The organism is Mesorhizobium sp. M0052 (genome assembly GCF_040323255.1).
Lineage (GTDB): Bacteria > Pseudomonadota > Alphaproteobacteria > Rhizobiales > Rhizobiaceae > Mesorhizobium.
The window spans coordinates 1-108,589 of the sequence record NZ_JAMYUS010000007.1 but is presented as its reverse complement, the minus strand read 5'-3'; the positions used below and the strand labels follow the sequence as shown (position 1 = coordinate 108,589).

Here is a 108,589-nt window from a genome sequence, read left to right as displayed (position 1 = left end):
CAAGCCGGAACTGTTCGTGAAGGATGCGAAGCTCGCCGCACCCAACGGCATCTTTGCCGATCGCGATCGGCTGATCGTGGCGTCCTGGGGCAAGGGCATCAAGCCGGACTTCAGCACTGCCGCGCCCGGGGGCCTGCTGTCGGTCGATCTCGCGACGAAAGCCGTGACGCCGCTGCCTGGCGCACAAAACTTTGCCGACCTCGACGGCGTCGTCGCCATCGGCGACAGCATCTACGCCACCGCCTTCATGACCGGCACGCTCTATCGGTACAAAGTCGGCGAGGCGCCGGAGGCCGTAGAGCAGTTCAAGCCGGGCAGCGCCGATATCGGCACAGACGGCACGCGGATTTTCGTGCCGCTGATGAACGAGGGCGAGATCGCGGTGCTGAGCCTGGACTGACGGCGCACACTTGCCGGCTCAGCCAGCGGGCGCGGCTTTGAGTTGCGCCCGCGAATCCTTGATCGAGGCGGCAAAGGTCACCAGCGGCCGCTTGACGCCGTGGTTGATCAGCATGCGCCGTGTCTGCGGCGAGGCACCGGCGATGATGAAACGCACCCCTGCGCGCTTCGCCTTGTGCGCCGCGCCCTCGATGACATTGGCCGCGGTGGAATCGAAGAACGGCACCGCCGAGCAATCGAGGATGAAGTTCTTGCGCTGGTCGGCGATGCGGTCGAGCACCGTGCCGACAGTCGAGGCGGCGCCGAAGAAGAAGGCGCCGGAGATGCGATAGACGACGGTGTCGGCGTCGCTTGCCTCGCTTGCATCGTAGGCGCGGCCGCTGCTGTCGGCGACATCGTCCTGCACCAGCGGCAAATCCGCCTCCACGGCGATCGACTTGGCCATGCGGTCGATGAACAGGATCGAGCCTAGCGCGAAGCCGACGACGATGCCTTCGGTGAGATCGCGGAAGACGACGATCAGGAAGGTTGCCATCAGCACCAGGGCGTCGCCGCGCGAAGCGCGCAGCAACGTGGCGAAGGCCTGCTTCTCGAACATGTTCCAGCAGACAACCGCCAGCACCCCGGCAAGGGCGGCAAGCGGGATGTAGCTCGCCATTGGTGCGGCCACCAGCATGAAGACCAGCAGAAAAAGCGAATGCAGCATGCCGGAAACCGGCCCATGCGCGCCGGCCCGCACATTGGTGGCGGTGCGGGCGATGGTGCCGGTGGTGCAGATGCCACCGAACAGGGCAGACGCGATGTTGGCAAAGCCTTGCGCGACAAGCTCGCAATTGGAACGGTGCCGCCGCCCGGTCATGCCGTCGGCGACCACGGCCGACAGCAGCGATTCGATGGCGCCGAGCAGCGCGAAGGCCACCGCATCCGGCAGCACCGCAAGCGCCTTGTCGAGGCTGAGCGCCGGCAGCGCCGGAAATTGCAGGCTGCGCGGAATGCCGCCATAGCGGGTGCCGATCGTTTCCGCCGGCAGCGAAAGCAGCGCCACGACAAGGGAGGCCAGTCCGACGGCGATCAGCATGCCCGGCCAGCCGGGCCGCCAGCGCTTCACCCCGACGATGGTGGCGATGGTCAGCGCCGCCACCAGCGTTGCCGAGATATTGAGCGTGCCGGCCGCGTGGCCGATCGCCATCAGCTTCGGCAGCAGCGGCCCGGGCTCCGGCCCGGCAAGCCTCAGCCCGAACAGTTCCACGATCTGGCCGGAGAAGATGATGATCGAGATGCCGGCGGTGAAGCCGACCGTCACCGGGTAAGGGATGAATTTGATATAGGTTCCGAGCCGGAGATAGCCGATGGCGAGCAGGAAGATGCCGGCCATCATCGTCGCCAGCAGCAGTCCGTCGACGCCTTCGCGCTGCACCGTCGCCGCCACCAGCACGATGAAGGCGCCGGCCGGGCCGCCGATCTGGAAGCGGCTGCCGCCGAGCGCCGAGACGATGAAGCCGCCGACAATGGCGGTGAACAGGCCGCGCTCCGGCGTCACGCCCGAAGCAATCGCAATCGCCATCGACAGCGGCAACGCGACAATAGCGACGGTCAGCCCGGCCATGAGGTCGGCCTTGAACTGCGGCAGGCGGTAACCTTCGCGCCAGACCGTCACCAGCTTGGGCGTGAACAGCTCTGAAAATGTCGGCTTTGCCGACTTCTGGGCCGGTTGATGCACTGCCCGCCGGATCTGATCCATGGACTGCCTTCCGCTTGCGTGAAGGCGGCGGGATCGTCGGCAGGACTGTCGGCGGTCGCCGTCGCGACTATATGCCGGCTCAGCCTTGCGGGTTCGGCGGCGCGACCGGCTTGAGGCGCACGCCCCGGCCGCCGCGCTCGCTGGTCTGGTTCTCGCCGATGAGCTCCACCCCGGCCTCGTCGAGAGCCTGGATAACCTTCATCAGCGTATCGACCACGCCCCTGACCACGCCGTCACTCGCTTCCATGCGCTGGATTGTCGGAAGCGAAACGCCGGCACGCTCGGCGAGCGTCTTCTGATCGATGCCGGCCAGCGCCCTCGCGGCGCGCATCTGCGCGGCAGTGATCATCGGTCGGAACCCCCGTCTGAGTCTGCAGAGACGACGTGTAATACAATCATAGTGATGTTTCAACCATCATAAAGCATACATGAAGCATGATCTCTCCACAAAGCCGGATGGCGGGATACGGGATGAGCATGCTACGTTACCGCCTTGGCTCTTACTGGCGGGGAAATATCCGTTGAAGATTTTCAGGACCTTGACGACGTCGGCAGCCTTGCTGTCGGCGGTTTTTCTGCTGGCAGGCTGCGGACACGGGCTGATCAACCGGCTGATTTGAATGTCGCTCCGGATCGTCAGTCTTCGGGCTCGTTGCCATCGGCCACCGCCTTGTTCCGCTGCAGCATTCGCGCCGCCAGCCAGCACAGCGTCGCCCAGGTGAAGCCGGCGCACCATCCCGCCAGCACGTCGGAAGGCCAGTGGACGCCGAGATAGACGCGGCTGACGCCGACCAGCAGCGTTACCAGCACCGCCAGGCTGAGGACATAGATTTTCGTCGTTCGTCCCGGCAGGAAGCGCGCTGCCAGCGAGCCCAGCGTGAGATAGGTCACCGCCGACAGCATGGCGTGGCCGCTGGGAAACGACAGCGACGTCTCGTTGGCCAGGTGCGAGACAAGATCGGGGCGCGGCCGGTCGATGCCGGCCTTGAGCAAGGTCGACAGCAGCTGCCCGCCGGCCACCGCGACAAAGATCAGCAGCGCCGTCCTCGGCCTGCGGATCAGCAGGAGGTAGACGATCACCGCCGTTACGATCAGCACCAGCACGCTGGAGCTGCCGAGGCTGGTGATGTCGCGCATCGCGCCTTCCAGCCATGCCGGGCCGACGGGAACATCCGGCTGACCCACTTTTCGGAAAGCGAGCAGGATCTCAGTATCGAAAGCGTGCGGCGTGGTGGCCCGCGCCACCTCCATCAGTTCCTCGAAGCCCCACAGCCCGGCGGCTATCACCAGCCCGGCCAGCAGCACCGGAAATTCAAGCCAGTTGGTGAACGCACGCGGGGTCTTCATCGGATTACAGTCGCCCCTGCAGGTAAGGCCCGAGCGAGATCAGCACCACCGCCGCGATGGCCAGCACGATGCCGGTCGCCTGCAAGGCATTGACGCGTTCGCCGAAGAACACCAGCGCCACCACATTGACCGCCACCAGTTGGATCACCGCCGACAGGCTGAACGAGACCGACATGCCGAACTCACGAACCAGCCGCAGCATCATCAGATTGCCCGCCGTATAGAGCGCCAGTGTCAGCACGATCTTGCCAAGGCTTGGCGCCAGCCCCCATTGCTTGGCCGCGATGGCCGCCAGCAGGAAGATCACCGTCGAAATGACGAGCTGCGCCAGTCCCCAGAAACTCACTTTTGTGCCTCGCTGTCCTTTGTGGCAGCTCTTGTTTCGCAAGCGTGGCGGCACGTCAAGCAGACTGCGGCGGAACAGGCCCGACGATGACGAGAGGTGGCTGAATGAATGGCAGCACGATCGCGGTCTGATTGCAACGCTCGGGCCGGATTAACGCAAACCCAGGCAGCTGCCCACCCAAGCCCCGGAAAAGAATGGACATTTAAACATGGCGCCCTACCTCTTCTGGAGGAGAGTGCCATGCCAAAGTCCGTCTATGACCGTGGCCTGCTGAAACCCGACGACATCGCCAGGCTGCAACGCGTGTTCGACGAAGCCTGCCGCAGGCGCGACGTGCATCCCGATTCCGCGGATGCGCGGGAGATCGCGCTGAACCTGCTTGCGCTGCACAATGCCGGCATGGTCGAGGAAGATATGCTTATGGAAACCGTGGGTTTTCGCCGGTTGGAGCCGAAATCAGCCTGAGGCCTGCAAGGCGGCCTGGAGCAATTCCAGAAAAGTGTGAAGCGGTTTCCGTCCGAAATTGCGTAAAAAACAAAGGCCTCTAGCCGGCGCGCTGCACGACGGCCACATTCATCTCTGCCCGCAGCCTGAAGCCGATGGCTTCGTACAACCCAACCGCGTTGGCATTGCTGGCATAGGAATGCAGGTAGGGAACTTCGCCGCGCGCAAAAATTCGGTTGGCCACGAACACCGACAGCAGCCGGCCGAGGCCGCTGCCGCGAAATTCGGGATGCGAGCAGACGCCGCTGAGTTCGCTGTAGCCGGGCTGCTTCATGCGCTCGCCGGCCATTGCCGCCAGCCGGCCGTCGATCTTCACGCCCCAGAACTCGCCGAGGCTCAGCGCCTTGAGCGTGAACGGGCCGGGCTTGGTCAGTGACGCCAAAGCAAGCATCTCGGCCGCGTCGTCCTGCGTCAGCTGCTGTACACGCTCTCCGACACGGAAGGCAATGGCGCCTCGGCAACCATCTGAACGCCGAAGGCGGTCACGGTCGCTTGCGAGCGCCTGCAGGCTCTCAGCGTCGTCTGCCCCGGAAGCCGCGAAGGGGACGATCGAGGAGGGATAGCGCCTGGCGAGCCTGTCGCCATACGCAAAGATCCGATGCCGCGTGTCGAGCGCGCTCCAGACCGGACGATCGAGGACATGGCTCATGGCGCGACATCCTGTTTCACACGACGGTCGAGCGGGGCCGCCGCCAGGCCGTCCTCCATTGCCGAGAGTTGTTCGAGAAGCGGCCCTGCAAGGCCTTTGCACAAGTCGGCAACGGCGTTCTCGATGCGCGGCCAAACGTCTCGCTTCGCCTTATCGACCAGGCGCTGGCCGTTCGCGGTCAGCGAGATCATCCTGCGGCGCTGGTCGTCGTTCGATGGCGCGGCCTCGACCAGCCCCAACTCGGCCAGCAGCGCCACGCTGCGCGTCACCCCCGGCTGGGTGATCCCCAGTGACTGCGCCAGCTCGCCGACAGGCAGCGGCCCGAGCCGGTCGAGCGCGGCCAGCAGAGGATACTGGCTGGACTGCACCGGCACCTCCAGCCCATCGAGCATGCGCTGCGTATCGGCCTGCAACTGCTCGCCGATACGCTTCAGCCTGCTGCCGAGGGTGAGGTAGCCAAGGGATCGAATGATGTCTTCCATGGGTGATCCGCATGCTGGATAAGTATAACATGTTATATAATGATGCAATGAACGAGTTCAAGCGCCTGCTTTGGAAGTTGGTCGCAAGCATCTCAACTTCGTCGTCCTTTGGGCGAAGCAGGAGCGAAGCTCCGTCGCGGAGACCCAGGGATCATGCCTTGGCCGTGGAAGCAGCGGAGCAGAACCTGCAACGCAGCGTAGCTCAGAAGTCACGGCATGGATCCTCGGGTCTGCGCCGCGTCGCTACGCTCCTTGCTTCGCCCGTGGATGACGACGGGATGGCGTTTCGCCCAATCGCCAGGATATTCGATCCCGTCTTGCAGATGCGTTGAACCACCAGTCCGCGCCACAGCAGCAGCCCGAAGTGCGGTGGTTCTCCGTCCAGAGGCGCTCGTCTACAACCCCTTGGAGATCTGACCGGCAATCGCTTCGGCCTGCAGGCCGGCGCTGTGAAAATAGCTGGTCAGGCTTGGCCGCATGCCGATGAACCACAGGCCGGGCTGGCCGCTCGGGGTGCCGCCATTGGCCTTCGGCACGCCCTTGGCGTCGAGCACGCCGAGATCGCCCAGCATGGCCTCCAGGCCGGTGCGATAGCCGGTTGCCGCGATCACCACATCCGGCTCGAGCACCGTGCCGTCGTTCAGCCGCACGCCGGCGCCTGCGAAAGCCGCCACCGGCGCCACCACCGAAATCCGTCCGGCCTTCAGCGCGGCGACGGCGCCGTTGTCGACGGCAATAGCGATCTGCTCGACGCCGAGCCGGCTGGCGCCGCCCTTCGGCGCCGGCGGCAGGCCGAAGCGGGCGAGGTCGCCGAACACCAGCCGCTGCGTCGCGGCAATCGCGGCATCGGCAATCCACGTCGGCAGCATCGCCATGAAACCGCCGAAGCGCGCCACGGCGACCTTGCCGATCCGTTTCGGCATCAGCGACGGACCCTGCCTGGCTGACAAGCAGATGGCCTTGGTGTCGGCGCGGACGAGGTGGTTGAGCACGTCGAAGCCGGAATTTCCGGCTCCGACCACCAGCACGCTTTTGCCCACATAGTCCTGTGCTGTGCCGAAATCGGCGGCGTGGACAAGTTTGCCGGTGAAAGTCGCCTTGCCTTGCCAGTCCGGCGTCCATGGCAAGCGGTCGCGGCCGGTGGCGACGATGACATTGCGGGCGCTCAGCGTTTCCCGGCCCGTATGGACGAGCCAGCCATCGCCTCTGCGTTCGATCCGCTCGACGGCGGTGCCGAATTCGACCCTTATGCCGCGCGCGCGGGCAAAATCCTCGAGATAACCGACGATGGCATCCTTGTTCGGAAAGGCGGCGGTGCGGGGCGGATAGGCAAGGCCGGGCAGGGTCGACAGCGCGCGATGCGTGTTTAAGGTCAGCTTCTCGTGCCGCCGTCGCCACGGTTCGGCGATCCGCGGCTCCTTTTCAAGCACGACGACCCGCACGCCGCGCCGGCCAAGCGCGTCGGCGGCCGCCAGCCCCGCCGCTCCGGCGCCGATGACGATAACCGTATAGTCGGGTCCTTTCGGCCCCAGGACGATAGGCATCGTTTCGCTTGTCGTAGCCGCCATTCGGTCGAGATTTCCTTTCAGGTGCGCCATGGGGACCCGTCCTATATGGCACGTCCCATATGGCACAGGGGCGATATGATCGATAATGAGGTCGCGTCAATGCGACTGATTCGAGGCTTTGGGGGCAAGCCTCTGTTTATCATCGGCACGCGGAAGCTCGACCATGCCCTCCTTGCGCATCTTTCTCGACAGACTGCTGGAGGGCGCCGCAGCCAAGGTGCCGCGCCAGGATTTTTCGCATGTCGAGCGGCTGGCGCTTGTCCGCCGGCACGGCGACTTCTCGCTGGCCTATTCGACCGCCGTGCAGCAAAAACTGTCCTATTTCGGCGACGCCGACGGCTACATCGCCTTCGGCACCAAGATGAAGCACCATTTCGCGCTCGGTGACCCGGTCGCCCATCCGGCCGATCGGCCCGACTATATCAGGCGCTTTGTCGAAGCCGCCGACAGCCCGTGGTTCGTGCAGATCGGCGAACCGACGGCGCGCGTTCTGGCAGGGCTCGGCTACCAGGTCAACCGCCTCGGCGTCGACACGCGGCTGGAGCTGCCGGCTCACGATTTTTCCGGCAAGCGCAACGAAACCGTGCGCTATTCCGAACGCTGGCTCTTGAAGAAGGGGTTTTCCTTTGGCGAAGGAGCGGTCTATCTCGACGAGGTCCAGCGCCTGTCACAGAACTGGCGGGCCGACCGCATCGTCAAGCGCTGGGAGATGGCGTTCCTCAACCGCCCCTTTGCCGATCATCTCGGCATCGATATGCGCCGTTTCGTGCTCTACAGCCCGGAAGGCGAGCTCGTCGCTCTGCTCGATTTCGATCCGATGTTCCGGGATGGCAAGGTGATCGGCTATACCACCTCGTTCAAGCGCAAGCACATCGATGCCTCGCCGCATGCCGAAATCGGGCTGACCAAATTCGCCGTCGACCGGTTTCGCAATGAGGGCATTTCGGTCGTCACGCTCGGCCTGTCGCCGATGCTCGATGTCGGAGCCAACAGCTTTGCCGAATCGAGCTTCTGGCGCAACGCCTTCGAGCGGGCCTATGAGTCGCCCTGGGTCAACCGCAGCAAGTTCAACCTCAAGGGCCAGGCGGCGTTCAAGCGCCGCTTCCATGGCGTCGAAGAACCGACCTACATCGCCTTCCGCGAGGGCAGGCTGATCGAGATGCTGGGGTTGCTGCGCCTCATCAAGGCGATCTAGCAAGAAGCGTGGCGGCCAACGTGGCCAATTTGCCCCCAGGAAAACTGTTGATTTGACCGGCGCATGGGCGATCGCCTGATTTAGAGTGGCAGGGTCAGTTGCGCAGCCGGTAGCCGGTGCGGAAGATCCAGGCGACGATGGTGATGCAGATGGCGAGGAACACGACCGTCATGCCGAGGCTGACGGCGACCGAGACATCGGACTTGCCGTAAAAGCTCCAGCGGAAACCGCTGATCAGGTAGACGACCGGGTTGAACAGCGTCACCGTGCGCCAGGTCTCGGGCAGCATGTTGATCGAATAGAAGCTGCCGCCGAGGAAGGTCAGCGGCGTGATGATCAACAGCGGCACCAGCTGCAATTGCTCGAAGCTTTTCGCCCATATGCCGATGATGAAGCCGAACAGGCTGAAGGTCACCGCCGTCAAGACAAGGAAGGCCAGCATCCAGAACGGATGCTGGATGGTGAGCGGCACGAACAGCGAGGCCGTCGCCAGGATGATCAAGCCGAGGATGATCGACTTGGTCGCGGCGCCGCCGACATAGGCGATGACGATCTCCAGATACGACACCGGCGCCGACAAGAGCTCGTAGATGGAGCCGACGAATTTCGGGAAATAGATGGCAAAGGAAGCGTTGGAGATCGACTGCGTCAACAGCGACAGCATGATCAGGCCGGGCACGATGAAGGCGCCGTAGCTGATGCCGTCGATCTCGGTGATGCGCGAGCCGATGGCCGAGCCGAAGACGACGAAATAAAGCGATGTCGAGATCACCGGCGAGACGATGCTCTGCAGCACGGTGCGGAACGCACGCGCCATCTCGACCCGGTAGATCGCCCATACTGCTCGCCAATTCATGGCTCTTGCCTCAACAGATTGACGAAGATCTCCTCGAGCGAGCTGTTTTGCGTATCCATGTCGCGGAACTGGATGCCGGCCGTCTCGAGTTCGCGCAGCAGCGATGCGACGCCGGGGCGTTCGCTCTGATTGTCATAGGTGTAGGTCAGCTGTGTGCCATCGCCCGACAGCTCCAACGCGTAGTGCGAGAATGCATCGGGAATGGCGGGGAGCGGGTTGCGCAATTCCACGATCAGGCGCTTGCGGCCGAGCTTGCGCATCAGTTCGGCCTTGCCCTCGACCAGGATGATCTCGCCGCGGTTGATGACGCCGACACGGTCGGCCATCGCCTCGGCCTCTTCGATATAGTGCGTGGTGAGGATGATGGTGACGCCATCGTCGCGCAACCGTCGCACCATCGCCCACATGTCCTGGCGCAGTTCGACGTCGACGCCGGCCGTCGGTTCGTCGAGGAACAGGATGCGCGGCTCATGCGACAGCGCCTTTGCAATCATCAGCCGCCGCTTCATGCCGCCCGACAGCGTGATCGCCTTGGCGTCCTTCTTGTCCCACAACGACAGGTCGCGCAGCACCTTTTCGACGAAGCCCGGATTGGGCGCCTTGCCAAACAGGCCGCGGCTGTAGGTGACGGTTGCCCAGACGCTCTCGAACGCATCGATGGTCAGCTCCTGCGGCACCAGCCCGATCAGGCTGCGCGCCGCGCGGTAGTCTCGGTTGATATCATGGCCGTCGACGGTCACCGTTCCCGACGAACGGTTGACGATGCCGCAGACGATCGAGATGAGCGTCGTCTTGCCGGCGCCGTTCGGCCCCAGCAGCGCGAAAATCTCGCCGCGTTCGATGTCGAGGTTGATTTCCTTCAGCGCCTTGAAGCCGGTGGCGTAGGTCTTGGTGACCCCGGAAATCGAAATGATGGAAGGCAAATTAGTGGAAGACATGAGGCCGAAAACGACTGTTTGAAAGAGGCGGGGATTATTATTGCGCTGAATGTCGGTGCGCACGGCGGGAAGTCAATGCCGCTGCTGACAATTGTGGACAAACGTTCCCCTCTTGCCGTTTCGTCATGGGGGTATCGGGGCACTGACGGATTGATCCCATCTGCTGCGACAACGCGCCCCGCGTGACGCCAAGCCGCTTTGACCGGACCGCATCCGCCGCCTATTCTGCGCCAACAAACAGCAGCCGGAGCCCGCATGGACCCGCTCATCCTGTCGCGAATGCAGTTCGGGGCGAATATCTCGTTCCACATCCTGTTTCCGACCATCACGATTGCGCTTGGCTGGGTGCTGCTGTTCTTCAAGCTCCGCTACAACACCACCAATGATTCCGCCTGGATGCGCGCCTATTTCACCTGGGTGAAAGTGTTCGCACTGTCCTTCGCCATGGGCGTGGTCTCCGGCGTCACCATGAGCTTCCAGTTCGGCACCAACTGGCCGGGCTATATGGAAAAGGTCGGCAACATCGCCGGGCCGCTGCTTGCCTACGAGATCCTCACCGCCTTCTTCCTCGAAGCGGCCTTCCTGGGCATCATGCTGTTCGGGTTCCGCCGCGTCTCCAACCGCGTCCACACGCTGGCGACGGTATTGGTCGCCGGCGGCACCACGCTGTCGGCCTTCTGGATCATTGCGCTGAACTCCTGGATGCAGACGCCGGCCGGCTTCGAGATGATCGATGGCAAGGCGCATCCCGTCGACTGGTGGGCGATCGTCTTCAACCCGTCCATGCCCTACCGTCTGACGCATATGCTGCTTGCCTCCGGCCTGACGGTGTCGTTCCTGATCGCCGGCCTGTCGGCGCTGCGCTACCTCACCGGCGACCGGTCGGAATCGATGTGGAAGGCGCTGCGCACCGGCGTCTTCACCGCCGCCATCCTGATCCCGATCCAGATCTTCGCCGGCGACCAGCACGGGCTGAATACGCTGGAGCACCAGCCGCAGAAGATCGCGGCCATGGAGGCCAACTGGAACACCGGCCCCAACGTGCCGCTGGTGCTGTTTGCGCTGCCCGACGAGGCGGCGAAGGAAAACAAATTCGAGATCGCCATTCCCGACGGCGCCAGCCTGGTGCTGCGTCACTCCACCAGCGGCATCGTGCCGGGGCTCAACGACTATCCCGGCCTGCATCCGCCGGTCTTCCCGGTGTTCTGGGGCTTCCGCATCATGGTCGGCACCGGCATTTTGATGCTCATCGTCTCGTGGTCGGCGACCTTCTTCCTCAAGCGCCGCCACAGCCTGCCGAGGCCGCTGGCCATGCTGATGGTGCCGATGGCGCTGTCGGGCTGGCTGGCGACGCTGGCCGGCTGGTACACCACCGAAATCGGCCGCCAGCCCTGGCTGGTCACCGGCGTGCTGAAAACCGCCGACGCTATCGGCCCGGTCGCCGGCAGCCATGTCGCGCTGACGCTCGCCATCTATCTCATCCTCTATGTGCTGCTGCTGATCGCCTATCTTGGCGTGCTGGTGCACCTGGCGCTGAAGGCCGCCAAGGACGGCGATACCTCGCCGCTGCCGGGCGTCATGAAGACGGCGATGTCGCAACCGGCCGCAGCGGAGTGAGGAATGGTCCGCGTAGAGGACGAAAAGCCAACGATTTGGCTTTCCGAATGACGAACGCCCGGAGCCATAGCGAAGGGCAGAACCGTTGATGAGAGGGATGACAGACCGATGAGCTTCGACTGGCCAACCGCGCTGCCCCTGATCTTCGCCGGCCTGATGGGCCTCGCCATCCTGATCTACGTCATTCTCGACGGTTTCGATCTCGGCATCGGCATCCTGTTCTCGGTCGCCGAAGATGCCGAGCAGGACACCATGATCGCGGCAATAGGCCCGTTCTGGGATGCCAACGAGACCTGGCTGGTGCTGGCCGTCGGCCTGCTCCTGGTCGCCTTCCCGCTGGCGCATGGCGTCATCCTCACCGCGCTCTACATTCCGGTCTTCGTGCTTTTGGTCGGCCTCATCCTGCGCGGCGTCGCCTTCGATTTCCGCGCCAAGGTGCCCGCCGGCAAGAAGCATCGCTGGAACCGCATTTTCTTCCTCGGTTCCGTCATCGCCTCGCTGGCGCAAGGCTATATGCTCGGCGTCTATGTGCTTGGCCTCGATGTCGGCTTTGGCGGCATCGCTTTCGGGGCGCTGGTGGCGCTCTGCCTGTCGGCGGCCTATGCAGCGATGGGCGCTGCCTGGGTCATCTACAAGACCGAGGGCGAATTGCAGAGGAAGGCGGTGGCCTGGCTGCGGACAGCCCTGGTGCTGACCGCGCTCGGCATGGCGGCGGTGTCGCTGGCGACCCCATTCGCCAGCCCGCGCATCTTCGCCAAATGGTTCGTCTGGCCCGAAATGCTCTTTCTGTCGCCGCTGCCGATCCTGTCGGCGCTGCTGTTCCTGTGGCTGTGGCGGCAGACCTTCCACCTGCCCAAGCCCGACGACCGCCATGCGCTGCGGCCGTTCCTGACGCTCGCCGCCATCTTCGCGCTCGGCTTTGCCGGGCTTGCCTGGTCGTTCTACCCCTTCGTGGTGCCCGAGAGGCTGACCATCTGGCAGGCGGCGTCGGCGACGGAAAGCCTGGCCATCATCCTCGCCGGCACGGTGGTCGTGCTGCCGGTGATCATCTTCTATTCGTTCTATGCGTATCGGGTGTTTGGGGGCAAGGCGACGGATCTGACGTATGATTGAAGGGGAGCTGATCTCCCCCCTTGAGGGGGAGATGGCCGGCAGGCCAGAGGGGGTCGCCGCGCGTGGAGCGCTAACCTTCTTCTGCCGCAGGAGGTCGCGTCCGGTCGGACCGACCCCCTCTGTCGCCTCCGGCGACATCTCCCCCTCGAGGGGGGAGATTAGGTGCTCAGCTCTTCCCCGCCAGCACGAGCACCGGCTTCTCGCTATACAACCCCGGGAACAGCGCCTTCAAATTCGCCACCTTGGGCAGGTCGTTGTAGACGATGTAGGGGTAGGTCGGGTTCAGCGTCAGAAAGTCCTGGTGATATTCCTCGGCCGGATAGAAGGTTTTGCCCGTCTCCAGCGTGGTGACGATGGGTTTTGAAAACACCTTGGCCTGGTCGAGCTGGGCGATGTAGCTCTGGGCGATCTTCTGCTGCTCGCCATTCTCGGCAAAGATGGTCGAGCGGTACTGGGTGCCCGAGTCCGGCCCTTGATAGTTCAGCTGCGTCGGGTTGTGGGCGACCGAGAAATAGACCTGCAGCAGCTGGCCGTAGGTCACCTTGGACGGATCGTAGGTGATCTCGACCGATTCGGCGTGGCCGGTGCGGCCGCTGCCGACCGTTTCGTAGACGGCGTCATCCTTGGCGCCGCCGGTGTAGCCGGAGACGGCCTTGGTCACGCCCTTGACGTGCTGGAACACGCCCTGCACGCCCCAGAAGCAGCCGCCGGCGAAGATAGCCTTCTCGCTGCCGCTGGCGGCCTTCTCGTCCACTGCCGGCGGCGGGATCACCACCGCGTCCTCGGCCGAACGCGCCGGGCTCTGCCAGAAGGCAGCCGCCGCGGCGGCGACGATGAGCGCGGCAAGCGCGCTCTTGAAGATCGGCGTTCTCGTCCTTGCAATGCCGGTCATGTCTGATCTCCTCGATGGTGGCGAAGACTATACGACAGAACGTCCCGCCTGGTTTCTCAAATTGCCGTGCGCCGGCCCGGCCACTGTGCGGCCGGGCCATGGGACCCAGCCTTATTGCGCGCGCGCCATGGCGTCCGCCGGCTTCATCGCATCCGTTGCGGGTTTCATGGCATCGGCCGGCTTCATGGCGTCGGCGGCGGGTTTCATCGCATTCGTCGCCATTGGGTCGGCTGGCTTGATGGCATCGGTCGCCGGCGCCATGGCATCGGTCGCGGGCTTCATCGCATCAGTTGCCATCGCCGGCTTCATGGCGTTAGTCGCTTCGTCCCCGCGGGCGCCGGAGGCGAAGGCGGTCATCGAAAGCGCAAAAGCGAGCGCGGTCAGGGTCTTGGTCATGATGGTATTTCCTCCTTGAAGAGGGCGCGCGGATGCGAGCCCGGTTATGCCGCGCTAGCGGCGTTGCGTAGAAAAAGAATCAGTCGGCGGCTGCAGCCAGCATCGGCCCACCACCCGGCGACTGCACCAGCACCGCGGTGCTCAGCCCGCCGCTTGCCGCCGGCAGCGGCAGTGTGGTGGCGTCGCCGCTCCAGCTGCCGAGTTTCTCCAGCGAGTGCACGACATTGGCATGCGGCAGCGTGCGCCCGGTATTCTCGCCGCGCGCCACCGGCACCTCGATGACGCCCTTGTTGTAGCGGACCAGCCAGACATCGGCGCGGCCGGCCGGCGCGGAACCGGCGCCGATGCTGATCTTGCCGCCGTCGAGCGACAGCGTCGGCCCGTTCGTGCGGCCGCTCGCGGAAATCAGCTGCTCGATCTCGCCCGATGCCGCGCCCACCGCATCGGCACCGCCATTGACCACGACCTGCGGCGTGAACGGGCCGGAGCGGCCGAGCGACGGCTCATAGCGCACCTGGCGCTGGGTAAATTCCTCGCGGCCGAAAATGTCTTTCCAGCCGAGATAGTCCCAGTAGGTGACGTTGAACGACAGCGCCAGAACGCCCGGCTGGTCCTTGACCTTGATCAGGTTGGCATTGGCCGGCGGGCAAGACGAACAGCCCTGGCTGGTGAACAATTCGACCACGGTGAGCGGCTGGGCGAAGGCGGCGCCGCCAAGCATCATCAGCGCGGCGCCTACGGCAGCCAGCATGCCGGCGCGTTTTGGGTTAAGTCCAGTCATCGGGGGTCTCCGTTGCGGCGGGTTCATCCCACACTTCGTCGCTGCCCGAGGCTTCGTTACATGGTTCACCGCTTCGTGATTGGGGGCGGACGCGTCGTTGCCTTCTCCCCATGTGGGAGAAGGTGGATCGGCGCGAAGCGCCGAGACGGATGAGGGGTGTTCCAGCGGAGTGAGACGTTGGTTAATCTAACGTCATGCCACATCAGCCCGTCGCTCCTGCCAAACGAAACTTTGCCCGTTCGCTCCGACGTGAAATGACGGAGGCGGAAGACAAACTGTGGCACGAACTACGTGACCGCAGGCTCGATCGGATCAAATTTCGGCGCCAAGTTCCTGTTGGAAAATACGTCGCCGATTTCGCTTGTCTTGAATCACTCCTCATCATCGAGATCGATGGGAGTCAGCATGCGGACTCAGAGTCAGACCAGGCCCGTAGAACGGAACTGGAGGCGAGAGGCTTTCGTGTGTTGCGCTTTTGGAACGACGATGTCCTGAAAGACATGGACAGCGTCTGCACCACGATAATCGCTTATGTAAGGGATGTCAGTTTGCAGCCATGGCGGTGAAAGAACGCCGGCGTCAAGCTGGAACACCCCTCATCCGTCTCGGCGCTGCGCGCCGATCCACCTTCTCCCACAAGGGGAGAAGGCAAGGGCACCGCCACCCCGCTTGCCCCTGCAACCCGCCCCTGCTAAAGCGCGCGCCATGAGCACGCCTCTCGACCACATCCGCAATTTCTCCATCGTCGCCCATATCGACCATGGCAAATCCACGCTTGCCGACCGGCTGATCCAGTCCACCGGCGGGCTGGAGCTGCGCGACATGAAGGAGCAGGTGCTGGACTCGATGGACATCGAGCGCGAGCGCGGCATCACCATCAAGGCGCAGACGGTGCGGCTGAAATACCGCGCCAACAATGGCGAGGACTATATCCTCAACCTGATCGACACGCCCGGCCATGTCGACTTCGCCTATGAAGTGTCGCGCTCGCTCGCCGCCTGCGAAGGCTCGCTGCTGGTCGTCGATGCTTCCCAGGGCGTCGAGGCGCAGACGCTGGCCAATGTCTACCAGGCGATCGACAACAATCACGAGATCGTCGTGGTGCTGAACAAGGTCGACCTGCCGGCCGCCGAGCCCGAACGCATCCGCGAGCAGGTCGAGGAAGTCATCGGCATCGACGCCTCCAACGCCGTGCTGATCTCGGCCAAGACCGGCCTGGGCATTCCGGATGTGCTGGAGGCCATCGTCCACCAATTGCCGCCGCCGCGCGAGGGCGATGCCTCGGCACCGCTGAAAGCCATGCTGGTCGACAGCTGGTACGACGCCTATCTCGGCGTCATCGTGCTGGTGCGCATCATCGACGGCGTGCTGAAAAAGGGTGCGACCATCCGCATGATGGGCACCGGCGCAAAGCATCTGGTCGAGCGCACCGGCGTGTTCACGCCGGCCCGCATCAATGTCGACGAGCTCGGCCCCGGCGAGTTCGGCTTCTTCACCGGCTCGATCAAGGAAGTGGCCGACACCCGCGTCGGCGACACCATCACCGAAGACAAGCGCCAGACAGCGCATGCGCTGCCCGGCTTCAAGCCGGCGCAGCCGGTGGTGTTCTGCGGCCTGTTCCCGGTCGACGCCGCCGATTTCGAGGATCTGCGCGCCGCCGTCGGCAAATTGCGCCTCAACGACGCGTCCTTCTCCTATGAAATGGAAACCAGTGCGGCGCTCGGCTTCGGCTACCGCTGCGGCTTCCTTGGCCTGCTGCACCTGGAAATCATCCAGGAGCGGCTGGAGCGCGAGTTCAACCTCGACCTGATCGCCACGGCACCATCAGTCGTCTACCGGCTGCTGCTTACCGACGGCTCAATGAAGGAGCTGCACAACCCGGCCGACATGCCCGACGTGGTGAAAATCTCGGCCATCGAGGAGCCGTGGATCCGCGCCACCATCCTGACCCCCGACGACTATCTCGGCGGCATTCTAAAACTCTGCCAGGACCGGCGCGGCATCCAGGCCGACCTGTCCTATGTCGGCAAGCGCGCCATGCTGATCTACGATCTACCGCTCAACGAAGTCGTCTTCGACTTTTACGATCGCCTGAAGTCGATCTCCAAGGGCTACGCCTCCTTCGACTATCACCTGACCGACTACAAGGAGGGCGACCTGGTGAAGATGTCGATCCTGGTCAATGAGGAACCGGTCGACGCGCTGTCGATGCTGGTCCACCGCACGGCGGCGGAAAAGCGCGGCCGCCAGATGTGCGAGAAGCTGAAGGAGCTGATCCCGAACCACCTCTTCAAGATCCCGATCCAGGCCGCGATCGGCGGCAAGGTCATCGCCCGCGAGACCATCTCGGCGCTGCGCAAGGATGTGACCGCGAAATGCTACGGCGGCGACGTAAGCCGCAAGCGCAAGCTGCTCGATAAGCAGAAAGAGGGCAAGAAGCGGATGCGCCAGTTCGGCAAGGTGGATATCCCGCAGGAGGCGTTTATCCAGGCGCTGAAGATGGGGGACTAAGCGGTCCGGCCTTTTGGCCGGACGCATCTACCCGGTGGGTCGATGCGAGCGCAAGTCCGGGTGGGAGCTGCCGCAGGCAGCGGGTCCCACCCCGGGGGTTGCGGCAGTGCGGTGACTAGCTCCTAAATCACGCCTCTGGTTCCACTGAAGCTCAAGTTCTTCGTGCCACGATCAACCAGCGTCGGCTTCTCATTCTGCGGCCTGGGGAACGAAATTTGGATATATCTCATCCAGATAATGAACTGCCTCATCGTCTGTAATTGCAATATTTAGCTTGTCTCGGACAAACTGGTGCCGGCTTATGCAATCGTGCAACAACTGGCCCCACGTCTTAACCCACACCTTGCCATTCCCCTCTTTAAAAATGTGCGCGCACCCTGGTGCTCGGTCATTCGAGTTGACGAGCGGGTCTAGGTCGTCGGCAACATCGGTACCCACCAGCCAAAATGACCATTCGACATTGGTCTTGTGATACCGCGTGTCTTTCATTATCGCGCTTGCATACTTCAGCAATTGGCCAAAGTCCGCGTAGCTCAGCGATTTGCTCGCCCGCTTCAATTCGACAATAAGATGATGGTCATCGTCGCGACCACTTCGTTTATTTGACTGGCAAAGCAATAAATCGATACGCGCGTTCTTTCCGCCTGAAACCAGAACCGGCTCCAGAACTCGCGTATCTATTTTAAGTTGCCTTAGATGTTCTCGAAGTGCATTCGTTAACGATGACTCCGTTTGCCCAAGCGTAAATTGCTCTCCAAACAACCAGGAGTTTCGTTCAATGATCTGATGAATATGCTGGCGCTCTTTCATCGTTGCCCTGGTCTCATCGGAGCAAACCAGAGACCTTAGTCCAATGGCTGTGCTGATCCGATGCTCCACGAAAGAGACAGCATCCAGAATATCCGACAACTTCGTTCTATCAAGAAGCATCGAGAATTGCTTTTGCTTTCCTTTAGAAAGATTGAGTACCTCTGAAAGGAGTCGGGATATTTCCTGGGGACGTTCCTCTATTGCCTCTCGAAGCAGCCGAAAAGACAGGGCTTTCGTCATACGGCTCTGCTCATCGAATCCTTTGGCATGATCGTTGATTGTCACCGCGCACATATTGAATATGCGCTTCGCCTGCTTAGTCACTGGCGAAACCTCGTTGTCTCCAAACGGGTAGACCTCCTCGTTCTTCCACTTCTCGATTAAGGACGACGCCTTTTCTCTTTCTCTCTTTCTGAAATGAGTCGAGAGGTGTTCGCGGGCCTCTTTAACAAGTTTTACTAGGCCCTCTTCCATATCCATGTCGGCCAATGAGCCGTTCTGGAGCTCGCCGAAGTGAGAGCTCTTAAGATATGCTCCGAAATCGAATCCTGGCGCTCGGACTTCAGGCGCGCGCTCCGATAGTGTAAAGCCCGTCTCGTCACACAGATACAATGCTCTCCGAGGGCCATATTCCATTCAATAATTTCGAGATCGGCCTGAACTTTCTTACCACTTGAGAGCGTATAAGGCCCCAGCCGGGCCTCGCTCGACGCGCTAACAATCTTCGTGACGTCGATCTGCTGGTCATCGTATACGACTGATACGGCACGATATTTATTGAGATACGGGGCAAATACTCTCGCCAACTCGTTTGAGCGCTCTTTGGTAAAAAACCATTCTGCGCGCTGGAAAATATTGTCGATGGACACGATTGTTCCGGTCGACTTCTGCCTTGATATTGCGACGTCACTGACCTGAAACAGTCCTAGGGTCTCATGGCTGGCGGTGATGTTATACGATTTGTATTCATCTCCATCTTTGTATGTGGTCTGCCATGTTACTATTTCACCCAGAGATAGTGCCCGGAACCGGCCTTCCCCATTCCTACCCTGTAACAGTCGTTGCTTCTGATGGGAACGAGTAGCCTTAAGCTTCCAAGAATTTCCGAGTTGAGAAAACAGATGTTCGTTGTTAGCGTAGGGTATTCCAGATCCGTCATCCGTGAACAGCAAACGACTGATTGCACCGAGCGCGTTTCGTTTGACGACAATGGTTATTAAATTTGAGTCCGCATCAAACGCATTTGAGACGATTTCTGCCACAGCTCTGACCGGTGTACCTGAAACCAAGCGTTTCCAGAAATCTTGCTGTGCTTTGACCTCGATTGTTTCGGACATGGCCTTTTCCCAAATCAGTACGGGCGTGCAGCAACTGTAATTAGTATGGCGTGAAGTACCATTCATTTCTGCAGAATTGCGGCCGCCTCAACAACTCTCGGCTTCGCGAGCTCCGCATAGCCGATCACTCTTTAGAAAGTTCCACCCTACAGTATGCTCGGGGCAACTTGGAAAGACACCACATGCGCTCCACCTCAGACACCATCGCTGCGATCGGTCTCGCCATCGGCGGCGCCTTCGGCCTGCCCGGCACTTTCGTCTCCAGCGCGCCGCTGCGCGAAACGCTTTGGGCGATCGAAGGCGCAGCGCTTGTGGTGGCCACCGCGCTGCTGACCATGAAATACCAGCGGCTGGGCAATGACTGCGTTGCGGCCGGGTTTCTCACCTTTCTCGCAGGCAAGAGCCTGCTTTTGGCCGGCAATGCGGCGGGGCTGGAGGCCAGCGTTCCTTCCTGTGTCGGCGGCATCTCGCTGTGGGCGGCGGCGCTCGTCCTGATCGGCGCGTCGAGCACTTTTGCGCTGTGGATGCGGCTCACTGGCGCGCCATCCTGTTTGTCGTGACGGTGGCCATGGTGCTGTGGGGGCGCCCTTGCTGCCGACCTCGGCGCCGCTGCCCGCCGCCGGCTATCCGTTCCTGGTGCTGGCGTTTGCCGGCTGGATCTGGACGTTGCTGAAGTCGCCGGGTGATTGACGCGATCCGGCCGCTGGCGCCGCATGTGAAGTGGGGCAGTAGGGGGCGTAGGGTATCACGAGGCCGCCCCCTCATCCGGCCGCTTCGCGGCACCTTCTCCCCGCTGGGGAGAAGAGGCGAGCACCAGCGCCGAGCGAGCTCCTCTCCCCTCGGGGAGAGGTCGGATTGCCCCGAATTGCCTTTCGCAATTCGGCTGGCAATCCGGGTGAGGGGGACTTGCCTAGCCGTGGCTCTAGGCCCGGCCCTCGCGGCGTGCGACCCTCGCATCTCCGATTCGGGACCGCCCGTCATGCTCCGCCTCGCCCTTGCCGCCCTCTTCATCGCCACCCCGGCGCATGCCGCCGATATGGCGTTCTTCGTCAAGAACCTGCGCAAGCAGGCGGTCGCGGTGGAGCTGTTCAGCCGTGACCGCAAGATGTCGTGGCCGGGCGGCGACCAGGTGTTCCTGATCGAGCCTAGCTCGCAGAAATCGGTGCCGATCTCGTGCATGTCAGGCGAAAACATCTGCTACGGCGCCTGGGTGAACGGCAATGATGCGGTCTCCGCCGGGGTCGGGCCGGATAATGACCAGCCTTGCGACAATTGCTGCTTCATCTGCGTGGAGAAGACGACCGAGACGATCGATCTGGTTGAGTGAGGGGCGGGGCGCCGAAGCTGCTGATCTCCCCCCTCGTGGGGGAGATGTCCGGCAGGACAGAGGGGGGCGCGAAGGATCGCCAGCGTATGGATCAGCAAGCCTAAAATTGAAATGACGCGGCTGCAGGAATGAGAGGTCGGCGGGACAGCGCCCCCCTCTGCCTTGCCGGGCATCTCCCCCACGAGGGGGGAGATCAGCAGTTCCGCCCTTCGCCAATCCCCCCAAAATCAGTCACGCCCCGCCCTTCAATGTCAGCCGCCATCATGCGATGCTGATTCCCTCGGCCGGGGGGCCGATTTGCCTCGGGGGAACACCATGTCTTTCACTTGTCTGCGCCGCATCGTCGTCGCGCTCTCGCTGGCCGGGCTGTTTGCGCCGGCCGCGCACGCCGCCGACATCACCTTCGCCGTCAAGAACAGCCATCCCAACGCCATGCGCCTCGAGCTCTACAGCCAGGACCGCGACTATGTCTGGCCGGGCAACGACAAGGATTTTTATCTCGACGATGGCGAGACCAAACAGATCCCGGTCTCGTGCGACGAAGGCGAGTCCATCTGCTACGGCGCCTGGGTCGACGGCGACGAGGGAACCTATTGGGGCGTCGGCCCCAACAACAAGGAAAGATGCGAGGATTGCTGCTACACCTGCAATGGCGGCGAGACGGAGGAAATTGAACTGACGCCGTAGGAAGTACAACCAATCTCCCCCCAAGTGGGGGAGATGTCCGGCAGGACAGAGGGGGGCGCCATAGAGCGCAAGCCTCCGCACCACCGAGCATCGTAATGCCGCACACGCCTCTACCGCCTCGACATCGCGCAAACGCCAGATCGATGCGCAAAGTCCTGACGCCAGCCGAGCTCAAGCTCTGGAACGAACTTCGGGCGCACCGGCTGATGGGGCCATGTCTTTGCCACAGTGGGGAACGAAAGCGTGGCTGGCGGATTGAATACCTGAGTCTCTTGAGGAGGAGGACAGGATGGACAGCCTGGAATTGCAGGACGTTTTCGAGCCCTATTATGCCGAGCGCAAGCGCTTCACTGCGCGAAAGGGCAAGCGTGCGCTCGCCGAAAGCGACACCGGCCTGGCCAGTCGGGCGGCCACCGCCTTGCCGACGAATGTCAGGCTTTCGGACAACAAACCGGACAGCACGACGGAGCACTGACCGTACGATGCCCAATCGTTTCGATATCTTCATCACCCGTCTTGAAACGAAGAGCGCCCGCGAAGGCGCGCCGCCGCATCCGATGAACGACCAGAACAGCGTCCGCCGGGACAAGAGCGACGCCAAGCCGGCCCGGACCGGAGAGGCGCATGCCGAGAAACACCGCGGCAAGCGCCGCTTCAAGCACGACGCTTAGTTTGTCGATCGGTGCAACATCGTCATCCTAGGGCGAAGCAAGGAGCGAAGTGACGCGGCGCAGACCCTATGATCCATTCCGTGACCTCTGCCGAAGGATGCAGCGGCGCAGAATTCTGAACCGCTGCAGCGCCTTAACCTCGCGGCAAATCCCGGGTGAAGCCCGAGGATGGCGAACGCGGGCGTGGAACGCCCCAACCACATCAGTCAGCCCAGGTATCGCGTCACCCTCACCTCCAGCAATCGCACCAACTCCGGATCCATGAATCCGTAATCATCCGGGATGTCGAGGCAGATGACGCGGGCCTTCTTCAGGCTCTCCTTGAATTTCTTCTGCAGCTTGGTGCGGTGCGCCTTTTCCATCACGAAGACGATGTCGGCCCAGGCGACCAGCTCATGCGTCAGCGGCGTGTGGGCGTCGTGGTTGGTGCCGGCCGACGCGACCTCGATATCCCTACGTTTGGAGAACACCTGCTCGGCGGTCGGGCTGCGCAAGCGGTTCTGGCTGCAGACGAACAGCACGTTCTTCATCGCGATCTACCGCGCCAAATCCGCCACCACGGCATCGAGCACGATCATGCCGGCTGGCGTGGCGCGTAGCCTGGCATTGCCGATCGGCGCCACCAGCCCCTCATCCTGCAGCACGGTCAGCCGGGCGCTCGACAGGCCGCGCCCGGAAAACGCCTCGTAGCGGGAAAGGTCGATGCCTTCGGCCAACCTCAGCCCCATCAGCAGGAACTCGTCGGCCTCTTCGGAGCGCGTCAGGATCTCGCCGCCGGTGACGCCATGGCCCCTGGCCTCCACCAGATTGGCCCAGGTCTCCGGCATCCGCTCGGCGATCGTCACAACACGGTGGCCGTTCTCGATAAAGCGGCCATGCGCGCCCGGTCCGACGCCGACATATTCGCCATACCGCCAATAGGTCAGATTGTGCCGGCTCTCGGCGCCCGGCCTGGCGTGGTTGGAAATCTCATAGGCCGGCAGGCCATGCGCCGCGGTGACCTCCTGAGTCAGCGCATAGAGATCGGCGGCCCGGTCATTGTCGGGAACGGTAAACTTGTGCGCCGCATGCAGCGCATGGAACGGCGTGCCTTCCTCGATGGTCAGCTGGTAGAGCGACAGATGGTCGGCGGCATGGCCGATCGCCTGTTCGAGCTCCACCTGCCAGTCGTCCAGCGTCTGGCCGGGGCGGGCGTAGATCAGGTCGAAGGAAAGTCTTGGGAATATGTCCCGTGCCAGGCCAATTGCATGCAGCGCCTCGTCGACATTGTGCAGTCGGCCGAGAAAGCGCAGATCCTTGTCGTTCAACGCCTGCACGCCGAGCGAGACGCGGTTGACGCCGGCGGCGCGGTAGCCGCGAAAGCGCTCGGCCTCGACCGAGGATGGATTGGCCTCCAGCGTCACCTCGATGCCGTCGGGCACCGTCCAGTTCTTCGCCACGGCGTCCAGCACCGCCGCCACCGTCTGCGGCTGCATTAGCGACGGTGTGCCGCCGCCGAGAAAGATGCTGGTCACCTCGCGCGCCCCGGTCCGCTCGCGCATCGTCTTCAGCTCGGTCTCGAAGGCGCGGGCAAAGCGCTCCTGGTCGACCGGCTGGTGACGGACATGGCTGTTGAAGTCGCAATACGGGCATTTGGCCGCGCAGAACGGCCAATGGATGTAGACGCCGAAGCCCGGGCTGCGGTCCAGCGACATTAAGCTGAGCCTAACCTGGCGCGGGCGAATTTCTGGAAGGCGCGGGCGCGGTGCGACAGCGCCGTCGGCTGACCGGGCTTCCAGCCGTGTTTTTCCTCAGCGCTCATCTCGCCGAACGTCTTGTCGAAACCGTCGGGCAAAAACACCGGGTCGTAGCCGAAGCCGAGTTCGCCGCGCGGCGGCCACACCAGCGTTCCCTCAGCTTCGCCGCGATAATATTCAGCCTCGCCATTGGGGAAGGCCAGGCAGATGACGGCGACGAACCGCCCCTTGCGCTGCGCTGGCTCGGCGGCGCCGACCTCCTGCAAGGCCACTTCGGTGCGCTGCATGGCCATCCCGAAGTCGCGGCTGCCATCGGGAGCTTCGGCCCAATTGGCGGTGTAGACGCCGGGGGCGCCGTCGAGCGCGTCGACGCACAGGCCCGAATCGTCCGACAGCGCCGGCAGGCCGGTCGCCTTAGCCGCGGCGAAGGCCTTGATGTAGGCGTTTTCCTCGAAGGTGGTGCCGGTCTCCTCCGGTTCCGGCAGGCCGTAGTCCTTGGCCGACTTCGCCTCGAAGCCGAACGGACCCATCAAATCGGCGAATTCGCGCAGCTTGCCTTCATTGTGGCTGGCAACGACGATCTTCTTTCCATCGAGAGAATGCATCAAAGGCCCCAGATCCTTGGCTCGGCGAATTCGATCGAATTGCCCGAGGGGTCGCGTATGTAGATCGAGCGCCCGCCCTGCGGCCATTCGAATTCGCTTTCGATGGCGATGTTTTTCGCCTCAAGTTGCGCCTTCCACTGTGCGAGTTCATCCTCACTTGCGGCAAAGCAGAGATGGCCCTCGCCGACCGTGCCATGTGGCGGCACTTTCAGCCGCGCATCGGGCGCCGGCGGGATTTTGGTGGCTTCGGCGTTGAAGATGAGCAGCACGCCCGGGCCGCAGCGGAAGAAGAGATGGCGGCCGTCGACCTTGCCGAGGAGAGGGAGGCCGAGGACATCGGAGTAGAAGGTCTCGGCAGCGGCGAGATCCGTGACGTAAAGCGCTGACTCAAGAATAGCGGAGGGTTGCATCAGGCACCCCCCTCTACCCTGCCGGGCATCTCCCCCGCAAGGGGGGAGATTGGCAGTTCCGCTGGCGGCGTCTCAACGTTGATGGTTGGCGAAAACGGTAGCGACCTCTGATCTCCCCCCTTGCGGGGGAGATGGCCGGCAGGCCAGAGGGGGGTGTGAAGGATCGCCGACGTCATCACGTTAAATTCAATCAGGCCACAGCCATCTGCTGCAAGCTCACCAGCCGCTGAATGCCCTTCTTGGCCAGGCCCATCAGCTCCGCGAACTGCCCTTCCGAGAACGGCTCGCCCTCGGCGGTGCCCTGGATCTCGACGATGCCGCCCTTGCCGGTCATGACGAAATTGGCGTCGGTGCCGGCAGATGAATCCTCAATGTAGTCGAGGTCGATGACCGGCTGGCCGTCATGGATGCCGCAGGAAATTGCCGCGACATGGTCCTTCAGCACCTTGGCAACACTGGCCATCTGCCGCGCTTCCATCCAGCGCAGGCAATCGTAGAGCGCCACCCAGCCGCCGGTGATCGAGGCCGTGCGGGTGCCGCCATCGGCCTGGATGACGTCGCAGTCGACGGTGACCTGCTGTTCGCCCAGTGCCTGCAGGTCGACAACGGCGCGCAAGGAGCGGCCGATCAGCCGCTGGATTTCCAGCGTGCGGCCGCCTTGCTTGCCGGCCGAGGCTTCACGGCGCATGCGCTCGCCGGTCGAACGCGGCAGCATGCCGTATTCCGCCGTCACCCAGCCCTTGCCGGAATTGCGCATCCAGCCTGGCACCTTTTCCTCCAGGCTTGCCGTGCACAACACATGCGTGTCGCCGAATTTCACCAGGCACGAGCCTTCGGCGTGTTTGGAGACGCCGCGCTCGAACGAGATGGCGCGCATTTCGTCGGCTTGGCGTTTGGAAGGGCGCATCGAGGCCTCTTTCTGTTCTTTTTACGGTTGCGTCGGCGGCTTGTAGACGCATGCAGCCCATGGCGCAAAGGAAAAGGCCGGGCGATCTGGCACAGACGCCGGGTTGCGCGAGGGTGATGGAAGTCTATATCCTTGGGCCGGAGGTTTTTGGCTCGAATGACCAAGGCAGTCACCGAACCCAGTCTGCTGGCGCCCGCGCTGCAATCGCTCGACATGCGTTCGCGCGACATTTTTAGGCGCATCGTCGAATCCTATTTGAAGGACGGTGAGCCTGTGGGATCGCGCAGCCTGTCGCGCATCCTGCCGTCGTCGCTGTCGCCGGCCACCATCCGCAACGTGATGAGCGACCTCGAACATCTCGGCCTGATCTATGCCCCGCACATCTCGGCCGGGCGCCTGCCGACCCAGACCGGCCTGCGCTTCTTCGTCGATGCCTTCATGGAGCTTGGCGATCTCTCCGACGAGGAACGCCGGGTCATCGAGGCGCAGGTGCGCGCCTCCGGCTCGGGCGCGACGCTGGAACACATGCTGACCGAGGCCAGCCAGATGCTGTCGGGCATGTCGCGCGGCGCCGGCCTGGTGCTCGCCACCAAGAACGAGGTGGCGCTGAAGCACATCGAGTTCATCCAGCTCGAGCCGACCAAGGCGCTGGCGGTGATGGTGTCGCAGAATGGCGATGTCGAGAACCGCGTCGTCGACCTGCCGGCCGGCATCACCGTCTCGCAGCTGCACGAGGCCTCCAACTTCCTCAACGCCCATATCAGGGGCCGCACGCTCGCCGAGGCGCGCATCGAGATCGCCCGTATCAAGGACGAGACCCGGGCAGCGCTGGACACGTTGTCGCAGGACCTGGTCGAGAAAGGCCTGGCGGTGTGGGCCGGCGCCGACAGCGGCCTGCCGGCGCGCCTTATCGTGCGCGGCCGCGCCAATTTACTCGAAAACGTCACCGCCCAGGCCGATATCGAATTGCTGCGCCACCTGTTCGAGGATCTGGAGACGCAGGACGGGCTGATCCAGCTGCTCGACCTCGCCGAGGACGGCCCCGGCGTGCGGATCTTCATCGGCTCGGAAAACAAGCTGTTCTCGCTCTCCGGCTCGTCGCTGGTCGTGGCGCCTTACCGCGACAAGGACGCCCGCGTCGTCGGCGCGCTCGGCGTCATCGGCCCGACCAGGCTGAATTATGCCCGCATCGTGCCGATGGTCGACTACACGGCCCAATTGATTACCCGGATGTTAAGATAATTCCGAAGCCGGGATCACCGTAAGGAGGGCGCAGAATGGCGCTTGAATCGTTCAAGGCCCAGATCAGCATGCTGCTCGAAGAAATGGTCAACCAGCCGGAGGACGAGCACGAAATCCAGGAGCAGCTGCGCGAAAAACTGCGCGAAATGCGCGCCATGGGATTGCCGCTGCCGGAAGATCTTGTCGCATTGGAAAAGCGTCTCGACGACGATCTGGACGTCGAAGAGGAAAGTTGAGCGGTTCTCTCGTCGAATCTGCGCGCGCACGCTTCTCTTTTGCGGCGGCCGCACAATATCTCCCTTGTCGTGACGCGCCGACCGGCGCGAGTTCGAGGAGAACAGCATGATCCGGATTGCCGGCTTCGCAGGCCTTGCCCTGCTTCTGGCCACCAGCGCCTTCGCCCAGCAGGCTGATCAACTGCTGCTGACCGGCAAGGACGCTTTCGGCGACTGGACGGCCGACAAGCCAGGTGTGCGCCGGCTGATTAGGCCGGATGATCTGAAAAGACCCAACATCACCGGATCCGCCTCCAACAGCGCCGGCCTCGGCGATCGGCCCGAGGGCGCGAAGCCCGTCCTGCCGCCTGGGTTTTCGGCCGAACTGGTTGCTTCCGGCATTTCCAATCCGCGGGTCGTGCGCGTGGCGCCGAACGGCGACCTGTTCGTCGCCGACAGTGACGCCAACCAGATCCGCGTCTATCGGCTGGCCAAGGGTAGCGCGAAGCCGGCCGAAGAGGGCATTTTTGCCGACAATCTCAACCAGCCCTATGGCATCGCCTTCTACCCGCCTGGCGACAAGCCGCAATGGGTCTACGTCGCCAACAACGACAGCGTGGTCCGCTACGCCTATCGCGACGGCGACCTTAAAGCCTCCGGCGAACCGGAGACGATTGTCTCCGACATCCCTACCGGCGGCCACTGGACCCGCGATATCGCCTTCTCGCCGGACGGGAAGACGCTGTATCTCTCGGTCGGCTCCGGATCGAACGTCGCGGAGGGCATGCAGAAGGCACCGAAGGGCGGCCTTGACGCCTGGGCAAAATCACAGCCACTCGGCGCCACCTGGGGTTCCGAGGATGGCCGTGCCGACGTGCTGGCCTTCGGCCCCGACGGCAAGAATGGCCGCATCCTCGCTACCGGCCTGCGCAATTGCTCGGGCATGACCGTGCAGCCGGCCACCGGCGCGCTGTGGTGTGTCGTCAACGAGCGCGACGGTCTCGGCGACGATGTGCCGTTCGAATATGCCACCTCAGTCAAGGACGGCGCCTTCTATGGCTGGCCCTGGTATTATATCGGCGCCAACGAGGACCCGCGTCACGAGGGCGCGCGCCCAGACCTCGCCGGCTCGGTCACCGTGCCCGACGTGCTGATGCAGGCGCATTCGGCGCCGCTCAACATCGCCTTCTATGACGGCGACAATTTTCCGGCCGAGTACAAGGGCGATGCTTTCGTCGCCCTGCACGGCTCCTGGAACCGGGGTGTGCGCACCGGCTACAAGGTGGTGAGGCTGAGATTCAGCCACGGCAAGCCGACCGGCGAGTACCAGGATTTCATAACCGGCTTCGTGCTTTCCGACGATGCCGTCTGGGGCCGGCCGGTCGGCGTCGCGGTGGCCAAGGACGGCGCGCTTATCGTCACCGAGGATGGCAACGGCACCATCTGGCGCATCACCCATGTCGATGGCCCATCCTGAGCCCGCGAACAGCGCAATCCGGCCCTAATGCACGTCCCGATGGATCACCTTGGGATAGGTATGGATCACCTCGGCCGATGAGACGCGGTCATCGAAACCGGTATCCCTGAGATTGAAGAGGCCGACCGAGCCGAAGGACTTCTTCGCCCCTTGCGCGAAGCGGCCGTCGCTGAAATCGTGTTCGTAAAGCGTCACCGTGACGTGGCCGGCATTGAGCTTCGGCACGTAAACACTGCTGATGGTGTCGTTGGCGACGCCAAGCTGGTTGACGTTGAAGCGATAGAGGTCCTGCACCATGCGCCGGGCCGCATTGCCATTGATCATCCAGTATTCGCGGCGCGATGCGCGGTTCGGGTCGATGAGTTTGAGCGGCGCCTTGCGGCCAAGCCCGAGCCAGTGCTCGAACACCATCACATTGGCGCCCCACGGATAGGGATAGTTGGACTTGTCGATGATGCGTGGCGGGCCATCCTCGGCAATCTCGACGGTATCGACATAGTCCAGCCATTGCAGCTGGAACGACGCTTCCACGTTGAGGTCGGTACTGCGCGGATCGGCAGCGATGATGCGCCAGTCGGAGACCGGCGGATATTTGGTGTCGAGGTCGATGTAGAATTCGCCTTTGGCGGTGTCGTCGGGGTCTATCTTTTGCGGTCCGTCACGCTCCATCGCCACCAGCCGCACCTTGAACCGGTTGTTGACGACCAGCGGATAGATCATCGGACGAATGGGGTGAGCGCCAAGGTTCCGGCTGTCGGTAAAATATCCAGTCTGCGGAACGACATCGCTATCGCCCTTGTCGAACAGGCCGAAAGCCTGACGCCCCTCGAACCACAGATACCATTCCAGCTCGTGGACGTGACCGCGTGCTTCGGAATAGTTGTTGGGCATCCACTTCATGAGCTGGATGTGAAGTCTTTTGGCTAACATGGGTGCTCCTGCCGTTCGGAGCCATGCGAGATAGCCGACCGCCTTCGGGGCGTAAGTGAACCATCTCTCGCTCTCAGACGAGGATGACCGGCTTTCATGTCCTGCTTGGCGCAATCGAATCCGTTTTGCCGTTGCAGGCTTTCATGGCACCAGAGTCGTTTCACGAGGTGCGACCGTCATGACCCTCACCGGCTTCCTTGCCTATAGTGCTGCGCTGGGCATCGCCGCCGCCATTCCCGGGCCCGGCGTCACCGCGCTTGTGGCGCGGGCGCTCGGATCCGGCTTCCGCTCATCGCTGGCGATGTCGTTCGGCCTGATGCTCGGCGACCTCATTTATCTCACCGCGGTGGTGCTCGGCCTTGCCTTTGTCGCGCAAAGCTTCGGCATGGTGTTTCTCGCCATCAAATGGCTGGGCGTCTCCTATCTCGCCTTCCTCGGCTGGCGTTTCTGGACGGCCGGGATCACGCCCGAGACTGTCGAAGCCAGGAAAGGCAAGGGCGGCCTGGTATCGAACTTCCTTGCCGGCCTCACCGTCACGCTGGGCAACCCGAAAACGATGATCTTCTACCTCGCCATCACGCCGACCATCGTCGACCTGAAGACCATCACGCTCGCCGACTACGGCATCCTGGTCGCGCTCACCGTCATTGTGCTCTTCGTGGTGCTGGTGCCATATCTTGCGCTGGCCGCCAAGGCGCGCTGGTTCCTGAAATCGCCACGCGCGCTGAAGGCGCTGAACCGCACCGCCGCCGGCTTCATGGTGGGCGCGGCCGCTGCCATTGCCGCACGTCAGTAGATCGGTTCAGGCCCATCCATTCCGCCGATCGGTCCATCCGGAAAATGCGGCTTGAGGAGACAAGCGTTTTCAGCAAGCGGCCCACTCGATATTTTCGGCCGGCAGCCTATCTTGCGCGGGCGAAAGCCCTATTCTGTCCGCCGACGCCAATTGCCTGATCTGATTTGGGAGCGAAACCAATGAACAAGCCTTCCGCGCGCGTGCCCGGCCGCGGCCGTGTCTACAACTCGATCACCGAGACGATCGGCGACACGCCGCTGGTGCGGCTCGACAAGTTCGCCAAGGAGAAGGGCGTCGTTGCCAACCTTCTTGCCAAGCTCGAATTCTTCAATCCGATCGCCTCGGTCAAGGACCGCATCGGCGTTTCCATGATCGAGGCGCTGGAAGCGTCGGGCCGGATCAAACCTGGCAAGACGACGCTGATCGAGCCGACCTCGGGGAATACCGGCATCGCGCTCGCCTTCGCCGCCGCCGCCAAGGGCTACAAGCTGATCCTGACCATGCCCGAAACCATGTCGGTGGAGCGCCGCAAGATGCTGGCGCTGCTCGGCGCCGAACTGGTGCTGACGGAAGGGCCGAAAGGCATGAAGGGCGCCATCGCCAAGGCCGACGAATTGGCCGCCACCCTGCCTGACGCCGTCATCCCGCAGCAGTTCGAAAACCCGGCCAACCCGGAGATCCACCGCCGCACCACCGCCGAGGAGATCTGGAACGACACCGATGGCGGGGTCGACATCTTCGTCGCCGGCATCGGTACCGGCGGCACGATCACCGGCGTCGGCCAGGTGCTGAAGCAACGCAAGCCCTCGGTGCATGTCGTCGCCGTCGAGCCGGAGGCCTCGCCGGTGCTGTCGGGCGGCCAGCCCGGCCCGCACAAGATCCAGGGCATCGGCGCCGGCTTTGCGCCCAAGATCCTCGACACCTCGATCTATGACGAGATCGTCAAGGTCTCCAACGAGGATTCGGTCGCCAACGCCCGCCTCGTCGCCCGCCTTGAAGGCGTGCCGGTCGGCATCTCGTCGGGCGCTGCCCTGCAGGCCGCCATCGCCGTCGGGTCGCGGCCGGAGAACAAGGGCAAGAACCTGGTGGTGATCATCCCGTCCTTCGCCGAGCGCTATCTGTCGACGATCCTGTTCGACGGGCTGGGGGCTTAACGTCTTAACTGGATAGGCGGCGATCCTTCGCACCCCCCTCTGCCCTGCCGGGCATCGGGGGGTGCTGTCCCTCCGACATCGGAAGTCTCATGGCTGGACCGCAGAAAACCCGGCCGTGGCGTCCGCCACCGGCTTGAGCGGGAGGCGGCTTCAGGGTCAAATCGCCCCGGCCTGCTTCGCGCGGGCAGGGGGAGAATCACATGTACAAGCTTTACACGCGCCCAGGCAGCGGCGGTTTTGTCGTCGAGGCCGCATTGGCGCTGGCAAACGCGCAATTCGACCAGATCGATGTGCCCAAGAAGGATCCGCCGGACCAGGCCTTCCTCGACATCAGCCCGTTGAACCAGGTTCCGGTGCTGACCTTGCCCAACGGTCAATCGATAACCGAATCGGCGGCGATCTGCATCCTGCTTGCCGAGCGCCATCCGGAGGCGGGTCTGGCACCGGCCGCCGGATCGCCGGATCGCGCCGGTTTCCTGCGCTGGATGGCGTTCATGTCATCGGTGCTCTACCCCGCCATCCTGCGCCTCTACTATGCCCATCGCTACACCACCGATGCCGACGGCAAGAAAGCCGTCAAGCAGGCAGCCATTGCCGAGATGGACCGCGGCTTCGCCATTGTCGATGCAGCCCTCGAGGGGCGCGGCTGGCTGGTCGGCGACGCGATGTCGCTGGCCGACATCTACCTCGTCATGCTGGTGGCCTGGCACCCCGATATGGACAAGGCGCGAGCCGACTGGCCGAACATCGAACGCTTATGGTCGGCGCTGCGCGCGCATCCGCTGATAAAACGGCTCAACACCACGCATGAGATGTGGCCGGCCTGAACGGACGCTTCAATTTCGCAGGATCGCCCGTTTCGCCTGCAGGAAGCGGCGCACGGCGGGGTCGCGTTCAAGGCCGATCGCCCGGTCATAGGCTTCGACCGCTTGCGCCGCATTGCCGAGCCTGGCCAGCAGGCCGGCGCGAGCGGCCCAATAGGGCTGATAGTCGTTGAGCCGCTTGTCGTCGCCCAGCACGTAGAGCGCCGCCAGTCCTGCCGCCGCCCCTTCGGCCTCGGCAATCGCCACGGCGCGGTTGATCGAAATCACCGGCGAGCCTGATATCGCCGACAGCGCATCGTAGAAGTTACGGATCGCCGCCCAATCGGTTTGGCCGGTCCGTCGCCGCGTCGCATGCACCGATTGTACCGCCGCTTCGAGCTGGTAGCGGCCGATGACGCCCATGGTGGCGGCGTGGCCCAGCAGCGCCTCGGCTTCGTCGATCAGCGCGTGATCCCAAAGACGGCAATCCTGTTCGGCGAGCGGCACATAATCTCCAGCCGCATCGCGCCGCGCCGGGCGGCGCGCCTCGGCAAACAGCATCAGCGCCAGCAGGCCGAGCGCTTCCGGTTCGTCCGGCATCAGCGATGCCACCAGCCGCCCGAGCCAGATGCCTTCGGTCGCCAGATTGCGCGCTCTCGTCTCGGTCCCTGCCGGGTCGGTCCAGCCTTCGGCGAAAGCCGCGTAGATCGCTTCCAGCACCGTTCCCAGCCGCTCGCCGAGTTCGGCGCGATCCGGCACGCGGAACGGAATGCCGATCTCGCGGATGCGGCTCTTGGCACGCACCAGACGCTGGCCCATCGTCGCCGGCGAAACCAGGAAGGCCGAGGCGATCGTCGCCGCGTCGAAACCCAGAATGGTCTGCAGGATCAGCGGCGCCCGCACGCTGGCTTCGATCGCCGGATGCGCACAGGCAAACATCAGCCTGAGACGTTCGTCGGGAAGGTCTTCGTCTTCCATGCTCGCCTCCATCTCCTCGGCCATCAGCTTGAGATGGTCGCGGCTCGCCTCGCTGGTCAGCCGACGGCGCACCGCGTCGACGCGCCGCCGGCGCGCCACGGCCAGCAGCCATGCTTCCGGCTTGTCGGGCACGCCGGTCTGTGGCCAGCGCTCCAGCGCCGCGGCGAAGGCCTCGGCCAGCGCGTCCTCGGCGCCGGCCACGTCGCGGGTGCGCGCCGCTAGCCAGGCGACCAGCTTGCCGTAACTCTGCCGGGCGGCCGCTTCGGCCGCCGCCCGCGCGATCTCCGGGCGATTGTCCATCACGGTGTCATTTCTTGGGCATGTAGTCGGCCATTTCCCAGATCGGCCGCAACTCGACCGTGCCGGCGCTCGCCGCCGGACAGCGCGCCGCCCAGTCGATGGCGGTATCGATATCGGCCGCCTCGATCATGTAGAAGCCGGCAAGCTGCTCCTTGGTGTCGGCATAGGGGCCGTCGATCACGTTGGTCTTGCCGTCTGTGATCCGCACCGAGGTGGTCGCCTGGGTCGGGCGCAACCGTTCGCCGGCGAGCCATGCGCCGGATTTCTTCAACGCTTCGGTATAGGCGGCATATGCTGCGCTCATCTGCTGAGCCTTCTCGATTGGCGTGTTCGCCTGCGCGGCTTCGTCGCTGTTGATCAAAAGCATGTATCGCATGGGTCTTCTCCCGTGGTTTCGAAGGCCGCGTCCTAGCGGGGCCAGACGTATGTCGCGCGGCGGCGGCCGATTTCGACGGGCTTCAGAAAAAACTTTCGCCTCCGCCAGGAGATTTCGCAAGGACCAGATGTTCCTCCGTCTGCTGGCGGATGACCGGCAGCGGACTGGCCGTGGCTCCGCACAGCACTATCCTCTGTCGTTGGCGGGCACGTCACACGAGGCATGGGAGAAGAGAATGGAACTCGTGACCCACAAGAAATTCAAGAACGGCCGGTTGATGCCATGGGGCAAAGGCACGGTCGTCAGCGGTGCGAAAGGCACCGTCTATCTCTGCGGCAACACCGCGACATCGGCTGACTACGATCCGGCCGGCAAGAAGGGTGGCGGCTTCGCCGGCGATGCCGCGGCGCAGTGGCGGGAAGTTCTCGGCAACATCAAATCGGATCTGGAAGAACTTGGCAGCGGGCTCGACCATCTCATCAGGCTGACCTTTTTCGTCAAAGGGCCATTTCCCGACGGCGGCGTCCTCAGCTCGCCTAATTTTCGTCTCGACGTGCTGGACGCGTTTTTCGCCGAGCATTGTCCGAAGCATTGTAGCGACAACAATCCGCCGCCTTCGGAGGTAATCGGCGTCGCAGCGCTTGCCCAGGCAGACATCGTCATCGAGATCGTCGCCGTCGCGGCGCTGCCGGACTGAGGCGCGAACGAACAGGCCGGCCTTGCGCGAGGTCGCCGTTGCGATCGAAGCGCGCCGGCACGAGCTGCGCCGCCGCGCCGGTGCGGGCGTTGCACAAGGCCTCGGCTCTGGCCAGTGAGCGCCCGGCGACGAGCAGGATCAGGCGTGGCTCGCTCTCCAGCAATTGCACGATGCGGCCGCCGAAAATGCCATAGCCGCCAACGACCAGAAGCCTCATCGCGCCGCTCTTTTTGCGTATGTCGTTCCCGGAACCGAGGTCACTTTTGGGTGACATGCGATTAGCCGATCACGCGCGCACGTATCGCGGCGGACAGGATCTCGCAACTGTCCTTGCGGCCGAACATGGCGTAGCGGTTTTTGGCGATGCGTTCGTAGAGCCAGTCACGCAAGGGGTGCGGGATGAGCAGCAGGGCCTTCGCCGCCCGCCACGGCCAGCCGAGTTCGGCCATCACCGCGATGAAACTGTCCAGCCGGATGAAGGGAGCGCCGCCGACAAGGACCAGATTGGTCTCGTAGCTGTCGGTGCGCAGCCCGTATCTCTGGAACAGCGCCTCGCCGAAGGGCGACTGCGCCGTGGCGAAGCGGAAGCGGTTTTTGCGGTCGAGCCCGACCACCGTGCGTACGAAGCCCGAGCACAGCACGCAGACGCCGTCGAAAACGATCAATGGCTGGCTGGCATCGAAGGGTTCAGGAGAAGAAGTCACGGGACGTCCGGCAGCTTGTGTCTTCAGACACTAAGCCCGCCGGCAGCGGGATCAAAGCCGCGGCGTTGTCGCACGGCTTCTCGCGGCCAGCGCGGGGCGCTCGGCGCGATAGGTGGTTGCGCGGGGATCGGCCTCCGGTCTGCAGATCCGGCTGTCGTGACGCGTTTCGAATGTCATGATCAATGCGCGCCGAGCGAGCTGCCGCGACGGGCGCAGGCCGGACCCGGGCCGCGCATGTAGTAGCGCTCCGGCCGATAGGTCGGCGCGATGAACTCGCGGATGGCGGCGGCATAGCCGGCGATGTGGCCCCAGAATTTCATTTTACTCAAGTCCCTGTCCCGATTTTCGGATGTCCCGTCCGATTGCGGGGATCATAGTGTCGAGGCGTGAATAGTCGGTGAACACGATGTTAATCTTTGGTCGAAAACCCCATGCTTCGTGGCCGGAATGCGGCTGTTTGGGGGTCTTTCGGTGTGGTTCGTCGCCATTTCCGGCATTGTGACTTTTGCATCACATATGTTTCGTCTGGATGTCGCTTGGGCGCGGTTCTGTTTCAGATTTGGCGAGCCTCTCGAAATTTCCATGCTCGCTGCCGAAATGCCCCTGGTTGCGCGCCCGGAACCGGAACGGGCCTTGCCCGTTCTCGCTTGAACCGCATCGCGCAGGAGTTCGCCATGGCACCTCGCCCCGCCTGGAAGGGCTATCTGAAACTGTCGCTGGTCACCTGCGCTGTCGAACTGACCAACGTCGTCACCCACGCCGAAAAAGTTTCGTTCCGGGTGCTCAACCGCAAGACCGGCAACACGGTCAAGCGCATCTATGTCGATTCTGAAACCGGCAAGCCGCTGGGCGATGGCGACGAGATCAGGGGCTATGAGGTGAGCCCCGGTGAGTTCGTCTATGTCGAGGACGAAGAGATCGAAGCGGTGCAGATCGAGTCCTCGCACACGATGGCGCTGGACGGCTTCGTCGACAAAGCCTCGATAGAGCAGATCTATCTCGACACGCCCTATTATGTCACGCCCGCCGACAAGGTGTCGGAGGAGGCCTTTGCCGTCATTCGCGATGCCATGGCGGACAAGAAGATGGCCGGGCTGGCGCGCGTCGTGCTCTATAGCCGCGAGCGGCCCGTGGTGATCGAGCCGCGCGGCAAAGGCATGGTGCTGACCACCTTGCGCTACGGCAACACGGTGCGGGAGCCGGAGAGCATCTTCGGCGACATCAAGGCGGTGAAGACCGACCAGGAGATGACCGATATGGCCGAACGCATCATCGACAAGAAGAAGGGGAAGTTCGATCCGTCGACATTCGAGGACAAGTATGAGGACGCGCTGCTCGAACTGATCCGCGCCAAGAAGGCCGGAAAGAAGGCTCCGAAAGCGCAGGCCGCGCCCAAGCCGTCCAATGTCGTCAATCTGTTCGACGCGCTGAAGAAGAGCCTGTCCGATGGCGGCCAGGCGGAAGGCCCGGCGAAGAAGGCCAAGCCGGCGGCAAAAAGCGGCAAGGCGAAAGCTTCTGCGCCCAAGCGCAAGTCGGCTTGAGGGTCGGCGCCGTGGCCAGCCTCGAACAATATCAGTCCAAACGCGATTTCAAGAAGACGGCCGAGCCGGCGGGCAAGGTCGCGCGCGGCAAGCAGCCCGGCGGCATCTTCGTCGTCCAGAAGCACGACGCGACCAGGCTGCACTATGATTTCCGCCTCGAGCATGAGGGCGTGTTGTGGAGCTGGGCGGTGACGCGGGGCCCGAGCCTCGACCCGCACGAGAAGCGGCTGGCCGTGCATGTCGAGGACCACCCGATCGACTATGCCGGCTTCGAGGGCACCATTCCCAAGGGCGAGTATGGCGGCGGCACCGTCATCGTCTGGGACGAAGGCACATGGACGCCGGAGATCGACCCGGCCAAGGCGATGAAGAAGGGCCATATCGACTTCGAACTCAACGGCCAGAAGCTGAATGGGCGGTGGCATCTGGTCAGGTTAAGACCCCGCCCGGGCGAAAAGCGCGACAACTGGCTGCTGATCAAATCCGACGATGCCGCCGCCCGCCCCGGCGAGGATATCCTGAAGGACGCACCGAAATCGGTGAAGTCCGGCCTGACCATCGAAGAGGTCGCGGAAGGCAAGACCGCCGACGGCAAGAAGCCGAAGGTCTGGCACTCCAACAAGCCTGCGGCATCCAGCAAGGCGAAAGCCGGCAAGCGCCTCGACTTCGTCGAGCCGCAGCTGGCGACGCTGGAGCGCGAGGCGCCGCCCGGCGAGGACTGGCTGCATGAGGTGAAGTTCGACGGGTACCGCATGCAGGCGCAGATCGCCGGCACAGAGGTGCGGCTGCTGACCCGCACCGGCCTCGACTGGACGGAGAAATTCGGCCCCGAGATCGTCGCGGAACTCGCCCAGCTGAAATGCAGCGACGCCATCATCGACGGCGAGATCGTCGTGCTCGCCGACAGCGGCGTTTCGTCTTTCTCGCTGCTGCAGCAGGATCTCTCCGCCAATCGAACCGACCGCTTCACCTACTATGTGTTCGACCTGATGCGGCTTGACGGCAATGATTTGCGCCGCGAGCCGCTGGTCGAGCGCAAGCAGGCGCTGCAGGAGCTGCTCGGCGAGACGGCCGAAAATGCCGCCGTCCGCTTCAGCGACCATTTCGCCGAGCCCGGCAAGATCATGCTGCAGCACGCCTGCCGCATGGGCCTCGAAGGCATCGTCTCCAAGCGCGCCGATGCGCCCTACCGCAGCGGCCGTGGCCCAGGCTGGGTGAAATCGAAATGCACGGCCCGCCAGGAATTCGTCATCGGCGGGTATCTGCCCTCGGACAAGACCGGCCGCGGCCTGCGTTCGCTGCTGGTCGGCTACCACGAGGGCGGCAAGCTCCACTACGCCGGCCGCGTCGGCACGGGCTTCACAGCCAGGAGCGCCACCGATTTGAAGAAAAAACTCGATGCTCTGAAGGCAGACGCCTCGCCCTTTGCCGCCGCGGTTCCGAAGGGGAAGGGCCTGGTCTGGGTCAGGCCCGAACTTGTCGGCGAAGTGGAGTTCCGCAGCTGGACGTCGGACCGTATAATACGCCACGCGTCGTTCCAGGGACTGCGCGAGGACAAGCCGGCGGAGGAAGTCGTGCAGGAAAAGCCATCGAAGGCGGCGAACAAGGCAAGGCCCGCGGCAAGCGGCGCCGGCAAGGCCGCCGGGGCTAAGGCGCCCGCGACGATCACGACCAGGGTAAAACTATCCCATCCCGACAAGCTGCTGTGGCCCGAGGAAAAAATATCCAAACAGGCTTTGCTCGAACACTACGCGCTGGTCTGGCCGCGCATGGAGCAGTTCGTCGTCAACCGGCCGCTCAGCCTGGTCAGGGCGCCGGATGGCATCGGCGGCCCGCGCTTCTTCCAGAAACATGCTTCGACCGGCATGAGCGACAAGATTGCCCGGATGAAGGACCCGACCGATGGCGAGGAAATCCTGTTCATCCGCGATTTCGACGGCCTTGCCGCTCTGGTCCAGTATGGCGTGGTCGAGGTCCACATCTGGGGCTGCAAGATCGACGCGCTGGAAAAGCCGGATCAGATCATCTTCGATCTCGATCCCGATGAAGGCGTCGACGTCAAGGCGGTGCGCGAGGCCGCGCTCGACATCAGAGGCAAGCTCGACGATCTGTCGCTGCCGAATTTCGTCAAGCCGTCAGGCGGCAAGGGCTATCACGTGCTGGTGCCGCTGAAGCCGTCTGCGGACTGGGAGGCGGTCAAAACCTTCTCGCATGATTTCGCCAAGGCGCTGGAGCAGGCCGCGCCCGACCGCTACACCGCGACGCTGTCGAAAAAGGCGCGCACGGGAAAAATCTTCGTCGACTATCTGCGCAACGGCAGGGGCTCGACCACCGTCGCGCCTTACTCTTCCCGCGCCAAGAAGGGCGCGACGGTGTCGATCCCGGTGACGTGGGCGGAGGTTGAAAAAGGGTTGGCGCCGAATTCCTTCCCGATCGGGGGCAAGACGACGCTGAAGGAACTAGCGCAGGCCGATCCGTGGGCGGATTTCTTCAAGCAGGGGAAGGTGTTGAAGCGGGGGTGAGCCATCGGCACATTCGCAAACGTAGCGATCCTTCCCACCCCCCTCAGTCCTGCCGGACATCTCCCCCGCAAGGGGGGAGATTGGGCAGCTTCGAGGTTTCGTTCATTGTTGCAACGTTGGAGATTGGCGAAAGCTGTTGAGCGCCTAATCTCCCCCTTGAGGGGGAGATGGCCGGCAGGCCAGAGGGGGGTGCTGTCCCGCCAGCGTCGCCCAATTAGCGCTGCCGAACCTCTACGCTAAAAACACCCGCTCGAACGCCTGCTTCCCCGGCGGTGAAAACACCACCGCGCGGCTGTCCTTCTCCCGCCTTGCCCATTTCTCCGCCAGGATCTTGTCCAGAATAGCCGCGCCCAGCGTTCCCGCAAGATGCGAGCGGCGCACGCTCCAGTCGAGGCAGGCGCGGCAGACCGGCCGGCGCGCCTTGGCGCCGACATCGACGCCGATGGCGGAAAAATGCGATGCGGCCGACGGCCCCAGCCGGATCTCCCCCGGCCGGGTCTGCCCCGGCCGGATCTCCCCGAGCCTGATCTCATTGTCGTCGCGCAACAGGATGCCGCGCGCGACGAACCGGTCCAGCATCGCCACCGCCTGCTCGCCGGCGAGGTGGTCGTAGCAGACGCGGGCCACGCGCATGGCGCCGTCGCGCGGGCCGGGCCGCACCCGCTTGGGGCCGACCGCTTCGGCCACCCCGGTGATCGCCTCGATCATGCCGGCAACCTGCGGCCCAGCGAGGCCGTAATAGCGATGCCGTCCCTGGCTGGCCAAAGTTAAAAGCCCGCCCTCCATCAGTTTCGACAGATGCGAGGACGCCGTCGGCAGCGAGACGCCGGCCTCCAGCGCCAGTTCGCTGGCCGTCAAAGCCGTGCCGCCCATCAGCGCATTCAGCATGTTTGCCCGCGCCGGATCGCCGACCAGGCTGGCGATGCGGGCAATGTCGGGTCCTTCACGCATAGTTAGGTCTCCATCGAAGCATTCTCGTCAGATAAGCATTATTGTCGGGCGGGATCAAGGAGAACGCCGATGCCAACCGCTTCCGCCCCACTCGCCAGCCGCCGGCCTTTTCCATTCGTCACCTGGCTGCAACGGCGGCTGCTCGCTCGCTGGTACGACCGCCACCTGCAGCGGCTCGGCCTCGCGGAGATCGACGACCATCTGCTGCGCGATCTCGGCCTGACCCGTGAGGATGTGCGCCGCGAATGCGCAAAATCCTTCTGGCAGGCCTGACCGCCAGCGCTTTTGCTTAGCAGACCCTGCGGCACAACGTTTCGACGCCGCTCGAACTATCCACGCGAAACCCAAGGAGATCACGATGACCATCACTTGCTTCATCCGCTATGAGATCGACCCGTTCGGCAAGCCGGCCTTCGAGCAATATGCCAAGGCCTGGGGCCAGGCGATCCCGCGCTGCGGGGCCGATCTGGTCGGCTACTACGCCCCGCATGAGGGCTCGGCCACCACCGCCTACGCCGCCTACAACATCGACAGCCTCGCCGCCTACGAAGCATATCGCGCCCGTCTCGCCGCAGATCCGGCGGGCAAGGCCAATTACGAATTCGCCCGCCGCGAAAAGTTCATCTTGAAAGAGGACCGCATCTTCCTGAAGCTGGTGTCGGGGCCGCATGGACCGCGGCAGCTGTTCCAGACCGCGGTCAAGGAGGAGATATGATCGCTGTCATCTTCGAGGTGCAACCGGCTGAGGGAAAGCGCGATGCCTATCTCGGCATCGCCGCGGAACTGCGGCCGCTGCTCAGCGGCATCGATGGCTTCATCTCGATCGAGCGCTTTCAGAGCCTGGGCGATCCCAACCGGGTCCTGTCACTGTCCTTCTGGCGCGACGAGGAAGCGGTGAAAGCCTGGCGCAATACGGAAGAGCATCGGCAGGCGCAGCATGCGGGCCGCGGCGGAATATTTGCCGGCTACCGGCTGCGCATTGCGCATGTGGTGCGGGATTACGGGCTGACGGAGAGGGACGAGGCGCCAGAGGATAGCAGGGCGGTGAATGGGTGACTAGGTATCGGCGTCGCGCCAGGCCCCCTCATCCGGCCGCTTCGCGGCCACCTTCTCCCCGCTGGGGAGAAGAGACTGGCGCAGGCTTCGAAAATCTCCTCTCCCCTCGGGGAGAGGTCAGCCGAGAAGCGGAGGCTGGGTGAGGGGGCGCTTGGCGCTCACGCATTCCCGATCAGCACCCCGGCCGCAAACACCAGCGCCCCGCCCAGCACCACCTGAAACGCTGCGCGCAGGAAGGGCGTCTGCATGTAGCGGTTCTGCACGAAGGCGATCGCCCACAATTCGAAGAACACCACGACGGCCGCCACCGCCGTCGCCGTCCAGAAATGCGGGATGATGTAAGGCAGCGCGTGGCCGAGGCCTCCCAGCGTCGTCATGATGCCGACGGTGAGGCCGCGCTTGATCGGCGAGCCACGCCCCGACAGCTTGCCGTCGTCCGAAGCGACCTCCGTAAAGCCCATCGAGATGCCGGCGCCGATCGAGGCGGCGAGGCCGACCAGCAGCGTCTGCCAGGTGTCGTGCGTGGCAAACGCCGCGGCAAAGATCGGCGCCAGTGTCGACACCGAGCCGTCCATCAGCCCGGCCAGTCCCGGCTGGACATAGGTCAGGATGAACTGGCGCTGCTCGGCGCTGGCTTCCTCGTCCTTCACCTCGCCCGGCACGAGTTTCTGCTCCAGCCGATGCGCCGAATTCTCATGGCTTTGCTCGGCCGCGGCCAGGTCGCCGAGCAGTTTCCGGGTCGAGGCATCGCCGGTGCGCTTGGCCGCCTCGACATAGAAGCGATAGGCCTGCTGCTCCATCGCTTCGGCTTGGCGCCGGACATGCTCGATGCCGAGCGGCCGCACCAGCCAGTCGGGCTTGCGCTCGTAATAGCCTTTCACGTGCTCGCGGCGCAGCAGCGGAATGCGCTCGCCGAAACGTTTGCGGTAAAGCTCGATCAGGGAATCGCGATGGCCGTCTTCCTCCGCCGCCATCGCCTCGAACACTTTCGCCGACTGCGGAAAACTGTCAGCCAGCCCGTCGGCATAGGCGCGGTAGATGCGCCCGTCATCCTCTTCGGATGAAATTGCCAGGGCCAGGATCTCCTGTTCCGACAGCGTTTCGAAAGGACGGCGGCCGAAACCGAAGACACGGGAAAGCATGAGAAATTCACCCCAGTTTAGAACAATTCTAAACTAGGCGCTCCAATCTCCGCGGTCAATCACCGGTCAAGAAATGTTGAAGCGCCGGATTGCAACGCGCCCTTCATTATCGGCAAATGTTCACCTATATTGTCGCGACACGCAAGCGAAAGGCATGAGCAAGATGACGGCAAAGCCGCACGACCACTTCGATCCGAAACCCGTCCTCGATCTTATCGCCAGCATCGAGGCCGATTTGCAGCGGCTGAAAGGCCTGGTCGAACAGCAGGTCGAAAAATTCGACCCCGCCAATCCGCACAACAAGGCGCCCGACGGCAAGCTGACCGAGGAGGGCGTCGAATGCTGCTACCGCCTGTTCGACGAAGGCAAGTCGCGCTATTCGGTCGCCCAGCAGATGAAGATCTCGTTTGCCGCCGCGACGCACCGGTTTAATTCCTGGCGCAAGGCGGGCGGGCCGAAGCGTCAGAGGGCGTTGCTTGGATAATTGGCGAAAGCCGCGGGGAAACCCGATCTCCCCCCTCGTGGGGGAGATGGCCGGCAGGCCAGAGGGGGCGCTGTCCCGCCGACCTTTCCCTCCTAAAGCCCAGCGCCGGCACCGTTCAGGATGCGCCTCCAAGCCCAGCCGCAATCACAATATGCTGGCAGACATTGTCGACGTCGCGGATGACGTCGTCATTCCAGAACCGCAGGACGGTCCAGCCATCTTGTTCGAGGTGCGATGTCCGCGTTTCATCACCGGCAGCCGCGCCGGCGTCCGCATGCTGGGAGCCATCGACTTCGATGACCAGCTTCTTCTCCGGGCAAGCGAAATCGACGATGTAGGCGGCAATCGGAAATTGTCGCCGGAAGCCAAGCCCGCCGGGTTACATCGGCGTCAGGTTTGGCCCGACGTTCGGGAGTTTTGCAACCCGGCGCGCGCCGTGCCAAACAGGGCGAAATGGAGAGACCCCGGTGACCGGCGAGAAGCGCAGCTATGTGATCGGGCAGACCGAGATCGCGGTCCGGTCGCTGGCGCCGGCGCTGTATCTGGTGGCGACGCCGATCGGCAACCTCTCCGACATCACGCTGCGCGCGCTGGAGACGCTCGCCGCCGCCGACATCGTCGCCTGCGAGGACACTCGCGTCTCGCGCGTGTTGCTCGATCGCTACGGCATCCGGCGGCGCACCACCGCTTATCACGAGCACAACGCCGGCGAGGCCGGGCCGAAGCTGATCGCGGCACTCGAGGCCGGGCAGAGCGTGGCGCTGATTTCGGATGCCGGCACGCCGCTGATCTCCGACCCAGGCTACCGGCTGGTCGGCGAAGCGCTGGAGCGCGGCCTGCGCGTGGTGCCGATCCCCGGCCCATCGGCGCCGCTGGCGGCGCTGACGGCGTCGGGCCTGCCGTCCGACGCCTTCCTGTTTGCCGGGTTTCTGCCGGTGAAATCAGGGCAGCGGATGACAAAGCTGGAAACGTTCAGGGCGGTGCCGGCAACGCTGATCTTCTTCGAGTCGCCACGCCGGCTGGCCGAAACGCTGGTCGCCATGGTCGAGGCGTTGGGCGGCGCGCGCAAGGCCGCCATCGGCCGCGAGCTGACCAAGACTTTCGAAGAGATGCGGACGGGAACGCTGCAGGCGCTGGCCGATCATTATGCGGCGGCCGATACGCCGAAGGGCGAAATCGTCATCTGCGTCGGGCCCGCCGAGATCAAGGCCGACCAACCCGCCGACATCGACAGGCTGCTGCTGTCGCTGGCCGCCGAAATGCCGGCGTCCAAGGCGGCGGCGGAGGCGGCGAAGATGACCGGCGGGCAGAAGCAGGCGCTTTACCGGCGGCTGCTGGAACTCAGGGATGCGGTTGGAGAAGGCGAAGGTGGCTGAGCGCCCGGCCGCCAGCCGCCAAAAAGCCTATCGGCGCGGCCATCGCGGCGAGTGGCTGGCGGCAGCGGCGCTGATGCTGAAAGGTTATCGCATCCTCGCCCGCCGGCATCGCACCCGCTTCGGCGAGATCGACCTGATCGCCAGGCGCGGCGACCTGGTGCTGTTCGTCGAGGTCAAGGCGCGGCGCACGCTGATGGAAGCGATGGAGGCGATCGGCCACGAATCGGAGCGCCGCATCGAGGGCGCCGCCGACATCTGGCTGTCGCGGCAGCCGGACTACGGCAGATTGTCGATGCGCTTCGACATGATCGCGGTGCTGCCCTGGCGCTGGCCGGTGCATGTCGAGAACGCGTTTTTTGGGAGGAGTTAGCGGCCTTTACCCTCCCCCTTGTGGGGAGGGTCGGTGAGCAAGCGACCGAAGCGTCGTTGGCGAAACGGGGCGGGGGCGTGGCGCCCCCACCCCGATCCGCTTTGCGGATCGACTGACCGGGGCGAGCCGCCTGTCTCGCCCGTCCTTCGGACCCCCACAAGGGGGAGGGTAAAGCTCACCCCCAAATGAAAAGCGCCACCAACCCAACCGCTCCCACCACCAGGCGCCACCAGCCGAACAGCGAATAGCCGTTGCGCGAGACGTAATCGAGCAGGAAGCGGACGACGATCAGCGCGGTAAGGAAGGCGGCGATGAAACCGATAGCGATGATCGGCAGGTCGGCGCTGCTCAGCACGTTGCGGTTCTTGAACAGATCGAAGGCGAAGGCGCCGACCATGGTCGGGATGGCGAGGAAGAAGGAGAATTCCGCCGCCGCGCGCTTGTCGACGCCCAGCAGCAGCGCGCCGACGATGGTCGAGCCGGAGCGCGACGTGCCGGGGATCAGCGACAGGCACTGGAACAGGCCGATCTGCAGGTAAAGCCTTGTCGGGAAGCGCTCGACGTCACGGTAGACCGGCTGCAGCTTCATGCGGTCGACGACCAAGAGCACGACGCCGCCGATGATCAGCATGATGCAGATCAGCCTTGGCGATTCGAACAGCACCGTCTTGATGAAATCATGCGCCAGCGCGCCGATGATGGCGGCCGGCAGGAAGGCAATCAGGATGCCGATGACGAAATGCCGCGTCAGCCGATCATGCGGCAGGTCGAGCAGCATCTGCCACAGACGGCGGAAATAGACGCTGAGGATCGCCAGGATGGCGCCGAGCTGGATCAGGATCTCGAACGCCTTGCCGGTGGAATGGAAGCCGAGGAAATGGCCGGCGAGCAGGATATGGCCGGTCGAGGAGACCGGGATGAACTCGGTCAGCCCCTCCAGCAGGCCGAGCAGCAGGGCTTCGACGATGGTGTGGCTATCCATGGCAACCTCGGCATTCAAGGGACGGAAGGAAACGGCTGGCAAAAGGGCTTGCTTGTCACGGCGCGGAAGTCCCCCTATAGGTCGCAGCACCGTGACGGCCGCATGACGGGCCGCCAAGACTTACCGGTGCGGACGGCGATTCGCCAGTGCGCCTTAATATCGCGGAATCATGCTGACGCTTTTCCATCACCCGATGTTCGCCACCTGCCGCTTCGTGCGCCTCGCCTTCGGCGAATATGGCGAGGAGCTGGCGCTGATCGAGGAAAAACCGTGGACGCGGCGCAAGGAGTTTTTGGCGCTGAACCCCGCCGGCACCTTGCCTATCCTGCTGGCCGAAGGCGACGTGCCGATCGTCGGCGCCATGGTGATCGCTGAATATCTCGACGAAACACGTGGTGTCCTGAAGCGCGACAAGCGCCTGTTTGCGGAAGACCCGATGCAGCGCGCCGAAATCCGCCGCCTGACCGACTGGTATCTCAACAAGGCCGAGAGCGAAGTGACCCGGCATCTGGTGCGCGAGCGCGTGCTGAAGCCGGTGATGCCGGAAACGGCGGGCGGCGGTTCCCCCGATTCGGCGGCGATCCGCGCGGCGCGCGCCAACATTCGCCAGCACATGAAGTACACCAACTGGCTGGCCGGCACCCGTCATTGGCTGGCCGGCAGCAAGGTCACCTATGCCGACCTGGCGGCAGCGGCGACGCTGTCGGTGCTGGATTATCTCGGCGAGATCGATTGGCGCGAGCATGCCGCGGCGCGCGAATGGTACACGCGGGTGAAATCGCGGCCGTCGTTCCGGCCGCTGCTCTCCGACCGGGTTCGCGGCCTGTCGCCGGTTTCGCATTATGCGGACCTCGACTTCTAGAAGCCAAACCCTGCGCGCACTGATCGACGCCGAGGCGCGGCGCGCCGGCTTCGATGCGGTTGCCGTCACCACGCCTGACGCGATCCCGCTGGCGCCTGCCAGATTGGCAGAATTCGTCGCCGATGGTTTTCACGGTTCGATGGCGTGGATTGCGGAGACGCTTCAACGCCGCAGCGAGCCTTCGACGCTGTGGCCCGAGGTGCGCTCGATCATCGTGCTGGCAATGAATTACGGCCCCGACCACGATCCGCGTGCGCTGCAGGCAAGGCGCGATCGCGGCGCGATCTCGGTCTATGCGCAAAACCGCGACTATCACGAGGTGATGAAGGGCCGGCTGAAGGAGATCGCCGGCAAGATCGTCGCGCGGGCCGGCGGCGACGTGAAGGTTTTCGTCGATACGGCGCCCGTGATGGAAAAGCCGCTGGCTGAGGCCGCCGGGCTCGGCTGGCAAGGCAAGCATACCAATCTGGTCAGCCGCGAGCACGGCTCCTGGCTGTTTCTCGGCACCATCTTCACCACGGCTGAGCTCACGCCCGATGCGACCGAGGTAGACCATTGCGGTTCCTGCCGCGCCTGTCTCGACGCCTGCCCGACCGATGCCTTTCCGGCGCCCTATCGGCTCGATGCCAGGCGCTGCATCTCCTACCTGACCATCGAGAACAAGGGGCCGATCCCGCAAGAATTCCGCGAAAAGATCGGCAACCGCATCTATGGCTGCGACGATTGTCTCGCCGCCTGCCCGTGGAACAAGTTTGCCCGCGCCGCTTCGGAAGCCAAGCTTGCTGCCCGCGACGAACTGCGCGAGCCGCCGCTGGGCGAGCTGTTGCAGCTGGACGACACGGCGTTCCGGTCTTTCTTCTCGGGCTCGCCGATCAAACGCGTCGGCCGCGACCGCTTTGTCCGCAACGTGCTGACCGCCGCCGGCAATTCCGGCGATGTTTCGCTGGCCGGCCCGGTGCGCGCCCTCCTTGGCGACGCCTCGCCGCTGGTGCGCGGCGCGGCGATCTGGGCGCTGGCGCGGCTGGTGCCGGCCGCCGAATTCAACAGGCAGGCGGCGATCTACTCGAACACTGAAACCGACACGACAGTGCGGGGCGAATGGCTGTCCGTATTGCCAATTGAGGCGCACGCATGAGCGAAAAACAGGTTTTTATCTTTGGCGCCGGCTATTCGGGCAAAGCCTTTGCACGGGCCAATGCGGGCTGGCACGGTTTGCGCACTACGAATACCCCCACCCCTAACCCCTCCCCACAAGGGGGAGGGGAACTCGCGGAAGCGCCTACCTTCGCAGACCCAGCGACTGGGATCGGTAAGAGCGCGCGGCAGCGTTCCCTCCCCCTTGTGGGGAGGGGTAGTGTGGGCGCCCCTCTTCACAAGAATCTCATTTTTGGCACCACGCGCTCATTGGAAAAATTCGACGCGCTGCGGCAGGTCGGCATCGCGCCGCTGCTGTTCGACGGCGCCCTGACCCCTGAAATCGGCGATGCGCTGGAAAAGACCACCCATCTCGTCGTCTCGGTGGCACCGGAGGAGGCCGGCGACCCTGTGCTTCTCGCCGCGCGCAAGGCGATCGAGGCGATGCCGGCGCTTCGCTGGATCGGCTATCTCTCGACCGTCGGCGTCTATGGCAATTATGACGGTGCCTGGGTCGATGAAACGGCCGAATGCCGGCCGGTGTCGAAACGCTCGTCGATGCGAGTGGCGGCCGAGCGGGGCTGGCTGCAGCTTGGACTCGAGACCGGCAAGCCGGTGGCCATCCTGCGGCTTTCCGGCATTTACGGGCCGGGTCGCAACGCGCTGGTCAATCTGGAAAACGGCACGGCCAGGCGGCTGGTCAAGCCCGACCAGGTGTTCAACCGCATCCATTGCGACGACATCGCCGGCGCGCTCTGGCACCTCATCGGTGGCAATAGAGGCGGCATTTTCAACATCACCGATGACGAGCCGGCGCCGCCGCAGGATGTCGTCACCTATGCCGCTTCGCTGATGGGCGTCGAGCCGCCGCCGGAGATTCCTTTCGAGACCGCCCAACTTTCGCCCATGGCGCGGTCCTTCTATGGCGAGAACAAGCGCGTCGCCAACGCCGCGATCAAGGCAGCGGGCTACCGGTTCCGCTATCCGGACTACCGCCAGGCGTTCGATCGGATGTGGGCCGACGGCAGCTGGCGCGACGGCGAGCCGCGCAGCCCGATGAAGGTAGATAATCGAAACGCGAGCCCGAGGGTGATATGATTCGATTGTGTTGCGGACTTTTGCAGTGGGGTTCATGACGATTTCGATGCGATCCTTGACCGGCAGACGGCCGTTCCTGACGGCGGCGCTGGCGATCGTGGCGCTGGCCGGGCTGGTGGCGGGCGCAATCACGGCCGAGCCACGGGCAAAAGACCTGTTCGGCGCCAAGAAGCTGCCGGCGGTGGCTGCGGCGCAATCCTTCGGCTTCTATTCAAAGGGCTGCTTCACTGGCGGCGTCGCCATTCCGATGGACGGCCAGAACTGGGAGGTGATGCGTCCCTCGCGCAACCGGCGCTGGGGTCATCCAACGATGATTGCGCTGATCGAGAAACTGTCGCGCGATGCCGCCGCCGACGGCTGGCCGGGGCTTCTGATCGGCGACATTTCGCAGCCGCGCGGCGGGCCGATGCTGACCGGGCACGCCTCGCACCAGATCGGCCTCGACGCCGACATCTGGCTGACGCCAATGCCCGACCGCAAGCTCACCACCCAGGAGCGCGAAAACATCAGCGCCACGCTGATGGTCGACGACAAGACGCATCTGGTGAAGGACAGGCTGTGGAAGCCGATGCATACCAAGCTGTTGAAGCGCGCGGCGAGCTATCCGGAAGTCGAGCGCATCCTGGTCAATCCTGGGATCAAGAAGAAGCTGTGCGACACCGTCACCGGCGACCGTACCTGGCTGAGAAAAATCCGGCCGTTCTGGGGCCATGACTATCATTTCCACATCCGCATCGGCTGCCAGCCGGGTTCGCCCAACTGCAAGGGACAGGAAGCGACGCCCGACGATGACGGCTGCGGCAAGCCGCTGGCCTGGTGGTTTACCGAGGAGCCGTGGCGCCCCAACAAGAACCCGGATGCGCCCAAGGCGCGCGACCTGATGACGATGGCGAACCTGCCGAAACAATGCCAGTTCGTGCTTGACCAGCCCGACGCGGACTCAGCCGAAGCCGTCACCTATCGCGGCGGCGGCGTGCCGATCGCCGCCAGGGCGCCGGAACCCGACGCGCCTCCGCCTATTGCGGGCAATGCGGGCGGCTTGCCAAACGCAGCCAACGCCTTCACCGCCACGCCGGAGATCGGCATTCCCCTGCCAAGGCGACGGCCGCCGGCAAACGTCGGACAGTGATGGCGAACTGACGCTTTCCCTTTCCGGGGCCATGCGCTAGTCAATCGATTGAACACCGGGCGATTGAACACCGGGCGATTGAAAAACCGGGCGATTGAAACGGTCGCAACGGCGCCGCAAAGGGGACGAGCAAGAGCATGTCAGGCGACGACGACACCGCGTTGCGGTTTCCAGTGCTGATCGGCGACATCGGCGGCACCAATGCGCGCTTTTCGATCGTGCTCGACGCAAATTCGGAAGCCGGTGAGCCGCATATCGTGCAAACCGCCAATTTCGCCACCATAGACGAGGCGATCCAGGCGGCGGTGCTCGACCGGTCGTCCATCCGGCCGAATTCGGCAGTGCTGGCCATCGCCGGACCGGTCGATGGCGACGAGATCCCGCTTACCAACTGTCCCTGGGTGGTGAAGCCGAAGCAGATGTTTGCCAATCTGGGCCTGGGCGACATCGTCGTGCTCAACGATTTCGAGGCGCAGGCGCTGGCCGTCGTGGCGCTCGGCGAAGAGCACATGGAAAAGATCGGCGGCGGCGCGCCGGAGGAGAATGCCGGGCGTGTCGTGCTCGGTCCCGGTACCGGCCTGGGCGTCGCCGGGTTGGTTCATGCCCTCCACCACTGGATACCGGTGCCTGGCGAAGGCGGCCACATGGATATCGGTCCGCGGACGCCGCGCGATTTCGAGGTGTTCCCGCATATCGAAAAGCTGGACGGCCGCATTTCGGGCGAGCAGATCCTGTGCGGGCGCGGTCTGGTCAATGTCTACCGGGCGGTCGCCAAGGCCGACGGCAAGCCGGCGCCGTTCACCACGCCGGCCGAAATTACCGGGGCGGCGCTGGCCAAGACCGACCCGGTTGCCGAGGAAGCGCTGGCGCTGTTCGTCACCTGCCTCGGCCGAACCGCCGGCGACCTCGCGCTGGTGTTCATGAGCCGCGGCGGCGTGTTTTTGACCGGCGGCATCGCGCAAAAGATCGTTCCGGCACTGAAGGAAGGCAGTTTCCGTGCCGCCTTCGAGGACAAAGCGCCGCACAGCGCGCTGATGGCCTCGATGCCGGTCTATGTCATCACCCACCCGCTGGCAGCGCTTCTGGGCCTTGCCGCCTATGCCCGCAACCCGTCGCTGTTCGGCGTCCAGACCGCGGGGCGGCGCTGGCGGGCATGATCCATTTCGTCCCGAACATGGGTCTGTTCCTGGAAATGGCTGCCGCTTTCGTGACCCTGACCTCGAGCCCCGACGAAGTTTCGCCATAGGCAAGCCGTAGCCGGGGCGCTAAGAGGGGGCCGAATTCCAGCCTGGCATCCCTAGATGCCGGTTGATTTCAGATCGAATCGACCTGAAATCATCCGGCTCTAAATCAAAGAGATAGAGCATGATGTCGTCCGAAAACCGCTTCACACTTTTCGGCATCATGCTCTAGCAAACCACGAAGCGCCCGCGATTTGACCGCTCAAAGTCCACTCAAACTGAAAGTCCAGCCAGCTGAGGTCACTGCGGTGCTGCGCCGCATCCTGGCCGAAAACGGCAGTGAATATCGCTGGACCTATGTCGTTGCCGTCGGCTGCCTGCTGATTGTTTCCGCCACCACCGCCTTCACGGCGTGGATCATGGCCCCGATGATCAACGAGATCTTCTACGAACGACGCGGCGACATGATCGTCTGGATCTGCGCCGGGTTCATGGCCGCCTCCGTGCTGCGCGGCTTCGCCGGTTACGGCCAGGCGGTCGCGTTGGCCAAGATCGGCAACAATCTGGTCGCCCGCTACCAGAAGCGCAGCTTCGACCACCTGATGAAGCTCGGCGTCGACTTCTTCAACGATACGCGTTCCGGTCGGCTGGCGGCACAGGTCAACGAGAATGTCGGCGGCGTTCGCGATCTGCTGTCGCTGACGCTGACCTCCATCAGCCGCGACGCGGTCTCGCTGATCGCCCTCGTCGGCGTCATGATCTACCAGGATCCGGTGTTGTCGCTCAGCTCGCTGCTGATCGGGCCGCCGCTGATCTGGGCCGTCGTCTACATCACCCGCCGATTGCGGCGCATCAACCGGGAATCGGTGCTGATCAACTCGCGGCTGAACGGGTCCGTACAGGAGGCCACGCAAGGCATCGCCATCGTCAAGGCCTTCACCCTGGAAGCCGAGCTGGCGCGCCGGATCGGCATCATGGCCGATACGGCCGAGCAGCGTAACAACAAGATCGCCCGGGTCGCGGAGCGGCTGTCGCCGATTTCCGAGATTTTGGGCGGTCTCGCCATTACCTCCGTCCTTGCCTATTCCGGCTACCGGGCGCTGGTGCTCGGACAACCACCAGGCGCTGTGTTTTCCTTCATCACCGCGCTGATCATGGCCTACGATCCGGCACGGCGCCTGGCTCGTACGCAGGTCGGTATGGAACGTGCCCTGGTCAACGCCCGGATGATTTACGAGCTGCTCGACCTGGAGCCTAAACAGGGCGATGCGCCCGACGCGGTCGAAGCCAGGATCACCACCGGCGAGGTTCGCTTCGACAATGTGACGTTCGGCTACAGCGCCGACATGCCGGTGATCAGGAACCTGAGTTTCACCGCCGCGGCCGGCAAGGTTACGGCGGTGGTCGGGGCCTCGGGTGCCGGCAAGACGACGCTCGTGGCGCTGCTGCAGCGCTTCTACGATGTCGACAAGGGTTCGATCGAGATCGATGGCCAGGACATTTCCAAAGTCACCAAGCACTCGCTGCGCGGCTCGATCGCCTATGTCTCGCAGGCGCCCTATCTGTTCGAAGGCAGCATACGCGACAACATCCGTTTTGGCCGACTTTCGGCGACCGACGCCGAGATCGAGCGGGCGGCGGTGCTGGCGGCGGCCGACGAGTTCATCCGTCAGCAGCCGCAGGGCTACGACACGCCCGTCGGCGAGGGCGGCTCGACCCTTTCCGGCGGCCAGCGCCAGCGCGTCTCGATTGCGCGGGCGATCGTGCGCAATGCGCCGATCCTTTTGCTCGACGAGGCGACCTCGGCGCTGGACAACGAGGCCGAGGCGCGCGTCCAGGAGGCGCTGACCCATGTGATGGAAGGGCGCACCACCATCGTCATCGCGCACCGCCTGTCGACGGTCGTCAACGCCGACCACATCATCGTACTTGAAGAGGGCCGCTTGGTCGAGGAAGGCAACCATGCCAGGCTGATGGCCGATCCGCACAGCGTCTATGCCCGCTTCCACCGCGTGCAGGGCAAGAGCGGGTTGGGGCTTGTCGACGACGCCCAGCCAATCCAAACTCCGGCATAGCCGCGCCAGCAAGGCGATCGGGAGAACAGCATGAGCGAATCCGGCGAAATGGGCTTGGTGGTGGTGGGGGCGGCCGGCCGCATGGGCCAGACGCTGATCCGCGCCATCCATTCGATCCCCGGCGCCCGCGTCGTCGGCGCGGTCGAACGAACCGGATCGCCCTATCTCGGCAGGGATGCGGGCGAGCTTGCCGGCATCGGCATCATCAATGTGACGATCGGCGACGATCCGCTGCCGGTGTTCGCCAAGGCCGACGGCGTGCTCGATTTCACCATGCCGGCAGCCACCGTCGAATTCGCAGGCTATGCCGCGCAGGCACGCATTGCCCATGTCATCGGCACCACCGGCTGCTCGGCGGAAGACGACGCCAGGATCGAGGCCGCGGCGCGCCACGCGACGATCGTCAAATCCGGCAATATGAGCCTCGGCGTCAATCTTCTGGCGGTGCTGGTCGAGCAGGCCGCGCGCGCGCTCGGTCCAGAGGATTTCGACATCGAGATCCTCGAAATGCATCACAAGCACAAGGTCGACGCGCCCTCGGGCACCGCCTTGCTGCTCGGCGAAGCGGCGGCGGCGGGACGCGGCATTTCCCTTGCCGGCAACGATGTGCGGTCACGCGACGGCCATACCGGCGTGCGCAAGCCAGGAACGATCGGCTTTGCCAGCTTGCGCGGTGGCTCGGTGGTCGGCGACCACAGCGTCATCCTGGCCGGGACCGGCGAGCGCATCACGCTGTCGCACCATGCCGAGGACCGCGCCATCTTTGCCCGCGGCGCGGTCAAGGCCGCGCTCTGGGCGCGCGGTAAAAAGCCCGGACTTTATTCCATGCGGGACGTGCTCGGCTTGAGCTAAACTATCCATAATTTTGAAGGAGCAAACATGTCGGGAACTCTCGTGCTCGTGCGCCACGGCCAGAGCGAATGGAACCTGAAGAACCTGTTCACCGGCTGGCGCGATGTCGACCTGACTGAGCAGGGCCACAAGGAAGCCAAGGAAGCCGGCCAGAAGCTCAAGGCGCGCGGCTTGAAGTTCGACATCGCCTTCACCTCGGCGCTGATCCGGGCGCAGAAGACCTGCCAGCACATTCTCGACGCGGTCGGCCAGAGCGATTTGAAGACGATCCGCGACCAGGCGCTGAATGAGCGCGACTATGGCGATCTCTCCGGCCTCAACAAGGACGACGCGCGCCAGAAGTGGGGCGAGGAGCAGGTGCACATCTGGCGCCGCTCCTACGACGTGCCGCCGCCCGGCGGCGAAAGCCTGAAGGACACCGGCGCCCGCGTCTGGCCCTATTACCTGCACGACATGCAGTCGCATGTTCTGAAAGGCGGCACCGTGCTGGTCGCCGCGCATGGCAATTCGCTGCGCGCGCTGATCATGGCGCTGGACGGCAAGAGCGGCGAGGAGATCGTCAAGCTCGAGCTCGGCACCGGCGTGCCGGTGATCTACAAGCTCAACGCCGATTCCACTGTGGCGTCGAAGGACGTGCTGGAGGGGTGAGGTTTTCGGCCAGCGCATTCGCCAAGTCGGCGCTGCCCCTCATTGCCCTGCCGGGCAGTTCTCCCGGTATAGTGACGGGGAGAAAGGGCTGGCCGCAGCCTCGGCGCTCTTCTTGTGACGCAGGTGACCGGCGAAAATCATCGATGAGAGCGCCCCTCTCCCCGTCACTGTACGGGGAGAGGATGCCGGCAGGCAGGTGAGGGGCGGCGCTGACCCCCGGGAAACTAAGCCGGCAGGCAGCGGCCCTGGAAAAAGCGCGTTGACACATATCGTTTGCCCGCTTACATGAGCCCGCACCAGCCCAGATGGCGGAATTGGTAGACGCGCACGGTTCAGGTCCGTGTTCCGCAAGGAGTGGAGGTTCGAGTCCTCTTCTGGGCACCAAATTCCCGTTTCGGATAAGTCCGAAATGATTTAGACGCGAAGCAAAAAAGCCCGGTTCCCGGGCTTTTTTGCTGATGGATGACAGATAGTCCAGCGGAGGGTCAATGCGGCGGGCGAACCGCTTTCATTGCTTCTTCTTCGAGTGTCTGGAGCTTCTCCCGAATCTCCTCCGGCTCGGCATGCTCCAAGCCGACGACATCGTTTCTGGTCTCATTCAGCGAAACGATAATCTCATCAAGCTTGGCGTGAATGGCGGCCGTGTCGCGGTAACCCTGGATCAGCACAACGCCGGTGATCACGATGGCCGCTACCGACAATGCGTAGGTGACCACATTCGTCAGGCCGAATGGCACCAACGCAGTACAGAGCAGCATGGCTACAAGAAGGACATAGAAGCCCGGTGGCCGGGATAGAAAGTCGCCCATCACAAAGAGGAAGCGGTTCATATCCAGGCCGCGGTCAAAAATGCCACGAGTGCGGTGACGGCTACGCAAATTGGAATTGCCGCGAGTAAGGCAGCTTCCAGGACCCAAGTTTCCTTGTCGCTAAACATCAGACATCCTCCCGTTGAGAAAAGGCTGCCCGTAGACTTTCACAGGGCAGCCACAGCCCGCCGCTCCAGACCGGAGCGGCGGGCTCGCGCGTTATTCGATGATCTGCACGACCTTGCGCGTGTCGGGATCGACGAGAACCGCATGATCTCCGACAACCGTATACTTGTAGCGGACATCCGGAACGTCGATTGCGTGGAGCTCGACAGTGTCTGGAAGTGCCGTGCCGACATTGAGTTCGACGCCGAGCAAACTGACTGAGGCCAGCTTCTGCTTATGGATATATTCGCGAACGACCGTCTGTTGTTCGGGCTTGAGAACAATAACGTCCTCGGCAAACGAGGTGCCGATGCCCGCCATAAGGAGGAGGGCGCCGGTGGCGCTGACGAAATATTTAGTCATGGGAATTTCCTTTTCATAGGTCAGTTCGGAAGCGTGGATACGAGCAGATCAGCCGCCACTCGCAGGGGCTGGGGCAGGTGCCGCAGGCTTTGCGGGTACAGCCGGAGCTTCCACCTTTGGCGCTTCAACCTTGACGTTGATATCCTTGCCGCCGTCGCCGCGGATATTGATGACGCCGGTAAAAATAAGCAATACTACGACTGCAATAAGTGCAAGAATAACGGCAATCGCAGTGCCGCCACCACCACCAGAATTAACAACAGTTGGGCCGTCGGCCATGTGTTCCTCTCCTGTTTTATTTAGTTGCATTTGGGAAACGCCTGCCCCACTTGAACGTTCCGCCTCGGGACTTGGGTCTTAGCTGATATCCGACTTTGGTCTGGTTCGCCGCAGACTGAAGTCACAGGAACAATCTGGCTGATCTCAAGTTCGGTCCCTCGGCGAACAGGCGTGGTGCCGTCGCCGGATTACGCGAGGAGAAAACCATGAAAATCCACTTTGCAAGTGCCGCTGCAGGCTTGTTGCTTTTGGCTGGCGTCGGCAGCGCCGCAGCTCAGGATGTCGTCATCACACCGGAGCAAGATACGGTCGTCCGCGAATACGTAAAAAAGCAGCCGCTGGCTTCGGTGAAGATCCCGGGCGTGGAGCTGAACGTCGGCAGTGCCTTGCCTGATACGGTCGAGCTGCACGAAGTTCCCAACGTCAAATACCGCTACGTCGTGGTCGACAACCGCACCGTCCTGGTCGATCCCAGCACCCGGAAAATTGTGAAGGTCTACGACTGATCGAATAGCTGCCGCCCGCCGCCGGCCATGGCGGCGGGCAGCGGATTTCACATTGCGCTCCAGGATGATCGAAGATGATCGATGACGTCGAGACATCGCCAGCCCTTGATACCCGCTTGGGTTCTCTCAGGGCGAGAATGCGCTATGCGCGCATAACAGAGGCCGACATGAAGACCTTTCAGAAAGTCGCATCCATCATGGTTGGCGGCAGTGGCCGCATCAGCGGCGATGACCTGATTGCAGCGTCGTTCGTCCTCGAGGACCAGCCGGAAGGCTTGTGAGGCGGAGTACTCACGTGTGCAGGCTCCCGCAACGCTGATCCCAAGTGTTCTGGTGCTGAACACATTCCTGCTACGGGCCGGCGTCGAAGGCGTGCCCGCTGGCGAGGTCGCGTCGCGCTCAAGCATCGTCCAGAACACCATGTCGCCGCATGTGACGATACTCGGCCATGCTAGCCGATGCGGGCGCCATAGAAAATCACCGCGGCCGGCAGAACCGGGCAGGCCGGTCCAGAGCGTCGCCACGCCTATGGTCAGAAATGTCACCGAGGCCAGTTTGGTGCAGATCGGATGATGGTAGCGAGCGATCGCCATATCGACCGTACGGGCGCCGGCCTGGGAAGGACCCACCAGCGCGCCAAGGCCGACCGCCGCGCCCAGCGTGGTCGGCGCGCTGTTTGCCCTGCAACGCGGGGCTATGCGGCGTGCTCGCACAAGTTAGCTCCAACTTGAGGCACGGCGTGAAGTCTCGGTGCTTGCCCCCACGATGGCGAGGTACGAAGTCAACAGCGGTCAATGTGCTTAGCGATCTACAGTCGACTTCAGCCGCCGTTTCGAATGATGGCGCCCCGCAATCACGAGATTTGTCGATAATAATCAATATTAGGCTGTATTCGCGACTATCCCTCATAGTGGGCGATTAGATAAAATTGATATGTATCCCGGATCGGAGGAGATCGATCCATTCGGGCCGGCATCAGCATGATTGAACCGCAGCTACCGCAAGTTGACAGCGATCATCGGGCGGATCTGGTTTGGTACGAAGTCTTAATACGTCTCACCTAAGGTCCAACTTTGACTTCGGGAGCGCGACGTTCGACAGACATATCTCCGCAGGTTACATTCGCCAGTCAGACAGCGCTCCGCACTCGAATGGATGTCTCTGAATGCCGGGCCTCACGCCTTCACGACCGCACCCGAGAACCTTGGGATGGATGGGCACGACAGCGCTCGCCATGGGTGGCAGCAATCAAAGCCTGTTTCTGATTGCCGCCCTTTTTGTCGGTCAGGGGAATATTCCCGGTCAAGGAAGCGCTGCGGTTCCTTTGCTCGTTGTTGGTCTGCTTCTAGGCTGGGCCGCCGCGCCTGCGTGGACCGAATTGGTTCTCATGTGGCCAAACCGCGTCGGCGGTATCTCTGCAGCGTGCGCCGAAGCCTTCCGACCTTACAGTCCCGTTCTCTCGGCTCTGACGGGCACCTGCTATTGGTGGGGTTGGGTGCCGACCTGCGGACTGACAGCGGTTCTTTCAGCGTCTGCAATCCAGCAATGGTACCTGCCGGGCCTCCCCGTGGAGGCGGTCGCCTGCGGGCTCATCGCATTCTTTACGGCGGTCAACCTGTGTGGAATCAAGTGGGTGGTCCAACTGGCGATCCCGATCGCCACTGCCTCCGCGACGCTTGCGTTTCTCTCATCCCTCGTCCCGGTCATCAGTGGCTCGGTCGACTGGCGGCAGGCGACGGATTTTGCCCTGACCAGCCCGTTTACCGGCCTGTTCGGCGATATCACGTCGGTGATGGCGGGACTGTACCTGATCGGGTTTGCCGCACCGGCATTTGAGGCTGCAGCCTGCCATGTTGGCGAAACCATCGATCCCAACCGCAACATTCCTCTGGCGATGTGGGCCAGCGCCGCAATGGCCGGCGTCTATTTCCTGGTCCTGCCGGTTGTCTGGCTGGGTGTGCTCGGGCCGGAGCCGCTCGGCACCGACCTCGCCATAGCTCTCGGGCCCACCTTTGCGCCCTTGTTGGGGAGTTTCGGCAAGGCGGCCGCCATCTGGCTCATCATGCTGAACATGTTCCATGGAACGTTGCAGCCATTGGCAGGCGCCGCGCGGACCCTTGCGCAGCTGAGCGAAGACGGCCTGCTGCCGAGCTTCCTGGCCAGGCGCACCTCAACAGATTGTCCCTGGGCGGCAACGCTGCTCACAGCTGCCGCGGCAATCGGCTTCATGCTGTGCGGGTATCCGCTCTGGATGATCGCCGCGGCCAATTTTACGTACCTGATCAGCATCTGCATGCCAAACATCGCAGTCTGGCTCTTGCGCCGTGATAGTCCCGAAGCCGAGCGACCCTTCCGGGCTCCCAGGGGAACGATCATCCTTGGCGTAGGCGCGGCTGCAATATGGCTGTTGACCGCCATACTGGGATTTCAGCAATTTGGCCTTCCTACCGTCCTGTTCGGTCTGGCTTTGGCATATTCGGGTGCTGCGCTCTACGCCTGGCGCACGATGGAGGATCGATACGCACTCGGTCTACCCTTGCTGCCACATACGCTTCACCTGAAGCTTACCGGAGCCATGCTTTTTGTGCTCGTGCTTGACGGTGCCGGCTATTTCCTGGCGATCGGCAGCGTTCCCCAAGGCGACACTTCATTGGTCGCCGCGCTGGAGGACATTTTTGTCGTTGTCGCGCTGCTGACCATCAGCGTTGGCCTGATCTTGCCGGGAATGATCACCCATTCGGCGACCGAGGTGAGCAACGCGGCAAAGCGTCTGACATCCGGAACGCTGAAGGATTTCTCTCTCGCCATGGTCGCCCTGGGGCGGGGAGACCTCGCTGCGGCGCATGCCTCCGTGAATATCATGCCGGTTACGGTAAACTCTCGTGACGAACTTGGAGAGATGGCCGAAAGCTTCAACCTGCTCCAGGACAAGGTGAGGGAAGCCGCCCACGGCCTGGACGACGCGCGCGAGAACATGAACGTAGCGCGCACCGAACTGATGGCACGGCACGAGGAAATCGCGCATCTCGCGCACCACGATCCGCTTACCGGCCTGGCGAACCGAGCCGCGCTTGCAGCACACCTGGCCACGACGCTCGAGCGCGCAAAAGCAACGCACGCCAGCTTTGCCGTCTTCAGCATCGACCTTGACCATTTTAAAGAGGCGAACGACGTTTTCGGGCACGCCGCCGGCGACGATCTGCTTTGCACCATCTCCCGGCGTCTCCAAACCGCGGCGCCTGAGGCGTTTATCGCGCGCATGGGCGGCGACGAGTTCACGGTTGTCCTGACCATGGATGACCGGTCCGCGAGTGCCAAGGATGTTGCGGACCGTCTGTTCGAATCGGCGGCAGGCAAATTCGAAATCCGGGGCCAGCACATTTCGATCGGGGTGAGCATCGGCGCGGCGATCTATCCGAAAGACGGAGAGAATGCCGCGGCGCTGATGGCAAATGCCGACGCAGCGCTCTACCGGGCCAAGGCGGACGGTCGTCGAATGGTGCAATTCTTCGATCCTGAGATGGATAGGCGGCTAAGAGAGCGCTACGCCTTGCAGCGAGATTTGCGCTCTGCGGTCGCCCATGGCGAACTTGTGCTTCATTATCAGCCGCAAGCCAGGATGGACGGCGAAATCTTTGGTTTCGAGGCACTCGCCCGATGGCACCATCCAAAGCATGGGCTCATCTCCCCAAACGCGTTTGTCTCGCTTGCCGAACAGGATGGCACGATCGTTGAGATAGGTGAATGGACGCTCAGGCAGGCGTGCAGAGACGCGGCCTCCTGGCCCTCACCGCTGCAGATCGCCGTCAACCTCTCTCCCGTGCAATTCCGTTTCGGGGACCTGGTAGGCCTCGTTCATTCTATCCTCTACGAGACCGGCCTTGCTCCGGGGCGGCTGGAACTGGAAATCACGGAAGGGGTTCTCATCCGCGACCGGGCAACTGCCTTGTCGGTTTTGCGGAGGTTGAAGGCGTTGGGCGTCAGGGTCTCGATGGATGATTTTGGCACCGGGTATGCCTCACTGTCCTCGCTGCAGGCGTTTCCATTCGACAAGATCAAGATCGATCGCAGTTTTGTTTCGGGTGTCGGTTCGAATGTCCAATCGGCCGCCATCGTGCGCACGATACTCAGCCTGGGGAATGCGCTGGCCTTGCCTGTCATCGCGGAGGGTGTCGAAACAGAGGACGAGCGTGCCTTCCTGATGAGGGAAGGATGTCCCGAAATCCAAGGATATCTGGTGGGGCGCCCGCATCCGATAGCGCTCTACAAAGATGTGACGAATGGGCTTTCGCCGGGATCTGCCTTCGGGGAGCCCGAGGATACCACCGCACCCCAGGCGCTTGGCGTAACGCGATAGCCGCGGCGCCGTTCGTCGGCGCGCTGCTCCTGCAACACACCGGTGAGCGAGGACTGCCGACGGTACTGCTCGGGCTCGCCCTTATAAAGGTCGCACTGGTCGGCGCGCTGTTTGCCTTGCAGCGCGGGGCCATGCGAAGCATCCGAACCAGTTGGCGCGGGAGCCACCTCCCCTTCCGGCCAGTCCTCCAACAAACCACTTCAAACCCGGCCGTCTCGGCGCTACGTTCTACCTATGGCCCCACCCACCCAGCCGATCACCGTCACCCGCCGCGACCAGATGTTTCCCATCCTGGGCGACGCCGATATCGAGCGCATGCGCCGGTTCGGCGAGGCGAGTTCCTATGCCGCCGGCGAGCACATCGTCACCGCCGGCACTGTGGCGCCGGGGCTGATCGTCATCCTGTCGGGCACGGCCGATATCACCCAGGATGTCAGGCCCGGCCGGCGCGAGACCATCGTCACCCATGGCCCAGGCAATTTCATCGGCGAGCTGGCGCAGCTTTCCAGCCGGCCGTCGCTGGTCAATGCGGAGGCGGCCGAGCCGGTCGAGGCCTTCGTCATCCCCTCGCAGCGGCTGCGCGACCTGATGGTGCAGGAGGCAAGCCTTGGCGAGCGGATCATGCGGGCGCTGATCCTGCGCCGCGTCGGGCTCCTGGAAAGTGGCAGCAGCGGACCGATCGTCGTAGGCCCGGCCGGCAATGGCGACACGCTGCGGCTGCAGGGGTTTCTGCGCCGCAGCGGCCAGCCGCACCGCGCGCTCGATTCCGACAGCGACCCGTGCGCCAAGACGCTGATTGAGCATTTTCATGTTGACCCGCACCATCTGCCGATCGTGCTCTGCCCCAACGGCAAGCTGATGCACAATCCCGGCGAAACCGAACTTGCCCGCTGCATCGGCCTGCTGCGGCCGATCGATCCCGACATGGTCTATGACGTCGCCATTGTCGGCGCCGGGCCGGCGGGGCTGGCGGCCGCGGTCTATGCGGCATCCGAAGGGCTGTCGACCATCGTGCTCGATTGCCGCGCCTTCGGCGGCCAGGCCGGCGCCTCCGCGCGCATCGAGAACTATCTGGGTTTCCCCACCGGCATTTCCGGCATGGCGCTGATGGCGCGCGCCTACAACCAGGCGCAGAAATTCGGCGTCGAAATAGTCATCCCCGACGAGGCCAAGCTGCTCGGTGCAGCAGGCGAGGGCTACACGCTCGCCGTCGGCGACGGTGAAAGCCTGCGCGCGCGCACGGTGGTGATCGCCAGCGGCGCCCGCTACCGCCGCCTCGACATCGCCAAGCTGGCCGAGTTCGAGGGCACGTCGGTGCATTACTGGGCCTCGCCGATCGAGGCGCGGCTATGCACAGGGCAAGAAGTGGCGCTGGTCGGCGCCGGCAATTCGGCGGGGCAGGCGGCGGTCTATCTCGCCAGCCAGGTCCGCAAGGTGACGATGCTGGCGCGCCGCGGCGGCCTCAGGGAAACCATGTCGCGCTATCTGGTCGAGCGTATCGAGGCGCAACCGAACATCGAGGTGCTTGGCGAGACAGAGATCAAGGCGCTGGAAGGCGAAGGCGGCAATCTCACCCAGTTGCGCTGGCGCAACCCCGGCGGCGTCGAGACGCGCCCGATCCAGCATCTCTTCCTGTTCATCGGCGCCGACCCCAACACCGATTGGCTGGCTGGGTGCGATATCGCGCTCGACGCCAGGGGTTTCGTGCGCACCGGCGCCGACATAGGGGCGGGCCAGATGGAGACCAGCCGCAGCGGCGTGTTCGCCATCGGCGACGTGCGCGCAGGCTCGGTCAAGCGGGTCGCCGCCGCCGTCGGCGAAGGCGCCCAGGTGGTGGCTGCCTTGCACGCCTATCTCGCGCGACCCGACGCAGCAGCGCCCGAACTGGCCAGGAGAGCATAATGGATGAATGCAAACACACGCGCGACATCAAGACTGTGACGCCGAGCGCGCTCGGTTGCGAGGAGTGCCTGAAGAGCGGCTCGATGTGGGTGCATCTCAGGCTCTGCCGTACCTGCGGCCATGTCGGCTGCTGCGACGACTCGCCCAACCGCCACGCCACCAAGCATTTCCACGCCACCAAGCATCCGGTCATCGAAGGCTACGACCCGCCGGAAGGCTGGGCCTGGTGCTTTGTCGACGAGGCGTTCATCGACCTGGAAGGCGACGTGACGCCGCAGAACGGCCCGATCCCGAAGTTTTTCTGAGGCGGCCGTTCCCGGGCAGGCAAGCCGACGGCCGTGCCGCTATTTCACCGACCCCGTAACCGTGCGGTCGAGGGCGTCGGAACTGTGGTCGTTGCCGGCAAGAGCGGCAATGATCAGAAGGCTGGCGACGACCGGGACAAACAGGATGGCCACGCGGGCCTGCACATAAAAAATGGCGCGCCATTCGCTGCGCTTTTCCGGGTTGTTGTCCATCACACTCACTCTCGCCATGCCTCCCCGGGGCGGGACATAGCGGCGAAGAGTTAAGCAAAAGCTGCTGAATGTGTTAACGCGCGGCGGATTGGGATTTAATCTCGACGGTCAGCGCCGCCCCTCATTGTCATCGGTACGCATCCGGTACGCCTACCCCCGCAGCGCCTGGTCCAGGTCGGCGATCAGATCATCGCCATCCTCTATCCCCGCCGACAACCGCACCAGCGAATCCGAAATGCCGATTTCCGCGCGCTTTTCCGCCGGGATCGAGCCGTGCGTCATCAGCGCCGGGTGTTCGATCAGGCTTTCGACGCCGCCGAGGCTTTCAGCCAGCGTGAACAGTTGCGTCCGTTCGAGGAAGCGTTTGGTGCCGGCGAGGTCGCGGTCGAGGTCGACCGAGATCATCCCACCGAAAGCATGCATCTGTTGGACGGCGATGGCGTGCTGCGGATGGCTGGCCAGGCCGGGATAGACGACGCGGCGCACATCTTTTCGCGCCTCCAGCCACTGCGCAATCTTCAGGCCGTTCGTGGAATGCCGCTCCATCCTGAGCGCCAGTGTCTTGATGCCGCGCAGCGCGAGAAAACTGTCGAAGGGACCGGAGATGGCGCCGATGGCGTTCTGCAGGAATTTCAGCTGGGCCGCTAGATCCTTGTTGTCGCCGACGATGGCGACGCCGCCGACCATGTCGGAATGGCCGTTGAGATATTTCGTCGTCGAGTGGACGACGATGTCGATGCCGAGTTCAAGCGGCCGCTGGATGTAGGGGCTGCAGAACGTGTTGTCGGCGACCGTCAAAACCCCTTTGCGCCTGGCGAGTGCCGCAACGCCTTCGAGGTCGACGATACGCAGCAGCGGATTGGTCGGAGTTTCGACCCAGAGCAGTTTTGTCTCCGGGCGAATCGCTGCTTCCACCGCCGCCAGATCGGTGAAGTCCACAAAACTCACCTGCAGATTGGCCGAGCGCCTGCGCACCCGCTCCATCAGCCGGAACGAGCCGCCATAGATGTCGTCGGTTGCAACGATATGGGCGCCGCTGTCGAGCAGCTCGAGCACGGTCGAGATCGCCGCCAGGCCGGAAGCGAATGCAAAGGCGGCCGAGCCGCTTTCGAGATCGGCCACCGCGCGCTCGAAGGCAAAGCGGGTCGGGTTTTGGCTGCGGGCATACTCAAACCCCTTGTGCACGCCGGGCGACTGCTGGCCATAGGTCGAGGTCGCGTAGATCGGCACCATCACCGCGCCGGTCAGCGGGTCATGGCTCTGGCCGCCATGGATGGTGCGCGTGGAAAAAGCCAGGCGGTTCTTGCCCGATGGGGATGTTTCAGCAGTCATCGTGCGCGCCTCAAATGGTTGATCAGGTCGATACGGGTTATCAGGCCGACGAACTCGTCGCCATCGAAGATGATGGCGACCTCGTTGCGGTCGAACACCGGCAGCAGCGCATCCAGCGTCTGATTGGCCTGCAGCGTGTGCAGATTGGAGGTCATGGCGGTGCGCACCGGGGCGTTGAAGCGGTCCCAGCGGCCGTCATAGGGGCCGTCGACCTTGGCCAAGATGTCGCCCTCATCGATAATGCCGACCAGCTTGCCATTGTCCAGCACCGGCAGCTGCGAGACATCGGAGCGGCGCATGCGCCCATAGGCGTTGAGCAGGCTTTCGTCGGGGCCGACATAAACGGTGTCGCCGGTGCGGTGCGAGCGCATGACGAGGTCGCGCAGATCGCCATGCTGTTCCTGTTCGGCCAGCCCCTGCTCGGCCAGCCAGAAATCGTCGAACACCTTGGACAGATATTTGTTGCCGCTGTCGCAGACGAAGGTGACGACGCGTTTTGCTGTCGTCTGCTCGCGGCAATAGCGAAGCGCGGCCGACAGCAGCGTGCCGGAAGACGAGCCGGCGAGAATGCCTTCCTTGGAAAGCAGGTCCCGCACGGCCAGCATGCTCTGCTTGTCTGGAATGGAATAGGCTTTCCTGACCAGCGACAGATCGGCATTGGGCGGCACGAAATCCTCGCCGATGCCTTCGACGGTCCAGCTGCCAGCCTCTTCCATCTTGCCGGTCTTGATCAGCGGCGCCAGCACCGATCCGACGGGATCGGCCAGCACCATTTCGGTCTTCGGCGATGTTCTGGCGAAGTAGCGACCAAGCCCGGTCAGCGTGCCGCCGGAGCCGACGCCGACGACCACGGCGTCGAGGTCGCCATCGAGCTGGGCAAGGATTTCCGGTCCGGTGGTGGTCTCATGCGCCTCGGGGTTGGCCGGGTTGGCGAACTGGTTGGCGTAGAAGGCGCCGGGCGTTTCCGATGCGATCTTCTCGGCCATGTCCTGGTAATATTCGGCATGGCCCTTGCCGACATCGGAGCGCGTCATGCGCACTTCGGCGCCGAGCGCGCGCAGATGCTGAATCTTTTCGCGCGACATCTTGTCGGGCACGACGAGGATGATGCGGTAGCCCTTGGGGATGCCGACCTGGGCGAGGCCGAGGCCGGTATTCCCGGCGGTCGCCTCGACGATGGTGCCGCCGCGCTTGAGCTTGCCTTCCTTCTCGGCCGCGGAAATCATAGACAGCGCAATGCGGTCCTTGATCGAGCCGCCTGGATTCTGGCTTTCGAGCTTGATGAACAGCCGGCACTTGCCGGTGTCGAATTTGGTCAGTTCGACCACCGGCGTCTGGCCGATGAGGTCGAGCACCGAGGCGTAGGGCGGACGCAGGCGGGATAACGCGCCGTCCGAACTGCCTGGCGCAGCTTTTCCGTGCTCGCTCATATCGATGTGCTCCCTTGAACAAGCGACCGCCTCGGGGGCAGAGCGGCAGCGTAGCTTCTTTTCCGGCCGTTTGCAGTCGGAAAGAAGGTAGATCGTGCCAATCAACCGGCGAGAGGGGGAATGGAATTCCAGTTTTAGGCCGGCTTTGGACTCAAGCCCAACACCCTCCGTAGCGATCCTTCCCACCCCCCTCTGAGGGGCGTGCTATCCCGCCGACGTCAACAGCTTTACCCTAGCAGCTGCTTGCTCAGCCTAGCGCATTGCACGCGGATGTCGGGGATGGCGTCGATCTCGAAGAAGGTGCCGCGGGTCAGCGGCCCGACGGCGAGGATCTTGGCCGATGCGGTGCCGTCGCCGGCGATGATTTCGCACTTGGCCGTTACATCGAGGCCAAGCCGCAGCGGGTCGGGCCGCGCCAGGCCGCGGTCGACCAGCGAGCGCACGACGCTGTTCGACGTCGTCGAGATGTCGCGGGCGATGCCGGTGCAATCATAGATGCGGGCGACCTGCAGCGTTTCCAGCGCCTTTGTGTGGCGAGACTGGATGCCGACGGTGAATCCATCGCCAGCCTCGATGCCGACGACACGGCCGGCGACCGGGCGGATGCGGCCGGTGCGCACCGCTTCGGTGACGCGGGCATGCACCTCGGGCGCCAGCCGATGGCGATGGATGTCCCACCAGGCCTTGGTGTGCTCAACGAAGCGGCGCTTGGCCGAGGACGGCCAGTTCTGCCAGATCTTCTGATTGAAGGGTCGCAGCCCATCGACGACGTCGCGCCAGTCGATGCCGGCCTTCTGGTTTTCGCGGATCAGGTCGCGGAACCAGCCGACGAAATAGGAGAGCTGCGTGCCGAGCGGAATGTCGGCGACGTCGAGCTTGATCGGGTTGCCCTTGCGGTGCGGCGACGGCAGCAGCCCGCGCCGCGATACGGCGACGATCTCGCCGCGATGGCCGCGCTGCTCGAGCGACAGGAAGGCATCGACCATGCTGAGCCCGGTGCCCAGCACCAGCACGCGGGCTTCAGGATCGAGCGCGGTGTCGGCCTCGGTGCCCATGCGGATGGCGTGGCCCTGGCCGGCGCCGGGCTGCTCGTCATGGCCGGTGGCAAGCACCGCCAGATGCGCGACGACGCTGGTGCCGTTGGCCAGCACCACTTCGACACCGGACGATGTCGGCGAGATCGATAGGCTTTCCTCGCGAATTAGCCTGAGACGGCCGGTTTCCTTTTCGCGCGCTTCGAGCTCGTCGAGCACTTCCTTGAGGTAGCGGGCATAGACGCTGCGCGGCGCATAGAAGGGTGTCTGCGGCGTCTGTTCCTGGCTTATCAGGCCGCGCCCCTGCAACCAGCGCCAGAAATTCAGGGGATCGTCGGCATAGGCGCTCATCCCCGCGGCGCTGACATTCAGCACGTGCGCCGACAAAAGCGTCGAATAGGCGATGCCCTGGCCGAAATGCGGACGCTTTTCGATCAGCGTGACGCGAAGGTCCGGGTTGGGCGACTTCAGCAGATGCGCGGCCAACACGACGCCGCTGGCGCCGCCGCCGACGATGATGATCGAGCTGGGGATGATCGAATTGGCGCGCGCGACGCTCATGCGAGCACGCTCAAGATCAGGCGGGGACCTTTTGCGCCGGCGCAAGCTCGTCGATGTCCCTCGCGACCGGAAGGTCGTCGAGGACGATGTCGCGCATTTCGGCCAGCGTGCGCTGGTCGAGCACCTCGGCGATCGCCTGCCGGACCTCGAGCATCAGATGTCGGACTTGGCATGTCGCCTCATTGCAGTCTTCACAGCGCTGATACTGGGTGCGGCTGGCGCAGGGGATGGGCGCCAGCGGTCCGTCGAGCACGCGCACGACATGGCCGACCTTGATCTCGTCGGCCGGGCGCGCCAAGCGATAGCCGCCATCCTTGCCCTTGCGGCTCTGGACGAAACCGGCATTGCGCAATTCGCCCAGAATGGCGTCGAGGAATTTCTTCGGAATGTTGTTGCCGCTGGCGATGTCGCCGACAAAGGCGAGCTGTCCCACCGGCAGATGCGCCAGATGGACCAGCGCCTTGAGGCCGTACTTGCCTTTTTTGGTGAGCATAGACCGAATGTTTCTCTGTCAGGCGATGGCCCAAACCATCGGTTGCGAAACGCCTGACGTGCCTCCCCGCCGCGTGCAAGCTGCTTCGACACATAAATTCTACTGACATGATATACAAGCCGAGAAACCTTGATTTTGCTTCGTTTTCACGCCGCAGGGGCCACTTTAGCAAGGCTTTGTGCCGTTACGGTCACAGCCAGCCGCGAGCGATTGCGGCGATGAGCGGCGGCTCCTGCTCCCAATGTCGATAAGATTACTATACTTACCCTCGAACACGCGGAACGTGTTTTCAAAACAACCGTCTTTTACAGCATGGATTTGCGCCATTTGGGGCTTTGCCGGGAATTTTGGGTCGCAGCCCGCGGATCGGCGAAACATGACTCCCGACAACTCGGGCGCCGCCCTGCGCCCGATATCAGGACGCCGCCTTGCCGCTCTGAGGCCGGGCGGCCTTGGCGGCCACCGGCACGCCGCTTGACCGCAGCATCCAGCGGTGGCCGTCGCTGCGGAAGTCGGTGAGGCTCAACGGCTCGACATCGATCCTGCGGCAGGCCGCAAGCGGCGCGCCGAGCACCAAATCAGGCCTCTTCCGTAGGAGGGTTGGCAGGACCACCAACTCTTCAGCACCTTGGGGGCGCCGTTTGCGTTTGCGCACGGTTCGGCACGGGCCGGTCACCGCGCCCGCATCAGCCGGTGGTTTTTTTCTAACAAGTGCTTCTTGCTTGGAAGGATTTAACTCTACAAGAATGATAGAATTAGCTGACTATGAACAGGCATCCGGTTTTTCTCATTTTTCATGGAGCCTTTCATGTCCAGCATTTCGCGACGCATTGTCCTCCTGTCGTCGGCAGCTTTGGCGGGTGCGGCCTTCCTCGGCCCGGCCCAGGCGCAGGACCTCAACATCACCATCGGCTACCAGACGGTGGTCGAACCTTCCAAAGTAGCGCAGGCCGACGGCGCCTATGAAAAGGCGACCAAGGCCACGATCGACTGGCGCAAATTCGATTCCGGCGCCGATGTCATCGCCGCCGTCGCATCCGGTTCGGTCGATATCGGCTATGTCGGCTCGAGTCCGCTGGCCGCGGCCGCCAGCCGCGAACTGCCGATCCAGACCATCTTTGTCGTCGGCCTGATCGGCCAGTCCGAGGCGCTGGTCGCCCGCAATGGATCCGGCATCGAGAAGATCGCCGACCTCGCCGGCAAGAAGGTGGCGGTGCCGTTCGTGTCGACCACGCATTACAGCCTGCTTGCCGCGCTGAAGCACGAAAACGTCGACCCGAAGTCGGTCGAAATCCTTAATCTCAGGCCACCGGAAATAGCCGCCGCGTTCGCTCGCGGCGACATAGACGCGGCCTATGTCTGGGATCCGGCGCTCGGCCAGATCAAGACGACAGGCAAGGTGGTGCTGGATTCCTCGCAGGTTGCCGCCTGGGGCGCGCCGACCTTTGACGCCTGGATCGTGCGCACCGACTTCGCCGAAAAGAACCCGGACGCCGTGCGCGATTTCGTCAAGGTGACCGGCGAATCCTATGCCCAGTTCCTGGCCAAGCCCGAGGCATGGTCGGTTTCGTCGCCGGAAGCGGCCAAGATCGCCAAGATCACCGGCGCCAAACTGGAAGAGGTGCCGCAGCTCCTCAAGGGTTACGTCTTCCCGACATTGGAAGAGCAGGCTTCCGACAAATTCCTCGGCGGCGGCACGGTCAAGGCGATCGAGGCAGCTTCGGCCTTCCTCAAGGAGCAGGGCAAGATCGACGCCGTGCTGCCCGACTATTCGAAATACGTGTCGTCGAAATACGTGACCGAGGCTCTGGCCTCGAACTGACAGCTGAGTTTTAGAGCGTCCTTTTCGTGCCCCAGCGGCACGCGGCGCTCTAGTGCCACGCGCGGTTCTTCTTCCCTGACGCCGCGTGCTGCCTGTCCCGGATCCGCTTAACCGGGCCGGGGCAGGCTGATTTTCTTCCGGAGCCCCTTTTCATGCCGCATCTCGTACTCGACCCGCATCTCGTACTCGACAAGGTCTCGGTTCACTATGACGGCCAAGCAGCGCCGGCGGTCGACCGAGTTTCCATCGATGTCGCCAAGGGTGATTTCGTCGTGCTGGTCGGCCGCTCCGGCTGCGGCAAGACCTCGCTGCTCAATGTCGCCGCCGGCCTGGTCGAACCCGCGCGCGGGGTCGCCACGATCGGCGGCAGGCCGATCACCGGCCCAGGCTCCGACCGGGCGGTCGTGTTCCAGAACGATGCGCTGTTTCCCTGGCTGACGGCTCGTGAAAACGTCGCCTTTGCGCTCAGGCTACGCGGCGTGCCGCAAGCCGAGCGGGCGCGCCGCGCCGACCAGTTGCTGGCGCTGGTCAAGCTCGACAGCGTCGGCGACAAACGCATCTGGGAATTGTCCGGCGGCATGCGCCAGCGCGTCGGCCTCGCCCGTGCGCTTGCCGCCGAACCGGAATTCCTGCTGCTCGACGAACCGCTCGGCGCGCTCGATGCGCTGACGCGCGAGCGCATGCAGACGACGCTGCTCGACCTGTGGACCGCAAGCCGGGTTGGCGTGCTGATGGTCACGCATGGCATCGAGGAGGCGCTGGTGCTGGCCACAAGCATCGTCGTGCTCGCGCCGGGACCTGGCCATGTGGTGCGGACATTCGAAACCGGCTTCAGCCGGCGCTATGCCGCAGGCGAGCCGATCCGCGCCATCAAGGCCGATCCAGCCTTTGCCGCGGCGCGCGGCGAGCTGACCGATGCGATCTTCGAAGGAGAGGCGGCATGAGCGTAACCTCCTACAGCGAGCGGCCGGCCACCGGGACCGGCGAGGCCGATGCCATTTCGGTGCCGTGGTCGCGGCCGGTGCGGAAGCGGCGCGGGGTTTCCTCGCGGGCGATCAGCGCCGTCACCATCCTGGCCGTGCTGGCGGCATGGGCGCTGTCTGCGCGCCTGCAACTGGTGTCGCCGGTGTTCCTGCCGTCGCCCGCCGCCGTGTGGACCAAGTTCATCGTGGTGATCAAGGACGGCTTCGTCGACGCGACTTTGCTCCAGCACATCGTCGCCAGCCTCGGCCGCGTGTTCGCGGCGCTGGTCGCGGCCATCATCGTCGGCGTGCCCGTCGGTCTCGCCATAGGCATCAGCACCATTGGGCGCGGCATCTTCGATCCGCTGCTCGAATTTTTGCGGCCGATCCCGCCGCTCGCCTATCTGCCGCTGGTCATCATCTGGTTCGGCATCGGCGAGCCGTCAAAGATCCTGGTGATCGCAATCGCCATGCTGGCGCCGGTGGCGCTGTCGACGGCCTCGGGCGTGCGCGGTGTCTCAAAGGAGCGCATCGATGCGGCCCGTTCGCTTGGTGCGACGCAGCGCCAAGTGGTGCGCCATGTCATCCTGCCCAGCGCGCTGCCGTCGATCCTCACCGGCCTGCGCATCGCGCTCGGCGCCGGCTGGTCGACGCTGGTTGCAGCCGAGCTGGTGGCGGCAACGCGCGGCCTCGGCTTCATGATCCAGTCGGCCGCCCAGTTCCTGGTCACCGATGTCGTGGTGATGGGAATAGTGGTGATCGCGACAATAGCCTTCGTGCTGGAATTCATTATCCGCCGAATCGAGCGTCAGCTGGTTCCGTGGGCGGGAAAGGAATGACAACAAGTTTCTGCCGGTTTGACCGGCTGCTTCCCTTCGCAGCACGGCGACCGCCGACCCTGGAACAGAAGGAGTGATGTCATGACCCAGTCCACCGCGGTGCTGTTCGCCCATCTCGGCAACTGGCTGCTCGCCTGGCGGGAGAACTCGTCGTCACAGCCGCAACCGAAATCGCCGGCCCCGGTGCAACTCGACGCCGAACGCGACCGCCTGCCGCCACGCGACGAGGGATTTTACTGGGCCTGGCAGTATTGGTCGCAGTGAGGTGATGGTGATTAGCGCCAGCCTTCGCGATTTCGTCATCCTAGGGCGAAGCAAGGAGCGAAGCGACGCGGCGCAGACCCTAGGATCCATGCCGAGACGCTGATGCTACGCTCCAGGGGAGCAACAAACCGGGCGCCTACCACCCGGTTCCGCGAAACAGCTCAAACCACTCCGGATTGGCCTTCTCTATCAGTTCGATCTTCCACTGTCTCGGCCATCGCTTCAGCGACTTCTCGCGTTGAATGGCATCGGTGATGTCGAAGAATTCCTCATACCAGACCAGCCGTTGAACACCGTAGCGGCTGGTGAAGCCTGCGCCCTGGCCGGATTTGTGTTCAGGCATGCGGCGGGCGAGATCGTTGGTGACGCCGATGTAGATCGTGCCGCGTTTTTGGCTTGCAGTCATGTAGACGTAGCCGTCATGGTTTCAGGGTATCGAGCCTCGGTTCGCGCACAAGCGACATTCTGATCCGTTCCACTCTACGGCAAACGTCACGGCATGGATCCTAGGGTCTGCGCCGCGTCGCTTCGCTCCTTGCTTCGCCCTAGGATGACGAGCGCTGGGTTCTGAAGAAAATATTTCCACGTCAAGCAGCCAACTCGCAAAATCGTTTCTCTACTAAATTTATAGAGCTACCTAGCCTTGTCTCTCATCCACGGCAGGGAGCCCTTCCCGGCGCCGGTTCGCAGCGAAGGAAGAGGGATCATGTTCAGCCTGACCAGACGCGTTTTCGGCCTTGGCCTTTTGGCGGCGGGCATTGCTGCCTCGCTCAGTGCCTCGGCGCAGGAGTTGAAGCAGCTCAACATCGGCTATCAGAAGACCGGCCTGCCGGTCATCGCCCGGCAGCAGCAGGTGATCGAGAAGGCGCTGAGCGACAAGGGTGTCGCGGTGAAATGGGTCGAATTCACCGCCGGCCCGCCGCTGGTCGAGGCGCTCAATGTCGGCGCCATCGATGTCGGCTGGACCGGCGACGCACCGCCAATCTTCGGCCAGTCGGCCGGCGCCAACATCGTCTATGCGGCGGCACTGCCAGCCAATGGCGACGGCGAAGCGATCTTCGTCAAGCCGGCATCGCCGATCCAGTCGCTCGCCGACCTCAAGGGAAAGCGCATCGGCGTCGGCAAAGGCACCAGCGCGCACAATCTGCTGGTCGCAGCGCTCGAAAAAGCAAACATCCCCTTCGACCAGATCACCCCGGTCTATCTCAGCCCGGCCGATGCCGCGGCGGCTTTCGCCAGCGACCAGATCGATGCCTGGGCGGTCTGGGATCCGTTCTACGCCATCGCCGAGACACGCTACCAGCCGCGCGTGTTGGCGCGCTCCAGCGAGGTGCTCAAGGTGAACACCTATTTCCTCGCCAACAAGGATTTTGCCAAGGCGCATCCGGAGACGATCGCCACGACGATAGCGGCGCTCGGCGTGGCGGCGAAATGGGCGGATGCGAACCGCGACAAGGTCGCCGCGGCGCTGCATGAGGTGACCGGCGTGCCGCTCGATGCACAGACGATCGCGGCCAACCGCACCAAATTCGGCATCTTCCCGATCACCGACGAGATCATCGCCGGCCAGCAGGCGACAGCCGACCGCTTCTTCAAGCTCAAGCTGATCCCGAACGCGGTGCGCATCTCCGACGCCGTGTGGACCGCACCGGGCAATTGAACTTTCACGTGCAGCGCCGGGCGGAAAACGCCCGGCGCCTTTTGCCGTTTCACGCTTCAGGGATTTCGCCATGACCGCTCCAGACAGTTCGCAAGCCGGCCCGCTCGATTTCTTCTGGTTCATCCCGACGCATGGCGACGGCTCCTATCTCGGCTCCGAACAGCAGCAGCGGCCGCCCGAGTTCGCTTACTTCAAGGAGATCGCACAGGCCGTCGACCGGCTCGGCTTTCCCGGCGTGCTTCTGCCGACCGGGCAGAATTGCGAGGATTCCTGGATCACCGCATCTGGCCTTGCAGCGCTGACGGAAAAGCTCAAATTCCTGGTGGCGCTGCGGCCCGGCGTGACGCTGCCGACCTTCGCGGCGCGCCAGACGGCGGCGCTCGACCGGCTGAGCAATGGCCGCCTGCTGCTCAATGTCGTGGTCGGCGGCAACCCGACCGAGCTTGCCGGCGATGGCGTGTTCCTGCCGCATGACGAGCGCTATGCGCAGGCGCAAGAGTTCCTGACCATCTGGCGCGCGCTGGTGTCGGGCGAGAGCGTCAACTTCAACGGCAAATATTACCGCGTCGACAATGGCCGCCTCGACCTTTTGCCGCAACAGGAGCGGCCGCCGCTCTATTTCGGCGGCTCGTCCGATGCCGGCCAGGAGCTCGCCGCCGATCTCGTCGATATGTACCTGACCTGGGGCGAGCCGCCGGCGCAGGTGGCGGAAAAACTCAGCGCGGCGCGCAAAAAGGCTGAACGGCGCGGCCGCAAACTGCGTTTCGGCATCAGGCTTCATTTCATCGTGCGCGAGACCGAGGAAGAGGCCTGGCGCGCCGCCGACCGGCTGATCAGCCACGTCACCGATGCCCAGATCGAAAATGCCCAGGCCCGCTTCACCAGGGAGATGGACTCTGAGGGACAGCGGCGCATGGCCGAACTGCATGGCGGCCGCCGCGACAGGCTGGTGGTTTCGCCCAATCTGTGGGCCGGCGTCGGCCTGGTGCGCGGCGGCGCCGGCACAGCTTTGGTCGGCTCGCCCGAGCAGATCGTCGAGCGCATCCGCGAGTATCAGGCGATCGGCATCGACACCATCATCGGCTCCGGCTACCCGCATCTCGAGGAAGCCTACCGCGTCGCCGAGCTTCTGTTCCCGCGTCTCGGCCTGGGCACCAGGCGGGCACGGGCGCATGAGAACATCGCCAATGAATTCGCCGTCGGCTTCCACGGCGCCAACCGCCTTCAGGCGTCGTCATGAGCCTGGCTCAACGGGTCAAACAGAACGGCATCGGCTGGCTGCTGCCGGCGTTGGTCATAATTGGCTGGGAAGCCGCCAGCCGCGCCGGCGTGATGCCGGCCAATGTACTGCCGGCGCCGAGCGCGGTGGCCGAGGCCTTCTGGCGGCTGACGGTATCGGGCGAGCTGATACAGAACATCGGCGTCAGCACGCTGCGCGCGCTGGCCGGCTTTGCCATCGGCGGCTCGATCGGCTTTGCACTCGGCCTTGCCAACGGGCTGTCGGCGCTCAGCCGCGGCCTGACCGACACGACGCTGCAGATGATCCGCAACATCCCGCATCTGGCGCTGATCCCGCTGGTCATCCTGTGGTTCGGCATCGACGAGGAAGCAAAACTGTTCCTGGTGGCGCTCGGCGTGTTCTTCCCGATCTACGTCAACACGCTGCTCGGCATCCAGAGCGTCGACCCGCATCTGGTCGAGATGGGCCGGGTCTACGGCATGGACCGCCGCGCGTTGTTTTTTCAGGTGATCCTGCCCGGCGCGCTGCCGGCGATCTTCGTCGGCCTGCGCTATGCCTTAGGCATCATGTGGCTGACGCTGATCGTTGCCGAAACCATCTCGGCCAGTTCCGGCCTCGGCTACATGGCCATGCAGGCACGCGAATTCCTGCTGATCGATGTGGTCGTGCTGTCGATCCTGATCTATGCGCTGCTCGGCAAGCTTGCCGACAGCTTCGCCCGCGTGCTCGAGCGGCTGTCGCTCGGCTGGCATCCCGCCTTCCAGAACGCCTGAGGGTTCGATGCCAACCGCCAGCCTGACCGCCATCCGTTCCTTCGTCGCCGCGCCGGAACCGTCACGGCCGGAGGAGGCCGTCGAAAGGCAGCGCGCCTTTGCCTTCAAGGGCATGGAAAAGCGCTTTGGCGACAAGGTCGTGCTCGACTGCATCGATCTCGACGTGCCGGTCGGGCAGTTCGTTGCCGTCATCGGCAAGAGCGGCTGCGGCAAGAGCACGCTTTTGCGGCTGCTGGCCGGGCTCGACCGGCCGACGGCAGGATCGCTGACATTCGGGCCGGAAGCCAAGGCCGGCGCTGGCGAAGAGAGCCGCTTCATGTTCCAGGAGCCGCGGCTGTTGCCCTGGGCCAGCGTGGTGAAAAACGTCGAGGTCGGGCTGACCGGGCTTGCCACCGGTGCGGAAGCCAGGCGGCGCGCGCTCGCCATCCTGGGTGAAGTCGGCCTCGCCGACCGCGCCGACGAATGGCCCTCGGTGCTGTCGGGCGGCCAGAAGCAGCGCGTGGCGCTGGCGCGTGCACTGATCGGACAGCCTCGGATCCTGGCGCTCGACGAGCCGCTCGGCGCGCTCGATGCGCTGACCCGCATCGAAATGCAGCAGCTTCTGGAACGTATCTGGCTGGAGCAAAAATTCACCGCCGTGCTGGTGACGCATGACGTCGCCGAGGCGGTTGCGCTCGCCGACCGGGTGGTGGTGATCGACGAGGGCCGCATCGCGCTCGATCTCGACGTGTCGGTGGCGCGGCCGCGCCGGCGTGGTTCGGTCGAGCTTGCCAGGCTGGAGGGCAGGATTCTGGATCAGCTGTTCGGGTAGAGCCTATCGCGGGCAGGGCATTCTATCCGAACCGGATAGATAGGTAACAGAATGGACCGGCAATATGGGGTGGCTGTTTTCTTGCTCGCCGGGTTGGCCCTGTTTGCGACTGCGGGTTTGACCAGCGCCTTCCCCCACTCCGTCACCGCTTCGCGGCGCCACCTCTCCCCCCTCCGGAGGGAGGGGAAGGGAGCCAGGCCGCATAAGTTCGCGCCCCTGCAAGGCTCGCGCCTTTCCTCTCCCCCGTCGATCGGGGGAGAGGTGTGGCGCGCAGCAAGACCGCGGGGGGGTGGGGCTGTGGCGGGGGCCCGTGGGGGCAACAAACCCCCCCGCCCGGCAGCCCCCAACCACCCCCGCGCAACCGACCAGCATGGTCACGATGCCGATATAGAGCCATTGCGACTGGCCGGTCATGAAGCTGCCGCCGACCACGCCAATGCCTTGCAGCGACCACAGCGCGCCGATGGCCAGTACGATCAGAGCCAGCAGATATTTGAGCAGTCTCATCGTTGGAATCCCTTTTCAAAGTCGATGGTCAACTGCGCCATGACCGTGATGACAGAGCGAAAGGACGGCGCCCAATCGCGCTCTCTTCTACTTGTAATATAACGTCCTGCCTTGCTCACGGAATCTGTGAAACAGCTCGCAATATCGCCGGCGATACGGCCGCGCCACACGAAAGATGCCTGACAAACTGTTTCCCAGCGACTCCAAACGTGTGCCGGTGCCACGGAACTGCCCGATGCTTGCCGCATTTCCTGCCTTATTCGACACTTAACGGCTGGGGTCTGTCGAAAACGGAGCCAATCCCCCCAACATGAAGAAAACAAACCAGACCGCGCTTGTCGCGGTAACGATCGCGGCTGGCCTGATGGTCGGTGCATCCGCCTCCTCCGCCGCTGGCCAGTGCGGCCGCGCCTCCTGGTACGCACTGCATTCCAGGACCGCCAATGGCGAACGCATGAACCCGTCGGCGCTGACCGCCGCGCACCGCAGCCTGCCTTTCGGCACCAAGTTGAAAGTGACCAACCAGAATAATGGCCGCAGCGTCATCGTGCGCATCAACGACCGCGGCCCGTTCATCAAAGGGCGCGTGCTCGATCTGTCCAAGGGCGCCGCCGGCCAACTCGGCTTCATCGGCTCCGGCCATACCTCGGTGTGCATGGCGCGCGTCTAGATCTGTCCAAGTCCGGCCCGATCGGGCCGGACACATCCTGCCCCGTCGTCCAACAGCCTTGCATTTTGCAGTGCACATTGAGCCGGCTGCACCCGCCCAACGCGGTTTCTCAAGGCCTTGGACGAAAGATTGGCATATGTCACGCCACGTGACGTATTGCATCGCAGCAATATCTTGTTAACCTCCGCGCGAGACATTCAAGGCTCGGCGCTGTCCGTCGTCCCTTCGGTCACGGCAGCTGCGGAGTACCTGATGTTCTACCAGCTCTATGAAATGAACCATGCCGCCCTGCAGCCCGCGCGGCTTTATGCCGATGCAGTGCGGCTGTTCTACACCAACCCGCTCAATCCGTTTTCGCATACGCCGTGGGGCCGCTCGGTCGCCGCCACCGCCGAACTGTTCGAGCGCACGACGCGCCGCTACAGCAAGCCGCATTTCGGCCTGAGCAAGACCGTGGTCGACTGGAAGAGCGTCGAGGTCAGCGAAAAGACGGTGTGGTCGAAGCCGTTCTGCAATCTTACCCGCTTCGAGCGGTCGGTGCCCGCCGGGCGAAAGGCCGACCCCAAGCTTCTCATTGTGGCGCCGATGTCGGGCCATTATGCGACGCTGCTGCGCGGCACGGTCGAGGCGATGCTGCCCTATGCCGACGTGCACATCACCGACTGGGTCGATGCCCGCATGGTACCGGTGATTGACGGCCATTTCGACCTCGACGATTATATCGACTACATCATCGACATGCTGCATGCGCTGGGGCCGGACACCCATGTGATGGCGGTGTGCCAGCCTTCGGTGCCGGTGCTGGCAGCGGTGGCGCTGATGGAAAAGCGCGGCGATCCCTTCGTGCCCTCGACCATGACCTTGATGGGCGGGCCGATCGACACCCGCCGCAATCCGACCGCGGTCAATCTTCTGGCCAAGGAAAAGGGCATCGACTGGTTCCGCGACAACGTCATCATGCACGCGCCCTGGCCGGTGCCGGGCTTCGGCCGCGAAGTCTACCCGGGCTTCCTGCAGCTGTCGGGCTTCATGAGCATGAACCTCGACCGGCACATCACCGCCCACAAGGACTTCTTCATGCACCTGGTCAAGCATGACGGCGACAGTGCCGAGAAGCACCGCGATTTCTACGACGAATATCTGGCGGTGATGGACCTGACGGCGGAATTCTATCTGCAGACCGTCGACACGGTGTTCGTGCGCCATGCGCTGCCCAAGGGCGAGATGACGCATCGCGGCGAGGTGGTCGACACCAAGGCGATCCGCAATGTCGCGCTGTTCACGGTCGAAGGCGAGAACGACGACATTTCCGGCCTCGGCCAGACCCAGGCCGCGCATAATCTCTGCCCCAACATCCCGGCTGACCGGCACGCGCATTACATGCAGCCGGCCGTCGGCCATTACGGCGTCTTCAATGGTTCGCGATTCCGCTCTGAAATCGTGCCGCGCATCGTCGATTTCATCACCAGCTACGGCCGCCAAACACGCGTAGCGGTGAAACCCAAGCTGGTCCGCTCCGCCAAAGGCTGAGGCTCGATCCGGCTGCAGCGTGCATTGCCCGCAAAAGCGGGGCGATTTTTGCGCGCCACAGGCGTTCTGTTGCACAATAGACGCTGTTGGGCGGGCGCGGGTAACCATGCCGAAGAATCTGGCTCCCCCCATAATTGACACGGAGTGTAAATCCCCTTTAACCTTTCGTTAAGAACAAGGGCGAACGGGGACAATGACTTCCTCACCGATAGCACGGACGCTGCGCTTGTGGGCGGCAGCAGGGCTGGCGATCTCTGCGTGCTGGGCAGTGCCGGCACTTGCAGGCGGCGCCATGGCGACGGGCGGCATGACCTCGCAGCCGATCGGCCACTATGATTTCTGTAAAACCCAGCCCGGCGAATGCTCGATCCGGCCGAGCAACCTCAACCCCGCCGCGATGACCGACGCCTTCATGCGCAAGCTGATCAACGTGACGTCAAGGGTCAACGCCGCCGTCAAGCCGATGAGCGACTACGACATCTATGGCAAGGACGAGGTCTGGGCCTATCCCGACAAGGGCGTCGGCGATTGCGAAGACTATGTGCTGGAAAAGCGCCGCCAGCTCTCGCGCTCTGGCGTGTCGCTGGCCGATCTCTTGATCACCGTCGTGCGCAAGCCGGACGGCGAAGGCCATGCCGTGCTGACGGTGCGCACCGACAAGGGCGACTACGTCCTCGACAATCTGACCGACAAGGTGAAGATCTGGGACGCCACCGGCTATCGCTTCCTCAAGCGGCAGGCCATCGACAACACCGGCCGCTGGGTCTCGATCCGCGGCGGCCAGCAGGTGCTGGTCGGCGCGGTTCAGTAAATAAGGACGATGCATGTGAGAGCGTCGCTGCGAACAGCTTCGTCGGAAGCCCGCGGCTAATAACTTTCACGAGATAACCGCAAGTCGGCGCTGCCCCTCATTGCCCTGCCGGGCATTTCTCCCCGTATAGTGACGGGGAGAAAGATGCTGCCATCGGTGATTTCGCCAATCGTCAACGTTGCAAAATAGTCGCCGGCAGGCGGATGAGGGCAGCGCTGCCCTCGAAATCTTATCTCTCGAAACGCCTCCTCAAAAAATTTCGCTACCTGCGTGAACCAAACCGTCTCCAGCGGCGACACACAGCCGTAACCAGAACCCAACCACCCAAACATGGAGACTTCAAATGACTGCTTTCCTTCGTAATGCCTTCCTCGCCGTTGTTGCGGTGTCTTCCTTGGCCGGATCCGCCATGGCCGATCAGACCGGTTGCGCCAAGACCAACAACTGGGGCAATCGCTGTTGCGAGCTCAACTCGGACTGCCTGGGCGGTGGCCGCGGCGGCGATCATGACAGCACTGGCGGCCGTGGCGGCCAGGCCGGCGCGAAGTAATCGTGCCATATGCCCGCTGGCTATCGGCCGGCGGGCATCGCTTTCAGGAACAGCGCAAGCAAACCTTGCGCCTTGGCATCGCTTACCGGATTACTCTCGCCGCTCCAGTGCGGCCCGGATCGACGCGGTGATGCGGGCAAGCTCGGCTTCGTCCAGCTTCTCGATGTTTTCGGCCAGGAGATTGGCCAACTCGGTGGCGGCAGGACTGAGGCCGGACGTATCGAGTCTCACCCGCGGATGTGAGGCCTCGGCCAGACGCGCCAGCTCTTCGGCATCGTCCCAGATGACGTTGAAATAGCCGATGATCTTCTGGATCAGCGTCCAGGTCGGCGCGCCGCGGCGGCCATGTTCCAGCGCCGACAAATAGGCGGCGCTGACTCCGATCGCCTGCGCCATGTCCTTCTGGCGCAAGCCGCGCTCGGCTCGAAGCGCCCGCAGTTTTTCGCCGAACGGCGTCATCAGCGGGTTCGCCTGAGTAGAACGTAGAGCGCGCCCGAACCGCCGTGGTTGCGGGCGGCGTGATCGTGGCTGGAGACCAGCGGCCGGAAGGCAGGCGTCGACAACCAGGCAGGCACGGCGCGCCGCAAGACGCCGTCGCCGCCCGACGACGACCCTTTTCCCGTAATGACGAGGACATAACGGATGCCGCCGGCATGGGCCCGGTGCAGGAACGAAAACAGCAGCGAATAGGCCTCGTCCTGGGTCATGCCATGCAGATCGACGCGGCCTTCGATCGGCAGCCGGCCCTTCTTCAGCTTGTCCAATGTCGGCTCGTCCAGCGCGTGCGATACATGCTGCGCCTTCGGCTTGGCGGCGAGGACCGGACCGACAGCGACCGGCGTCTGTGCCGGCTTAGGGTCTACGACGATGTCGGGAATCTCGACCGCGGTCCTGCCCTTCAGCGGTCGGGCGGTGCGCGCCACCAGGTTCCACAGCACCCGATCGTCTTCGTTGAGTTTATCGGGGCGCTTGCTCATCGATTCCTCCCCGAAACGAGAGCGCCTGGAACCAAGGCATAGAAATCGGCCGCATTGCGAACGACGCCGGCGATCTCGCCGGCCGCATCGCCGGAGCCGGCGAACAGATCGCCCCGCGCCGGTCCGATGATGGCCGAGCCGGTGTCCTGCGCAATCATCAGCCGCCGGAACGGTTTTCCGTCGAAGGCGGTCAGCGACGGAGCGTCGATGTAGAAGGGGGTACCGAATGTGTGCAGCAGCCGGTCGACCGCGAGCGAACGGCCCGGCGTCAACGGCACCTTGGCGGCGGCGACAGGACCGAGTGCGGCATCGTCGACATCGGCTTCGCGAAAGAAGATGTAGGAGCGGTTCTGCCAGAAGATCTCGTCGACGCGATCCGGATGCGCCCTGAACCAGGCGCGGATAGACTGCATCGTCACTTTTTCCAGTGGGATTTCGCCGAGTTCGGCGAGAATCTTCCCCGGACCGCTGAAACGTTGGCCGGATTTGGCGGCGTAGGTGACGCGGCAAAGCCGGCCGTCGGTCATCTTCAGCCTGGCCGCACCTTGCACATGGATGAAGAAGACGTCGACCTTGTCGGCAAGCCAAGCGATTTCCAGGCCTTGGCCGGCCAGCGCGCCTCTCTCGATCTCACCGCGGTTGAAATATTCAACCGGGCCCTGCGGCGTGTCGCGGGCGAAGGCCAGGTAGTCGTCCATGCCCTTGGGGCGGTTGGCGTCATCGATGTCGACGAGGTCGGCCGGTCGCGCCAGAAGCGGCACGGTGAGTTCATCCGTGCGCACCGGCGAGGCCTCGGCCTCCGGCTCGTAGAAGCCGGTGACCAGGCCGGGGTTTTCGGATCGAATCTGGACTGGGGCGAAATGGCGCTCGAAAAAAGCCTTGGCCGCCGACCGATTCGCCGGCGAAACGGTGCGCGCCTCGTCATAAGCGCCGGCAAACGCGTCGAACCGTACGCCCAACGAACCGGTGCGGTAGGGCTTGTTCAGGACATGAAAGGCCGAACGGCGGAAGGCTTCGAAAGCGGGCAGATGGTCATCGGAATTCCAACCGGGAAGATCATCGAAGGACTTTTCCACGAAAAGCGGCGAGAGCGACACCTCAGCCTCGCCACTGCCCATGTTTGCCTGCATGTCGCTATCCCAAAAAAGCTGCCCGCACCGGGCGACATGCATAGGCTCAGTCTTCTTCCTCGGTGGCGACCAGCTTCCAGTTCGGATCGCGCGAGCGTGTGTCGCGGGCGAAGGTCCAGACATCCTTGACCTCGGCCACCGTCTCGGGATCGCCGTCGATGACGGCACCCGCCTTGTCGCGGGTCGCCGAAATCAGTTCGCTCACGATGCGCAGCGTGATGTGGGCCTCGCCGCCCTTCATCTCGGCCGAGACGATGTCGGCCTTGTCGATGCCGACGAAGGAGGACTGGATCTTTTCGGCTTTCGCCTCGCGGTCGCCAATCGCGGCAACGAAGCCGTCAAAAACCTCGCGCGACAACAGGTTCTTCAGCGTTTTTCGGTCGCCATCGGCATAGGCCATGACGATCATCTCATAAGCCATCTTGGCGCCGTCGACGAAGACTTTGGGGTCGAAGCAGGGATCATTGTCCTTGATCGCGCGCAGGCCCTTGTTGAGGTCGGTGTCGGGCTTGGCGAAGGCATCGATGGCCGCATAGGTCTCGGCAGCCGTCTCGCCCGGCATGCGCTTGCGTGGCAGCGAAACCACATTTTCGGGCTTCTGGGTCGCGTCCTTCTCGGTGCGGCTGGCCGTGTACGGATCGAAGGGCGGGCGCTCGCTGCCCGTGCGGCGGCCAAGCACGTTGCGCAGCTGGAAAAAGATCACCACCGCCGCAATCAGAAAGAAAATGGTGCCGAAGTCGAAGAATCCCATATCTTTCGCCAATCAATCCCTGACCTGGCCGGGACCGCCAGCCAATCGGGCGGCGGTCGCATGGCGTTAAACATGCAAAGCATATAGAACGCATGGCGCAATCATTCAAATCAAAGGCAGGCATACCTATCTAACGGCCTCAGTGCCAGCGGCGATTATGCGCCGCCCGGCAAACATGGAAACGATCGGTCAAGACTTGCGCATTTCCTTCCTTCCTCTGTTCCTGCTTGCGCTGCCGCTGCTGGAAATCGCCGGTTTCGTCATTGTCGGCCGCGAGGTCGGGGCGCTGGCGACGGTCGGTCTGGTGCTGGCTTCAAGCATTGCCGGCGTGCTTCTGCTCCGGCACCAGGGTTTTGGCGTCATGGCGCGGGTCCGCGCCGAGATGGCCGGCGGCGGCGACCCCAGCCGCCAGCTCGCGCATGGCGCCATGATCGTGGTCGCCGCGATCCTGTTGATCATCCCCGGCTTCATCACCGATATTGTCGGCCTGCTGCTGTTCCTGCCGCCGGTGCGCGACCTTGCCTGGCGCAGGCTCAAGGGCCGCATCGTCGTCGCGACCGATTTCACCGCCGGCGGTTTTCGCGGCAGGTCGCGTGACAAGGTCATCGACCTCGACGACCGCGACTATTCGCGCGAGGACGATTTCAAGCGCGGTCCCGACCATAACTCGCCGTGGCGCCGCCTGAAGGACGACTGAACGTCACCTTGCCAACGACTGACTATTGACCCCTTTCGGCCTGAAGGCGGCAAACCTTGTCTTGTCTTGCCGACCATGCTAGCCAACGCCCGATTTCAATTCGGTCAGCGCTGCTGTCCAGGCAAAAGGAACAAGGCTCATGGCCAGCAAAGATGACGCGCCGGTCGGCGCCGCCAACGGCAACGGCGAAACGGCGCAGCCCTCGCTCAACGTGCTTGCCCAGTATGTGAAGGACCTGTCCTTCGAAAGCCCCGGCGCGCCGAACTCGCTGCGCGGCCGCGACAAGGCCCCAGGCATTGCGATCAACGTCAATGTCAATGCCAACCCGCTCTCCGACAAGCAGTTCGACGTCAATCTGACCTTGAACGCCAAGGCGTCCTTCGACCAGGAAGTGCTGTTCAATGTCGAACTGGTCTATGGCGGCGTCTTCGCCATCGCCGGCTTCCCGCAGGAGCACATGCTGCCGATCCTGTTCATCGAATGCCCGCGGCTTTTGTTCCCGTTCGCCCGCCAGATCATCGCCGAAGCCACCCGCAATGGCGGCTTCCCGCCGTTGATGCTCGACCCGATCGATTTTGCCCAGATGTTCCAGCAGAAGCTGGCCGAGGACCAGGCGGCATCGAAGGTCAAGGTGAGCTGAAGGCAAGCGTCACGCGCATGAGTTGAAAGCCCGGCTTCGTGCCGGGCTTTTTGTATACTGAGATGCTGGCGGGACAGCACCCCCTCTGCCTTGCCAGGCATCTCCCCCTCATCGCGACCTTCGCCAACTTTAGACGTTGCAGGAATGGGCTGGAGCGGCGAAGCTGCTGATCTCCCCCCTTGAGGGGGAGATGGCCGGCAGGCCAGAGAGGGGTGTGACGGAACGCTACCTCCGCGATCCGTTCACCCCGCCGCCACCTTCAGCCACAGCGCCTTTTCACCCAGCGTCGCCACCAGCCCCGCATGCGCCGCTCGCTCGCCCTCAGTCAGGCGCGGCGGCAGGGCGATTGGCCTGGCGGCGATCGAGATGTCGATGTCGGCAACGTCGCCATTGCTGTTGAGCTGCACCACGACCGCGTCGAGGACAAGTGCGGCCTGCTTGCCGCCGATGAGTTCGATGTAGACCTCGGCCAGGAGCTCGGAATCGAGCAGCGCGCCGTGCTTGGTGCGGTGGCCGTTGTCGATGCCGTAGCGGCGGCAGAGCGCGTCGAGCGAATTGGGGCCCATCGGATGCTTGCGCCGCGCCAGCGCCAGCGTGTCGACGACGCGCCCGGTGTCTATGGCCGGCTGGCCGAGCCGCCCGAATTCCGTGTTGAGGAAGCCGATGTCGAAATTGGCGTTGTGGGCGACGAGCTTGGCGCCGTCGGTGAAGGCGAGCCATTCCTCGGCGATTTCGGCAAAGGTCGGCTTGCCGACGAGGTCGGCGGCGCTGATGCCGTGCACGGCTTGCGCCTCGACATGGACGGCGCGCCCCTGCGGATTGATGAATTTGTGGAAGGTGCGGCCGGTCGGGAAGCGGTTGACCAGCTCGACGCCGCCAAGCTCGATGATGCGGTCGTCGCGCATGTCGAGTCCGGTGGTTTCGGTATCGAAAATGATCTCACGCATAGAATCAACTCACTCCTGGAGGAGTAGAATCATGGAGCGCAACAAAATGGCAATGGGCAATGCCGACAGCCTGCCGTCAGGAGCCTTATGGGCGCGACTTATCCCCCAGGAGTTAGCAGGCGAGCTCAGCGCCCTGAGAGCTCGGCAATGATCGCGCCGACCGCGCTGCGGGCGGCGTCCATGCCTTCACCGGTGTCGATGACGAAATCGGCCTGCCGGCGTTTTTCGGCATCGGGCACCTGCTTGGCCAGGATGGCCGCCAGCTTTTCCTCGCTCATATCAGGACGCGCCAGCACGCGGGCGCGCTGGATATTGGCCGGCGCGGTGACGACGACGACCTTGTCGACACGGTTGCGGCCGCCGGTTTCGAACAGCAGCGGAATGTCGAGCACGACGAGCGGCGCGGCGGCGGCGCGGTGCCTTGCCAGAAAGGCATCGGCATCGGCCCGCACCAGCGGATGGACGATCGCCTCCAATGTCTTCAGCGCAGCAGCGTTGCCGAGCACGCGGCGCGCCAACTCGGTGCGGTCGACCGAACCGGCAATCACGGTGCCGGGAAAGGCCGCCTCGACGAGAGGTGCTGCCTTGCCGGCATAGAGGCGATGCACGGTCTCGTCGGAGTCATGCACCGGCACGCCGGCGTCGACGAACATTTTCGCCGTCGTCGACTTGCCCATGCCGATCGACCCGGTGAGGCCAAGCACGATCATCATTTTGCGCCCATCATTTGCGACCCATCATTTGGCGACGATGTCGGCGACGATCATCTGTCGCAACTCAGGCGTGACCTGCGGCTTCTTGCCGAACCAGCGTTCGAAACCGGGCACAGCCTGGTGCAACAGCATGCCGAGCCCGTCGACCGTCTTCAAGTTTCTCGCGCGGGCAGCGGCAAGCAGCGGTGTTTCCAGCGGCACATACACGATGTCTGCGACAATGGCGTGAGCTGGCAGGCCGGCCGGATCGGCGGCCAGCGTCGCATCGCCATGCATGCCAAGTGCCGTCGTGTTGATCAGCAAGCCGGCATCGCCAAGCAAGTCGCCGACCGCGCCATGCGCCGAGACGCCGGCCCCGAAGCGGTCGGCGAGTTCCTGCGCCCGCGCCAATGTGCGGTTGACGATGCGGATATCTTTGATGCCGCGCGATTTAAGCGCGTGGATGACCGCGCGCGACGCGCCACCGGCGCCGAGCACCACGGCCGGAGCGTTTCTCTCCCAGCCCCGGGCATGCTCGTCGAGATTGCCGGCAAAGCCGATCCAGTCCGAATTGCCGCCCCACAGCACGCCGTCGTCCAGCCACAGCATGTTGACCGCGCCGATCATCTCCGCCGCCTCGTCGCGGCGCTCGACCCGGGCGAAGGCGACTTCCTTGTGTGGAATGGTGACGTTGCCGCCCTGATAGCCATTGGCCTGGAGGGAAGAGAGGAACTCGGGAAAATCGGCCGGCGCGACATCGATCGCATGATAGCTGCCGTCGATGCCGTATGTGTTCAGCCAATAGCCGTGGATCTTCGGCGAGCGCGAATGCGCGATCGGATGGCCGGTGACGAAAGCTTTTTTCTCAACCATCGATGGCTCCGAGCGCACGCAATTCCGCCAGCACCGGTAACAGCGGCAGGCCGACAATGGTGAAATAATCGCCTTCGATCTTTTCGAACAGCTGGATGCCTTCGCCCTCGATCTGGTAGGCGCCGACGCTCGACAACGCCTTGGCGCCGACGCGGGCCAGGTGCCGGCCGACGAAGGCCGGATCGAGCTTGCGCATGGTAAGGCTGGCGATGCCGACGTGACGCCACAGCACCTTGCCGTTGCGGCAGAGCACGGCGGCGCTGTTCAGCTGATGCGTCTTGCCCGACAGCGCCAGCAGATGGCGGCGGGCGCCTTCCATGTCGGCCGGCTTGTGGAACACTTCATCTCCCAGTGACAAAGTCTGGTCGCAGCCGAGCACCAGGGCGCCCGGTCTGCGTTCGCTGACCTCGGTCGCCTTGGCTTCGGCGAGTATCAGGGCGACATCTTCCGGCGACACACCGCTGTCCTGCAACGGCGCCTCGAGCGCACGCTCGTCGACATCGGCAGGCACCGCTTCGATGCCGAGCCCGGCATTGATGAGCATTGCTTTGCGGAACGGGCTGCCGGAGGCGAGGATGATTTTTTCGGTCATGGGTTCTGGGCCTGGTCGATAGTGGTTGATTGGGGCAGGAGGTCGCGTTGCCATCCCATCATCTATTCTTCCCCCGCAGGGCAACAATGGCTGCCGCGGTCTCTTCGATCGAACGGCGGCTGACGTCTATCATCGGCCAATTGTGGCGGGTGCAGATCTGGCGGGCATAGGCGAGCTCTTCGGCGATCGAGGCACGGTCGACATAATCGGTCGCTTCGTAGGTGCTGCTGTTGCCGAGCACGCGGTTCTGCCGGACATGCGAGATGCGTTCGGCGGTGGCGATCAGCCCGACGATCAGCGGCTTGGTAGCAGCGGCCAGGCTTTCGGGCACCGGCACGCCGAGCACGATCGGGATGTTGGCGGTCTTGATGCCGCGGTTGGCGAGATAGATGCTGGTCGGCGTCTTCGATGTCCTGGAAATGCCGATCAGCACGACATCGGCGTCGTCCATGTTGAGCGGCAGCTGGCCGTCATCATGCTCCATCGTAAAATTGAGTGCGTCGATACGGTGGAAATAATCGGCATCGAGCACATGCTGGGCGCCGACGCGGCGGCCGGCCGGCGTGCCGAGATAGGACTGGAACACGGTGAGGACCGGCTCCAGCACCGAAACGCAGGGCAGCCCCATGGCGGCGCAGCGCTCGTCAATACCGCGCGCCAGCTTCTGGTCGACGACGGTGTAGAGGATGATGCCCGGTTCCTCTTCTATGTCCTCGAAGACTTTCGCCACCTGCTTTTCGGTGCGGATGAGCGGATAGATATGCTCGATGGCGCGCGCATCCTTGTATTGCGCCGAGGCGGCTCGGCCGGCCGCCAGCAGCGTCTCGCCGGTGGCGTCGGAAATCAGGTGCAGGTGAAAGAAGCTCTGGGGTTTGTTCACAGGGGGCGCCTCAGGCTGTGGGCTTGTGTGGATAAACCGGGGCCGCAAAGGCGACCGGCTGGAGGCGACTGTATCAGAAGGACACTTGTCCACAATTCGATGCGCTGTCAGCTTCACTGTGCGGTTGGGGACAAATCTGGGGACGGGCGTTTTTGCCAGCGCTTCATCCACAGAGGCGGTTTTTCAGCGGCTACGCCAAACCATTGACTCCAGTGATGGAATCCTGGTCATCCACACTCTTTGACAATCCCGCGGAAGAAACACGCGACAAAATGCTGGCTGGCCTTTTCCAGGGCAAAGCGGGACAGGTGACAACCACCGATACCAACAGACTCTTAGAATCAGAAAATTCTAGAAATAGACTATTTAATTATAGAGAAGGCAGGGAAGAGAGCGCTCAATGCCCGAGAACCGCATCGTGCTGGACGTGCTGAGAGGCGAGGCAGTGTTTCCGCCGCCGCTCTGGATGATGCGCCAGGCCGGGCGCTATTTGCCGGAGTACCGCGAGACCAGAAAGCGCGCCGGGTCCTTTCTCGATCTTTGCTACAATCCTGATCTGGCTGTCGAAGTGACGCTGCAGCCGATCGAGCGCTTCGGCTTCGATGCCTCGATCCTGTTCTCTGACATTCTGGTCGTGCCGCATGCGCTGGGACGCGATGTCCGCTTCGAGGAGGGCCGCGGGCCGCTGCTGACGCCAATCACTGCAGCTGAGATTTCGGCTCTCAACAGTGAAACGTTTCACGTGAATCTCGAACCGGTCTACGAAACGGTTCGCCGGCTGCGGGCAAGATTGCCTGACGAGACCACGCTGATCGGCTTCTGCGGCGCGCCGTGGACGGTGGCGACCTACATGATCGCTGGCCACGGCACACCCGACCAAGCGCCGGCGCGGCTGTTTGCCTATCGCGAACCGACGGCCTTCAAGCATCTCCTGAAAGTGCTCGCCGATCACTCCGCGGCGTATTTGATCCGCCAGATCGAAGCCGGTGCCGACGTGGTGCAGATTTTCGATTCCTGGTCCGGCGTGCTTGATGATGCGTCTTTCGAGCAGTTCTGCGTGCAACCGGTGGCGGAGATCGTCAGGCAAGTTCGTGCGGTTCATCGCGATGTTCCGATCATAGGCTTTCCCAAGGGCGCCGGCGCCCGCTACGAGACCTATCGTGAGAAGACCGGGGTGACGGGGCTGGGGATCGACTGGACCGTGCCCCTGTCGGCTGCGAACGAACTGCAGCATTCAGGGGCGGTCCAGGGCAATCTCGATCCCTTGCGGCTCGTGGCTGGCGGCCAAGCCCTGTCGGACGGCGTCGATGCGATCCTCAAGGCGCTGGGTGACGGACCGCTGATCTTCAATCTCGGCCATGGCATTACGCCGGAGACGCCGGTGGCGCATGTCGAGGCGATGGTGAAGCAGGTGCGGAGCGCGACACGCTGATGGCTCAATCGGATAATACGGGCGGCAACAGCACTCGCGGGGCGATGATGCGCATGACCATCGGCATCGGAGTGCTGGTTGTTCTCACCGCACTTTTGTTTTTCTTTGCGCCTGAGGGTTTCTATCCCTGGGCGAAGGCAATCCATATCCTGGCCGTCATCTCCTGGATGGCCGGCATGCTCTATCTGCCGCGATTGCTGGTCTACCACGCCGACGCAGAGAAGGGGTCCGTCCAATCGGAGACCTTCAAGGTGATGGAGCGGCGTCTGCTGCGCGGCATCATCAATCCGGCGATGATCGTCACCTGGGTGTTCGGGCTTTGGCTTGCCTGGAAAGTGTTTGGCTTTCACGGCGGCTGGCTGCACGCCAAGATGGGCTTGGTGCTGTTGCTGTCGGGCGTGCATGGCTATCTGGCCGGTGCTGTCAGGAAATTCGCCGAGGACCGCAATGAAAAACCGGCGCGGCACTGGCGAATCGTCAACGAGATCCCCACATTGCTGATGGTCGCCATCGTCATCCTGGTTGTCGTCAAGCCGTTCTAGGCCCATTTCGGTCGACAAAACGCAGCTTGCTCTTTCCCCCGACCGACGATAAAAGACGGGTCTTCCTTCCCGTCATGCGCCGCCCTTGATTGCTTTCGGCCGCGCCCGGCATTTATCGCATCCAGCCGATATATTTTCCCCAAAGCAGATTCAGAGTCCGTCTATGCAAGAAATGAAACTCGCAGAGTTCAAGAACAAGAAGCCGCCAGAGCTGATCGCCTATGCCGAATCGCTCGAAGTGGAAAACGCCAGCGTCATGCGCAAGCAGGAACTGATGTTTGCCATCCTGAAGAAACTGGCCGCCCAGGACGTCGAGATCATCGGCGATGGTGTGGTCGAGTTGTTGCAGGACGGTTTCGGCTTCCTGCGCTCAGCCAACGCCAATTATCTGCCGGGTCCCGACGATATCTACATCTCGCCCTCGCAGATCCGCCGCTTCTCCTTGAAGACCGGCGATACCGTCGAAGGGCCGATCCGCAGCCCAAAAGAGGGCGAGCGCTATTTCGCCCTTCTCAAGGTCAACACGATCAATTTCGACGATCCCGAAAAGATCCGTCACAAGATCCATTTCGACAATCTGACGCCGCTCTATCCGACCAAGCGGCTGAAGATGGAGATCGACAATCCGACCGGCAAGGACATCTCGTCGCGGGTGATCGACCTGGTGGCGCCGATCGGCAAGGGACAGCGCGCGCTCATCAACGCGCAGCCGCGTACCGGTAAAACGGTGCTGATGCAGAATATCGCCCACTCGATCACGGCCAATCATCCGGAATGCTATCTGATCGTACTTCTGATCGACGAACGGCCAGAAGAAGTGACCGACATGCAGCGTTCGGTGAAGGGCGAGGTCGTGTCCTCGACCTTTGACGAACCGGCGGTGCGCCACGTCCAGGTCGCCGAAATGGTCATCGAAAAGGCCAAGCGCCTGGTCGAGCATGGCCGCGACGTCGTTATTCTGCTCGATTCGATCACCCGCCTCGGCCGTGCCTACAACACCGTTGTGCCGTCCTCCGGCAAGGTGCTGACCGGCGGTGTCGACGCCAACGCGCTGCAGCGGCCGAAGCGCTTCTTCGGCGCGGCCCGCAACATCGAGGAAGGCGGCTCGCTGACGATCATCGCCACCGCGCTGATCGACACCGGCAGCCGCATGGACGAAGTCATCTTCGAAGAGTTCAAGGGCACCGGCAACTGCGAAATCCAGCTCGACCGCAAGGTCGCCGACAAGCGCATCTACCCGGCCATGGACATTTTGAAGTCAGGCACCCGCAAGGAGGACCTGCTGGTCTCCAAGCAGGATCTGCAGAAGATCTTCGTCCTGCGCCGCATCCTGGCGCCGATGGGAACCACCGACGCGATCGAGTTCCTGATAGACAAGCTGAAGCAGACCAAGACCAACGCCGATTTCTTCGATTCAATGAACACGTAAGCAGTTTCACCGGATCATCGGTCATGCATGAAACCCCGTTCCGGGAAACCGGGACGGGGTTTTTCATTGCGGGGGCAAACAGGTCGCATTTCCGACAGGGCGTGGCCTTGGGCGGCAATTTCCATAGCTGTCGTCATGCGAGTAATCGCGTCTCGAAGATCGGAGGCCGCATGAAGAAAACAATCCCGACCCTGATCGGCTTCTCGGCCATTCTGACATGGTCGTTCCTGGCGCTGCTTTCGACTGCGGCTGGACCGATTCCGCCCTTTCAGCTGGCGGCGATGACGTTTCTGCTTGGCGGCTTGGCCGGCGCGTCGAGCTGGCTTGTCCGTCCGGCGGCGACCAAGTCGCTGCGCCAGCCGTGGCAGGTCTGGGCGCTCGGCACAGCGGGGCTGTGCATCTATCACTGCGCCTATTTCTTCGCCATCCAGTCGGCGCCGCCGGTCGAGGTCAGCCTGATCGCCTATCTCTGGCCGTTGCTGATCGTCGTCTTTGCCGCCTTCCTGCCTGGAGAAAAGCTTAGGGCCCATCACATCGCCGGCGTCGTGCTCGGCCTTGCCGGCGCCATTGTGGTGATCACCAAGGGCGGCACGATCGGACTGGCCAATGGTGTGATGAAGGGGCATGTCGTCGCGCTGTTCTGCGCTTTCATCTGGGCCGGCTATTCGGTTTTATCGCGCCGCTTTGGCAAGGTGCCGACCGATGTCGTCGCCGGTTACTGCTTCATCACGGCTGCGGTCGCCTTGGTGCTGCACCTGACGCTTGAGGCTACCGTCTGGCCACAGACGGCGACGCAGTGGAGCGCCATCGTCATCTTGGGCCTAATACCGCTAGGCGCCGGCTTTTACGCCTGGGATTATGGCTGCAAGCACGGCGACATCATGATCCTCGGCGCCCTCTCCTACGCGGCGCCCCTCTTCTCGGTCATCGTGCTTCTGCTGGCAGGCTTTGGTGTGTTTCACTGGTCGGTGGCTGTTGCTTGCATCCTGATCACGGTCGGAGCGGTGGTCGCGGCCAAGGATTTGCTGTTCGGGCCGCGGCCGCCATCCATTGATGTGAAGCCGCTTCCTTCGGCGTTGGACGGAAACACGGGTTGAGCTACCGGCGTCGCAGCAGCGGCTCGGTTCCTACGGATCCGTCGCCACCGGCATGATAGCGGTGCATAGCCCCGGTCTGCCGTCGGCGGCCGGATGCCACTGGCCAATGTTAAGTCGATTCGCATTCGTTCCAATCGGGCGACGATCGGCGTGACGCGGGTCGGGATTTCCGATTCGCAACCGGAACGAGGCTTTCCCCATGGGGAAATGGGCTCCAGCTTCACGGTTCCGGACCAGGAACAGGCGTTAACGATGCCTGGCCAGCCGTAGGGCTTGCTGGCCCGCCCAGAACTGCTTGGCGTCGGGATTAGGACCCGCCTGCTCGCACATGGATGACAAGGCGGCTATACAGATTTGGTATCCGGTCGCTCTCGCGATCGACCTTGATATTGACGGACAGCCGGTTCATGACGGCCGCGACACTGTGGGATTGTTGACACCTAGGCGACCGGTGAGAACGGGCAAATGATTTCGGGCGATTCGATCGTTGCGCTGTCCAGCGGGCGCCTGCCCGCCGGCATCGCTGTCATCCGCATTTCCGGACCGAGGACTCGATTCGTTGTCGAAACGGTGGCTGGTGGCACGGTCAAGGACCGGTGTGCGACACTGCGCAAGCTCCGAACGGTGAACGGATCGCTTATCGACAACGGCCTGGTGCTGTTTTTTCCTGGGCCGAACAGTTTTACCGGCGAGGATGTCGCCGAGTTCCACGTCCATGGCGGCCGCGCCGTCGCCGGCAAGATGCTGGAGATCGTCGCCGGCTTTGACGGCCTGCGTCATGCGGAGCCTGGGGAATTTACGCGCCGGGCTCTTCTCAACGGCAAGCTGGATCTGGTCGAGACGGAGGCGTTGGCCGATCTGGTCAACGCCGAAACCGAAGCGCAGCGGCGCTTTGCCGTGCAGAATGCGGAAGGAGTGCAAAGCGAACTCTATCTTGGCTGGCGCCATCGCCTGATCCATGCACGGGCCATGATCGAGGCGGAAATCGACTTCGCCGACGAAGACGACGTGCCCGGTTCCGTTTCGGACACGGTTTGGTCCGATGTGCGCGCAATGGTGGGGGAGATCGGCCGGCATGTCGATGGCTTCCATGCCGCCGAGATCATCCGTGACGGGTTTGAGGTTGTCATCCTCGGTGCACCGAACGCCGGCAAATCCAGCCTGTTTAACGCGCTGGCCAGGCGTGAGGCGGCGATTGTTACCGACGAGCCCGGCACGACGCGGGACTTGCTCGAAGTGGTGCTGGATGTCCACGGAGTGCGGGTCAGGGTAACCGACACCGCGGGCCTGCGCGAGGCGCCCGGCAAGATCGAAGCGATCGGTATCGAAAAGGCGCGGGCCAAGGCGCACACGGCTGACCTGGTGCTGTTGCTGGAAGATCTGGCGGACCCGACTGCGATCGGCAACATGCCTGTCGACGCCCCGGTTTTGAGAATCGGCACCAAGGTCGATCTCTTGAAAGGTTCGCCGCGATTGGAGGCCTATGATGCGTTGATCTCGACGGTGGACGGCACTGGGTTGGCTGAACTCCTGGCCGAGATCGGCAGGCGCGCCGCAGCTGCTATCGGCGATGCCGGTGATATCCTGCCGTCTCGGTTGCGGCATGTGGAGCTGCTCAATGAGACCAGGCGCTTTCTGATCTCGGCTTTGTCGGGGCAAGAGCGCGGCCAGGAGCTGCGGGCGGAGGAGCTGCGTCTTGCGGCGGACCGGCTTGGCCGGATTGTCGGCGCGGTGGATGTCGAGGACCTGCTGGACGTGATCTTTTCGCAGTTTTGCATTGGAAAGTGACTCACGTGAAACAGGGGGGGCGTGTGAGTGACTCACGTGAAACACAGGGGGCCGCCCAAGTGCGTGTTTCACGTGAAATGAGGAGTTTGGCAAAAACGCCAAGTGCCGAAGGGCGGCCTCGCCCCTCATTGTCCTCCCGGGCATTTCTCACCGTACAGTGACAGGGAGAAAGGTACTGTTATCCGGGATTTCGCCAACCACCGAAGCGCGCCAGCGCTTGAGCTCTACCCTTCTCCCCGTCACCGGGAGAAGATGCCGGCAGGCAGATGAGGGGCAGCGCCAGCCGAGGTAATTGTCGCCGCTTCCCGACTCACGTGAAACACCTCTGCGGCTTTCAGCACTCCGTTCCCCGTGAACGAATCAACCTGCAATCCTTGACAGCGTCCTCTCGTGGGGACATGTGTCGCGAAATCTCGGAATCTGGAAGGGACAATGATCGATCACTATGATGTGGTTGTGGTGGGCGGTGGCCATGCCGGGTGCGAGGCTGCGAGCGCTGCCGCGCGCGCTGGCGCCAGGACCGCGCTGGTCACGCTGCGCTTCGACACGATCGGTGTCATGTCCTGCAATCCGGCGATCGGCGGCCTCGGGAAGGGCCATCTGGTGCGTGAGATCGACGCCATGGACGGGCTGATGGGCCGCATAGCCGATGCTGCCGGCATCCAATTCCGCCTGCTCAATCGCCGCAAAGGCCCTGCCGTGCGCGGGCCGCGCACGCAGGCCGACCGCAAGCTTTACCGGCTGGCCATGCAGGAAGCGATTCGGCAGCAGAACGGTCTCGACGTCGTCGAAGGCGAGGTTCTGGACTTCGACATCGTGGATGGACGCATCGCCGCTGTGCTCCTGGCCGACGGGCGCCGGTTGGCGTGCGGCGCCGTGGTGCTGACCACCGGCACTTTTCTGCGCGGTCTTATTCACATTGGCGACAGGAAGATTGTCGCCGGGCGGATGAACGAGCAAGCGAGCCTTGGCCTGTCGGCGACGATGAGCCGCGCCGGTTTCGCGCTTGGACGGCTGAAGACCGGGACGCCGCCGCGGCTCGATGGCCGAACCATCGACTGGGCGTCGCTGGAAAGCCAGGCGGCCGACGAACATCCAGTGCCGTTCTCGCTGCTCACCGACACAATCAAGAATCCGCAAATCCATTGCGGCATCACGCGTACGACGCCGGCGACGCACGCGCTGATCCGCGCCAATATCCGCCGCTCCGCCATGTATTCCGGCTCGATCGAAGGCGTAGGTCCACGTTACTGCCCGTCGATCGAAGACAAGATCGTCAAGTTCGGCGATCGCGAAGGCCACCAGATTTTCCTCGAGCCGGAAGGGCTGGACGACGACACGGTCTACCCCAATGGCATTTCGACCTCCCTGCCCGAGGATGTGCAACTCGACATTCTCAAAACTATACCCGGGCTAGAGCGGGCGACCATGCTGCAGCCCGGCTACGCTATCGAATACGACCATGTCGATCCGCGCGAGTTGGAGCCGACGCTTGAGGCCAAACGTATTGCGGGGCTTTTCCTCGCCGGTCAGATCAACGGCACCACCGGTTATGAAGAAGCCGGAGCGCAGGGCCTGCTCGCCGGACTCAACGCCGCGCGCAAGGCGGCGGCCGACGACCAAATCGTGCTCAGCCGCACCGAAGCCTATATCGGTGTGATGGTCGACGACCTCACCAGCCGCGGCATTGCCGAGCCCTACCGCATGTTCACTTCGCGGGCGGAGTTTCGCCTATCGCTGCGCGCCGACAATGCCGATGAAAGGCTTACGCCTCTGGCAAATCAGCTTGGTATCGTGTCGCCGGAGCGGACGCGGCGGTTCAATGAAGTCACACAGGATCTTGATAGGGCGCGCGAACTCGCAGTTGCGACGACGATGACGCCCAACGAAGCGGCGCGGCATGGGCTGGAGATCAACAGGGACGGCGTGCGCCGCTCCGCCTATGAATTGCTTGCTTATCCCGGCGTCGATATCGCTTGGCTCGCCCGTGTTGTGCCGGCCTTTGGCGCAATCGATGTCAAAACCTCTGAGCGGCTCGAAACGGAAGCGAAATACTCGGTTTACCTCGATCGCCAGCAGGCAGATGTCGCACAAATCCGCCACGAGGAAAGCCGGCTGATCCCGGCGTCGGTGGATTTCGCCGATGTTCCTGGCCTGTCCAATGAGCTGAAGCAGAAGATGCTAACGCGTCAGCCCCGGTCGATCGCTGACGCGCAGCGTATGGAAGGCATGACGCCGGCGGCGCTGGCCATCATCGTCGCGCACGTCCGCAACGCCGAGTCGGCCGCCCAAAGGGCCGTTGCGTGAGCTCTGCCTCATGGGCGAGCCTGCAAGAGGCTGCGGGACCGGTTTCACGTGAAACATTCGATCGCCTGGTGGCGTTCGAACAGCTGTTCCTGAAATGGAACCGAAGCATCAATCTGGCCGCGCCGTCGACGCTGGACGACGTCTGGGGCCGCCACATTCTGGATAGCGCGCAACTGGCGCGAATCGCACCGCAGGCCAAACGCTGGGCCGATCTCGGCTCGGGCGGCGGTTTTCCGGGCCTGGTGCTGGCCTTCCTGCTGGTCGAACGCGAAGGCGCGTCGATCGATCTGGTCGAGAGCAACCGCAAGAAAGCATCGTTTTTGCAGGCGGTCATTGGCCAGTTCGGTTTGCCGGCACGGGTCGTCGCCCGGCGCATCGACGACAGCTATGCGCTTGTTTCCGCACCGGAAATCATCACGGCGCGGGCGCTGGCCGCGCTGCCGGCGCTGCTTGACCTGTCGGCGCCATGGCTGACCAAGGGGTCACGTGCGCTTTTCCACAAAGGCCGGGATTACCGCTCCGAGGTGGAAGAAAGCACTCACCGCTGGGCTTTCGATCTGGTAGAACATCCGAGCATGACCGACGCCCATGGCGTCATCCTCGAAGTGACCGATCTGCGGACGGCGTAAGCTCTCCTTCGCAACCTTGGCGACGCAATGAATACCTGGCCCACATGAATACCTGGCACAGACCCATGAAAACCGGACCTCGCATCATCACCGTCGCCAACCAGAAGGGCGGCGTCGGCAAGACCACCACCGCCATCAATCTGGCCACGGCGCTGGCCGCGATCGGCGAAAAGGTGCTGATCGTCGATCTCGACCCGCAAGGCAATGCCTCGACGGGTCTCGGTATCGACCGCAAGGATCGCACCGTCTCCTCCTATGACGTGTTGACCGGCGAACTGGGCCTGGAAGAGGCGGCCATTCCGACGGCGGTGCCCGGCCTGTCGATCGTGCCGTCGACGCTCGATCTGCTCGGCATCGAGATGGAAATCGCCTCGGCGCCGGATCGCGTGCTTAAGCTGCGCAACGCGCTGCGCGCCGCCACTGAGCGCGGTGCGCCGTTCGGCTATGTGCTGATCGACTGCCCGCCCTCGCTCAACCTTTTGACTTTGAATTCAATGGCGGCAGCCGATTCTGTTCTTGTGCCGCTGCAGTGCGAGTTCTTCGCGCTGGAAGGGCTCAGCCAACTCCTGGAAACGGTGGAGCAGGTGCGCCGTTCGATCAATCCGGACCTGATAATCCAGGGCATCGTGCTGACCATGTATGACGGCCGCAACAACCTCGCCAACCAGGTGGTGCAGGACGTGCGGGCACACATGGGCGACAAGGTCTACGAGACGATCATTCCTAGGAATGTGCGGGTGTCCGAGGCGCCGTCCTATGGCAAGCCGGCAATCCTCTACGACCTGAAATGCTCCGGCAGCCAAGCCTATCTGCAATTGGCATCCGAAGTGATCCGCCGCGAGCGAAAATTGCGCGCCGCATGATTAGGCAGGGTCGATAAACAAAGCCGATCCGGCACCGAAACGATCATGAATCTGGAATTGAGATGAGCGAAGACCTTTCGAGAAAGAGACTGGGGCGTGGACTGGCGGCGCTGATCGGGGAGATCGACCGCCCGGTGGCAGCGGCCGAAAAGCCGGGCTTGAATGCGGACGGCAAGGTGCCGATCGAATTCCTGAGCCCGAACCCGAAAAACCCGCGCCGGCACTTTGGCGACGCCGACCTGACCGATCTCGCCCAGTCGATCCGCGAACATGGCGTGGTGCAGCCGGTGGTGGCGCGGCCTTCGCCGACGCAGGCCGGGCGCTACGAAATCATCGCCGGCGAGCGGCGCTGGCGCGCGGCCCAGCGAGCCGGGCTGACCGAGATCCCGATCATCGTGCGCGACGTCAACGACCGCACAGCGCTGGAACTGGCGATCATAGAAAACGTTCAGCGCACCGATCTCAACCCGGTCGAGGAGGCGCTCGGCTACCAGCAGTTGATCGACGACCACGGCTACACACAGGCCGACCTCGGCAATGTCATCGGCAAGAGCCGCAGCCACGTGGCCAACACGCTGCGGCTGCTGAAGCTGCCCGACGTGATCCGCGACATGCTGGTCGACGGCGCGCTGTCGGCCGGCCATGCCCGGACGCTGGTGACGGCGCAGGATCCCGCCGGGCTAGCCAAGCAGATCGTCGAAGAAGGGCTTTCGGTGCGCCAGGCCGAGGCGCTGGCGCAGATGCCGGCGGGCGGCACGCCGCCCAAGGCAAAACCAGCACACGGCGCATCGGGCAAGGATGCCGACACGCTGGCGCTAGAAAGGCTGATGACCAACACGATCGGCATGATCGTGACCATCGAGCACAAGGGCAAAGGCGGCGCGATCCGCGTGGACTACCGCAGCCTGGAGCAGCTCGACGAGCTATGCCGGCGGTTGAAGGACGAGCGGTAGAAGGTTGAGGTTGCGCCATATTTAGCCGGCGAATGAAGTTCTGGCTTAGGATGAAGAAAGGGCTTGGCGGTTGCCGGCCCTTCTTTTTATTGGCGATTGCCGAAGGGATCGAACTGCTGATCTCCCCCCTTGAGGGGGAGATGGCCGGCAGGCCAGAAGGGGTCGTCTCGCATCAAGCGCCGACCTCGTTTGTCGTTGCGAAAGGCGCCAGCGCTCCACGCGCGGCGACCCCCTCTGTCGCCTTTGGCGACATCTCCCCCTCAAGGGGGGAGATCACCGCTGCGCCAGCCTCGCGCTCTCCACCGCAATGCTGAGCAGCGCCTGCCGTGCCAGCGCTTCCGACAAATCCGGCCTGCGCCTGGTCTGCAGCACGGCCGATTGCAGCCGGTTCAGCGCGCGGCTGAGCGCCTCGACGTTCCAGCGCTCCAGCGCCTTCTCCACCAGCTTGCGCCGCGAGAAAAACACCGGCGGACGGGCGCCGGCCATGGCCGAGGCGGCGTTGCGGCCGGCGGTGTCCATCTGGCCGCGCATGACCTGAAGCTGCTGCAGCTGCCGCATCGCCGAGGACAGCACCAGGAAAGGATGGCCGCCGGACAGGCAGTGGCGGGTGAAGGCGGTGTCGAAGTCACCGATCCTGCCCTCCAGCACAGCATCGACCGCGTCGTCGAAGGAGGCGCCGGAGACGTCGCCGGACATCGCCCTTACGTCGTCGAGGCTGATGTCCTTCTGGCCGTGGGCATAAAGCACCAGTTTTTCGATCTCACCGCGTGAGGCCAACCGGTCGCCGCCGAGATTGCGGCGCAGCGCCTGGCGTGCGTCGAGCGCCATCGACATGCCGGCCTTGCGCAACTCGTCGTCGATGACGCTGTCGATGTCGCGGGCTTCATCGGCGTAGCAAGGCAGCGCCATGGCGGTGTCGGCGGCCTCGACGATCGCGCGCAGTCCGACGCCCTTTTTCAGGTCGCCGGCCTCGATGAGAATGATGGCGTCGCGCGCGGGCTCCGCGGTCAGCGCCTTGACGTCGTCGGCCAGGGCCTTCTGGCCGCTGGCATTTCGCACCCACAGAAGCCGCCGGTCGGAGAACATCGGCACGGTGCGGGCTTCGTCGAGCAGCCGGCCCTGGTCGCGATCGACCTCCGCGCCATCGAGCCGGACGACTGAGAACGGATCGTCGAGCGACAGGCCGGTTTTCGCGGCAAAGGCTTTGGCCCGCTCGGCGACCAAGCCGCGGTCGGGACCGTAAAGCAGGACGATCGATATGCGCGCGTCAGGCTTCGCCAGCCACGAATCGACCTCGTATCCTTTTTTCTGCGCCATGGAGGGTGGTTAGCATGATGCGGTCGCTGAGTGAACGTTCTCCAAAGCGTTCGAGACCTTGGCGCCCTTCCTCTCCCTCCGGAGGGGGGAGAGGTGGCTCGGCGAAGCCGAGACGGAGTGGGGGAGCCACGTGGCAATCGCCGCGAACGGACAAAGGAAGGGCACTATTTCAAGCATTGCCTAGCGCCCAAGGGTCGACCCCCACTCCGTCGAGCTTCGCTCGACACCTCTCCCCCGATCACGGGGAGAGGAAAGCGCGAGTTCGCCGACCTTGGTGCTTTATCTCTCCCGGATGCCGTGAAGTGACTATCTACCGGAAATCCTGCAAAACTTTGCGCCTAATTGCGCGCTGCTCCCCAACATCGACAAGAAATTTCGCAGACATATCTGCATCTTGGGGTCGCCTGCCGGCCGTGACGCCGGATGGGTTGCGGCGCCCCATGAATTGGCGCTGTGCCGGGCGCGCGGATGTGCAAATATCGACGCAGCAAATGGGAGGACCATGGTCATGACCGATGCTGGGATGTTGCGGTTTCATGTGCCGGAGCCGGAAGTGCGGCCGGGCGGAACGCCCGACTTCTCCAACGTGCCGATCCCCAAGGCCGGCTCGGTGCCGCGACCGGACATCGATGTCGATCCGCGCACCATCCGCGACATGGCGTTTTCGATCATCCGCGTGCTCAACCGCACCGGTGAGGCGGTCGGGCCGTGGGCCGGGCTGCTCACCGACGAGGAGCTGCTCGAGGGGTTGCGCCACATGATGACGCTGCGCAGCTTCGATGCGCGCATGCAGATGGCGCAGCGCCAGGGCAAGACCTCGTTCTACATGCAGCATCTGGGCGAAGAGGCGGTGAGCTGCGCTTTCCGCAAGGCGCTGGCGCCAGGCGACATGAATTTCCCGACCTATCGGCAAGCCGGCCTGCTCATCGCCGACGGCTATCCGATGGTCACGATGATGAACCAGATTTATTCCAACGAGGCCGATCCGCTCAAAGGGCGGCAATTGCCGATCATGTATTCGTCGAAGGAGCATGGCTTCTTCTCGATCTCCGGCAATCTGGCGACGCAATACATCCAGGCGGTCGGCTGGGCGATGGCTTCCGCTATCAGCAACGATTCGAAAATCGCGGCGGCGTGGATCGGCGACGGCTCGACGGCCGAATCCGATTTCCATTCCGCACTGGTGTTCGCCTCGACGTACAAGGCGCCGGTCATCCTCAACGTCGTCAACAACCAGTGGGCGATCTCGACGTTTCAAGGCATTGCGCGTGGCGGCTCCGGCACCTTTGCCGCGCGCGGCCTCGGCTTCGGCATTCCGGCGCTGCGCGTCGACGGCAATGATTATCTCGCCGTGCATGCCGTGGCCAAATGGGCGGCGGAGCGGGCGCGGCAGAATCTCGGGCCGACGCTGATCGAACATGTCACCTACCGTGCCGGCGCGCATTCGAGCTCGGACGATCCGTCGGCCTATCGGCCGAAGACGGAATCCGACGCCTGGCCGCTCGGCGATCCGGTGATGCGGCTGAAGAACCATCTGATCCAACGCGGCGTCTGGTCGGACGAGCGTCACGCCCAGGCCGAAGCGGAAATCCTCGAGACGGTGATCGCGGCGCAGAAGGAAGCTGAAGGCCACGGCACGCTGCATGCCGGCGGCAAGCCGTCGACGCGCGAGATGTTCGAGGGCGTGTTTGCCGAGATGCCGCCGCATCTCAGGCGCCAGCGCCAGCAGGCGGGAGTCTGACCATGCCGAGACGGACCATGATCGAGGCGATCCGCGACGCCATGGACGTGTCGATGGCGCGCGACGAACGCGTCATCGTCTATGGCGAGGATGTCGGCTTCTTCGGGGGTGTCTTCCGCTGCACGGCAGGCCTGCAAGCGAAGTACGGCAAGAGCCGCTGCTTCGATGCGCCGATCAACGAATCCGGTATTGTCGGCTCGGCCATCGGCATGGCCGCCTACGGGCTGAAGCCATGCGTGGAAATTCAGTTTGCCGACTACATGTACCCGGCGTACGACCAGCTGACGCAGGAAGCAGCACGCCTGCGCTACCGCTCGAACGGCGATTTCACCTGCCCGATCGTTGTCCGCATGCCGACCGGCGGCGGCATCTTTGGCGGCCAGACGCACAGCCAGAGCCCGGAAGCGCTGTTCACCCATGTGTCGGGGCTGAAGACGGTGGTGCCGTCCAATCCGCACGACGCCAAGGGACTGCTGATCGCGGCGATCGAGGATCCCGATCCGGTGATTTTTCTGGAGCCGAAGCGGCTCTATAACGGACCGTTCGATGGCCATCACGACCGACCGGTGACGCCATGGTCGAAGCATGAACTGGGCGAGGTCGCCGACGGCCATTACACGGTGCCGCTCGGCACGGCGGCGATCCGCCGGGCGGGCTCGGCCGTCACCGTGCTCGCCTACGGCACCATGGTCTATGTCGCGCAGGCGGCTGTGGAAGAAACCGGCATCGATGCCGAGATCATCGATTTGCGGACCCTGCTGCCGCTCGATCTCGACGCGATAGTCGCTTCGGTGAAGAAGACCGGACGCTGCGTCGTCGTGCACGAGGCGACACTGACCTCCGGCTTCGGCGCCGAGCTGTCGGCGCTGGTGCAGGAAAATTGTTTCTACCATCTGGAAGCGCCGGTGGCGCGCGTCACCGGTTGGGACACGCCCTACCCGCATGCGCAGGAATGGGACTATTTCCCGGGGCCGGCCCGTGTCGGCCGCGCGCTTCTCGAAACCATGGGAGCCTAGGGATGGGCGAACACATCATCAAGCTGCCGGATGTCGGCGAAGGCGTCGCCGAGGCCGAACTTGTGGAGTGGCACGTCAAGGTCGGCGACCTCGTGCGCGAGGACTCGGTGCTTGCCGCCGTGATGACCGACAAGGCGACGGTGGAAATACCTTCGCCGGTCGATGGCGAGATCCTGTGGCTGGGCGCGGAGATCGGCGACACGGTGGCGATCGGCTCGCCGATCGTGCGGCTGAAAGTGGCGGGGGAGGGCAATGTCGGCGAAGGCTCGAAATTGTCAGAGGTCACGGCGGCACCGACCCCCACCCCTGCCGGGGCGAGCCACGGGTCTCGCCCGTCCTCCGGACCCCCACAAGAGGGAGGCGTTTCGGCCACGAAATCCGACGCCAAGTCGCCACCACCTGCACCAGCAGCCAAAAGCGCACGGGCAGCTGAGACTGAATCCCCCTCCCCCTTGTGGGGAGGGGCTAAGGGTGGGGGTGCTGCGCCGACATCTAAAGGTGCGGCACCCTCCGGCGCGCCGCGCCCGGAGGGCGAAAAGCCCCTGGCGTCGCCCGCCATCCGGCTCAGGGCGAAGGAGGCGGGGATCGATCTGCGCCAGGTGTCGGGTACCGGCCCTGCCGGCCGCATCAGCCACGAAGATATCGAGGCATTCCTGGCACGCGGACCGCAGGTAGCGAAGGCGTCGGGTCTGGCGCGCAATGACAGCGTCGAGGATATCAAGGTCATCGGACTGCGGCGCAAGATCGCCGAAAAAATGTCGCTGGCGAAGTCACGCATCCCGCACATCACCTATGTCGAGGAGATCGACGTCACAGCACTTGAGGAGTTGCGCGCGGCGCTCAACAAGGAAAAGCGCAAGGGTGTGGAGAGGCCGAAGCTGACGCTGCTGCCGTTCCTGATGCGGGCGATGGTCAAGGCGATTGCCGACCAGCCCAACATCAACGCGCTGTTCGACGACGAGGCCGGCATCATCCATCAGCATGGCGGCGTCCATATCGGCATTGCCGCGCAGACGCCGTCGGGCCTGGTGGTGCCGGTGGTCAAGCACGCCGAGGCGCGCGACCTCTGGGATTGCGCGGCCGAGCTCAACCGCCTGGCCGAAGCGGCGAAGTCCGGCACGGCCAGCCGCGACGAGCTGTCGGGATCGACCATCACCATCACCTCGCTCGGCGCCATGGGCGGCGTGGCGACGACGCCGGTCATCAATCATCCTGAGGTGGCGATCGTCGGCGTCAACAAGATGATGGTGCGGCCGGTCTGGGACGGCACCCAGTTCATCCCGCGCAAGATGATGAACCTGTCATCGAGCTTCGATCACCGGGTGGTCGACGGCTGGGATGCGGCGGTGTTTGTGCAGCGGATCAAGGCGCTGATTGAGACGCCAGCGCTGATATTTGTGGATTGAGGGGGCGGAACGACCGAGATGACGGCGGGACAGCGCCCCCCTCTGCCTTACCAGGCATCTCCCCCACAAGGGGGGAGATTGGACGTCACGCAGGGTTTCGCCAATCTCCATCGTTGCAGGAATGAGCGAAGCGAAGAAGCTGCTGATCTCCCCCCTCGTGGGGGAGATGTCCGGCAGAACAGAGGGGGGCGCGAAGGATCGCGACGGAACATTCCCTCGCATCAAAGGGTCACGCCATGAAAGAAATCTCCTGCAAGCTGCTGGTCATCGGCGCCGGGCCCGGCGGCTACGTCTGCGCTATCCGTGCCGGCCAGCTCGGCATCGATACGGTGATCGTTGAAGCCGGCAAACCGGGCGGCACCTGTCTCAATGTCGGCTGCATCCCGTCCAAGGCGATGATCCATGCGGCGGAAGAGTTCGAGAAGGTCGCGCATATGGCCGGCGGCAGCAGTCCGCTCGGCATCTCGGTAGCAGCGCCCGTGCTCGATCTCGGCAAGACGGTTGCGCGGAAGGACGGCATTGTTAGCCGGCTGACCGGGGGCGTTGCCGGGCTACTGAAGAAGGCCAAGGTCAAGACCGTCTATGGCTGGGCGACGTTCCGCGACGGCAAGACCGTCGCGGTCGAGACCGAGACCGGCACCCAGATCATCCGCGCCGAAACGGTTGTGATCGCCACCGGCTCGGCGACGGTGGAACTGCCGTTCCTGCCGTTCGGCGGCCCGGTGATTTCATCCACAGAAGCGCTGGCTCTCGGCGAGGTGCCGAAAAAGCTCGCCGTGGTCGGCGGCGGCTATATCGGGCTGGAACTCGGCATGGCGTTCGCCAAAATGGGCGCCGCGGTGACCGTGGTCGAGGCGCTGCCGCGCGTGCTGGCGCAGTATGATGCGGAACTGACCCGGCCGGTGGTGAAACGGCTGGCCCAGCTCGGCGTCGAGGTGATGCTTGGCGCCAAGGCCAAGGGGGTCAAGGGCAACGCGCTGCTGGTCGAGACCGCGGACGGCAAGAGCACCAAAATCGCGGCAGACAAGATCCTGGTCACGGTCGGCCGCAAGCCGGTGACGGAGGGCTGGGGCCTCGATCAGATCGATCTCGACATCGCCGGCAAGTTCATCAAGATCGACGACCAGTGCCGCACCTCGATGCGCGGCATCTATGCCATTGGCGACGTCACCGGCGAGCCGATGCTGGCGCACCGGGCCATGGCGCAAGGCGAAATGGTGGCCGAGATCGTCGCCGGCCACAAGCGCAGCTGGGACAAGCGCTCGATCCCGGCCGTCTGCTTCACCGATCCGGAGCTGGTGGCGGCAGGGCTAACGCCGGAGGAGGCGAAGGCTTCAGGCGAAATCAAGATCGGCCAGTTCCCCTTCGCCGCCAACGGCCGGGCGATGACGAAACTCGGCGAGGACGGGTTTGTTCGTGTTGTCGCCCGCGCGGACAACCATCTGGTGCTGGGCATCCAGGCGGTCGGGCAAGGCGTGTCGGAACTGGCGGCGGCGTTCGGCCTGGCGCTGGAAATGGGCGCGCGGCTGGAGGATATCGCCGGGACCATCCATGCGCATCCGACGCAAGGCGAAGGCTTCCAGGAAGCGGCGCTGAAGGCGCTGGGCCACGCGCTGCATATTTGAAGTGCGCTTACCCTCCCCCTTGTGGGGAGGGTCGATCCGCGTAGCGGAGCGGGGTGGGGGTCCTCGCCGACCGGGGGCGCTCCCCCCCACCCCGTCTCGCCATCTCCGCTTCGCTCCGACCGCGAGCCGACCCTCCCCACAAGGGGGAGGGTGGCCGCCCAGCCGTTGGTTGTCGCAGATCAGCGGAATGTACTAAGTGTCGGTCCATGGACACCGGCCTGAAGAAATACATCGCCATACGCTACAACATCGCCGCTGGCTTCAAGCCAAGCCAGTGGGACGGAAAGGGCCGCGCCAATCTCGACCCGGTCTGGCTGGTCGAGCGCCTGGCGTTGTTCGACACCTATTGCGCGTCGTCGCTCGAAGGCCAGTCGCTGAAGGATTTTACCGTCCTTGTGGCGTTCGATGCCGATACGCACGAGAACTATATTCGCACCGTGTGCAGCTGCGTGGCCGGTGTCGACGTCAGGCCGATCCTTGTCGAGGCGGGCGAGGATTACAATGATCGCTTCAATGCCTTCGTCCAGGCCGATACCGATGCCGACTATGTTTCGCTCACGCGGCTCGACAGCGACGACGCGCTGGCGCCGACCTTCATGGAGCGCGTCGAGCACTACGCGCGCCGGGAGATCGAAAAGCGTGTGGTGGACCTGCAGCCGCTCATTGCCTTTCCGGACGGCCAGAATTTCGACACGGCAAGCGGACGCTACACGCACCACGACTATGTCACGTCGGCGTTCGGCACGCTGGTCGAAAGGAGATCGCCGGCGATGAGCGGCGTCTACAGCGAGCACCACGCAAAAATGGCGACGCGCTTCAACACCGTCGTGGCGGCATCGAAGGGCGCGCAATGGTGCATCGTCATCCATGACAACAACGCCGCCAACGTGTTGAGGGGGAAGCCGGTCTCGGGGCCCTCCTTTACGGTGGGCCGACCGGGTGTCGAACCCGAGGTGCCAGCGCGAAGGCAAAGCGCGCCACGACAGGCGACGCAGCCCCGCATGGCGCCGCGGACCGCAGGCAACTTCATCCGGTTTCTGCTCGGACGACCGATGGCTCTGCGGAAGTAGCGGGCGCTTTACCTCCCCCTTTGTGGGCATAGGCGCTAAGATAGCTTTGGCATGGACTGAAATTTGCGCTTTCGCGGTGGCTCACGCCAGCGATATCGCAAGGCATG

The 108,589-nt window shown here is 63.6% G+C and carries 115 protein-coding genes, 1 tRNA gene and 4 pseudogenes (1 of these 120 cut by a window edge); 70 read left to right on the top strand and 50 right to left on the bottom strand.

What is annotated here, in order from left to right:
• Nucleotides 1-400, top strand: the end of a protein-coding gene (locus tag NKJ77_RS11415) for an NHL repeat-containing protein (protein ID WP_023832228.1). 458 nt of this gene lie to the left of the window's left edge; the window shows 400 of its 858 coding nt (coding positions 459-858); the start codon falls outside the window, past its left edge; its stop codon occupies nt 398-400.
• An 18-nt stretch (nt 401-418) separates the two neighbouring features.
• Here the strand turns inward: NKJ77_RS11415 and NKJ77_RS11410 are convergent, their stop codons facing one another.
• A complete protein-coding gene (locus tag NKJ77_RS11410; protein WP_023832227.1) occupies nt 419-2,140 on the bottom strand; it encodes a SulP family inorganic anion transporter in 1,722 nt (573 codons plus the stop codon).
• A gap of 79 nt (nt 2,141-2,219) precedes the next feature.
• The gene (locus tag NKJ77_RS11405) at nt 2,220-2,489 is read right to left on the bottom strand and encodes a helix-turn-helix domain-containing protein (RefSeq protein WP_023673276.1); all 270 of its coding nucleotides are present in this window, start codon (nt 2,487-2,489) and stop codon (nt 2,220-2,222) included.
• Between the two features lie 79 nt (nt 2,490-2,568).
• On the opposite strand from NKJ77_RS11405, the gene NKJ77_RS11400 reads away from it, so the two are divergent.
• Nucleotides 2,569-2,760: a hypothetical protein gene (locus NKJ77_RS11400; RefSeq protein ID WP_155924000.1), complete on the top strand. Its 192-nt coding sequence runs from the start codon at nt 2,569-2,571 to the stop codon at nt 2,758-2,760.
• Nucleotides 2,761-2,776: 16 nt separating this feature from the next.
• Here NKJ77_RS11400 and NKJ77_RS11395 read toward each other — a convergent pair whose 3' ends face one another.
• Together NKJ77_RS11395 and NKJ77_RS11390 are read right to left on the bottom strand one after the other, a co-directional pair.
• Nucleotides 2,777-3,487, bottom strand: a complete 711-nt coding sequence (locus NKJ77_RS11395) for a phosphatase PAP2 family protein (protein ID WP_023687516.1) — start codon at nt 3,485-3,487, stop codon at nt 2,777-2,779.
• Nucleotides 3,488-3,491: 4 nt separating this feature from the next.
• The gene (locus NKJ77_RS11390) at nt 3,492-3,833 is read right to left on the bottom strand and encodes a hypothetical protein (RefSeq protein WP_023681268.1); all 342 of its coding nucleotides are present in this window, start codon (nt 3,831-3,833) and stop codon (nt 3,492-3,494) included.
• A gap of 240 nt (nt 3,834-4,073) precedes the next feature.
• On the opposite strand from NKJ77_RS11390, the gene NKJ77_RS11385 reads away from it, so the two are divergent.
• Nucleotides 4,074-4,298 carry a hypothetical protein gene (locus NKJ77_RS11385; protein WP_023687518.1) on the top strand — a complete coding sequence of 75 codons (225 nt, stop codon included), beginning with the start codon at nt 4,074-4,076 and terminating at the stop codon, nt 4,296-4,298.
• A 79-nt stretch (nt 4,299-4,377) separates the two neighbouring features.
• Here the strand turns inward: NKJ77_RS11385 and NKJ77_RS11380 are convergent.
• The 3 genes and pseudogenes from NKJ77_RS11380 to NKJ77_RS11370 form a co-directional block, all read right to left on the bottom strand.
• Nucleotides 4,378-4,986, bottom strand: a pseudogene (locus NKJ77_RS11380) (GNAT family N-acetyltransferase).
• On the bottom strand, nt 4,983-5,468 hold the full coding sequence (locus NKJ77_RS11375; protein WP_023687520.1) for a MarR family winged helix-turn-helix transcriptional regulator: 486 nt from the start codon (nt 5,466-5,468) through the stop codon (nt 4,983-4,985). The pseudogene NKJ77_RS11380 and the gene NKJ77_RS11375 overlap by 4 nt, the downstream one beginning before the upstream one ends.
• A gap of 395 nt (nt 5,469-5,863) precedes the next feature.
• On the bottom strand, nt 5,864-7,066 hold the full coding sequence (locus NKJ77_RS11370; RefSeq protein ID WP_155923999.1) for an NAD(P)-binding domain-containing protein: 1,203 nt from the start codon (nt 7,064-7,066) through the stop codon (nt 5,864-5,866).
• A gap of 133 nt (nt 7,067-7,199) precedes the next feature.
• Here NKJ77_RS11370 and NKJ77_RS11365 point away from each other — a divergent pair, with 133 nt between their 5' ends.
• Complete coding sequence (locus NKJ77_RS11365; RefSeq protein WP_023673268.1) at nt 7,200-8,231, top strand: phosphatidylglycerol lysyltransferase domain-containing protein; 1,032 nt, start codon at nt 7,200-7,202, stop codon at nt 8,229-8,231.
• Nucleotides 8,232-8,325: 94 nt separating this feature from the next.
• On the opposite strand, the gene NKJ77_RS11360 is transcribed toward NKJ77_RS11365, so the two are convergent.
• Both NKJ77_RS11360 and NKJ77_RS11355 read right to left on the bottom strand, forming a co-directional pair.
• On the bottom strand, nt 8,326-9,087 hold the full coding sequence (locus NKJ77_RS11360) for an ABC transporter permease (RefSeq protein ID WP_023736973.1): 762 nt from the start codon (nt 9,085-9,087) through the stop codon (nt 8,326-8,328).
• Nucleotides 9,084-10,010 carry an ABC transporter ATP-binding protein gene (locus NKJ77_RS11355; RefSeq protein WP_023687524.1) on the bottom strand — a complete coding sequence of 309 codons (927 nt, stop codon included), beginning with the start codon at nt 10,008-10,010 and terminating at the stop codon, nt 9,084-9,086. Before NKJ77_RS11355 ends, NKJ77_RS11360 begins: the two co-directional genes overlap by 4 nt.
• Nucleotides 10,011-10,280: 270 nt before the next feature.
• Between NKJ77_RS11355 and NKJ77_RS11350 the strand changes: the two genes are divergently transcribed.
• Both NKJ77_RS11350 and NKJ77_RS11345 read left to right on the top strand, forming a co-directional pair.
• Nucleotides 10,281-11,642 (top strand): cytochrome ubiquinol oxidase subunit I, encoded by a 1,362-nt coding sequence (locus NKJ77_RS11350; RefSeq protein ID WP_023687525.1) that lies wholly within the window; start codon nt 10,281-10,283, stop codon nt 11,640-11,642.
• 108 nt (nt 11,643-11,750) lie between these two features.
• On the top strand, nt 11,751-12,755 hold the full coding sequence (locus tag NKJ77_RS11345) for a cytochrome d ubiquinol oxidase subunit II (protein ID WP_023687526.1): 1,005 nt from the start codon (nt 11,751-11,753) through the stop codon (nt 12,753-12,755).
• Nucleotides 12,756-12,921: 166 nt separating this feature from the next.
• On the opposite strand, the gene msrA is transcribed toward NKJ77_RS11345, so the two are convergent.
• From msrA to NKJ77_RS11330, 3 genes are all read right to left on the bottom strand, one after another.
• Nucleotides 12,922-13,647: a peptide-methionine (S)-S-oxide reductase MsrA gene (msrA, locus tag NKJ77_RS11340; protein ID WP_023703867.1), complete on the bottom strand. Its 726-nt coding sequence runs from the start codon at nt 13,645-13,647 to the stop codon at nt 12,922-12,924.
• Between the two features lie 111 nt (nt 13,648-13,758).
• Nucleotides 13,759-14,043, bottom strand: a complete 285-nt coding sequence (locus NKJ77_RS11335; protein ID WP_023832223.1) for a hypothetical protein — start codon at nt 14,041-14,043, stop codon at nt 13,759-13,761.
• Nucleotides 14,044-14,122: 79 nt separating this feature from the next.
• Nucleotides 14,123-14,824 (bottom strand): DUF1223 domain-containing protein, encoded by a 702-nt coding sequence (locus tag NKJ77_RS11330; RefSeq protein WP_023832222.1) that lies wholly within the window; start codon nt 14,822-14,824, stop codon nt 14,123-14,125.
• Nucleotides 14,825-15,018: 194 nt separating this feature from the next.
• On the opposite strand from NKJ77_RS11330, the gene NKJ77_RS11325 reads away from it, so the two are divergent.
• Nucleotides 15,019-15,390: an endonuclease domain-containing protein gene (locus NKJ77_RS11325; RefSeq protein ID WP_023681256.1), complete on the top strand. Its 372-nt coding sequence runs from the start codon at nt 15,019-15,021 to the stop codon at nt 15,388-15,390.
• Between the two features lie 139 nt (nt 15,391-15,529).
• Nucleotides 15,530-17,335 carry a translation elongation factor 4 gene (gene lepA, locus NKJ77_RS11320; protein WP_023687530.1) on the top strand — a complete coding sequence of 602 codons (1,806 nt, stop codon included), beginning with the start codon at nt 15,530-15,532 and terminating at the stop codon, nt 17,333-17,335.
• A 189-nt stretch (nt 17,336-17,524) separates the two neighbouring features.
• Here the strand turns inward: lepA and NKJ77_RS11315 are convergent, their stop codons facing one another.
• Together NKJ77_RS11315 and NKJ77_RS11310 are read right to left on the bottom strand one after the other, a co-directional pair.
• Nucleotides 17,525-18,634: a hypothetical protein gene (locus NKJ77_RS11315; protein WP_155923998.1), complete on the bottom strand. Its 1,110-nt coding sequence runs from the start codon at nt 18,632-18,634 to the stop codon at nt 17,525-17,527.
• Entirely contained in the window at nt 18,604-19,482 is an 879-nt protein-coding gene (locus NKJ77_RS11310) for an ATP-binding protein (protein WP_023832220.1), read from the bottom strand. The genes NKJ77_RS11315 and NKJ77_RS11310 overlap by 31 nt, the downstream gene beginning before the upstream one ends.
• Before the next feature lie 182 nt (nt 19,483-19,664).
• Between NKJ77_RS11310 and NKJ77_RS11305 the strand changes: the two genes are divergently transcribed.
• From NKJ77_RS11305 to NKJ77_RS11285, 5 genes and pseudogenes are all read left to right on the top strand, one after another.
• Complete coding sequence (locus NKJ77_RS11305) at nt 19,665-20,042, top strand: hypothetical protein (RefSeq protein WP_245266175.1); 378 nt, start codon at nt 19,665-19,667, stop codon at nt 20,040-20,042.
• Nucleotides 20,043-20,461: 419 nt separating this feature from the next.
• A complete protein-coding gene (locus NKJ77_RS11300; RefSeq protein WP_023832219.1) occupies nt 20,462-20,809 on the top strand; it encodes a hypothetical protein in 348 nt (115 codons plus the stop codon).
• Between the two features lie 315 nt (nt 20,810-21,124).
• Complete coding sequence (locus NKJ77_RS11295) at nt 21,125-21,496, top strand: hypothetical protein (RefSeq protein ID WP_023832218.1); 372 nt, start codon at nt 21,125-21,127, stop codon at nt 21,494-21,496.
• Nucleotides 21,497-21,591: 95 nt separating this feature from the next.
• Nucleotides 21,592-21,708: pseudogene (locus NKJ77_RS11290) on the top strand (DUF559 domain-containing protein); the annotation flags it as partial.
• A 77-nt stretch (nt 21,709-21,785) separates the two neighbouring features.
• Nucleotides 21,786-21,971: a hypothetical protein gene (locus NKJ77_RS11285; RefSeq protein ID WP_023687558.1), complete on the top strand. Its 186-nt coding sequence runs from the start codon at nt 21,786-21,788 to the stop codon at nt 21,969-21,971.
• A gap of 79 nt (nt 21,972-22,050) precedes the next feature.
• Here the strand turns inward: NKJ77_RS11285 and NKJ77_RS11280 are convergent.
• From NKJ77_RS11280 to rph, 6 genes and pseudogenes are all read right to left on the bottom strand, one after another.
• Nucleotides 22,051-22,185: pseudogene (locus NKJ77_RS11280) on the bottom strand (EamA family transporter); the annotation flags it as partial.
• Between the two features lie 188 nt (nt 22,186-22,373).
• Nucleotides 22,374-22,697, bottom strand: a complete 324-nt coding sequence (locus tag NKJ77_RS11275) for a low molecular weight protein tyrosine phosphatase family protein (RefSeq protein WP_023702417.1) — start codon at nt 22,695-22,697, stop codon at nt 22,374-22,376.
• 6 nt (nt 22,698-22,703) lie between these two features.
• Complete coding sequence (gene hemW / locus NKJ77_RS11270; protein WP_023702416.1) at nt 22,704-23,861, bottom strand: radical SAM family heme chaperone HemW; 1,158 nt, start codon at nt 23,859-23,861, stop codon at nt 22,704-22,706.
• Complete coding sequence (rdgB, locus tag NKJ77_RS11265) at nt 23,861-24,508, bottom strand: RdgB/HAM1 family non-canonical purine NTP pyrophosphatase (protein ID WP_023726744.1); 648 nt, start codon at nt 24,506-24,508, stop codon at nt 23,861-23,863. Before rdgB ends, hemW begins: the two co-directional genes overlap by 1 nt.
• Nucleotides 24,508-24,918 carry a VOC family protein gene (locus NKJ77_RS11260; protein ID WP_023824065.1) on the bottom strand — a complete coding sequence of 137 codons (411 nt, stop codon included), beginning with the start codon at nt 24,916-24,918 and terminating at the stop codon, nt 24,508-24,510. The genes rdgB and NKJ77_RS11260 overlap by 1 nt, the downstream gene beginning before the upstream one ends.
• A gap of 190 nt (nt 24,919-25,108) precedes the next feature.
• Nucleotides 25,109-25,825, bottom strand: a complete 717-nt coding sequence (rph, locus tag NKJ77_RS11255; protein WP_023702412.1) for a ribonuclease PH — start codon at nt 25,823-25,825, stop codon at nt 25,109-25,111.
• Between the two features lie 156 nt (nt 25,826-25,981).
• Between rph and hrcA the strand changes: the two genes are divergently transcribed.
• The 3 genes from hrcA (at nt 25,982) to NKJ77_RS11240 (ending at nt 28,759) form a co-directional block, all read left to right on the top strand.
• Nucleotides 25,982-27,067, top strand: coding sequence for a heat-inducible transcriptional repressor HrcA (gene hrcA / locus NKJ77_RS11250; protein ID WP_023681233.1), 1,086 nt, complete (start codon nt 25,982-25,984; stop codon nt 27,065-27,067).
• Nucleotides 27,068-27,102: 35 nt separating this feature from the next.
• On the top strand, nt 27,103-27,303 hold the full coding sequence (locus NKJ77_RS11245; RefSeq protein WP_023672050.1) for a hypothetical protein: 201 nt from the start codon (nt 27,103-27,105) through the stop codon (nt 27,301-27,303).
• Between the two features lie 106 nt (nt 27,304-27,409).
• Nucleotides 27,410-28,759 carry a PQQ-dependent sugar dehydrogenase gene (locus NKJ77_RS11240; protein WP_023822356.1) on the top strand — a complete coding sequence of 450 codons (1,350 nt, stop codon included), beginning with the start codon at nt 27,410-27,412 and terminating at the stop codon, nt 28,757-28,759.
• 24 nt (nt 28,760-28,783) lie between these two features.
• Here NKJ77_RS11240 and NKJ77_RS11235 read toward each other — a convergent pair whose 3' ends face one another.
• Complete coding sequence (locus NKJ77_RS11235; RefSeq protein WP_023832217.1) at nt 28,784-29,689, bottom strand: hypothetical protein; 906 nt, start codon at nt 29,687-29,689, stop codon at nt 28,784-28,786.
• A 178-nt stretch (nt 29,690-29,867) separates the two neighbouring features.
• Here NKJ77_RS11235 and NKJ77_RS11230 point away from each other — a divergent pair, with 178 nt between their 5' ends.
• The 3 genes from NKJ77_RS11230 to NKJ77_RS11220 all read left to right on the top strand — a co-directional run bounded on the left by NKJ77_RS11230 (nt 29,868) and on the right by NKJ77_RS11220 (nt 32,466).
• Entirely contained in the window at nt 29,868-30,485 is a 618-nt protein-coding gene (locus NKJ77_RS11230) for a LysE family translocator (RefSeq protein ID WP_023822358.1), read from the top strand.
• 179 nt (nt 30,486-30,664) lie between these two features.
• Nucleotides 30,665-31,639: a cysteine synthase A gene (gene cysK, locus NKJ77_RS11225; RefSeq protein ID WP_023672045.1), complete on the top strand. Its 975-nt coding sequence runs from the start codon at nt 30,665-30,667 to the stop codon at nt 31,637-31,639.
• Nucleotides 31,640-31,839: 200 nt separating this feature from the next.
• Nucleotides 31,840-32,466 (top strand): glutathione S-transferase family protein, encoded by a 627-nt coding sequence (locus NKJ77_RS11220; RefSeq protein WP_023822359.1) that lies wholly within the window; start codon nt 31,840-31,842, stop codon nt 32,464-32,466.
• A 9-nt stretch (nt 32,467-32,475) separates the two neighbouring features.
• Here NKJ77_RS11220 and NKJ77_RS11215 read toward each other — a convergent pair whose 3' ends face one another.
• Together NKJ77_RS11215 and NKJ77_RS11210 are read right to left on the bottom strand one after the other, a co-directional pair.
• Nucleotides 32,476-33,720 carry an RNA polymerase sigma factor gene (locus NKJ77_RS11215; protein WP_352535221.1) on the bottom strand — a complete coding sequence of 415 codons (1,245 nt, stop codon included), beginning with the start codon at nt 33,718-33,720 and terminating at the stop codon, nt 32,476-32,478.
• A 7-nt stretch (nt 33,721-33,727) separates the two neighbouring features.
• Entirely contained in the window at nt 33,728-34,096 is a 369-nt protein-coding gene (locus NKJ77_RS11210) for a YciI family protein (RefSeq protein ID WP_023681239.1), read from the bottom strand.
• 235 nt (nt 34,097-34,331) lie between these two features.
• Here NKJ77_RS11210 and NKJ77_RS11205 point away from each other — a divergent pair, with 235 nt between their 5' ends.
• Entirely contained in the window at nt 34,332-34,793 is a 462-nt protein-coding gene (locus NKJ77_RS11205) for a RidA family protein (protein WP_023687546.1), read from the top strand.
• Here NKJ77_RS11205 and NKJ77_RS11200 read toward each other — a convergent pair.
• The 3 genes from NKJ77_RS11200 to NKJ77_RS11190 form a co-directional block, all read right to left on the bottom strand.
• Entirely contained in the window at nt 34,756-35,010 is a 255-nt protein-coding gene (locus NKJ77_RS11200; protein WP_023749321.1) for a hypothetical protein, read from the bottom strand. The two genes, NKJ77_RS11205 and NKJ77_RS11200, sit on opposite strands and share 38 nt — an antisense overlap.
• A 61-nt stretch (nt 35,011-35,071) precedes the next feature.
• The gene (locus tag NKJ77_RS11195) at nt 35,072-35,497 is read right to left on the bottom strand and encodes a thiol-disulfide oxidoreductase DCC family protein (RefSeq protein WP_352535219.1); all 426 of its coding nucleotides are present in this window, start codon (nt 35,495-35,497) and stop codon (nt 35,072-35,074) included.
• 179 nt (nt 35,498-35,676) lie between these two features.
• Nucleotides 35,677-35,826: a hypothetical protein gene (locus NKJ77_RS11190; protein WP_196813601.1), complete on the bottom strand. Its 150-nt coding sequence runs from the start codon at nt 35,824-35,826 to the stop codon at nt 35,677-35,679.
• Nucleotides 35,827-36,171: 345 nt separating this feature from the next.
• Between NKJ77_RS11190 and ku the strand changes: the two genes are divergently transcribed.
• Together ku and ligD are read left to right on the top strand one after the other, a co-directional pair.
• A complete protein-coding gene (gene ku, locus NKJ77_RS11185) occupies nt 36,172-37,038 on the top strand; it encodes a non-homologous end joining protein Ku (RefSeq protein ID WP_023672038.1) in 867 nt (288 codons plus the stop codon).
• A gap of 11 nt (nt 37,039-37,049) precedes the next feature.
• Entirely contained in the window at nt 37,050-39,560 is a 2,511-nt protein-coding gene (gene ligD / locus NKJ77_RS11180; protein ID WP_023832959.1) for a DNA ligase D, read from the top strand.
• A 231-nt stretch (nt 39,561-39,791) separates the two neighbouring features.
• Here the strand turns inward: ligD and NKJ77_RS11175 are convergent, their stop codons facing one another.
• On the bottom strand, nt 39,792-40,511 hold the full coding sequence (locus NKJ77_RS11175; protein WP_352535216.1) for an ArsR/SmtB family transcription factor: 720 nt from the start codon (nt 40,509-40,511) through the stop codon (nt 39,792-39,794).
• Between the two features lie 69 nt (nt 40,512-40,580).
• Here NKJ77_RS11175 and NKJ77_RS11170 point away from each other — a divergent pair, with 69 nt between their 5' ends.
• The 3 genes from NKJ77_RS11170 (at nt 40,581) to NKJ77_RS11160 (ending at nt 41,567) form a co-directional block, all read left to right on the top strand.
• A complete protein-coding gene (locus NKJ77_RS11170) occupies nt 40,581-40,784 on the top strand; it encodes a DUF1127 domain-containing protein (RefSeq protein ID WP_023687540.1) in 204 nt (67 codons plus the stop codon).
• Nucleotides 40,785-40,869: 85 nt separating this feature from the next.
• Entirely contained in the window at nt 40,870-41,226 is a 357-nt protein-coding gene (locus NKJ77_RS11165) for an NIPSNAP family protein (RefSeq protein WP_352535214.1), read from the top strand.
• Nucleotides 41,223-41,567, top strand: coding sequence for an antibiotic biosynthesis monooxygenase family protein (locus NKJ77_RS11160; RefSeq protein WP_023701918.1), 345 nt, complete (start codon nt 41,223-41,225; stop codon nt 41,565-41,567). The genes NKJ77_RS11165 and NKJ77_RS11160 overlap by 4 nt, the downstream gene beginning before the upstream one ends.
• Nucleotides 41,568-41,725: 158 nt before the next feature.
• Here NKJ77_RS11160 and mbfA read toward each other — a convergent pair whose 3' ends face one another.
• Entirely contained in the window at nt 41,726-42,709 is a 984-nt protein-coding gene (mbfA, locus tag NKJ77_RS11155) for an iron exporter MbfA (protein WP_023832962.1), read from the bottom strand.
• A 163-nt stretch (nt 42,710-42,872) separates the two neighbouring features.
• Here mbfA and NKJ77_RS11150 point away from each other — a divergent pair, with 163 nt between their 5' ends.
• Complete coding sequence (locus NKJ77_RS11150; RefSeq protein WP_023681249.1) at nt 42,873-43,193, top strand: hypothetical protein; 321 nt, start codon at nt 42,873-42,875, stop codon at nt 43,191-43,193.
• 115 nt (nt 43,194-43,308) lie between these two features.
• Here the strand turns inward: NKJ77_RS11150 and NKJ77_RS11145 are convergent.
• Nucleotides 43,309-43,566: pseudogene (locus tag NKJ77_RS11145) on the bottom strand (endonuclease domain-containing protein); the annotation flags it as partial.
• Between the two features lie 94 nt (nt 43,567-43,660).
• Here NKJ77_RS11145 and rsmI point away from each other — a divergent pair.
• Nucleotides 43,661-44,569 carry a 16S rRNA (cytidine(1402)-2'-O)-methyltransferase gene (rsmI, locus tag NKJ77_RS11140; RefSeq protein WP_023752806.1) on the top strand — a complete coding sequence of 303 codons (909 nt, stop codon included), beginning with the start codon at nt 43,661-43,663 and terminating at the stop codon, nt 44,567-44,569.
• A complete protein-coding gene (locus tag NKJ77_RS11135; protein WP_023698068.1) occupies nt 44,562-44,939 on the top strand; it encodes a YraN family protein in 378 nt (125 codons plus the stop codon). The genes rsmI and NKJ77_RS11135 overlap by 8 nt, the downstream gene beginning before the upstream one ends.
• 175 nt (nt 44,940-45,114) lie before the next feature.
• Here NKJ77_RS11135 and NKJ77_RS11130 read toward each other — a convergent pair whose 3' ends face one another.
• A complete protein-coding gene (locus tag NKJ77_RS11130) occupies nt 45,115-45,921 on the bottom strand; it encodes an undecaprenyl-diphosphate phosphatase (protein WP_023687560.1) in 807 nt (268 codons plus the stop codon).
• 169 nt (nt 45,922-46,090) lie between these two features.
• Between NKJ77_RS11130 and NKJ77_RS11125 the strand changes: the two genes are divergently transcribed.
• The 9 genes from NKJ77_RS11125 (at nt 46,091) to NKJ77_RS11085 (ending at nt 55,284) form a co-directional block, all read left to right on the top strand.
• On the top strand, nt 46,091-46,783 hold the full coding sequence (locus NKJ77_RS11125; RefSeq protein WP_023672063.1) for a glutathione S-transferase family protein: 693 nt from the start codon (nt 46,091-46,093) through the stop codon (nt 46,781-46,783).
• A complete protein-coding gene (gene queG / locus NKJ77_RS11120; RefSeq protein WP_352535211.1) occupies nt 46,764-47,918 on the top strand; it encodes a tRNA epoxyqueuosine(34) reductase QueG in 1,155 nt (384 codons plus the stop codon). Before NKJ77_RS11125 ends, queG begins: the two co-directional genes overlap by 20 nt.
• Entirely contained in the window at nt 47,915-49,015 is a 1,101-nt protein-coding gene (locus NKJ77_RS11115) for an SDR family oxidoreductase (RefSeq protein ID WP_023672065.1), read from the top strand. Before queG ends, NKJ77_RS11115 begins: the two co-directional genes overlap by 4 nt.
• Before the next feature lie 46 nt (nt 49,016-49,061).
• Entirely contained in the window at nt 49,062-50,144 is a 1,083-nt protein-coding gene (gene mepA, locus NKJ77_RS11110) for a penicillin-insensitive murein endopeptidase (RefSeq protein ID WP_460221917.1), read from the top strand.
• A gap of 137 nt (nt 50,145-50,281) precedes the next feature.
• Complete coding sequence (locus NKJ77_RS11105; protein ID WP_023726739.1) at nt 50,282-51,301, top strand: glucokinase; 1,020 nt, start codon at nt 50,282-50,284, stop codon at nt 51,299-51,301.
• A gap of 278 nt (nt 51,302-51,579) precedes the next feature.
• Nucleotides 51,580-53,400, top strand: coding sequence for an ABC transporter ATP-binding protein (locus NKJ77_RS11100; RefSeq protein WP_050590521.1), 1,821 nt, complete (start codon nt 51,580-51,582; stop codon nt 53,398-53,400).
• Nucleotides 53,401-53,430: 30 nt separating this feature from the next.
• Nucleotides 53,431-54,252 (top strand): 4-hydroxy-tetrahydrodipicolinate reductase, encoded by an 822-nt coding sequence (gene dapB / locus NKJ77_RS11095; RefSeq protein ID WP_023687567.1) that lies wholly within the window; start codon nt 53,431-53,433, stop codon nt 54,250-54,252.
• A gap of 27 nt (nt 54,253-54,279) precedes the next feature.
• Nucleotides 54,280-54,900 carry a 2,3-bisphosphoglycerate-dependent phosphoglycerate mutase gene (locus tag NKJ77_RS11090; RefSeq protein WP_023672068.1) on the top strand — a complete coding sequence of 207 codons (621 nt, stop codon included), beginning with the start codon at nt 54,280-54,282 and terminating at the stop codon, nt 54,898-54,900.
• 299 nt (nt 54,901-55,199) lie between these two features.
• A tRNA-Leu gene (locus tag NKJ77_RS11085) sits at nt 55,200-55,284 on the top strand.
• A gap of 101 nt (nt 55,285-55,385) precedes the next feature.
• Here NKJ77_RS11085 and NKJ77_RS11080 read toward each other — a convergent pair.
• The 3 genes from NKJ77_RS11080 to NKJ77_RS11070 all read right to left on the bottom strand — a co-directional run bounded on the left by NKJ77_RS11080 (nt 55,386) and on the right by NKJ77_RS11070 (nt 56,516).
• Nucleotides 55,386-55,730, bottom strand: coding sequence for a low affinity iron permease family protein (locus NKJ77_RS11080; protein WP_023672069.1), 345 nt, complete (start codon nt 55,728-55,730; stop codon nt 55,386-55,388).
• Between the two features lie 198 nt (nt 55,731-55,928).
• Nucleotides 55,929-56,237, bottom strand: a complete 309-nt coding sequence (locus tag NKJ77_RS11075) for a DUF1236 domain-containing protein (protein ID WP_023710337.1) — start codon at nt 56,235-56,237, stop codon at nt 55,929-55,931.
• Between the two features lie 48 nt (nt 56,238-56,285).
• Nucleotides 56,286-56,516, bottom strand: a complete 231-nt coding sequence (locus tag NKJ77_RS11070) for a hypothetical protein (RefSeq protein WP_352535209.1) — start codon at nt 56,514-56,516, stop codon at nt 56,286-56,288.
• 206 nt (nt 56,517-56,722) lie between these two features.
• Here NKJ77_RS11070 and NKJ77_RS11065 point away from each other — a divergent pair, with 206 nt between their 5' ends.
• The 5 genes from NKJ77_RS11065 to NKJ77_RS11045 all read left to right on the top strand — a co-directional run bounded on the left by NKJ77_RS11065 (nt 56,723) and on the right by NKJ77_RS11045 (nt 63,586).
• Nucleotides 56,723-57,022 (top strand): DUF1236 domain-containing protein, encoded by a 300-nt coding sequence (locus NKJ77_RS11065; RefSeq protein ID WP_023740232.1) that lies wholly within the window; start codon nt 56,723-56,725, stop codon nt 57,020-57,022.
• A 74-nt stretch (nt 57,023-57,096) separates the two neighbouring features.
• The gene (locus tag NKJ77_RS11060) at nt 57,097-57,303 is read left to right on the top strand and encodes a hypothetical protein (protein ID WP_352535207.1); all 207 of its coding nucleotides are present in this window, start codon (nt 57,097-57,099) and stop codon (nt 57,301-57,303) included.
• Nucleotides 57,304-58,187: 884 nt separating this feature from the next.
• Complete coding sequence (locus tag NKJ77_RS11055) at nt 58,188-61,379, top strand: amino acid permease (protein ID WP_352535205.1); 3,192 nt, start codon at nt 58,188-58,190, stop codon at nt 61,377-61,379.
• Between the two features lie 234 nt (nt 61,380-61,613).
• Nucleotides 61,614-63,281 (top strand): FAD-dependent oxidoreductase, encoded by a 1,668-nt coding sequence (locus tag NKJ77_RS11050; protein WP_023745894.1) that lies wholly within the window; start codon nt 61,614-61,616, stop codon nt 63,279-63,281.
• On the top strand, nt 63,281-63,586 hold the full coding sequence (locus NKJ77_RS11045; RefSeq protein ID WP_023698083.1) for a UBP-type zinc finger domain-containing protein: 306 nt from the start codon (nt 63,281-63,283) through the stop codon (nt 63,584-63,586). The genes NKJ77_RS11050 and NKJ77_RS11045 overlap by 1 nt, the downstream gene beginning before the upstream one ends.
• A 39-nt stretch (nt 63,587-63,625) precedes the next feature.
• Here the strand turns inward: NKJ77_RS11045 and NKJ77_RS11040 are convergent, their stop codons facing one another.
• The 6 genes from NKJ77_RS11040 to NKJ77_RS11015 all read right to left on the bottom strand — a co-directional run bounded on the left by NKJ77_RS11040 (nt 63,626) and on the right by NKJ77_RS11015 (nt 69,226).
• Entirely contained in the window at nt 63,626-63,817 is a 192-nt protein-coding gene (locus NKJ77_RS11040) for a hypothetical protein (RefSeq protein WP_196814852.1), read from the bottom strand.
• A gap of 132 nt (nt 63,818-63,949) precedes the next feature.
• Nucleotides 63,950-65,131, bottom strand: a complete 1,182-nt coding sequence (locus NKJ77_RS11035; protein ID WP_023745895.1) for a trans-sulfuration enzyme family protein — start codon at nt 65,129-65,131, stop codon at nt 63,950-63,952.
• On the bottom strand, nt 65,128-66,561 hold the full coding sequence (locus NKJ77_RS11030) for a pyridoxal-phosphate dependent enzyme (RefSeq protein WP_023745896.1): 1,434 nt from the start codon (nt 66,559-66,561) through the stop codon (nt 65,128-65,130). Before NKJ77_RS11030 ends, NKJ77_RS11035 begins: the two co-directional genes overlap by 4 nt.
• 227 nt (nt 66,562-66,788) lie before the next feature.
• Nucleotides 66,789-68,156: an FAD/NAD(P)-binding protein gene (locus NKJ77_RS11025; RefSeq protein ID WP_023692935.1), complete on the bottom strand. Its 1,368-nt coding sequence runs from the start codon at nt 68,154-68,156 to the stop codon at nt 66,789-66,791.
• A gap of 16 nt (nt 68,157-68,172) precedes the next feature.
• Nucleotides 68,173-68,649, bottom strand: a complete 477-nt coding sequence (locus tag NKJ77_RS11020) for an RrF2 family transcriptional regulator (RefSeq protein ID WP_023672084.1) — start codon at nt 68,647-68,649, stop codon at nt 68,173-68,175.
• A gap of 415 nt (nt 68,650-69,064) precedes the next feature.
• On the bottom strand, nt 69,065-69,226 hold the full coding sequence (locus NKJ77_RS11015) for a hypothetical protein (protein WP_023681206.1): 162 nt from the start codon (nt 69,224-69,226) through the stop codon (nt 69,065-69,067).
• 231 nt (nt 69,227-69,457) lie between these two features.
• Here NKJ77_RS11015 and tauA point away from each other — a divergent pair, with 231 nt between their 5' ends.
• From tauA to NKJ77_RS10995, 4 genes are all read left to right on the top strand, one after another.
• Nucleotides 69,458-70,471 carry a taurine ABC transporter substrate-binding protein gene (gene tauA, locus NKJ77_RS11010; RefSeq protein WP_023710332.1) on the top strand — a complete coding sequence of 338 codons (1,014 nt, stop codon included), beginning with the start codon at nt 69,458-69,460 and terminating at the stop codon, nt 70,469-70,471.
• Between the two features lie 152 nt (nt 70,472-70,623).
• Entirely contained in the window at nt 70,624-71,415 is a 792-nt protein-coding gene (locus NKJ77_RS11005) for a taurine ABC transporter ATP-binding protein (RefSeq protein ID WP_023710331.1), read from the top strand.
• Nucleotides 71,412-72,272, top strand: a complete 861-nt coding sequence (locus NKJ77_RS11000; RefSeq protein WP_023702434.1) for an ABC transporter permease subunit — start codon at nt 71,412-71,414, stop codon at nt 72,270-72,272. The genes NKJ77_RS11005 and NKJ77_RS11000 overlap by 4 nt, the downstream gene beginning before the upstream one ends.
• 81 nt (nt 72,273-72,353) lie before the next feature.
• The gene (locus tag NKJ77_RS10995) at nt 72,354-72,536 is read left to right on the top strand and encodes a hypothetical protein (protein ID WP_023672089.1); all 183 of its coding nucleotides are present in this window, start codon (nt 72,354-72,356) and stop codon (nt 72,534-72,536) included.
• A 136-nt stretch (nt 72,537-72,672) separates the two neighbouring features.
• Here the strand turns inward: NKJ77_RS10995 and NKJ77_RS10990 are convergent, their stop codons facing one another.
• Complete coding sequence (locus NKJ77_RS10990; RefSeq protein ID WP_352514286.1) at nt 72,673-72,942, bottom strand: GIY-YIG nuclease family protein; 270 nt, start codon at nt 72,940-72,942, stop codon at nt 72,673-72,675.
• A gap of 300 nt (nt 72,943-73,242) precedes the next feature.
• On the opposite strand from NKJ77_RS10990, the gene NKJ77_RS10985 reads away from it, so the two are divergent.
• The 8 genes from NKJ77_RS10985 (at nt 73,243) to NKJ77_RS10950 (ending at nt 81,088) form a co-directional block, all read left to right on the top strand.
• On the top strand, nt 73,243-74,196 hold the full coding sequence (locus NKJ77_RS10985) for a sulfonate ABC transporter substrate-binding protein (RefSeq protein WP_352535202.1): 954 nt from the start codon (nt 73,243-73,245) through the stop codon (nt 74,194-74,196).
• A gap of 70 nt (nt 74,197-74,266) precedes the next feature.
• Nucleotides 74,267-75,436, top strand: coding sequence for an FMNH2-dependent alkanesulfonate monooxygenase (gene ssuD, locus NKJ77_RS10980; protein WP_352535200.1), 1,170 nt, complete (start codon nt 74,267-74,269; stop codon nt 75,434-75,436).
• The gene (locus NKJ77_RS10975) at nt 75,433-76,209 is read left to right on the top strand and encodes an ABC transporter permease subunit (protein ID WP_352535198.1); all 777 of its coding nucleotides are present in this window, start codon (nt 75,433-75,435) and stop codon (nt 76,207-76,209) included. Before ssuD ends, NKJ77_RS10975 begins: the two co-directional genes overlap by 4 nt.
• A gap of 7 nt (nt 76,210-76,216) precedes the next feature.
• Nucleotides 76,217-77,020, top strand: a complete 804-nt coding sequence (locus tag NKJ77_RS10970) for an ATP-binding cassette domain-containing protein (protein WP_023672094.1) — start codon at nt 76,217-76,219, stop codon at nt 77,018-77,020.
• 817 nt (nt 77,021-77,837) lie between these two features.
• Nucleotides 77,838-78,197, top strand: a complete 360-nt coding sequence (locus NKJ77_RS10965; RefSeq protein ID WP_023672096.1) for a septal ring lytic transglycosylase RlpA family protein — start codon at nt 77,838-77,840, stop codon at nt 78,195-78,197.
• A gap of 252 nt (nt 78,198-78,449) precedes the next feature.
• On the top strand, nt 78,450-79,727 hold the full coding sequence (locus NKJ77_RS10960) for a polyhydroxyalkanoate depolymerase (protein WP_023832971.1): 1,278 nt from the start codon (nt 78,450-78,452) through the stop codon (nt 79,725-79,727).
• A gap of 193 nt (nt 79,728-79,920) precedes the next feature.
• A complete protein-coding gene (locus NKJ77_RS10955; protein ID WP_023752821.1) occupies nt 79,921-80,538 on the top strand; it encodes a transglutaminase-like cysteine peptidase in 618 nt (205 codons plus the stop codon).
• 343 nt (nt 80,539-80,881) lie between these two features.
• Nucleotides 80,882-81,088, top strand: a complete 207-nt coding sequence (locus NKJ77_RS10950; protein WP_023710325.1) for a hypothetical protein — start codon at nt 80,882-80,884, stop codon at nt 81,086-81,088.
• A 90-nt stretch (nt 81,089-81,178) separates the two neighbouring features.
• Here NKJ77_RS10950 and NKJ77_RS10945 read toward each other — a convergent pair whose 3' ends face one another.
• The 4 genes from NKJ77_RS10945 to NKJ77_RS10930 all read right to left on the bottom strand — a co-directional run bounded on the left by NKJ77_RS10945 (nt 81,179) and on the right by NKJ77_RS10930 (nt 83,946).
• Entirely contained in the window at nt 81,179-81,547 is a 369-nt protein-coding gene (locus NKJ77_RS10945; protein WP_023687588.1) for a helix-turn-helix domain-containing protein, read from the bottom strand.
• A complete protein-coding gene (locus tag NKJ77_RS10940; RefSeq protein ID WP_352535196.1) occupies nt 81,547-82,065 on the bottom strand; it encodes a Smr/MutS family protein in 519 nt (172 codons plus the stop codon). The genes NKJ77_RS10945 and NKJ77_RS10940 overlap by 1 nt, the downstream gene beginning before the upstream one ends.
• The gene (mltA, locus tag NKJ77_RS10935) at nt 82,062-83,162 is read right to left on the bottom strand and encodes a murein transglycosylase A (RefSeq protein ID WP_023832972.1); all 1,101 of its coding nucleotides are present in this window, start codon (nt 83,160-83,162) and stop codon (nt 82,062-82,064) included. Before mltA ends, NKJ77_RS10940 begins: the two co-directional genes overlap by 4 nt.
• A gap of 79 nt (nt 83,163-83,241) precedes the next feature.
• Nucleotides 83,242-83,946: a Tim44/TimA family putative adaptor protein gene (locus NKJ77_RS10930; protein WP_352535194.1), complete on the bottom strand. Its 705-nt coding sequence runs from the start codon at nt 83,944-83,946 to the stop codon at nt 83,242-83,244.
• A gap of 196 nt (nt 83,947-84,142) precedes the next feature.
• On the opposite strand from NKJ77_RS10930, the gene NKJ77_RS10925 reads away from it, so the two are divergent.
• Nucleotides 84,143-84,643: an FxsA family protein gene (locus NKJ77_RS10925; RefSeq protein WP_023687591.1), complete on the top strand. Its 501-nt coding sequence runs from the start codon at nt 84,143-84,145 to the stop codon at nt 84,641-84,643.
• A gap of 139 nt (nt 84,644-84,782) precedes the next feature.
• Complete coding sequence (gene secB, locus NKJ77_RS10920) at nt 84,783-85,283, top strand: protein-export chaperone SecB (RefSeq protein WP_023672105.1); 501 nt, start codon at nt 84,783-84,785, stop codon at nt 85,281-85,283.
• 242 nt (nt 85,284-85,525) lie between these two features.
• On the opposite strand, the gene dnaQ is transcribed toward secB, so the two are convergent.
• From dnaQ to NKJ77_RS10895, 5 genes are all read right to left on the bottom strand, one after another.
• Nucleotides 85,526-86,230, bottom strand: coding sequence for a DNA polymerase III subunit epsilon (gene dnaQ, locus NKJ77_RS10915; RefSeq protein WP_023672106.1), 705 nt, complete (start codon nt 86,228-86,230; stop codon nt 85,526-85,528).
• 125 nt (nt 86,231-86,355) lie between these two features.
• A complete protein-coding gene (gene coaE, locus NKJ77_RS10910) occupies nt 86,356-86,940 on the bottom strand; it encodes a dephospho-CoA kinase (protein ID WP_023687592.1) in 585 nt (194 codons plus the stop codon).
• Between the two features lie 27 nt (nt 86,941-86,967).
• Nucleotides 86,968-87,795 (bottom strand): shikimate dehydrogenase, encoded by an 828-nt coding sequence (locus tag NKJ77_RS10905; protein WP_023685038.1) that lies wholly within the window; start codon nt 87,793-87,795, stop codon nt 86,968-86,970.
• Nucleotides 87,788-88,387: a Maf-like protein gene (locus tag NKJ77_RS10900; RefSeq protein WP_023685039.1), complete on the bottom strand. Its 600-nt coding sequence runs from the start codon at nt 88,385-88,387 to the stop codon at nt 87,788-87,790. The genes NKJ77_RS10905 and NKJ77_RS10900 overlap by 8 nt, the downstream gene beginning before the upstream one ends.
• Nucleotides 88,388-88,445: 58 nt before the next feature.
• Nucleotides 88,446-89,384 carry a pyruvate, water dikinase regulatory protein gene (locus NKJ77_RS10895; protein WP_502902091.1) on the bottom strand — a complete coding sequence of 313 codons (939 nt, stop codon included), beginning with the start codon at nt 89,382-89,384 and terminating at the stop codon, nt 88,446-88,448.
• Nucleotides 89,385-89,667: 283 nt separating this feature from the next.
• On the opposite strand from NKJ77_RS10895, the gene hemE reads away from it, so the two are divergent.
• The 9 genes from hemE (at nt 89,668) to NKJ77_RS10850 (ending at nt 100,307) form a co-directional block, all read left to right on the top strand.
• A complete protein-coding gene (gene hemE, locus NKJ77_RS10890; RefSeq protein WP_023832973.1) occupies nt 89,668-90,699 on the top strand; it encodes a uroporphyrinogen decarboxylase in 1,032 nt (343 codons plus the stop codon).
• Nucleotides 90,699-91,241, top strand: a complete 543-nt coding sequence (gene hemJ, locus NKJ77_RS10885) for a protoporphyrinogen oxidase HemJ (protein WP_023832974.1) — start codon at nt 90,699-90,701, stop codon at nt 91,239-91,241. Before hemE ends, hemJ begins: the two co-directional genes overlap by 1 nt.
• A 163-nt stretch (nt 91,242-91,404) precedes the next feature.
• Nucleotides 91,405-92,670: a transcription termination factor Rho gene (gene rho / locus NKJ77_RS10880; RefSeq protein ID WP_023672113.1), complete on the top strand. Its 1,266-nt coding sequence runs from the start codon at nt 91,405-91,407 to the stop codon at nt 92,668-92,670.
• A gap of 170 nt (nt 92,671-92,840) precedes the next feature.
• Entirely contained in the window at nt 92,841-93,767 is a 927-nt protein-coding gene (gene yddG / locus NKJ77_RS10875; protein ID WP_023832975.1) for an aromatic amino acid exporter YddG, read from the top strand.
• 465 nt (nt 93,768-94,232) lie between these two features.
• Nucleotides 94,233-95,555 carry a tRNA uridine-5-carboxymethylaminomethyl(34) synthesis GTPase MnmE gene (gene mnmE / locus NKJ77_RS10870; protein WP_352535191.1) on the top strand — a complete coding sequence of 441 codons (1,323 nt, stop codon included), beginning with the start codon at nt 94,233-94,235 and terminating at the stop codon, nt 95,553-95,555.
• 432 nt (nt 95,556-95,987) lie between these two features.
• Complete coding sequence (gene mnmG, locus NKJ77_RS10865; protein ID WP_352535189.1) at nt 95,988-97,862, top strand: tRNA uridine-5-carboxymethylaminomethyl(34) synthesis enzyme MnmG; 1,875 nt, start codon at nt 95,988-95,990, stop codon at nt 97,860-97,862.
• Nucleotides 97,859-98,491, top strand: a complete 633-nt coding sequence (gene rsmG, locus NKJ77_RS10860; protein WP_031197487.1) for a 16S rRNA (guanine(527)-N(7))-methyltransferase RsmG — start codon at nt 97,859-97,861, stop codon at nt 98,489-98,491. The genes mnmG and rsmG overlap by 4 nt, the downstream gene beginning before the upstream one ends.
• Before the next feature lie 65 nt (nt 98,492-98,556).
• Entirely contained in the window at nt 98,557-99,354 is a 798-nt protein-coding gene (locus tag NKJ77_RS10855; protein ID WP_023672118.1) for a ParA family protein, read from the top strand.
• Between the two features lie 62 nt (nt 99,355-99,416).
• The gene (locus NKJ77_RS10850; protein ID WP_023710318.1) at nt 99,417-100,307 is read left to right on the top strand and encodes a ParB/RepB/Spo0J family partition protein; all 891 of its coding nucleotides are present in this window, start codon (nt 99,417-99,419) and stop codon (nt 100,305-100,307) included.
• 273 nt (nt 100,308-100,580) lie between these two features.
• On the opposite strand, the gene holA is transcribed toward NKJ77_RS10850, so the two are convergent.
• Entirely contained in the window at nt 100,581-101,624 is a 1,044-nt protein-coding gene (gene holA / locus NKJ77_RS10845; protein WP_023702529.1) for a DNA polymerase III subunit delta, read from the bottom strand.
• 508 nt (nt 101,625-102,132) lie between these two features.
• Between holA and NKJ77_RS10840 the strand changes: the two genes are divergently transcribed.
• From NKJ77_RS10840 to NKJ77_RS10820, 5 genes are all read left to right on the top strand, one after another.
• Nucleotides 102,133-103,365, top strand: a complete 1,233-nt coding sequence (locus tag NKJ77_RS10840) for a 3-methyl-2-oxobutanoate dehydrogenase (2-methylpropanoyl-transferring) subunit alpha (RefSeq protein WP_023710316.1) — start codon at nt 102,133-102,135, stop codon at nt 103,363-103,365.
• Between the two features lie 2 nt (nt 103,366-103,367).
• On the top strand, nt 103,368-104,381 hold the full coding sequence (locus NKJ77_RS10835; protein WP_023745906.1) for an alpha-ketoacid dehydrogenase subunit beta: 1,014 nt from the start codon (nt 103,368-103,370) through the stop codon (nt 104,379-104,381).
• A gap of 2 nt (nt 104,382-104,383) precedes the next feature.
• The gene (locus NKJ77_RS10830; protein WP_352535187.1) at nt 104,384-105,787 is read left to right on the top strand and encodes a dihydrolipoamide acetyltransferase family protein; all 1,404 of its coding nucleotides are present in this window, start codon (nt 104,384-104,386) and stop codon (nt 105,785-105,787) included.
• 236 nt (nt 105,788-106,023) lie between these two features.
• Nucleotides 106,024-107,412 (top strand): dihydrolipoyl dehydrogenase, encoded by a 1,389-nt coding sequence (gene lpdA / locus NKJ77_RS10825; RefSeq protein WP_352535185.1) that lies wholly within the window; start codon nt 106,024-106,026, stop codon nt 107,410-107,412.
• Nucleotides 107,413-107,618: 206 nt separating this feature from the next.
• A complete protein-coding gene (locus tag NKJ77_RS10820; RefSeq protein ID WP_352535183.1) occupies nt 107,619-108,482 on the top strand; it encodes a glycosyltransferase in 864 nt (287 codons plus the stop codon).
• Nucleotides 108,483-108,589 lie beyond the last annotated feature (107 nt).

What these genes read in the sequence shown, in the direction of transcription:
- NKJ77_RS10840 (WP_023710316.1), top strand. Translation starts at nt 102,133, where the DNA reads ATGACCGATGCTGGGATGTTGCGGTTTCATGTGCCGGAGCCGGAAGTG.
- NKJ77_RS11245 (WP_023672050.1), top strand. Translation starts at nt 27,103, where the DNA reads ATGGCGCTTGAATCGTTCAAGGCCCAGATCAGCATGCTGCTCGAAGAA.
- holA (WP_023702529.1), bottom strand. Translation starts at nt 101,624, where the DNA reads ATGGCGCAGAAAAAAGGATACGAGGTCGATTCGTGGCTGGCGAAGCCT.
- NKJ77_RS10835 (WP_023745906.1), top strand. Translation starts at nt 103,368, where the DNA reads ATGCCGAGACGGACCATGATCGAGGCGATCCGCGACGCCATGGACGTG.
- cysK (WP_023672045.1), top strand. Translation starts at nt 30,665, where the DNA reads ATGAACAAGCCTTCCGCGCGCGTGCCCGGCCGCGGCCGTGTCTACAAC.
- NKJ77_RS11370 (WP_155923999.1), bottom strand. Translation starts at nt 7,066, where the DNA reads ATGGCGCACCTGAAAGGAAATCTCGACCGAATGGCGGCTACGACAAGC.
- ku (WP_023672038.1), top strand. Translation starts at nt 36,172, where the DNA reads ATGGCACCTCGCCCCGCCTGGAAGGGCTATCTGAAACTGTCGCTGGTC.
- NKJ77_RS11285 (WP_023687558.1), top strand. Translation starts at nt 21,786, where the DNA reads ATGGACAGCCTGGAATTGCAGGACGTTTTCGAGCCCTATTATGCCGAG.
- NKJ77_RS11345 (WP_023687526.1), top strand. Translation starts at nt 11,751, where the DNA reads ATGAGCTTCGACTGGCCAACCGCGCTGCCCCTGATCTTCGCCGGCCTG.
- NKJ77_RS11240 (WP_023822356.1), top strand. Translation starts at nt 27,410, where the DNA reads ATGATCCGGATTGCCGGCTTCGCAGGCCTTGCCCTGCTTCTGGCCACC.
- NKJ77_RS10855 (WP_023672118.1), top strand. Translation starts at nt 98,557, where the DNA reads ATGAAAACCGGACCTCGCATCATCACCGTCGCCAACCAGAAGGGCGGC.
- NKJ77_RS11235 (WP_023832217.1), bottom strand. Translation starts at nt 29,689, where the DNA reads ATGTTAGCCAAAAGACTTCACATCCAGCTCATGAAGTGGATGCCCAAC.
- secB (WP_023672105.1), top strand. Translation starts at nt 84,783, where the DNA reads ATGGCCAGCAAAGATGACGCGCCGGTCGGCGCCGCCAACGGCAACGGC.
- hemE (WP_023832973.1), top strand. Translation starts at nt 89,668, where the DNA reads ATGCCCGAGAACCGCATCGTGCTGGACGTGCTGAGAGGCGAGGCAGTG.
- NKJ77_RS11020 (WP_023672084.1), bottom strand. Translation starts at nt 68,649, where the DNA reads ATGCTCACCAAAAAAGGCAAGTACGGCCTCAAGGCGCTGGTCCATCTG.
- tauA (WP_023710332.1), top strand. Translation starts at nt 69,458, where the DNA reads ATGTCCAGCATTTCGCGACGCATTGTCCTCCTGTCGTCGGCAGCTTTG.
- ssuD (WP_352535200.1), top strand. Translation starts at nt 74,267, where the DNA reads ATGACCGCTCCAGACAGTTCGCAAGCCGGCCCGCTCGATTTCTTCTGG.
- NKJ77_RS10985 (WP_352535202.1), top strand. Translation starts at nt 73,243, where the DNA reads ATGTTCAGCCTGACCAGACGCGTTTTCGGCCTTGGCCTTTTGGCGGCG.
- NKJ77_RS11050 (WP_023745894.1), top strand. Translation starts at nt 61,614, where the DNA reads ATGGCCCCACCCACCCAGCCGATCACCGTCACCCGCCGCGACCAGATG.
- NKJ77_RS11115 (WP_023672065.1), top strand. Translation starts at nt 47,915, where the DNA reads ATGAGCGAAAAACAGGTTTTTATCTTTGGCGCCGGCTATTCGGGCAAA.
- NKJ77_RS11065 (WP_023740232.1), top strand. Translation starts at nt 56,723, where the DNA reads ATGAAAATCCACTTTGCAAGTGCCGCTGCAGGCTTGTTGCTTTTGGCT.
- NKJ77_RS11160 (WP_023701918.1), top strand. Translation starts at nt 41,223, where the DNA reads ATGATCGCTGTCATCTTCGAGGTGCAACCGGCTGAGGGAAAGCGCGAT.
- NKJ77_RS11125 (WP_023672063.1), top strand. Translation starts at nt 46,091, where the DNA reads ATGCTGACGCTTTTCCATCACCCGATGTTCGCCACCTGCCGCTTCGTG.
- NKJ77_RS11410 (WP_023832227.1), bottom strand. Translation starts at nt 2,140, where the DNA reads ATGGATCAGATCCGGCGGGCAGTGCATCAACCGGCCCAGAAGTCGGCA.
- NKJ77_RS11375 (WP_023687520.1), bottom strand. Translation starts at nt 5,468, where the DNA reads ATGGAAGACATCATTCGATCCCTTGGCTACCTCACCCTCGGCAGCAGG.
- NKJ77_RS11040 (WP_196814852.1), bottom strand. Translation starts at nt 63,817, where the DNA reads ATGGCGAGAGTGAGTGTGATGGACAACAACCCGGAAAAGCGCAGCGAA.
- dnaQ (WP_023672106.1), bottom strand. Translation starts at nt 86,230, where the DNA reads ATGCGTGAGATCATTTTCGATACCGAAACCACCGGACTCGACATGCGC.
- NKJ77_RS11405 (WP_023673276.1), bottom strand. Translation starts at nt 2,489, where the DNA reads ATGATCACTGCCGCGCAGATGCGCGCCGCGAGGGCGCTGGCCGGCATC.
- NKJ77_RS11075 (WP_023710337.1), bottom strand. Translation starts at nt 56,237, where the DNA reads ATGACTAAATATTTCGTCAGCGCCACCGGCGCCCTCCTCCTTATGGCG.
- msrA (WP_023703867.1), bottom strand. Translation starts at nt 13,647, where the DNA reads ATGACCGGCATTGCAAGGACGAGAACGCCGATCTTCAAGAGCGCGCTT.
- NKJ77_RS11330 (WP_023832222.1), bottom strand. Translation starts at nt 14,824, where the DNA reads ATGACTGGACTTAACCCAAAACGCGCCGGCATGCTGGCTGCCGTAGGC.
- hemW (WP_023702416.1), bottom strand. Translation starts at nt 23,861, where the DNA reads ATGTCGCTGGACCGCAGCCCGGGCTTCGGCGTCTACATCCATTGGCCG.
- NKJ77_RS11400 (WP_155924000.1), top strand. Translation starts at nt 2,569, where the DNA reads ATGAAGCATGATCTCTCCACAAAGCCGGATGGCGGGATACGGGATGAG.
- NKJ77_RS11350 (WP_023687525.1), top strand. Translation starts at nt 10,281, where the DNA reads ATGGACCCGCTCATCCTGTCGCGAATGCAGTTCGGGGCGAATATCTCG.
- NKJ77_RS11260 (WP_023824065.1), bottom strand. Translation starts at nt 24,918, where the DNA reads ATGCAACCCTCCGCTATTCTTGAGTCAGCGCTTTACGTCACGGATCTC.
- NKJ77_RS11030 (WP_023745896.1), bottom strand. Translation starts at nt 66,561, where the DNA reads ATGAGCGAGCACGGAAAAGCTGCGCCAGGCAGTTCGGACGGCGCGTTA.
- NKJ77_RS10940 (WP_352535196.1), bottom strand. Translation starts at nt 82,065, where the DNA reads ATGAGCAAGCGCCCCGATAAACTCAACGAAGACGATCGGGTGCTGTGG.
- NKJ77_RS11310 (WP_023832220.1), bottom strand. Translation starts at nt 19,482, where the DNA reads ATGTCCGAAACAATCGAGGTCAAAGCACAGCAAGATTTCTGGAAACGC.
- NKJ77_RS10970 (WP_023672094.1), top strand. Translation starts at nt 76,217, where the DNA reads ATGCCAACCGCCAGCCTGACCGCCATCCGTTCCTTCGTCGCCGCGCCG.
- NKJ77_RS10945 (WP_023687588.1), bottom strand. Translation starts at nt 81,547, where the DNA reads ATGACGCCGTTCGGCGAAAAACTGCGGGCGCTTCGAGCCGAGCGCGGC.
- NKJ77_RS11365 (WP_023673268.1), top strand. Translation starts at nt 7,200, where the DNA reads ATGCCCTCCTTGCGCATCTTTCTCGACAGACTGCTGGAGGGCGCCGCA.
- yddG (WP_023832975.1), top strand. Translation starts at nt 92,841, where the DNA reads ATGAAGAAAACAATCCCGACCCTGATCGGCTTCTCGGCCATTCTGACA.
- hrcA (WP_023681233.1), top strand. Translation starts at nt 25,982, where the DNA reads ATGACCAAGGCAGTCACCGAACCCAGTCTGCTGGCGCCCGCGCTGCAA.
- lepA (WP_023687530.1), top strand. Translation starts at nt 15,530, where the DNA reads ATGAGCACGCCTCTCGACCACATCCGCAATTTCTCCATCGTCGCCCAT.
- dapB (WP_023687567.1), top strand. Translation starts at nt 53,431, where the DNA reads ATGAGCGAATCCGGCGAAATGGGCTTGGTGGTGGTGGGGGCGGCCGGC.
- NKJ77_RS10850 (WP_023710318.1), top strand. Translation starts at nt 99,417, where the DNA reads ATGAGCGAAGACCTTTCGAGAAAGAGACTGGGGCGTGGACTGGCGGCG.
- NKJ77_RS11035 (WP_023745895.1), bottom strand. Translation starts at nt 65,131, where the DNA reads ATGACTGCTGAAACATCCCCATCGGGCAAGAACCGCCTGGCTTTTTCC.
- NKJ77_RS10955 (WP_023752821.1), top strand. Translation starts at nt 79,921, where the DNA reads ATGACTTCCTCACCGATAGCACGGACGCTGCGCTTGTGGGCGGCAGCA.
- NKJ77_RS10900 (WP_023685039.1), bottom strand. Translation starts at nt 88,387, where the DNA reads ATGACCGAAAAAATCATCCTCGCCTCCGGCAGCCCGTTCCGCAAAGCA.
- NKJ77_RS11165 (WP_352535214.1), top strand. Translation starts at nt 40,870, where the DNA reads ATGACCATCACTTGCTTCATCCGCTATGAGATCGACCCGTTCGGCAAG.
- NKJ77_RS11090 (WP_023672068.1), top strand. Translation starts at nt 54,280, where the DNA reads ATGTCGGGAACTCTCGTGCTCGTGCGCCACGGCCAGAGCGAATGGAAC.
- NKJ77_RS11200 (WP_023749321.1), bottom strand. Translation starts at nt 35,010, where the DNA reads ATGAGGCTTCTGGTCGTTGGCGGCTATGGCATTTTCGGCGGCCGCATC.
- NKJ77_RS11005 (WP_023710331.1), top strand. Translation starts at nt 70,624, where the DNA reads ATGCCGCATCTCGTACTCGACCCGCATCTCGTACTCGACAAGGTCTCG.
- mepA (WP_460221917.1), top strand. Translation starts at nt 49,062, where the DNA reads ATGCGATCCTTGACCGGCAGACGGCCGTTCCTGACGGCGGCGCTGGCG.
- NKJ77_RS11045 (WP_023698083.1), top strand. Translation starts at nt 63,281, where the DNA reads ATGGATGAATGCAAACACACGCGCGACATCAAGACTGTGACGCCGAGC.
- NKJ77_RS11230 (WP_023822358.1), top strand. Translation starts at nt 29,868, where the DNA reads ATGACCCTCACCGGCTTCCTTGCCTATAGTGCTGCGCTGGGCATCGCC.
- NKJ77_RS11175 (WP_352535216.1), bottom strand. Translation starts at nt 40,511, where the DNA reads ATGCGTGAAGGACCCGACATTGCCCGCATCGCCAGCCTGGTCGGCGAT.
- NKJ77_RS11325 (WP_023681256.1), top strand. Translation starts at nt 15,019, where the DNA reads ATGCCACATCAGCCCGTCGCTCCTGCCAAACGAAACTTTGCCCGTTCG.
- NKJ77_RS11215 (WP_352535221.1), bottom strand. Translation starts at nt 33,720, where the DNA reads ATGGACAATCGCCCGGAGATCGCGCGGGCGGCGGCCGAAGCGGCCGCC.
- coaE (WP_023687592.1), bottom strand. Translation starts at nt 86,940, where the DNA reads ATGATCGTGCTTGGCCTCACCGGGTCGATCGGCATGGGCAAGTCGACG.
- queG (WP_352535211.1), top strand. Translation starts at nt 46,764, where the DNA reads ATGCGGACCTCGACTTCTAGAAGCCAAACCCTGCGCGCACTGATCGAC.
- NKJ77_RS10995 (WP_023672089.1), top strand. Translation starts at nt 72,354, where the DNA reads ATGACCCAGTCCACCGCGGTGCTGTTCGCCCATCTCGGCAACTGGCTG.
- NKJ77_RS10830 (WP_352535187.1), top strand. Translation starts at nt 104,384, where the DNA reads ATGGGCGAACACATCATCAAGCTGCCGGATGTCGGCGAAGGCGTCGCC.
- NKJ77_RS11060 (WP_352535207.1), top strand. Translation starts at nt 57,097, where the DNA reads ATGATCGATGACGTCGAGACATCGCCAGCCCTTGATACCCGCTTGGGT.
- lpdA (WP_352535185.1), top strand. Translation starts at nt 106,024, where the DNA reads ATGAAAGAAATCTCCTGCAAGCTGCTGGTCATCGGCGCCGGGCCCGGC.
- NKJ77_RS11295 (WP_023832218.1), top strand. Translation starts at nt 21,125, where the DNA reads ATGTCTTTCACTTGTCTGCGCCGCATCGTCGTCGCGCTCTCGCTGGCC.
- rph (WP_023702412.1), bottom strand. Translation starts at nt 25,825, where the DNA reads ATGCGCCCTTCCAAACGCCAAGCCGACGAAATGCGCGCCATCTCGTTC.
- NKJ77_RS10975 (WP_352535198.1), top strand. Translation starts at nt 75,433, where the DNA reads ATGAGCCTGGCTCAACGGGTCAAACAGAACGGCATCGGCTGGCTGCTG.
- mbfA (WP_023832962.1), bottom strand. Translation starts at nt 42,709, where the DNA reads ATGCTTTCCCGTGTCTTCGGTTTCGGCCGCCGTCCTTTCGAAACGCTG.
- NKJ77_RS11220 (WP_023822359.1), top strand. Translation starts at nt 31,840, where the DNA reads ATGTACAAGCTTTACACGCGCCCAGGCAGCGGCGGTTTTGTCGTCGAG.
- NKJ77_RS10950 (WP_023710325.1), top strand. Translation starts at nt 80,882, where the DNA reads ATGACTGCTTTCCTTCGTAATGCCTTCCTCGCCGTTGTTGCGGTGTCT.
- NKJ77_RS11395 (WP_023687516.1), bottom strand. Translation starts at nt 3,487, where the DNA reads ATGAAGACCCCGCGTGCGTTCACCAACTGGCTTGAATTTCCGGTGCTG.
- NKJ77_RS11210 (WP_023681239.1), bottom strand. Translation starts at nt 34,096, where the DNA reads ATGCGATACATGCTTTTGATCAACAGCGACGAAGCCGCGCAGGCGAAC.
- NKJ77_RS11275 (WP_023702417.1), bottom strand. Translation starts at nt 22,697, where the DNA reads ATGAAGAACGTGCTGTTCGTCTGCAGCCAGAACCGCTTGCGCAGCCCG.
- NKJ77_RS11300 (WP_023832219.1), top strand. Translation starts at nt 20,462, where the DNA reads ATGCTCCGCCTCGCCCTTGCCGCCCTCTTCATCGCCACCCCGGCGCAT.
- NKJ77_RS11360 (WP_023736973.1), bottom strand. Translation starts at nt 9,087, where the DNA reads ATGAATTGGCGAGCAGTATGGGCGATCTACCGGGTCGAGATGGCGCGT.
- NKJ77_RS11170 (WP_023687540.1), top strand. Translation starts at nt 40,581, where the DNA reads ATGCCAACCGCTTCCGCCCCACTCGCCAGCCGCCGGCCTTTTCCATTC.
- NKJ77_RS11000 (WP_023702434.1), top strand. Translation starts at nt 71,412, where the DNA reads ATGAGCGTAACCTCCTACAGCGAGCGGCCGGCCACCGGGACCGGCGAG.
- NKJ77_RS11070 (WP_352535209.1), bottom strand. Translation starts at nt 56,516, where the DNA reads ATGGCCGACGGCCCAACTGTTGTTAATTCTGGTGGTGGTGGCGGCACT.
- NKJ77_RS11130 (WP_023687560.1), bottom strand. Translation starts at nt 45,921, where the DNA reads ATGGATAGCCACACCATCGTCGAAGCCCTGCTGCTCGGCCTGCTGGAG.
- NKJ77_RS11080 (WP_023672069.1), bottom strand. Translation starts at nt 55,730, where the DNA reads ATGAACCGCTTCCTCTTTGTGATGGGCGACTTTCTATCCCGGCCACCG.
- hemJ (WP_023832974.1), top strand. Translation starts at nt 90,699, where the DNA reads ATGGCTCAATCGGATAATACGGGCGGCAACAGCACTCGCGGGGCGATG.
- NKJ77_RS11305 (WP_245266175.1), top strand. Translation starts at nt 19,665, where the DNA reads ATGCGCTCCACCTCAGACACCATCGCTGCGATCGGTCTCGCCATCGGC.
- mnmE (WP_352535191.1), top strand. Translation starts at nt 94,233, where the DNA reads ATGATTTCGGGCGATTCGATCGTTGCGCTGTCCAGCGGGCGCCTGCCC.
- NKJ77_RS11055 (WP_352535205.1), top strand. Translation starts at nt 58,188, where the DNA reads ATGCCGGGCCTCACGCCTTCACGACCGCACCCGAGAACCTTGGGATGG.
- NKJ77_RS11335 (WP_023832223.1), bottom strand. Translation starts at nt 14,043, where the DNA reads ATGACCAAGACCCTGACCGCGCTCGCTTTTGCGCTTTCGATGACCGCC.
- NKJ77_RS11150 (WP_023681249.1), top strand. Translation starts at nt 42,873, where the DNA reads ATGACGGCAAAGCCGCACGACCACTTCGATCCGAAACCCGTCCTCGAT.
- NKJ77_RS10930 (WP_352535194.1), bottom strand. Translation starts at nt 83,946, where the DNA reads ATGGGATTCTTCGACTTCGGCACCATTTTCTTTCTGATTGCGGCGGTG.
- NKJ77_RS11205 (WP_023687546.1), top strand. Translation starts at nt 34,332, where the DNA reads ATGGAACTCGTGACCCACAAGAAATTCAAGAACGGCCGGTTGATGCCA.
- NKJ77_RS10905 (WP_023685038.1), bottom strand. Translation starts at nt 87,795, where the DNA reads ATGGTTGAGAAAAAAGCTTTCGTCACCGGCCATCCGATCGCGCATTCG.
- NKJ77_RS10960 (WP_023832971.1), top strand. Translation starts at nt 78,450, where the DNA reads ATGTTCTACCAGCTCTATGAAATGAACCATGCCGCCCTGCAGCCCGCG.
- mnmG (WP_352535189.1), top strand. Translation starts at nt 95,988, where the DNA reads ATGATCGATCACTATGATGTGGTTGTGGTGGGCGGTGGCCATGCCGGG.
- NKJ77_RS10820 (WP_352535183.1), top strand. Translation starts at nt 107,619, where the DNA reads ATGGACACCGGCCTGAAGAAATACATCGCCATACGCTACAACATCGCC.
- rho (WP_023672113.1), top strand. Translation starts at nt 91,405, where the DNA reads ATGCAAGAAATGAAACTCGCAGAGTTCAAGAACAAGAAGCCGCCAGAG.
- NKJ77_RS10965 (WP_023672096.1), top strand. Translation starts at nt 77,838, where the DNA reads ATGAAGAAAACAAACCAGACCGCGCTTGTCGCGGTAACGATCGCGGCT.
- NKJ77_RS11025 (WP_023692935.1), bottom strand. Translation starts at nt 68,156, where the DNA reads ATGAGCGTCGCGCGCGCCAATTCGATCATCCCCAGCTCGATCATCATC.
- NKJ77_RS11385 (WP_023687518.1), top strand. Translation starts at nt 4,074, where the DNA reads ATGCCAAAGTCCGTCTATGACCGTGGCCTGCTGAAACCCGACGACATC.
- NKJ77_RS11105 (WP_023726739.1), top strand. Translation starts at nt 50,282, where the DNA reads ATGTCAGGCGACGACGACACCGCGTTGCGGTTTCCAGTGCTGATCGGC.
- rdgB (WP_023726744.1), bottom strand. Translation starts at nt 24,508, where the DNA reads ATGCATTCTCTCGATGGAAAGAAGATCGTCGTTGCCAGCCACAATGAA.
- NKJ77_RS10990 (WP_352514286.1), bottom strand. Translation starts at nt 72,942, where the DNA reads ATGACTGCAAGCCAAAAACGCGGCACGATCTACATCGGCGTCACCAAC.